Source organism: Sphingobacterium sp. 40-24 (assembly GCF_001899705.1).
GTDB classification, from domain to species: domain Bacteria; phylum Bacteroidota; class Bacteroidia; order Sphingobacteriales; family Sphingobacteriaceae; genus Sphingobacterium; species Sphingobacterium multivorum.
Window position 1 is genome coordinate 1 of the sequence record NZ_MKWH01000014.1, and the last position, 115,343, is coordinate 115,343.

Sequence of the window (115,343 nt, forward strand, 5' to 3'; positions counted from 1 at the left end):
TGCCGTAACAGGTGGGAGAGTAGGTCGGTGCCTTTTTTTACACGGAAGCCCTTGCTGGAAACAGTCAAGGGCTTCTTTCGTTTAGCTACCTGTCTGTACTTCCCCGACCAGCCCTGCCCTCTAGCCTTTACTGTTAAAACAGCGGATGGTGCAGTAGCATGACCATGGATGACTGTAGTTCAGTTTACAACTGTGCTGTAATGGTATGGAGCATCCTCGGAGTCAGGGGCATGCAACCGTCACCGTGGTCTATCGTATGGTAAATCGACGTAGCCAGCAGGGGTATGCAGTCGTCACTGTGGTCTAGCGGTACTGTGTAGCGTCTGTTCCAAAACTTTCGTATCTGAGTTTTTTTTATATTGCTAGAAGTATTATTGGCCACATTTGGTATGCTGTAGCGTCATAGTCACGGGGTATTGTAAGCCAAGTGGACAACGGTCGCACAAAAGCTACTTGTAATGACCATTAGCCTACCTTGTCCGAACTGTTATCCTGATAGCTTGCAAATGGGATAAAATCTCTCTTTCTGGGGATATCATTCGCATTTCTACGAGATATTATCTAATTTAGTTGTTATTGCATTATATTATGATAAAAGTAAAACAGGTATTGGTTTTCGTCTTTTTAATCGTGTTTTTTTTGAAAAATAATCGATTAAATGCACAAAATAAATCTTTAGATGATGGTGTGCTACGAATATTGGCCATCGGTAATAGTTTCTCGGAAGATGCTATTGAACAGAATTTATATGAATTGGCGAAAGCCGGAAAAAAAAAGATAGTAATCGGCAATCTCTATATTGGGGGGGCTCCTTTAAGTTTACATGTTAGCAACGCAAAAGAGGATAAGCCGGCTTATCGCTACCGTAAAATCAATCTTGACGGGCAGATGTTGGAGAAAGCAAATGAGCGCTTATCTGAAGCGCTTGTAGATGAGGCTTGGGATTATATTAGCTTTCAGCAAGCAAGTCCGCTATCAGGAGATTATGATTCGTATGCGAAGGATCTACCGCTCTTATATGATTATGTAACAAAACATATTTTATTTCCTGAAACCAAGTATATATTACATCAAACCTGGGCGTATCAGAACGGTTCATCGCATGAAGGTTTTGTTCGCTATAACCGTAGCCAAGATAGCATGTATAGGGCTATTGCCAACACTTCGCAGGAGGTGTTTAACTGGGGTAATTTCGATCTTTTGATTCCTTCGGGTACAGCTGTTCAAAATGCGCGTTCGAGTTTTGTAGGTGATCATTTTACACGTGATGGCTATCACTTAAATCTGAACTACGGACGTTTCGTTGCTGCCTGTACCTGGTACGAGGCGTTATTTCATGAAAATGTACTCAACAATACATTTTTACCGCTCAAGGTAACCTATGTAGAGGGCGAAATTGCGCGAGCAGCAGCACATAAGGCTGTGGAATCACCCTATACTGTTACCGTATTAAAAGATTTTCAATTCATGAATTAATATTTATATGAGTATCAAAAAGAGCTATTTGATCGAATTGGATCACGAAACAAAAAATACCAAACGTATTTTAGAACGCATACCAGACGATAAATTGGATTGGCGTCCACACGAAAAATCGATGAGTTTGGGAGAACTAGCTGCTCACATTGTTGGACTACATAATTGGGTACATCAAGCAATACCAAAAAATGTATTTGATTTTAAAGTAGATTATCAGCCCATTAAAGTATCTTCTGTAGAAGAATTAAAAGAGATGTTAACAATAGGCCTGGAAAATAATAAGGCCGCAATTGAAGACATAAAGGAAGAAGACTGGTTTAAAGATTGGGTGTTACAATCGGGCGATTATCTCATTGCACGTTTACCACGAGCCGGAGCAATACGTTTTATTGTCAATAATCATATTGTTCATCATCGTGGTCAGTTGACGGTTTATTTGCGATTATTGGATATTGCTGTCCCGGGCTTATATGGACCATCGGCAGACGAAGCAATGCCTAGTTAATGTTGTAATGTAATTATATAGGTATAAAAAAAGGGAATCAAATTTGATTCCCTTTTTTTATATGTTCGATGGTCTAATTATTTAGCCAATTCTTCTGCGATTGCTTTTCCAATTTCAGCCGGAGACTCAACAACACGAATACCACACTCACGCATGATTTTCATTTTTGCTGCAGCAGTGTCATCTGCACCACCTACAATTGCACCAGCGTGTCCCATACGACGTCCTGGAGGCGCTGTTTGACCTGCGATAAATCCAACAACAGGTTTGGTACCATGTTCTTTGATCCAACGAGCAGCTTCAGCTTCCATTCCACCGCCGATTTCACCAATCATGATGATCGCTTCAGTTTCAGGGTCGTTCATTAATAATTCAACAGCTTCTTTCGTTGTCGTACCAATGATAGGGTCACCACCAATTCCGATTGCTGTTGTGATACCTAATCCTGCTTTTACAGTTTGATCTACGGCTTCGTAAGTTAAAGTTCCTGATTTAGAAACAACACCCACATTACCTTTTTTGAAGATAAATCCTGGCATGATACCGATTTTAGCTTCACCTGCAGTGATGATACCTGGGCAGTTAGGACCGATCAAACGAGAGTTTTTGTCGCTCAAGTAAGATTTTACTTGGATCATATCTTTTGTTGGGATACCTTCTGTAATACAAACAATCACTTCGATACCAGCCGCGGCAGCTTCCATGATCGCATCTGCAGCAAATGCTGGAGGTACAAAAATAATAGAAACATTAGCTCCTGTAGCGTCTACTGCATCTTGCACAGTATTGAATACAGGACGGTCTAAGTGTTGTTGACCACCTTTACCAGGAGTAACACCACCAACTACATTTGTTCCGTACTCAATCATTTGAGTAGCATGGTAAGTACCTTCGTTTCCAGTGAAACCTTGAACGATTACTTTTGAATCTTTATTAACTAATACACTCATTTCTTCTTTAAATTTTGCACACAAATCTACTATTTTGCTTTCTAAAATGGAAGCAATGTGAATAGGAATGTGACCTTTATTGATAAATTTTTAATTGAAATTGCGTTTTTGGATAAAATCCCAAAGAATAATGCCAATTGCGACAGATACATTTAAGGAATGTTTAGTCCCGTATTGAGGGATTTCGATGCAGGTATCGATTTTTTCCATGACATCCTCATCGACTCCATTAACCTCATTTCCAAAAATCAGCGCATACTTTTTGTCATTTTCTGGTTCAAACTGATGTAGCATAACGCTATCATCTGCTTGCTCGATGGCAATAATGACATAGCCTTCAGTCCTAAGCTGATCTACAACAGCTGAGGTATCTCTGTGGTATTCCCAAGCGACCGATTGGGTTGCCCCGAGGGCGGTCTTTTCGATTTCGCGATGGGGAGGTGTGCCGGTAATGCCACACAGGTATATTTTTTCAATAGCAAATCCGTCTGCAGTACGGAAGGCCGAGCCCACATTATGCATGCTCCGTACATTGTCCATAACGATTGTGATAGGAGTTTTCTCTTGTTTTTTAAACGATTCAACATCTGTACGTTGAAGTTCATCCATCGATAATTTTTGCATGTCGCAAATATACTAAACCTAAAAAATAAAATAGATTTTGAATATTGAAAATAAGGTGTTATTTTTGCAGTCCGAATTACAAGAAAAAAATTGAATAAAAATTAGCTAAAAAAAATGGCAAATCATAAATCAGCGATCAAAAGAATTAGAGCAAACGCTACTAAACGTTTAAGAAACCGTTACCAAGCAAAAACTACACGTAACGCAATCAAAAAATTACGTCACACTACTTCTGCAGAAGAAGCAAAAACATTGTTACCACGCGTAATTTCTATGCTTGATCGTTTGGCAAAGAAAAATGTGATCCACAAGAAAAAAGCTTCTAACAACAAATCGAAGTTAACAAAATTTGTTAACGGTTTAGCGTAAGCTTTTCGTATAGATATAGAGGGGTACAGCTCGCTGTATCCCTTTTCTTTATGTTATATACTTTGGATTTCTCTTTCCAAGCGAATAGTAAATAAAAAAGCATCGAATACCGATGCTTTTTTATTTTAAAACTGAAATTTGCAGTGTATTTATTGCTGTAAATTTGGAAGTAGCTCTGCGATGACCTTTTTCAATTTGTTGGGATCTTTCATGTAAGGTTCTAAATCGTAAAGTTCCACTTTTTTGAAATCAATGGGATGGCTCTCACTCTGAAGTGAAATAGTACCCTTGTTTAAAAGCTGTCCATCTTTCTTCACTTTGGGATCGAAACCACTTACATTGCCGCCACCAATTTGGGGTTTAGTATACTGTAATACGACCTTGTTTTCAAGGATATGTTGCACAAGAGAGTCTCCCAACACCAAGAAATCAGCAGTTACCCATTGATCTCCAGCATAGGTTTTTGATGTTGAGCTGATGCAATGTGGTGTGAATAGTTTATTATCGATCACAACGTTTGTGCCTGGTGTACAAAGATTACTTGTGGCCCGTTCGTCCTTGCCATTTCCACCCAGCAGTTGCCCTTCGATAGATATTGGAAAGTCTTGATCCACACCCATGGTATTAGGATCCTGTCCATGTAGCATGGCTCCGCTATTACGCCAAGCCCAACCTTCTCCACCATTTACCTGTTCACCGACAAATCTGTAAGTGACGCGCAACAAATACGCTGAGAACTCTTTATTGTAGAACAGATGGCCATACTGAAAATTGAAATTATCATAACCATCATATCTTACCTTGAGTAAACCGTCTTCTACACGAAATGTATTTTTATAATTTTCGCCAACTTTGTGGTTTCTGATTTTTGGAGTCCAGTTCTTCAAATCTTTCCCATTAAATAACTGAATGGGTTTGGGTTTCTTATCTTGAGATTTGGCAAATAAAGAAGTGCTAAGCAATAGGATTCCAGCACTGTAAATGATATGTTTGAATTTCATCCTGAATTAGGTTTATTGACCTAAATTAGGCAAACATTTTTAAATAAGCAATTCTTTTTGTTTCACATATTCGCTTGGACGGATGCCGACGACCTTATTGAATGTGTTACTAAATGTGGGAAGGCTATTGTATCCAACTTTGAGCGCAACTTCATTTACGCTTAGTTTTTCGTCTAAAAGGAGCTTAAGTGCGGTCAGCATTCTGAGGATCGTGTAGTATTGGATAAAAGACATATTTAATTCCTTTTGAAATAGTCTAGCCAATGTGCGTTCACTAATGTTAAATAATCCGGCAAGTTTTTTAAAGCTGACATTTTCCTCTATATTTTCTTCGAGGTAAGTGACAATATCCTTTAATTTCTGATGACTAGGATAGGGTAAGGCTAATGGAAGCTCATGCAGCGATAGTTCCGGCAGGATAAGCTTGAATGCTGTAGCGATACTATATTTAGGTTCTTCGACCGGAAAGATATTGCCATTCCAGCGGTTGGTAAACATAATCAGCTCTATCAAAAGATCATTTACTGGATAAATCCCCATTTTACTGTAGAAGGGGGCGTCATTAGCGGCTTTGGGAAAATATAAATTACGCATAACGACCTCAGGGGTACTTGGATGAATACTATGTTTTATGCCAGCAGGAATCCACAAATAATGACGGGCAGGTAGGAAATACGATTTTTCCTCTGTTTTAACAAATACGACACCGCCTTCTGTATATAGAAATTGATCCTTATCATGGCAATGTTCGGAAATATGGTTCTCTGCTATAATAGCGTGGTGACAGTAAATGCTATCTTCAAATGAGTCTACTTCCGTCATATAATAACGGTTGACATATTTGGCATCTGTACTTATATCTTGTGTATTCATTTTAACCTATAATACGATGTCACAAAGGTAAGACTTTTTTACTAGACCCCACCTTTACTTCTTGAAAGTGAGTGTATGCTTATGTTAAAATGGCAATTAATCGACTAGCGAGTTAGTCTTTACTTACTTTGGTTTTATTTTTATTGTTGTAAGTTGTTTGTTTTCAGTGTGATATATATTATACATGCGTGTGATATAAACTATTTTTTTATTATGATTTGTTGTATATTTTTGATTTGTAGTGCGTTGCGTATTTTTAGTCACCTTTGGATAATTTTGTGTCAAATGATAATAAATATGCAGTTGAAAAAAGTGCTAAAATTGTTTGGTTAAGAGGTTGCAAATTATAGCAAAGAACTTTTCAACGAAGGGAAATATATAGATTTCAATTTCTTAAGTTTACAATAATGGAATAAAATCAAACTATAAAAATATGGCTTACGAAAGAATAAAAGTTCAAAGCTTACATGATAAAGTGATTACAGCAGAAGAAGCTGCTAAACTATTTCAAAACGGAATGGTCGTTGGGTCGAGTGGTTTTACCAAGGCTGGAGACAGTAAGGTGGTGTTACCTGCCTTGGCTGAACGTGCAAAAGTGGATCCATTGAAAATAACCTTGATTACTGGGGCTTCGTTGGGACACGGAACGGACGGTAAATTGGCGGAAGCGGGAGCATTATCCAAGCGGATGCCCTTTCAGGTGGATCGTATTTTACGTCATAAAATTAATGCTGGAGATGTGTTGTTTATTGATCAGCATCTAAGCGAAACGGCCGAATTGCTGCACAATAAGAATTTGCCTCAGGTGGATATTGCTGTTTTGGAAGTAGCAGCAATAGAATCGGATGGAAGTATTGTTCCAACGACTTCTGTGGGAAATTCGGCAACTTTTGCTGCATTGGCTAAGCAGGTTATTTTGGAAGTCAATACTGCGATACCGGTGACTATTAAAGGAATACATGATATTTACCAAGCCGAAGATTACCCTCGGCGTAATGTTATTCCAATCGTAGCTCCAGAAAATAAAATTGGACGTAAAACTATTCCTTTGGACGCGAGCAAGGTGGTGGGAATTGTGTTTACGAATGAGCTTGATAGCCCTGCCGATATTGCTGAACCGGATACCAAAACAACAGCGATAGCGAAGCATATTTTGCAGTTTTTCGAAAATGAGGTAGCGCTAGGCCATTTGTCAGAAAGCTTGATGCCACTTCAAGCGGGTATTGGAAAAGTAGCTAACGCTGTTCTGACGGGATTTATACATAGTAAGTTCCGTAATCTAACGATGTTTTCTGAAGTGTTGCAAGATAGCACCTTTGACCTTATCGATGCCGGAAAACTGGATTTTGCTTCTGCTTCTTCAATTACTGTTTCCGAAGAGTGTTATTCAAGAGTGTTCGATCATTTGGATCGATACCGTGATAAAATTGTATTGCGCCCACAGAATATTTCCAATACACCTGGACTGATCAAACGTTTGGGGATTATAGCAATTAATACAGCCATAGAGTTTGATATTTATGGAAACGTAAATTCTACCCATACTTCAGGAACAAATATCATGAACGGTATCGGCGGGTCGGGTGACTTTGCACGCAATGCTTATTTGAGCATCTTTGTCACACAGGCGGCCTCTAAAGGAGATGCAATTTCTCATATTGTTCCTATGGTTTCCCATGTGGATCATACCGAACATGATGTCGATATTTTGGTAACAGATTATGGCTTGGCAGATTTACGTGGTTTAGCGCCTCGCGAGCGAGCGAAAGTAATTATAGCGAACTGTGTACATCCCGATTACAAAGAGCAGCTATTAGATTATTATAACCGCGCTTGTGAGAGAGGGGGGCATACACCACATTTGTTAGAGGAGGCTTTTAGCTGGCATATCAACCTTCGTGAAAAAGGAACAATGAAAAAAGACCAATAACCGAGGGCGTGGTTACATATGGACTAAAGGTTTATAGAAAGGCGAGGTTTAATTGTAGACTTCGCCTTTCCTGCTGTATAGTTCTTTCTTGATGTATAATTATCGCAAAGAAAATCACGCATTCATTTCATTGATTAAGATGAATCGTCGTATCCTCCTGCCGATTCTGTTTAGTCCTCAAGTTGTGGCGATTGAGACCAATCGTAATTTTTGTCCGAAACCATTGTTTGGTTTCTGGCGATTCAATTGCTTTACTGTAGCAAGCAACAAGATCGGGATGGAATTTTGCTATTGTTTTGGCTCCCCAGCCAATTCCCTTTTTTACATGAAAATCTGTTGTGTTTGACAATGAAATCAGTAGCTTCAATAAAATGTTTACGTATGTGGCTGATAGGCCTTTTTTTACGGCATAATGTGTAGCTACACCAATTGTTCGGACAATCCATTTGTCAGAATGATGAGCTAATTCTTCTAATAGAGGTATTGCTTTTTTAGGCAAAGTCAACAGTGCATGACCAAGTACGCGTTCGCCGATGATATCACAGACGTACCATTGATTACCTATGGTTATATAGGTACAGGCTTTATGGATGGATTGTTCGAAGTGTTCGGGGAGACGTTGCTGGAGAATTATTCCCGTTAAAACATAACTTCCCATTTCTGTTGTTGCAATGAGACGATCTGTCAAGTGTAACTGCTCGGTTTCAGGTACGAATAGCATAATTTCCCTGGCCGCAAACTCCAGAAGGGGAAAACGAACTTTCTTTTTCAGTAAACACGCTTGTAAGCTTAACATAAAGGATTCTATACCGGATTGCTGTCCTTGCTGTTTCGCCGCTGCGACAATTTCTCGGATCTGTACTTTACTGGTAATTTTGTCCATGGCAGTGCTCAAATCCCTATTGTTGATCTTTATAAATATTCCAATAATTAAAGTCTGTCATTGGAGCATCCGTTATTCCAATAGCTCGGCCCATTGTAACGATCTGTCCCCTGTGATATGTTCCGTGGAGGATCAGCTGTTGTATGTATTCATACTTCGTGAAGTCGCATTGAAACCATGGTGATTCCACTTTGATATTTTTTTCAAGATCCAACTCGGTTAGCCTGTGTATGTAATCCACGAGTTGAGCTGAACTTCTTTGTAGTGCTTCAAATATTTCTTCTTTTGTGGCTCGCTTTTTCTCAAAATCAAAATCATTGCTTTCCGCAATGTGGCTCCACCAATATTCCTGTGTCTGCAAGATGTGATTTAAGGTCTTCAAAATGGTCGGGAAACTTGAAGGTACCTCTTGGTTAAGTTGGTCATCTGATTTATCAGCCAACCAATTGATGTATTTATTGACGACCCAGTTGTTATATTCAGCACTTTTTGTGATTAAGGTTTTTAAACTCATAATTTTAATCTATAGTATGGTGTTAAATGAAATATTTACTAAATATAAATCCTTTTTGGAATGAATTTACATTAAATTTTATAGTAGATAGCTTGTTTGATAAGCCGCTTTGAAAGTATTTATTTCTTATAAAATTGTGACTGGTACAGGCCTGTCCATTAAGCGTAACTTATTTGAAATAAATAAAAAGTATTCTTCATATTTTTTATATTTATTTTGCAATAGCAGAATGGTTTAGCATTTTGCAGAATGTGTGTGTGGCACCAACAGAAGATTTGACAGCTGCTTGAGCTTGTTGGATTAACCAATTAAAATAAATATGATAAAAGCAACGCATTGTATTCTTTCTCTACTAGCCATGTTGTTTATGAACATGGGAAACGCCCAAGTTAATTATTTGCAGGAATCCAAAAAGGATTTTGATGAACGGATGCATTGGTTTAGGGAAGCAAAGTACGGAATGTTTATTCATTTTGGGCTTTATAGTCAACTTGGAGGGATGTATAATGGGGATTCAACCAAGGGATATGCCGAATGGATACAATCGGAAATGAATATTCCGAAGGCAGCATATTCGGAACTGATCAACACCTGGAATCCTAAGGACTTCAATGCGGATCGTATTGTTCAATTGGCTAAGGATGCTGGAATGAAATATATCGTCCTGACGACCAAACATCATGAGGGGTTTTGTCTGTGGGATTCCCCCTATACAGATTATGATATCGCTTCGACGCCAATGAAAGGAAGAGATCTCGTGCGGGAGTTGTCCATAGCTTGTAAGAAAGCTGGGATTAGATTTGGTACCTACTACAGTATTATCGACTGGCATCACGATTCGCAATATGTTGATCCCAATGGTAAAGGCGACTGGGGCCAGATTCTCATTAAGCCGGAACAGAAAGCCGCTTATATTCAATACATGAAAAATCAATTGAAAGAATTGGTTGTTAAGTATGATACTGACATCCTGTGGTTTGATGGGGACTGGGTGAATTGGTGGGATATGGCCGCGGGAGAAGATCTTTATCAATATCTACGCAAATTAAAACCCACTCTAATCATTAATAACCGCGTAGCAAAGCGGGATCAATTTAAGCGTGATTTTGGAACGCCTGAACAAGAACATCCTGGAACGTTACTGGATTACGATTGGGAAGCCTGTTATACCTTGAATAATTCTTGGGGATATAAAAAATCAGATAATAATTGGAATTCTCCTACAGAAGTAAATACTAAGCTGCGCGAGATAAATGAAAAAGGCGGGAATTTGCTGCTCAATATTGGACCTGATGCTAACGGAAATGTGCCGGCTGCCAGTAAAGAAATTTTGTTGAAAGCAGCAGCAGAGCGAAAAAAGAACTAATCTGAGCGAATTTGCTGTTTATTGACTTATAGACCTTACTATATAGCTGGTTTATAGTTGATATAATCCAGCTAATATTATATGAACGATTAAAATTATGAAGATATCTTGTATGTTATTTCCAAAATTATTATTTATTGGCCTTACCGGTGTCGCTTCACTTAGCGTGCATGGGCAACAGTCTGGCTCGGTAAAACGTATTTACATCAGTACAAAAGGAAGTGATAGAAACCAAGGAACCATGGGCAGTCCCTATGCCACAGCTGAAGCCGCACTGCGATCGGTAGAAAAACAGAAACAAGGAAAAAATACACCAGACATCGAAATCATCTTTATGGCGGGCACCTACCAGCTGGATAAACCGATTGAATTGTCTGCCGGGGTATCGGGCACAAGAAGACAACCCTTGCGGATCAAAGCTGAGGAAGGAGCACAAGTTACGCTGAGTGGTGCCAAATCGCTTAACCTCAAATGGAAACAAGGCGATCATGGTATTTGGGAGGCTAAGGTCCCAAGAGGAGTAAACTTCCAAAGTCTATATGCAAATGATAAGCATCTTGTCCGGGCACGTTATCCAAACTACGATCCTACAGTCTTGCCATTTCAAGGTTATGCTGCAGATGCATTAAGTCCCGAACGTGTAGCAACCTGGAAGAACCCTAAGGGGGGAATTGTACATGCTTTGCATGCTGGTCGCTGGGGAGGGTTCCATTATCAGATTACAGGAAAAGACGGATTATCAACTGTTACACTTGAAGGTGGACAGCAAAATAATCGTCCCAGCAAAATGCACGAGACCTATCGCTTTGTAGAAAATATCTTTGAAGAACTCGATACCTTTCAGGAGTGGTATTTGGATGTGGAGAAGGCACGCTTATATTATATGCCTGCTAAAGGAATTAATCCCAACCAGCTGAAGTTTGTAGCGCCACAATTGGAAAATCTAATCTATCTTTCAGGTTCATCTTTCAGGCCAGTGCATGATATTGAGGTTAGTGGCCTTCGCTTCATGTATACTGCTCCTACCTTTATGAAAACAAGCGAACCACTCTTACGTAGTGATTGGACGATCTATCGACAGGGAGCAGTAAAGATTGAAGGTGCGGAAAACTGTATCTTCCGCGCGAATGATTTTATCGCTTTGGGCGGCAATGCAATATTTGTTAATAATTACAATCGCGGGGTCAAAATCGAAGGCAACCGGATTGAACAGATCGGTGCCGGAGCGATCAATTTTGTAGGAGATTCAGCGGCAGTACGCTCACCGGAATTTCGATATGAAAAATTTGTCCCATTTGACCAAATGGATACCATCAAAGGGCCAAAAACCAATAATTACCCCATGGACTGTGAGGCAAGTGACAATCTGATCCATGACATTGGCTTGATCGAAAAACAAGTGGCAGGTGTACAGGTCTCCATGGCTGAATCGCTACGAATTTTGCATAATACCATTTACAATGTTCCTCGAGCAGGTATTAATGTAGGTGATGGGACTTGGGGCGGTCATGAGATCGCTTACAATGATGTTTTTAATACAGTCCTGGAAACCAGCGATCACGGTGCCTTCAACTCATGGGGGCGCGACCGATTTTGGCATCCCAATCGAAAGGAGATGGATGAACTGACGGGGAAACATCCCAATTTAATATTGCTGGACGCAGTCAAAACAACCAAAATTCATGATAATAGATTTCGCTGTGATCACGGTTGGGATATTGATTTGGATGACGGATCTTCCAATTATGAAATTTACAATAACCTTTGTTTAAGTGGAGGACTAAAACTAAGAGAAGGGTTTTATCGCAAAGTGTACAACAACGTGATGATCAACAATGGTTTTCATCCTCATGTATGGTTTCAGCATAGTCACGATGTATTCCGTAATAATATCGTGATGGAGTCCCATCAGGATATACAGGTCAAGTATTGGGGGGAAGAGGTAGACCATAATATTTACGGACGGCAGGATGACCTCGACAAAGATCGAGCAAAATGCATAGAAAAACATGGTCGGTTTATTCAATTGAACTTTACGAATCCCGCACATGGTGATTTCCGGTTGAAAAACTGGAAGGATCAGGATTTTAAAAATTTTGACATGCTGCATTTTGGCGTTACCAGTAAAAAACTTAAAACTCTTGCCGCTAGTCCTGAAATACCTCAGTTGATCCAATCCGAAGCAAAGGAGCAGGGGAGCAGATGGTCCTGGAAGTCGGGGGTATTTAAATCAGTGGAGACTTTGGGGGAGCAGTCGGCCGCAGGCCTACCCGCGATAAACGGCGTGCTGCTGCTCGAGTTGGATGAAAAAGGCAATCTTTACAAAAGCGGTTTGCGTGTCGGCGATGTTGTATTGAATTATCAGGGCGAGAAAATAGATCAATTAATAGACCTGCAACAAGCGATAAAAAAGCATGTACACGCTGACCAGCCGAAGGTGTTCATTTTTAGAAACCAACAGCAGCAGGAATTAACCCTGCAGCTGTAGTAAATTTTCTATGGACTTATTGAAATATAGCATTGTACTTTGGTTTGTTGACATGCGATATAGCTATTGTGAGCAATTAGCAGTAAAACATGGCAGTTGTGATAGATCGATCATCTTATGACGATATTATTTTTTTGTTTATAATTTTTATTTCCATTGGGACTATTGAGCATCTTGGTCGTCATTATAACAGTGTGTTATCATTTACTGGGGTAGACACATGATATTAAATTCTTATTCGTATTAATTGATGTATAAGGCTGTACAGCACATGAGTGCTGGCAGCCTTATTGATTTAACTGTGCAATGGGTTTGACCAAAGGTAATCGCCGAACGATGAGCGAGGAAGTGAAGGTACAACACGGGTATTACAGCGAGGGGAGTCTTTGTGAGTATGGGATGGTTGAAACAAATTTCTTAAACTGGTTTAAGTTTGGACTGTTTTTGTTCTTTTAAATTTGGTTTATATCGTTTATACCCTATTTATATAATTCATACCATGTATAGTCAACTTTTTGTACGTTTAGCTGTATCTACAGCGTTTCTGTCTGCTGTCGCAGATCGTTTGGGGCTGTGGGGGGTACCGGGGGCATCACATGTTTCCTGGGGAAATTGGGCCAATTTTGTAGCCTATTCAAATACCCTTAATTTTTTTGTGCCTGAAACTTTCGGTAATATACTTGCTATCGGCGCAACATTATTAGAGGTTGTCTTAGCAATCCTATTGTTGATCGGCTATAAACTGCGTTTTACTGCATTCGTTGCCGGGATTCTACTGATCTGCTTTGGGGTGGTGATGACCCTCTCGTTAGGAATTAAATCGACGTTCGATTATTCGGTCTGGGTAGGAGCGGCTGCCTGTTTTCTACTGCGGACTGCCGATCACTTTCCCATTAGCATAGACCGGTATATTGAACTTCGAAAAAAGTAAATGGATGGGTAACTGAAGGGTCGAAGATTTGATCGTCTTAGAAATACGTTTTAAAAAGCATAAAAAATGCCGTCAAACAAAGGAGTTTAACGGCATTTTTTTGATTACATTTCCTTTAAATTTACCTCTTTCTTTTCACCGTCTTTGTCAATGGTGACGTGCTTTTCAACATTGGCTTTGTCGACATAGGATGATCTTGCCGTACCATAATTTGTCGTGGAGCCTGTATAACCCCAATAGTTATAATAATTGGTGTAGCCTGATACATAGGAATAGTTGTAAGAATTGGTAAAATCGAAGCTCGCCATAATCACGTATGCACCTGGCATGAGATCTGCAAATTCGAAATGCCCCTCATCATCATACACCTTTGCTTTTTTAATAGCATAGCCAAAATCGGGATCCAATGGAACTTCCTGCACCTTTTTCTGTTTTCGGATCTTTTTATTGACTTCCAGCCATTCTTCGTAATAGGCGGAGTTGGCGAAGAGCGTAATTTCTGTACCTTTTGGGGCATATTGCTTTTTGGCGGTATTCACGAGTCCGCCAAGTTTTTTTCCGGAGCTAGATCGAGCGTAAGCCGTTCCGATAATAACACTGTTACCCTGGGAAATCTGTTGGGCAGCCTGTTCTTTGTTAAATCTATTTTTAATAGGTTGATAGTCCAGTTCTTCGTTTACGGTAATTTCCCATTTGCCGTTTCCCATGGACATTTCCCTTTGCCATAATCGGCGATCTTTCTTATCGATGACATAATTATAGATGGCTCCGGTACTTTCTTCTAAAAGTGTAACCAGCCAACTGTCGTGTTTACCTGTTTTTGGGGAGCTATAACTGTAGCTTTTTACTTCCTTGATGGTATAGTCTTCGACGAAAATGTCCGAATCACTATTATAATAAAATTGCGGGATGCGCGCTTTATACCCTAGGTCTAAAGGGAGAGTTGAAATCAGGTGATCTGTCCAGTTAAAATCCACAAAAGGTCTAGTTGGCTGTAAGTTGATCTTTTTTTCCTTTTTCGTTTTCTTCGAATAATAATTACCTGTAATTGTTTCTCCAAAGTTGAGGTTTACTTTTGTTTCCTTGCCATCGCTAGAATAGCTGATAGACCGAAGTGTTTTTGCGTCGGCAGTCGTCGTGCGTATCGAAGTCCAGGCATTGTCTTTCGGAACATAGGTATTGGTTAAGGTCAGCTGATTGTTGGCCGCTACAATATCGTAGGTCAGTGATCCTTGTTTGTCCCAATTGTTGTCTTTAACATAATAGACCGTATACAGTGATTTTTCTGGTTTTATATAGTTGGTATTGATATCGCTGCTCCCAGGGGTGACGGTCTTTTGACATAATCCTACGGCTGGAAGTAAACCTACTCCCAATACAAAGGCATATAATTTCATATATGTAAACTATAGTTAATGAAAAAACAAGTTGTTTTCTTGTTCGATTTATTTATCTAAGGTAATAAAAAAGTTTTTTATTTTTTTGCTGGGGATCGCTTCTTCACATAGGCTGATGCTATAGCGGAAATTTGACCTCAGAGCATTTTGGAGCTTGTTTGAATGTTGATGATATACTAGAGCGAAAAGTAAAACGGAGGTATTCCTACCTCCGTCGTTGTGCTCTTTTGAGCACCATTGATGATTAGAAAAAAAATCTTTGTGATGATGGTCAATAATTATCTTCAGCTTCCTTTTCTTTGTCGATGATAGAAGAGCGCATCCGGTAGACATTCATTTCACCCAGATGGGTATAACTTTTCCCGCCGTTTTTAAGGATCATTAACCGGAAAAATTTGGCCTTATAGTTTTTATCGAAAGCCAAACTTTGCTCTTCAGCTACATTTGATGTGGAAAGATTATCCCTTGATGTAAACACTCTTGTCCACTGCTGGCCGTCTGAACTTATTTCTATTCCCCATTGTTTCGGACGTCCGGCTTCGTCGCTATTGTTTTGTCTGAAGAAGTACTTTATGGCGCCAATCTCTTCTTCTTGGGGAAAATTTAATTGGATCCAGTGCGGAAGAGGGGCTGTATTTGCAGACCATGCTGTATGCCAATATGTATTCTTATCGCCGTCAAATAAATTCTTTTTGGGTCCCTCGCTGTTTTCCTGCGTGTAGGTTTCTACCATATTATCGGTCACCTGTATTTTAGTTAACTCGTTCGGGAAATAGGTCACTTCCGAAGGCCTGACAATTGGCCGAACACTATTGCTGCTTATGATATCTCCCCCAATGCTTGTTTTCTTGTCTTGATTGAACAATTGGACGTTGAAGACATATTCATATTTGTTGATCAATCCGTCGATCCGCATGGTGTCGGCAAAAGAACTTATATTGATTTTATAGATTTTATCGGGATCTTTTGATCCCACTTTTTTATATGTGATCTGTCCATAAAGATAATTGTTATCTGAAGGAAGTTTCCATTTCAGGAGAGTTCCGCCAATACGTGGTTCAGCTTCAATCGAAACCAGTTGTGGTGGCTTGGTCATTTTTATTTCGTCTTTTTTACACGCTATAGCTAAAAAGAGTAGAGCGAATATTCCGATATTGTATTTCATCTTGTGCAATTCATTAAATTAATTAATAACCGGGATTTTGTACCAATTCCTCGTTTTTATTGATCTCTTCCTGTGGTATAGGCATTAAATAATTACGCTGACTAAAACTACGTGGAAAAACGACCGTTGTTATTTTGAAAAATTCTGTATCGGTAGCTCCTTGTATATTCATTCCTTTCGCCTGTTGGTTGAGGTATTGATCGGCGATCATCCAACGTCTTAAATCCCAGAAGCGATGGCCTTCCAAGTAAAGTTCAATAGTACGTTCTTGTCTGACGATGGAACGTAGTGTTGCCTGATTCGTTGCCCCGCCAATTGGAGCCCATGCGACATCAATTGTTGGGATGCCCGCACGGACCCGAACGCGGTCAATATATTGTTTGGCCGTATTCAGATCCTGACCGTATTCGATCAGCGCCTCCGCGTAGTTCAGGTACAATTCTGCTAGACGTATCACAGGCCATGGATAATTGACGGAGACCTGCAATCTGCTTTGGTTCAATTCAGGTGCAATACCTTTTTTGTTGAGATATCCTGTTGGTGAGTAGTTATTAGACCGTCCTTGGATGCCGCAATTGTCATTTTTCCGAAACTGAACTAGGATTTGATTGGCACTTCCTCTAACCACTTCATAGTAGCTGTTGTGATATGCAATCCATGCATTAAAGCGTGGTTCTCTATTTAGATTTAACGATAATGTATTGCCATTCGGCGTACTTGTTATACCGTATCGTCCATTGTAGTCATAATTGGGGTCTTTGTCAATCGGTAAACCATTTTTACTATAAAACGATTCGATCAGAGCGAGGGTCGGGGATACACCGTTATACGACTCACCTTGTGCGCCGCTAAGAAAGGGAGTAGATTTATTTTGAAAATCGTAGAGACCTTCCCGACGTGTTTCCGCCCAAATCACTTCTTTGGTATTGGCTTTGTCAATAAAAGTAAGGCGTAAGTCCTTTTCAATAGGATTAGCTGGTAGTACGGTATTGTAGGTGCTGTTTTTATACAGTGAAGCCCCACTTTGTTCAGCTGCATCAATGGCTTCTTTAGCCGCTAGGGCTGCACGGCGCCATTTTTCTTTGTCGAAGGTAGTACTGATCAATGCTGTGCCATCCAAATTTTTGAAATTGGCATAGAAGCTCTGTTTATCACCTCCACCGCCATTAAAGAGCGGTGATGCTGCATAAAGCAATACCCTAGCCTTTAGCGCTTTGGCAATAACCGAGGAAGCACGACCCCACTCATCCGCAGCACGAAGAGCAGGTAACTGTCCAGCTGTCTCATCCAGCTTTTTGATAATAAAATCAACGCAGGCATCATAAGTCGAACGTTTGGGATACGCTGAAGAAGGGGCATTGACGTCAAACTCTTGGTCTGCAATAACGACTGGACCGTACATCCGGACCAGTAAGAAATGATAAAAGCCGATCAGGAAGTTGGCTTCAGCTTTATATTGTGCCGCCTCCTGTGGATCTATCCCAGGGACTTTATCTACATTGCGAATTAAGATATAGCATTGTCTTATTCCTTTGTAAAGGTTATCCCAGTAGGAAATGACAGGACTTGAGGCCGTATATTGCCCACGGGGAAATCGGGCGAAGGTTTCATGTTCAAAAGCAGTCGTTACCTCGTCAGAAGTCATCAAATCAATGGAAGAGGTCCCTACCCGTGAATTCGGAATCCACGCATAGCAGGAGTACAAATAACCTTTGGCTGAATTTGGATCACGAAAGGCATCTGCTTCGGAAGGACGCTCATCTGGGACGATATCCAAGAATTTGCTGCAGGAAGTGGTGGTCAAAAAAGTCGCGCATGCAAATAATGCAAGGTAGCCTATATATTTTCTTTTCATCTGATAAATCATTTTAAAATTCTACTGATAGTTTTAATCTCGAAGTTGTTCTAATTGAAACGAAGTTGGACTCCGAGATTGAATACTTGCTGTGTCGGATATCCCAAACCATTGCCTCCACCTTGTTCAGGATCCCAAAGTTTGAACTTGGAGAAGGTCAATAGATTATAACCACTTAGAAAAATGCGTGCAAATTTGTGTGAATATCCAATCTCAGCACTTCTGAGTTTTAGGAATGCCCCATTTCTCAGCCAATAAGAAGAAGCTTCGGTATTGTTGAGATTGTCCAATTTGCTCAGCCGTGGGTAAGCAGCAAATATGTTAGGGTTTTCAGGACTCCAGCGGTCCTCGGCAATAAACTGCAATACATTGCGCACACCTTGATTTCCAAATGGATGAAAACCACTGATCATAAAAGAAGTTCTATCAACTCCCTGTAATAAAAAGGAAAAATCAAACTTTTTGTAATTGATAGAAGTGCTCAAACCATAGACGATTTCAGGTGTTGTTGGATAACCCATGCGAACTCTATCATCGCTATTGATCAGATTTAGACCATCGATATCATTGGTTAGATCTTTATATTTGATGTCTCCAGGAGCTACAAAACCGCCTAACTGTTGTAATGGACTGTTGTCTATTTCGGCCTGATCAATAAATAACCGTTCGGCAAGATAGCCTAGGTTTGTGCCAATGGAATACCCGATTTGAGATAGGTTGCGGTATTTGGTAAAGGCCGGTTCATTATTTTTCAGAACGGTATTATGTGCATAAGTAAAGGTTCCACGCATCGATATTCCCCAATCTTTTTCGCTTTTATTCCATTCTAGGGAGAAATCAAATCCCCTATTTCTTACCTCACCAACATTGCCATACACTTTCGTTCCTGCAGTACCAAATACGTTAGGGATTGTTGCCGAACGGTCAACGAAGATATTGGTTCTATCTTCCTGGTATAGGTCGAACACAATATTAAACTTATTGTTAAGAATACCCAGGTCCACACCAATATTTTTCTTCTCTGCAACTTCCCATGAAATCAATGGGTTTGCAAATTGTAGGTATGTAGGGCCTGTATAAGTTGTATTCTGATCGATACCGGTTGTAAACGATGCTCCATCCAATTTGAGGTCTGAAAGATAAGGGAAACGTCCGCCGCCAATCTGATCATTACCAACTTTACCCCAGCTACCTCTAATTTTTAAATTACTGACAGCAGGAAATAAATCGGTAAAAAACTTTTCATTACTGAGTACATAGCCCAAACCAACGGAAGGGAAGAAACCAAAGCGACTCCCAGTGGCAAAGTTTTCGGAACCATTGTAGCCAAAGTTGACTTCCGCAAGATATTTATTGGCGAAGCCATAAGTTGCACGTCCAGTAATACCCTGGCGTCTACGTGGTAGCGAGCTGATTAGATCAGCTGGATTATTGACATTAAAATCGGTAGTATTGTAAAGAAATAATCCCGATACGGTGTGATTGCCGAATGTTCTGTTGTATTCGATGGAAGGCTGAAAATAGATTTCGCGATCACCGCTAGTACCCGTTTCGGTTCCCAGGGAAAGATTTTGTGGCTGCCCCACCATGACTAGATCATAGTTATATCCACCTGCAGGATCGGGAGCATAACTGTTAATCATGTATTGATTGTAACCACTGGTTCTTTTTGTTGTCGTGTTGCTCCAGTTTTTAAAGGAAACCAAGGCTTTAAATTCTAGCCCTTTTGTAATGAAATCAAGTTTTTGAGCACCGTCAATGGTAGTCAATAGGGTACTCTGGAAACCATTTTGATAGCCATTGACCATGCGGGCAAAGGGATTGACAAATCCATTGTTGACTGTACCACCAGCTTTTCCTCCGTATTGAACGTCTCTTCTGTCAATACCGGTAAATGGAAACATAATAGGGAAGTCCACGGGATTAGCATTCATAATGTCGCCAAACACGCTTGGAGCATCCACACCAGCCCCATAGTAATCACGAAGTTGTGCATTGAGCTTTAACGCTATTTTGGTAGTTGAAGTAAGGTTGACATTGATATTGTTCTGAAAGCTATAACGTTTGACAGAGACATTATTGTCAAAAGAGTTGAGGTCAAATTTGCGCAATAAACCGTTGCTAATGTTGCCGGTTGCACTGAGAAAATAACCTATTTTGCTGCCACCACCTTGCACATTTAGATTGAGCTCGTTGTTGATGGTATGGGACTTAAACATTTCATTATACCAGTCAACGTTAGGATATACATAGGGATCCAAGCCTAATCTTGTGCCGTTTATTTTATCTTGGGAATATAAAATTTCACCTGTACCGCGACCTGTAACTGCCTCATTGAACATCTCCATATAACTTACACCATCAACAAATTTTGGGATGGAAGTAGGTCTTGAGATTTGTGATTGTGCACGCGCTGAAATACGAGGTTTATTGAGGTCTTTACCTGTTTTGGTGGTGATAATTAGCACGCCGTTTGCTCCCCTAGTACCAAATACAGCGGTGGCAGTAGCATCTTTAAGGACGGAGAAGCTTTCGATAACTTCTGGTGCCAATGCGTCCAAGTCACCTTTAGAGATTGCTACACCATCCAATAAGATCAGGGGATTGGTAGCTCCGCTAAATGTCGATACACCGCGAATGAAAAAGCTAGCCCCATCTGCACCAGGTTCGCCCGAACGTTGTACCGCGATTACACCCGAAAGTCTTCCGCCCAATGCATTGGAAAGGTTGGCAGTGGGGATGCGTAAGGTTTCCGGTTTTACAGATTCCAATGCGCCCACAACACTGGTTTTTTTCTGTGTTCCGTAACCGACAACAACAACTTCACTTAAGCTCTGATCGGGAGTTAGCTGCACATCAATACGACGTTTGTCGGCAATGGCAATTTCCTGATTGGCATAACCGACATAGGAGAATATTAGTGTTGAATTTGTGGGAACCACAAGAATGTATCTTCCGTTGCCATCTGTTGTTGTCCCGATTGACGGGCTATCTTTAACTTTGACACTAACACCATAAAGATTGTTTCCGTCATTTTTCACCGTGCCCACGATCTCAACATTTCCGTTTTTTTGAACGACGGGGGCGAGGGGCGTTTTTTTTTCTCGGTCCGAAATCACAATAATGCCATTGTCAATTGTAAAGACCAAAGGCTGATGTTCCAATAACTTTTCAAGGGCCTGTTTCAGTGGCTTATTCTGGATATCTATATTTTGAATAGGCCTTACTTTGTCGAGTTGGCTGGTCTTAATGATAAAATCGACGTTTGTCTGTTTTCTGATCTCTTGAAATGCTTCGGACAATGTAATCTGCTTGTGTTTAAGGGTAACATTTTGAGCAGAGGACACATGTGTGAAAAAGATAAATGCTGTTAAGAGGATCACAACTTTTGTAGATGTGTTGCATAATGATCCGATGTATCGCATAGCTTTAATAAAAAAGACAATACAATACTTACTACATAAATAATAATGCATATATTTATAAATTGGTTAACTGGTTTGATGTTGAAATGAATTCTTGTTTTCCAAGTAAAAAATTAGTCGAGAGTGCTGGCAGGCATTTTCGGCTATTTTTTTTGGAAGAAATGTTTAGGCTGGGCTGGTTTCTTTCATAATCTGTGGTTATTAATGTGTGTTATAGTTTATTGCGATATGTACAGTTTATTGTTTCGTATACTATACTTGATGGAACCGGAAAGCTGAAGTGCTCTTAGTACATCGTTTAATCGTTTTTTTCTAGAAATTTGAGCGAAGTAGGTTTCCTGTGAAATGGGACCTTCAAAAATTACTTCAATGTTATACCAGCGCGAAATTTTACGCATGATTTCCTTTAAGTTGTTATTCGAAAAATTGAAATCACCATTTTTCCAATCTAATACTTGATCCAGGTTTACTGATCTTACTGCGATATTTTGATCTGTTAAAGTAGATTGTTGGCCTGGTTTTAGTAAGGTTGTATTGTTTTTGCAACTCACTCTTACGGATCCTTCTGCAAGGGATGTCTGTGTGGAAGATTCGTCATCGTAGGCATTGATATTGAATTTAGTCCCTAAAACTTCGACCTTTTGAAGTGAAGTTTCGACAATAAATGGTTTTTGTTTATTTTTTGAGACTTCAAAGTAGGCTTCACCCGTCAGTTCTACCCGGCGTTCAGAGGCTGAAAATGCGCTTGGATATTTGAGGCTGGAATTTGAGTTTAACCAAACTTTTGTGCCATCAGAAAGGGTTATCTGAAATTGTCCGCCCTTTGGTACATTCAAAAGATTCGTGGCGACGCGTACATCGGTATTTCCCTCAACCGTATAATTAATTCCGCCATTTTCTGTTTTTTCAATTGTTGTGCCGAGCTCTTCAGTTAATTTTCCATTAGCAACATCCTCCAGTACGATCGTTTTACCGGAAGAAAGCACAAGTGTTGCTTTATCGCGACCAGGTTCGATGATAGTAGCTGTATGATCATTGTATGTGCTGCGGTTAAGTAATAAATAAGAGATAGAGATAACCAGTATTATAGCAGCTGCAGCACCTGTAATCTTATACCATGTAGGGCTTTTGATTTTTTGTGGTTGGGAGTCAAGATCAATTTTACTAAAAACACGGTCTAAAATCATCTTGTCTATAAGTTCTTCCTTATCTTGAGATTCAAGTTGGTTCTCGATCATCTGTTCAAGCGCCTGCTTGTTATTCGTATCCTGAAAATATTGAAATAGCTCCGCCGTCTCTTCTCTTGAAGCGCGGTTATTGAGATATCTTTCAAATAATAATTTTATATGTTTTGAATCTTTCACTGATTGGCTATTTATAGATAATACGGAAAATAGGAGCCTGTCCTCTGCTCTGATTTAAAAAAAAAGTAAAAAAATTAAAAGGCTTTAAAATGGGCTGTTTGAATACTGATGGAGGTGATCTGTTTGTCTATAAAAACAGGGAGAGTTTTATTTTTGATTTAACACGGCACTGATAAGAGCAATTAACAGGGACGGTGTAATTTCCTTGCTCAAACAGAAACTCTGAATCTGTTTTGTAGCCTTCACGATATGATCACTGATCGTAGAAGTGGAGATACCTAAGGAGCTACTGACCTCCTCATAGCTTTTCCCTTCAATTTTGCATAAGGTATAAATGAGTTTGCGTTTTGGAGATAAGTTTTCAATAGCTTGATTGACAATTTTTTTAGATTCTTTGTATGCATATTCCTCTTCAATGTGGGAATAGTCTGAAGTTGAAATGGAAATAATCAATTCTTTTAGATTTCGATTTTTGATCTCCTTGTGAAAGAAATCATACACGAGGTGTTTAGCAATAGTGAACAGATAAGACTGAAAGGACTTTTCAGGGTCTATGCCACCGCGCCTCTCCCATAATTTCTGAAATACATCCTGAAGAATTTCTTCTGCACAGGTAGGTACTTTGACTAAGTTCAGTATATGACGGTAAAGTCTAGGGCTATAGCGGTAGTAGAGCACCTCAAATGCCTTATGATTGCTTGACTTAAGAGCGTGCAGTAACGCCAACTCATCATTTTTACATGCCTCCATAATTTAAACTTGTATTTATAACCAAATTCCTCCTGATCGGAATTTAATAATTGGATATCGTACCGTATAGCAGTAGTCTTATCTTAATGATAGCAGATGAATACTACAAGTATACTTCAAGTATACTGTTGGTATACTATTGGTACTCTTCTACAATGTTACCGATTTGTTATTTGGTTTTTATACAATTTTTTTACGCAAACGATTGCTTTAAAAATAAATCATGGTGGAATTTGTCGTTTTTTTTACTACGATCCAATCCATATACATTTTGGAAAATGGTGATTTTTGTTTTTAACTTGATTTTAGATGGGTATCACTATCCATAAGAAGAGTTGCTGGATTAGATTCTGAATAATCTAAACAACATGTTGGTTTATAGGTGTGTAGTCGAGAGAAGTGGATATATCACAATAAGAGGAATTGTATTCCTCTTATTGCATTTCGAAAAATTCCGTTCGCTATTTTTTATTCACTGTATTTACTTCCACTTCGGGTTTCACTTTTAGGGAAATCCGTATAGGCTTTTCCTCCTTAACTTGAATGTCTTTTTGATCTTGATTTGAACTGACATTGGCATTGGCAGAAAGATTGATCCGCTTTGGTTGACGCGGTTGAATATCTTCGACCCATACTTCCTCAATTTTAGGGGCTACTTGCACTTCTTCGGCTATCGGTGAAACTCTTTTTGATGGTGTAGACTCTTTTCGAGGCTCCGCAAATTTGATTCGCTCCACATGTACCTCATCGATTATTTTTGGGGAATTTTGAGGTGGGGCAGGTTTTTTCCGAGGTTCCGGGAAACGTACATTACCTTCCTGTTGAGAAGAAGACCTCTGCTGGGATTTTATTGGTGGAGCCATCTCTTTTGTTGGTGATTTAGGAATTCTTCCACTAGTTTTAGGAGCCTCCGATTGCCGTGATGCAGGCGGTGTTATTGCAGTGTTGGCTGTCGCGGCTTTTTTTGGCGTAGTCGGCGTTGTTTTCTGTGCCTCCACATGTGTTGAAAACAACGTGGATATCGCTACTGTCAGTAATAAAGTAAGCCCAGGCATTAACAAGAGTTTACTTCGGGTTGTTCTTTTTTGTAACATAATTAATCGTTTTTTTGTTGTTAAGAAATTAAAATTACTGGCCGGTAATGTGTTTATATCAGGGGTGGACATGCTCCACTCGATAATTAAATGTTGGTATCTTAACTTTTCATGAATCTTGACTACTGCATCATCTGCAAGGTATTCATGTGTTTGTCGGATCGATTTTTGAATGAGATAAATAAAGGGATTGAACCAAAAAAATATAGCCAAGAGCTGTATAAAAAGTACATCCATTGAATGGCGTTGATTGGCATGGGCCCGTTCGTGCGTTAGAATTGACTGATCAATATCGCCCTGTTGATAGGCCTCTTTGGGAACATAAATTTTTTGAAAAAAAGAAAAAGGTGTTTTTAAACCACGTATGCAATAAATAGACTGTTCATGAGTCGGTGTGGCACTTCGGATATAATACAGGAATTTGCGGTACAACCAAATCTGTTTCAAGAGTAATGCAATGGCGACAATTACATAAACTAGCAGAGCGAGGTTGTACCAATCGACATAATCATTATTGAAGAGTGCTGAATCCGTTGCGGGCTGTGTAATAATCGGTCCGACCGGGATTGTATCGCTGTCTCTGTCATTCAATAAGCTGAAAACATCATATGGGACAGCGATTTGGATCATTGGAATGATGATAGATAAAGGGATAATCCCAAGTAAATAACAGCGGTTGAATAGCAACGACTTCTGATTGCGTAGTACTGACCAATAAATGAGATACAGTAAACCCGAACAGGCTATCAGTTTTCCAATATATAGCATCATGTCTCTTTATTTTTAATTTCGGAATCAATTATATTTTTCAGTTCCTCCAATTGCTCTTTGCTCAGCTGAGATTGTTTAGTGAAAAAAGAAGCAAATTTTAATGCTGAATTGTCGAAGTAGGTTTCTACAATATCATTTACATGTGCTAAGTAATAGTTGTCTTTATCGATTAGTGGATAATACTCCCTCGAATTTCCATAAAGCACATAAGATATCGCCCCCTTTTCAGTCATTCTCTTCAATAATGTAGCAACAGTTGTTGGCGCCGGTTTAGGTTCAGAATACGCTTCCATAAGATCTTTCATAAAAGCTTTTTTCATGTCCCAAATGTAGCCCATCAATTGTTCTTCCGTAGCTGATAATTTATTCATACTACAAATATAGAATATATTCTACATTGTGTAGAATTAAAAAGTGTTAAATAATTTATATTAATTTATTTTGTTGATTTATAGCTGTTTAAATTATTTGTTTTAAGGGTGAGGATGATTTTGCCGTACAATTAGTTGTCAATTCGCATATACAAACGGTAAGTATATACAAATATGAGGGCGAATATGTGCTTGTATTTTTTCAGCTAAGGAATCTGTGGTAGCCTATAGCAGTAGTTTGATACTTAGTTTAGACGGTTAGAAAAGCATTCAAAGTATAAATAAAACAAAATGGAATGTATCGTTATTATATATGGCGTTGGCCCTGTGGTGGGCGACAGTTTTAAAAAAACTTAGGATAAATAATGGCAAAACTTTTTTTAGTACGGCATGGACAATCGCAATGGAATTTGGAAAATCGCTTTACGGGTTGGCAAGATATTGATATTACCGAATTGGGACAACAGGAAGCTCGGCAGGCGGGAAAGGCTTTGGCAAATGAACGAATTGATATAGCTTATACTTCAGCGCTTATGAGAGCACAGCATACATTAAAGATTATTTTACATGAAATGGGCAATCCTTCCGTCCCCATTGTTATAAATGCTGCTTTGAATGAACGTGGTTACGGACAACTTGAGGGCTTGAATAAGGCTGAAACGGCCAAAAAATATGGTGCCGAACAAGTGCATATCTGGCGTAGGTCTTTTGATGTTCCGCCACCAGGAGGGGAAAGTCTTAAAGATACATACGAACGTGTTATTCCATATTATGAACATTTTATAGCACCTAAACTGAAAGAAGGCAAAAATGTACTTGTTGTTGCGCATGGCAATAGCCTTAGGGCACTGATTATGTTTTTGGAACATCTTTCTCCGGAACAAATATTGGAACGGGAGATTGCTACCGGACAACCGATCGAATATCAGGTTGAGGGATAGTATTATACTGATTTCTAGGCTAATCTAATCATTCATGAAATGGTGAAATTGCAGTTGTGAAACAAAAAATCCTGCCATACGAACGATGAGCAGGATTTTTGTTATTTGTATCCGCGTTATACTATTTCAAAACGAATTTAAATCCTAAAGAAAAACGCGATGGTTCGAAATTAGAACCATGAGAAAGATTCCACCAAGGTTTCCAGTCGAAATGCATGGCTAATGGTGCCGAAGGTATTTTGAACTCTAGACCCAAGGCTGGACGGATCGCAAAGTCAGTATGTGTTTTCCCATCTTTCCAGTGGTAGTCGTCATACCAGTCGTCGTGCCATTTACCATAATCAATAAATGAAACTTGTGGACCAACACCAATGTACCATGAAAGACCTCGAGATCCAGGAATACGTTTATTGTATGAATAATCCACACCGATAACAGTAATATTGTCTCCAAATAATACTTGTGCATTTCCGGCGTCATTTCCACCAAAATTGTGTTTTATCTGTGGACCGAATAGCGTTTGACCATCGCCGACGTCTATTCCAAGACCAATGGCTGTCCGATAGGGAGTTTGTGCGTTTGCTTGCTGATGAGCAGCAAATAGTAGCGTAAAAAGTGTTAGAAAAGGTAGAATTACTTTTTTCATGATAATTTAAAAAAATATTAGTTGTGCGTTTTCGATTAGAAAACTTTCGCTGTTCAAACAAATAGTTTGCCAAAGATTTTTTTAATATTTTGATAAACAATAAATGATCTGTAACTGCTTCTTTTTTAATGTCTTTTTTTGTGCATAATCTAAAAATAAAGCCAACCGTTTTTGCTAGCGTGTGTTCTAATCACAGAAAGTCTGTTTTTTTTCAAGGTATAGTTAGTGCGCTGGACTATTTTTTATCGATGAACTATTATTAGATGTTATAAGACAGCATGTAAGATGCTACAAAATACGGAAAATGGAGAAACTACAAATCAATACCGAAAAGATTGAAGAATGGATTGCAGCGGGATATGATGTTCTTCAGGATGGAAAATTAATTAAAGTTGAAGGTAATCTACAGGAATTTCTACAACAGTTTGCTGATGATACAGCAGATGGAGGACCAAAAATATATTTGTTGAAGGAGCTGCTTACCTGGCCAGAGGAAGATTTAAAAAAAATAGAAATGGGTTATGGAACAGATGAAAATACCTGAAGATAAAATTGTACCACTGGATTTTGATTCAGAAGAATTACCTTTTGAAATTCGTGAGCTACGTCCTGTTGTTTTTAAAGAAGAAACATCGTATTGGTGTTTACTGGGGCCCGATCCGCATCAAGGCATTTTCGGAAACGGTGAAACGGCTTTAGATGCATTAGCCGACTGGCTAGAAAATCTGCAGGTACGTTTAAAAACCGGAGACGAAAATGATGAAGTAGCGAATTACGCTCGGGAAAGCCTTAAGGCATCAAATCGTGATGTGTGGTAATATTTTGTATTTATAGCAGAAGTCTTCCAATATACATTGGAAAGAGTCGGTTAGTTGAATATAGTAGGATAATTTCTCAGTCTAATCGGACTCTTACAGCGTACATTAGCTAAATTAACAGTTGGGTTAATTTAATTACCATCTTATGCTCTCGAAACCTAAAAACGAGAGATATGTTGATGAAAAGAAAACTGAACCTTTAAAAATTGACAGTAAAGACAGTTTTATAGCGAATTATCTGAATAAGATCGCATACTTCTTTTATTTAAAAATCAATTTATCTATGTTTGGAGTAACATGTTAAGTCTGTATGTGGCTGACTTTTAACAGTGTTGGTTTTGCATCATAATATATTTTTCAATTTTCAAACATTTTATTTAAATGTTTGAAAATTGAAAAATATATTACTAACTTTATTTTAGATGAACAAAAAGGAACAGGTCAAAGAAAGAATTGGACAGGCGGCCATGGAATGTTTCGAGCGTTATGGATTGGAAAAAACAACCTTGGAAGACATTGCTAAAACTGTGGGATTGAACAAAACGTCTCTTTATTACTATTACAAGAACAAAGAGGATATTTTTATTGAAGTAGCCATACGAGAGGGACAATCTTTTATCGATACATTACAAAAAAGTACATTGAAAAAGAAGGGCGTGGAGAATCAGATTTCTTTTTATTTAGAATCGAGATTGAACTATTATACCAATGTGCTCAATATGAACAGGGTGTCTGTCGAATCACTTGATAAGATTTTACCTCGTTTTTTTGAATTATATGATGCCATGATGGTGCAAGAGAAAGCTTTTCTTACGAAGCTTCTTACGCAAGCCATTGCACATGAAAAATTGGATCTAACAGATCCTGAAAATGTAGCTTCTGTACTTATAAATTTTGCTAATGCATTAAAACATAGTACAGAACAACAGGCAATACTGAAGCGGCAGGTCGAAATTGACTATGCACAAAGTCTTCGGGATACCAAATTTTTAGTCGGCCTAATTTTTAGGGGACTTAGAATCTAATTCTCGATTGTCCATTTAGGAGAATCATGGTGGGTAAGGTGAAGCATTGAAGCGATAATAATACGCTAACCAATATAAACATGAAAAAAATTGCCTTATTAATCCAGATTCTCTGTATCTGTGTGCCATTTAGCTTGTCTGCACAACAGATCATCAATGGGCAGGTCAGTAATAGCTCGACATCCGAGCCGGCCTATGCCGTTTCGATCCACGTAAAAGACGGAAAGGAAGGTACTTTTACAGATGATCGAGGGCGTTTTCAGCTGAAAACAAACAAACCACTACCCATTACGCTCTATATTTCCGCTATTGGATATGAATCGAAAGAAGTTTTGGTGAATAACCTGTCATCGCCTTTGCGTATTTCGTTGAATTTGTCCCCCATTTTGGGGCAGGAGGTTGTTGTTTCTGCAAGTAGAACCGTACAGAGTAAACTATCCGCTCCAGTAACAATTGAGCAAATGAGCAGCAAAGACATTCGTAATGCTGCACAATTAAATTACATGGATATGCTTCAAGGTTTGAGGGGAGTCGATATTACCGTATCCAGTATTGGTTTTACCAGTGTTACAACGCGGGGATTTAATACCAGTGGGAATACCAACTTTACGCAGATCGTAGACGGGATGGATAATCAGGCGCCCGGTCTGAATTTTCCGCTCGGGTCAGTCATCGGGCTAACCCAGCTTGATGTCGATAATATAGAGGTGCTGTCTGGAGCATCTTCGGCCCTGTATGGTTCAAGAGGATTGAATGGTACGATGGTGGCCACAGGCAAAAATCCGTTTAAATATCAAGGATTAAGTGTACTGGTAACTCAAGGTGTAAACCATATTAATCCTAAAAAAAACAATGATCCGGTGCCTACGTCACCTTACTATGATTGGGCTATCCGCTACGCAAAACAAATGGGGAATAAAATTGCTTTCAAGCTCAATGGCCAGTATACACAGGCAAAAGATTGGGTAGCCAACGATGAAACCAACAAAAATGGCCCGGGGACAGCGCTGACAGATCCAAACTATAATGGAGTTAACCTGTATGGTGGAGCGACTTCGACCGATATCAATCCCTTTTTGGAAGGTGCACTGCAGGGAAATCCGGAATTGGCCCCCTTAATCGGACCCTTACTGAAAAATCCGAATTATGTTGCCCGGACTGGATATCCTGAATATGGCTATCTCGATAATAGAGCCAAGCTCTTTAAAATCAATGGTGAATTCCGTTACAAGGTTTCCACAAATATTGAAGCCGTAGCTTCAGCCACTTTTGGTACAGGTAATATTGTGTATACCAACGATACGCGTTATCAGCTGAAAGGATTTAAAGTTGGGCAATATCGGCTGGAACTTCGTGGGGATAAATGGTTTTTCAGAACGTACACAACCCAGGAAAATTCAGGGAGAACACTGGTTGCAGGGCCGACAGCACAATATATCAATGAATCGTGGAAAACAAGTTACGATGGAGGAACAGGTGGCTGGTATCCTGAATATACTGCTGGTCTCTTAAATGCACTTGCTTCGGGTACTTCACTCACAGACGCTCATTTAGCAGCGCGCACGCTAGCCGACCAAGGGCGTGCCGAACTCGGAACACCACTGTTCAATAGACTGAAAGACAGTATCAGCAATACACCAATATCGCAGGGCGGAACGCTGTTCTTGGACCGCAGCAAATTATACAATGCCGAAGCACAATATAATTTCTCCGATCTCGTGAAATTTATGCAGGTGATTGCAGGTGTCAATTGGCGTTTGTACAATCTAAATTCAAAAAATACATTATTCCCAGATAAGGATAAGCCAATTCATGTAAAAGAGTACAGTGCATACCTGCAACTCGCCAAAAAAGTATTGGACGATCGCTTGAATATTGCTACCTCATTCCGTTACGATAAGAATACGTTGTTTGCTCAACCAAAATTAACTTCACGGGCATCACTGGTGTTTGATCTGTTTCATCAGAATTATTTACGCCTTTCTTATCAGAATGCGTATAGTTTCCCCTCCAATATACAAGCTTTACAAAATACCTTAAATGGTTATAATAGCTATTCCTCCGGTGGTTCATCGCTGCTGTTGATCGATAATTATCAGTTTGACCGCTATCCTCCTTATACCTTGGAAAGCGTGCAGAAGTTTCAGCAATCGAACGATCCAACCGTACTTCAGAAATTTAAATTTGATGATATTAAACCGCAGTCGGTTAATGCTTTCGAACTGGGTTATGCAGCTATGTTGGGTAAGCGGGTGATGATCGATGTGTTAGGCTATTTTTCAACTTGGAAGAATTTTATTGGCTATGCCAATGTTGCTAGTACTCCTGGAAGCAATGATTACAATGCGTTTAAAGATCATGCAACCTATGTGCAGTATAATATCGCCTTTAATGGCGGAGAGACCGTAAATACCTATGGATACGCCGCGAGTCTTAGTTTGGATCTAGGTCGGAATTTTGTAACCAAGGCCAATTATTATTCTGACTACCTAAAAAATAAAAACAATAGTCAAATTAACAACTTCAATACACCACACTATCACTTTAATTTTGAATTCGCGAATAGTGGCTTTGGAAAAAAACAAGTTTGGTCGTTTAGTACTTCCTTACGCTATAAACCGGGCTACTATTATGTCGTGTCTGGGGGGCTTGCCGCAGGCCAAGTGCCAAGCTCGGCGGTGATCGATGCACAAGTGAGCTATAAGTTTGTTAAGGCTCGTTCCGGAATTCGCATTGGCGGAACCAATATTACAAACAAATACTATTCTACAGGTATTGCTAATCCACGTATAGGTGCAGTATATTATGTCACTTATGCTTATAATATTTTCTAATCAAAATTAAATAAATCAGACCATGAAAAGATATCTAAAACAATTGATCGGTATTGCGGTCACAGCTCTCTTGATGTACAGTTGTGCCGACCAATCGAAAGACAGTTACAAAGTCCTAACGTTTACTCCTGGACAGGAAGAGGCAATTGAGGAAGCTTTCCTCTCCATTAAAGATAGCACCAACATCGTGCTAAAAGCCGGGAAATACTCCTTCGATAATTTGAGTATCGCACAAGTAAATCATATTAAAATTGAAGGTGAGGGCTATGATAAGACAATTATTGATTTTTCCGGTCAGACACAGGGGGGAGAGGGAATACGGGTTACCGATGTGAAAGGTTTAACGATTGGAAATATGACCATTCGTGATTCAAAAGGAGATCTGTTGAAGATAAACAATAGTCAAGACGTTGTCATTTCAAACCTTCATAGTATATGGAGCTCGGCCGATTCTACGAGTGGTGGATATGGGATTTATCCTGTGCTCTGTAAGAATGTGCTTGTCGAGAATTGTTATGCCGAAGGGGCTTCAGATGCTGGTATTTATGTGGGACAGACAAAAGGTGTTATTGTGCGTAAATGCAAGGCAACGAAAAATGTGGCTGGATGTGAAATTGAAAATACAACAGATGCTGAAGTTTATGATAATGAATTCTATGGAAATACAGCCGGATTTCTGATTTTTGATCTGCCTGAACTTTCACAGCGGGGTGGAAGAGTAAAGGCGTATCACAATAAAATCTATGCTAATAATTTTAAAAATTTTGCCAAAGGTGGGAGCTTCGGAACTTTCTGGGGGGTAGGGAATGCATCACCGGGAAGTGGTATCATTATTCTCTCGACATCAAATATCGAAATTTACGATAACGTTATCGAACAAAACAATACCTCTGCGATTACGATCGCTTCAGGCTTTGCAGTCGATGAAAAAGCTGGAGAACGAATCAATGCAAATTACTCTCCAATACCCACACATGTTAAAATTTATAGAAACACCATTAAGATGGGGGATAAATTCCCGCAAGCAGCATATGATCATCGTATCGGTCAATTGATTATTGCTACCGAAGCCCAGTTAAATAGCGTTGAGCCGGATCGAAAAAATAAGCGAATTCCAGCCATATTGTATGATGGTATCACCAGTAATGTGATCACGAATGGTCGCACTCAAAACCCAGATTCCATCTGTATCAATCAGCCGGGTGAGAATATGTTTGTAGCCGCAGATTTTAGTCACGCAGGTCAACCAGCGAAGTGGAAACCCTCAAGTAATGTACAACCTTTTCAATGCAATTAACCGTGAAACCAACAAAATTTGCCCTCGTCTGTACCGGAATATTGAGCGTGATCCTGCTAGTGCTGCAACAGAGCTGTCGGCAGGGACAAAAGAAATCATCAGACCATGGGGTTGTTTCTTTTGAATTTAAAGAACGACTGTCCGAATACGGCTTTTTTACTGGAAAACTAAATCAATTAATCGCAAGAGCCGATATCTTGGGCTACGATCTGAGTACACCTCTATTTTCTGATTATGCCGTTAAAGACCGCTTTATTGTATTGCCAAAAGGGGGGAAAATGGGCTATACAGAACATGGTCCGTTAGATTTTCCCGACTCAACAATTATTATAAAGAATTTCTCCTACATCAATGAACAAAAGCAAAAAGTATTGATAGAGACGCGCTTACTGGTGAAGGATCCAGCTGATCATGCCTGGAAAGTGATGAATTATCTGTGGAATGATGCGCAGACTGATGCGATGAAACACATTCGTGGTGCTAAACTACCGATTACATTGATCGATCATGCTGGCAACAAGCATACGACAAACTACATGGTACCCAATACCAACGATTGCAAACGCTGCCATAACAATAGCTCCAAGCTGATGCCCATAGGTCCAAAAGCCCGAAACCTCAATTTTGTGCGATTAGGCGATTCGATCAATCAACTCGCCAAATGGGTTTCTCTTGGTCGGATGGTCAATATGCCCAATCTAAAGAGTGTACCGCAATTGCCCATATGGACTGATGAAAACAAATTCAGTTTGGAACAACGTGCAAGAGCCTATTTAGATGTGAACTGTGCGCATTGCCACACCAAAGGGGGAGACGCTTATAATACAGGGCTTTTCCTGGATTATGATGTGAAAATTCCTTCACACCTTGGTATTGGTAAAGCTCCTGTTTCAGCTGGAGGTGGAGCAGGTGGCTTGGATTTTGATGTGGTTCCAGGAGATGCCAAGCATTCAATTCTGCTTTATCGGATGAATAGTGTGGAACCGGGTACAGCTATGCCGGAGTTGGCCAGAAGTATAATACATCAAGAAGGTGTGGATCTGATTCGTCAATGGATCGATAATATGCCGTCAAAAAAATAATAATATTGATCTTCAATTGGTATGAACAAAGAGACATCAACCGATCAGATCGGTTTAATATTTGAACAGCAGCAGCTTTTTAAATATGAATTACGGTCTAGCAGTGCAGAGGAACGGATAAAGAAACTCTACAAGCTAAGGGCGCTTATTGAAAGTCATGAGGATTTAATCTATGCGGCGCTCGAAAAAGATTTACGGAAGTCACGAAGTGAAGCCGCCATAAGCGAAGTATTGTTTATTTACGGTGAAATAGCATTTGCAATACGACATTTACGAAAATGGATGAAGCCTAGAAAGGTTGGTCGTTCAATGACCAATTTTCTTGCTAAAAGCACAATTACCTACCAGCCTAAGGGTATGGCGCTTATTATATCGCCTTGGAACTACCCATTTCAGCTCACCATGAGCCCCTTGATTTCAGCTATTGCAGCGGGTAATTGTGTGATTTTAAAGCCCTCAGAACATAGCCCATTCACATCGGCAGTTATTGGGGAGATCTTGACCAAAGGATTTGACCAACGGGAATTGGCCTGTATTGAAGGTGAACAGCATGTTTCCGAAGCACTATTAGCGCTTCCTTTTGATCATATTTTCTTCACCGGGAGTCCGGCGGTAGGCAAACTGGTTATGCAGGCTGCCTCCCGCAATCTCAGTTCTGTAACCTTAGAGCTTGGCGGAAAGTCCCCCGTTATACTAGATGAGACTGCAGATTTGGAAATGACTGCCCACAAAGTTGCTTGGGGAAAATTGATCAATGCGGGGCAGACCTGCATTGCGCCAGATTATGTTCTTTTGCCTAAAGATAAGCAGGATGAGTTTGTAAACTATTATCTAAAGGCGGTTAAAAGTATGTTTTTCACCGGTGATGGGCAGCTGGATCGAACAGTTTACGCGAAGATCATTAATCAAAGGCACGCTAGTCGTCTTGTTTCATTAATCACCAATGCAATAGCATGTGGGGCAAAACTGCGCGAAGGCGGACAATTAGCCGATGATCTGACATTAAGCCCTGCATTGTTGATCGATGTGAGGGCCGACAACAGCATTATGCAGGAAGAAATATTTGGCCCCATACTTCCCATAATAACCTATGAAGACCAAGAAGAGGCTCTAGCACTGATTAATCGTGCTGAAAAGCCTTTGGCTTTGTATATATTTAGCAATAACAAGTCCAATATTCAATATATCCTCCAACAGGTGTCCTCTGGAGGTGCTTGTGTGAATGACGTTTTGATTCATGTTTCCAACCCTCATTTGCCTTTTGGTGGTGTCAATGGCAGTGGCTTGGGCAGCTGTCATGGGCAGTTTGGCTTTAAGGCATTTTCACATGAAAGAGCTGTCATGTTTCAATCTAAATTTTCAGTTTCTACGTTGATTTATCCACCCTATGCTAAAAAGAACAAGGTTTTTAAATTATTGAAGAAATGGATTTAGTCACTTGAAACGGTGTTTCAATAAAGACAGCTACCCTGCCCTTTAGAGCCAGCTATCCGGGAAGGATTTAGTTGCGATTGTAGCTTGTCACTCGATTGACCCGTAATAGGAGTTCTTCCGGGCTAAACGGCTTCACCATAAAATCTGAAGCGCCAAGATCAAAAGCTTCAATGACGACTTCTTCTTGTCCCATGTTGGAAAGTACAATGACGGGGATTTTTTTCTCGAGCTTTTTTATGGAAGAAAGTACTTCTATTCCTGAAGCAAACGGCATCATAATGTCGGTAATGATCAAATCGAGATCCATTGTATTGAGCTTTTCAATTGCATCTTTTCCATTGGTGGTAGTGATAACCTCATGACCTGCCTTGATCAGTTTGTATTGAACTGTCCTTAATATCAACTCATTATCTTCTGCAATTAAGATGACCATCTTATTTTTATTATTAATATACTACTATGGAGGCCACAACAAGTTTAGATCCTATTCCATATCCTGACGATAGGTACAGAATATTTTACAATATATGTTTAGTTTTCAGCTTCTGTTTGTGTTTTACATGGTCTGAAAACATAGGTAGCAAAGAAGGACTTCAATAGCAAGAAGCTGTCCTGGTATTATTGGAAAATGATCGCAAAATTGCTTTCGGCTAATATGAAATTCAATGTCCCCAAGTGAATTTCTGCGCAAATATAGGATTGTAATAGAAATATTCAATAAAAGAAAAGCAGTAGAAGGTAAATTTTATGCTAATCTGTTGTTGATGAGTTTTGTATCCTTCCTTTTTTACAAAAAGTAAAGGCTGAAAATTAAAGATTGTAACATGATGTTACGGATAAGGGAGACGATAGCTGACAGATGTTTTAATCCCTGTATACCAGAATTATTCATTATATTTAATCAACCTAGTTCATTCGATATGTCATATAATATTCCCGAGAATCTGAAAGGTCTTTCCGCAACTGAGGTGCATGCCTCCCGAGCTAAATATGGTTGGAATCAATTGAGCGATAGCCACAAGAATACATGGTTTGAACTGCTTGTGGATATTTTGAAGGAGCCTATGCTGATTCTATTGATTATCATCTCGATGATTTATGTTTTTGTGGGGAATTACGGAGAGGCCGTATTTATGTTTGTCGCTATTGTTGCCGTTACGGCAATTTCCTTTTATCAGGACAATCGTAGCAAAAAAGCCCTGGAGGAACTTGAAAAGCTGAATGAACCATTAAGCACTGTGATTCGAAATGGGAAGGTTAGTGAAATTCCAACACATGAGATTGTTGTGGGCGATCTCTGTATTACAGAGGAAGGTCGAATTATAAACGCTGATGGTCGTATTTTACATAGTAACGATTTTTCTGTCAATGAATCTTCGCTGACAGGGGAAAGTTTTTCGGTCTTTAAGGACAGTAAGTCCGAGGATAATCTGGTCTACAGTGGGACAGTTACGGTCTCGGGCCTGGCCGTGTTTGAAGTTACTGAAATCGGTAAAGAGACACGTGTTGGGAAAATCGGTGAATCGATAAAGAATATCAAAGAAGAAATTTCGCCATTGCAGGTGCAAATCCAAAAGTTTGTAAAAGCAATGGCCATTGTCGGTATACTCATTTTTTTATTCGTATGTATATACAGTTTTATTGATAGTGGTAATTTGGTGGCGAGCTTGCTCAATGGACTTACGTTGGCGATGTCTGTGTTGCCAGAAGAGATTCCTGTTGCATTTACGACTTTTATGGCGCTTGGCGCATGGAAGCTCATGCGTGAGGGGATTATCATCAAAAGAAGCAGTATTGTTGAGACTTTGGGCAGTACGACGGTGATTTGTACCGATAAGACCGGGACTATTACAGAGAATTCCATGCAATTGAAATACCTCTATAATTATGCTACGGATTCATCTTATGATCAGGAAAGGTTTGATGAATCCGATTTAAGAGAGCTTATCGATTATGCGATGTGGAGCAGTGAGCCTGTGCCCTTCGACCCCATGGAAATTACGTTACATAAAATGTATGAAAAAACGCAAAAGCGGGACCTCAGAAAGGAATATGCACTATTTCATGAATATCCTTTAGAGGGTAAACCGCCGATGATGACCCATCTTTTCGAAAATACAGGAAAAGATCGGATTATTGCTGCCAAAGGGGCGCCGGAGGCTATACTTAGCGTATCCAAGCTGTCCGATAAGGAGAAAAATAAAATTAGGGCTATTGTTAAATCCTATGGAGCGCAGGGTTTTCGCTTATTAGGTGTGGGGAAAGCGACATTCGAAGGCAATAATTTCCCTGCGAATCAACAGGAATTTGAGTTCCAATTTTTAGGGTTGACGGTATTTTATGATCCGCCCAAAAAGGGTATTCAGGACGTGTTTCAAGATATTTATGATGCGGGGATTAAAGTCAATGTGATTACCGGCGACAATGCCGATACGACTCAAGCAATAGCAGCTCAGGCCGGAATTCGTATTTTGTCTGCGCCGGTCAATGGCAGTGAAATCGTAAACAAGTCCGAAGCTGAAATTATGGCGATAGCAGAGCAAACAACGCTATTTACCAGAATGTTTCCGGATGCTAAACTGGCCATTGTAAATGCCCTGAAAAAGAAAGGCGAGGTCGTGGCGATGCTTGGCGATGGGGTGAACGATGGCCCAGCATTAAAAGCAGCCCATATCGGCGTGGCAATGGGCAATAAAGGTACTGAAATTGCAAAATCAGCCGCGGCATTGATTATCACAAACGACGATTTACAAAAGTTAATCATCGGTATAGCCGCCGGAAGAAGGATTTACGCAAACATCAAGAAGGCGGTTCAATACATCATTTCTATTCATATCCCCATTATTTTGACCGTATCACTCCCTTTGTTTTTAGGCTGGGTATTTCCGCAGATTTTTAGCCCTGTGCATGTGATTTTCCTCGAATTGGTCATGGGGCCTACTTGCTCGATTGTATATGAAAATGAACCTATTGAAAAGGATACCATGAAGCGGCCTCCTAGAGCTATGAGCGACACTTTTTTGAGTATAAATGAGCTTGGAATCAGCATTGTTCAAGGCCTGATAATCACCATAGGAATTCTTTTTGTTTATCAATTTGCTGTTCAGCAGGGGGGAACCGAGGAAAAAACAAGGGCTATGGTTTTTGCTACTTTAATCTTTGCCAATATTTTACTGAGTTATGCCAATCGATCTTTCCATTATAGTATCCTGGAGAGTTTTAAAAACCGAAACTTGCTGCTCGTTGGGATTTCGATCGCTGTGCTTCTATTTTTAGCGGTGATATTATATGTTGCTCCGGTTGCCCAATTTTTTGCTGTAACAGCCCTAAGTGGATATGAATTGGGAATAGCGCTGTCCGTGGCTGCAGTATCCGTTTTATGGTTTGAGGTTTATAAATTGATCCGGAGAATTTCAGTTCAAAGAAAATCTGATAAATCTTAATATAAGATTAGGATTTGAAATTTACACTAACAACGATTAGCTGAGAGGCAGCCTAAGCTCATGATGCGATGCAGTTTCAAGTGCGATATTTGATGGCGAAATGATTTCTGTAGTGATTTGAGGTGGAAAAATGATGTTATCAGTCTTACTGAATAAATTTCGAAGTAATTCCTCTTTTCTTGATGTAGAAATTCAGCGCTCGCCCTGCTTCCGTAGGTCGATCTGTACTTAATATGTCTGCGCCGCGATCAATAAACCCAGCATAAACTTGAAAGCCTTTTTTGTCGGCCTGTTTGTCCAAGTTCCCCAGTGTACCCAATATGCACATGATGCCATGGTCATGTAGTATTTTGGTTAATGCTGGATCTGCTTCACGTGTTCCGACGAAAGCTAACAAGCGATTGTCGGGTATATCTTTTTCATTTAGACGAGCAAGGTCCTCAATGTTATTGACCGAAGCCGAAATCATGATGTCGCTCGCCAGACTGTGTACTTTGGCCGCTTGGTTGGCACTATACGTAATGATGACTACGCTGGATTCTGCTCTTTGTTTGCGAATAGCGTTGATAACGGCTTCATAAGGGACATCATTTTTAATGTCTAAGGTGAAGATTACCTTTCCTTTTCCCCAAGCAAGTGCTTCTTCCAGCGTAGGGATCCTATAGGGCGTTATCTTTTTGTTATTGTCCAATAGACGAAGACTTTTGAGCTCAGCCAATGTGCTGGCGTTCACAGTCCCTCTACCTGTGGTTGTTCGGTTTAGCGTATTATCATGCATTAATATTAATGCTGAGTCTTTACTGATACGAACATCACATTCAACAAGGACTGGCTGTAAGCTCGCGTTATAGGAAAAAGTTTCGATTGCATTCTCCGGGTATCCGGATGCGGGGCCCCCACGATGCAAACTGACCAATGGATAACGATTATCATCATAGGTCAAAAACTGATATAATTCCTCCACATTTTGGAGCTGTATACGTTTACCCACCGGCAAGCCATCCGTATTGGCTCCATTACGAAAGCAACTGCTTACGATAAAGCAGATCAATAAAAGGAAGTAGTGGGGGGTACGTATATTCATTATCTATCTATTGTACTGATTAATCAGATCGGCCAGTGTCTCGACACTCGTGTTTAATTGGTCAATCGTCAAATGTGCCTGTGTATAATAAGGTTCTCTTTCGATCAACTTTTCTTCAATAAATAGCCGTAGTTCCTCCGGTGATTTTCCGATCAGAATGGGCCGTTTGTGTAATTTAGATTGAGAAAGACGGTCAAAAAGTGCTTTGGGCGACATCTGTAAGTAGACGGCATAACCATTCGCCTTGATCCATTCCATGTTATCAAAGAAACAGGGGGCGCCACCACCCGTAGATATTACGGCAGCATTCTCCGCAAATTTACGCAATTGCTCGCGTTCTAATGTCCGGAAGGCGTCTTCACCATGCTGACTAAAATATTCGGTAATGCTCATGCCAATTTGTTTGACGATTTCCTCATCAGTGTCGATGAAAGGGAGCTCGAGTTTGGTGGCAAGTTTCTTACCCAGGGTAGTTTTTCCACTTCCCATATAACCAATCAAAAATATAGGTTTAGGCATAGGTACTATTTGTCTTTACTTAGAAATTTATCTTCAATGGTTTTGGCATCCGGAAAATTATTATAGTGCCATTTTCCAACGACGTTGCCTCCTTTTAGGAGCAGTACACCAGGATTTGCTCTCACCATGCTTTTCAGAGGAATGAGATCGGCATAGAATATCTCCGCAATTAATTGCATTTTATCACTCAGATATTGCGCGTCTTTGGATGGAGAAGCAGTCAATAGAACAACGCGCAGTCCATTATAATCTTTTGTTAACTGAATGGCTGTCTGATTGATCTTTTGGATAGCATCAATATTGGTCGAAGAAAGATCTTTTGCAACGATCACAAGGTTATAATACGGGTTGGCAATGATTTCCTGTGTATGATCTGCACCATCAGCGTCTGTAATTAAGAGATCAGGAATAGGGATGTCATATCCTTTTTTTACTAATCTACTCTCAGGCTCACCTATAATTTCCCATGATTCATCTTCCCATAGCTTGTCAGCCATATAGACTTTGTCATTGACCTTTTTGGTTTCGCCTGTCTTTTTGTTTTTCATGGTATAGATTTGCTCAAAGACATCGCCTTGTTTGCCTTCAGGTAATACCATTAATGAAGGTAAGTTGTTGCCAACTTTGTAGGGTAAGAAATCAATAAAGGGGAGGTAGTTTACGGTGTAAACACCAATACCTAAGGAGATGATCGCTGTAATCAAAGTAGCAACGAATTGATTGCCTGATCCTTTGATAATTGATCGTAATTGTTTTCGGTTAAAAAATATAATAAGGATCAAGGCCAACAGCACCAGATCTTTAGAAAATGATTGCCAAGGTGTGAGTGGGATGGCATCGCCAAAACAACCACATGAGGTCACGACCTCAAAAAATGCCGAATAGAAGGTTAGAAAGGTGAAAAACAGGATCAGCAGCAGCAGGCCCCAGGCAACGGTATTTGCATAAACCCCAAGTAATAAAAGTGCGCCTAACAAAATTTCAAAACCACATATCACCACGGCCATGGCAGTGGCGTATTCATTAAAAGCTGTGAGATGAAAGACCTCAAAGTATTCCTGAAGCTTATAGCCAAACCCTGTCGGGTCATTTGCTTTAATAAAACCGGAGAATATGAACAAAAGTCCCGTAAAAATCCGGCAAAATCCTAAAAGATAATTTGTTTTGGTACGCTGCTGTGTGGCTGTCATAATCCGATTATTGTTGTGCAATTCCTAATTTAATTAATGCAAAAACTGCGTAGTTGAGCATATCTTGATAGTTGGCATGGATGCCTTCAGAAACAAGGGTTTGCCCATCATTATCTTCAATTTGTTTAACGCGGTGAATTTTCATCAAGATCAGATCTGTCATGGAAGAAACACGCATATCGCGCCATGCTTCACCATAATCGTGGTTTTTGGCAAGCATGAGATCTCTGGTCTCGGTAACCTTTTCGGTATATTTCTGATTCACAAAAGTTGGATCCAGATTTTCTTCACCATCTTCACCCAAATCAATCTGAATCATGGCCATGACACAGTAATTGATAATACCGATATATTCGTCGACAATGCCTTCGCCAACTTTGGAAACCTTTTTGATTTCTAGCGTGCGTATACGTTGTGCTTTAATGTAAATCTGGTCTGTAATGGAAGATAGGCGCATAATCCGCCAGGCCGTTCCATAATCTTTTGTTTTTTTAATAAATAAATCCTGACAATGTTTGATAACATTGTTATATTCCTGAATGGTATCCATATCGTTGATTGAAGAAACTTGATGAGACAAGTTGTGATTACACTACAAATATAATTAGAAAATAATACTTCCAACGGTCAAATGAATGTACAATTTGTGCTTTATTGCTAAAATATAAGCAATAATTTTGGATATTACCACACTTAATAGTTCGCAGGGACAAAGAGTAGCGGCATTGTGCAAGTACATGACGTGAATTTCTCGTTTCCTATAGCTGCAAACGTTTAAATATAGGTAACTTTAGATAAGTTTGATCAGTTTGCATGGTATTGCCAACTTTGAAGATCGTAAAAATATAATTCATGGATTTTAAACAACCTGTTATTAGAGACGTAGAGATCATCCGATATGTTCAACCATTTCGGGAAGGAGGGTCTTTGCCCGCATTAGTCGATGCCGATGACGGCTTTAGTTATGTTATAAAATTTAGAGGGGCAGGTCAGGGACGAAAAGCATTGATCGCAGAACTGATCGGTGGAGAGCTGGCAAGATTGCTAAAATTGAGGGTTCCCGAAATTGTATTTGCGGAGCTGGACGAATCCTTTGGCCGTACAGAACCCGATGAAGAAATTCAGGATCTGCTCAAATTTAGTGTAGGCAAAAACCTGGGACTTCATTTTCTGAGTGGAGCCATCACATTTGATGCGAATGTTGATGCCATCGGCGCGGAGGAAGCTTCGAAAATTGTCTGGTTGGATTCTCTCTTGATGAATGTAGACCGTACCGTTCGGAATACAAATATGCTGATATGGCATAAAGAACTTTGGTTGATAGATCACGGCGCTTCCTTATATTTCCATCACAGCTGGGATAACTGGGAAGAACAATCCCTAAAACCATTTGTTCAGATTAAAGATCACGTACTGCTCAAAAATGCGAGTATGGTGGAGAAAATAGATCAGGAATATCGTTCCGTTTTTACGGAAGCGGTATTTCGTGGAATATTGGCGGTGGTACCCGATGAATGGCTGGAAGATGCCGAACGTGAGCTCTCTGCGGCCGATGCGCGCGAAGTGTATGTTTCTTTCCTGAAACAGCGTGTAGCCAATTCATCCATTTTTGTAAAACAAATAGAAGATGCCAGAAAAGACCGTATATGAGTATGCTGTGGTACGTTTGATACCACGAGTGGAGCGAGAGGAATTTATCAATGTAGGCGTAGCTCTTTATTGTCGTAAGTATCGTTTTGCGAAGATGGTTTATCTGGTCAATGAACAAAAGGTGCGTGCTCTTTGCCCGAATATCGAGTTGGAGTTGATCGAAAATCATCTGTCTTCCTTCCAGCGAATCTGCCACGGCGAAAAAGATGCCGGTAAACTTGCCGAGTTAGATATCACTGAACGGTTTCGTTGGCTCACAGCGAAGCGAAGTACCCTGATTCAATGCTCGGCATCACACCCCGGATTATGTGAGGATCCCGAAGCAACATTGAACGAGCTGTTTGAACGCTTGGTTCGCTAAGCTAAAAGATATGCTCTGCTCATCAAATGAGCTCAATGATCGGCAATGGGGCTAAGTTTTGATAATAAGGCTTAATCTATCAATATTGTATAGTATATTTGTTTTAATAAACTAGTGAAGATGCATGATTTTTATCAACATATCTATGAACAGCAATTGGCTGTTCTAGAAATGCCTTCTAACAAGAAGATCTGCGGCTGGGCTATCCGAATTGTGGATGTGCTCTTCCCCGAACGAAATTCTAGCGAGATGAAATCGGTCGATGATGTGAAGCTCGCTTTTGAACAATTTGAATTGGAGCTTGAGCAGCTCCTGAGCAAATCCAAAGCTTGTCAAAGCTGCAATCACTCGGAAGTAGCGCACCAGTTTTTTGAACGGATTCCACAACTTTATGAATTGATGTGCTGGGATGCAGATGCATTGATGGATGGCGATCCTGCAGCACAGAATAAAAGAGAAGTTGTACGTACTTATCCCGGTTTCTTTGCGATCTGTATTTTCCGGATGGCGAACGAACTACATCGCCTGGGTGTTCCTTTGATACCGCGCATATTGACAGAACATGCGCATTCCAAAACGGGAATTGATATCCATCCTGGAGCAACAATAGGCCATCATCTGCATATTGACCATGGCACCGGATTGGTTATCGGTGAAACCTGCACCATCGGTAATTATGTGAAACTTTATCAGGGTGTAACCCTGGGGGCCCTGAGTGTGGATAAGGTGTTTTCCAATGTAAAACGCCACCCGACAATTGGCGATCATGTTATTATCTACTCTGGAGCCACAATCCTGGGCGGCGAAACACACATTGGCCATCATTCGGTCATTGGCGGGAATGTCTGGTTGACAAGTTCTGTCGAGCCTTACACCACCGTATACCATCAGGCTACATCAAAATTTATAGATTCGAAACCAATAATATAGATACCATGGGAAATATCATAGATACCATAGGAAATACACCCTTAGTCGAGATTACACAATTTCATACAAATCCCAAGGTGCGGATCTTTGCAAAAATGGAGGGTAATAATCCTGCGGGCTCGGTGAAAGATCGTGCAGCACTCAATATGATCCGTTCGGCGATGGAGCGGGGCGATATTACAAAAGATAGTAAATTGATCGAGGCAACGAGCGGTAATACGGGGATCGCACTTGCTATGATCGCCGGTATATATGGACTTAACCTCGAGCTTGTGATGCCAGCTTCTTCAACGCGGGAGCGAACGCTTACGATGGAGGCTTACGGGGCGAAAGTTACTTTATTGGAATCCATGGAAATATGTCGCGATTATGCAGAAGAAAAGGCCGAAAAAGAAGGCTATTTTATATTGAATCAATTTGCAAATCCAGATAACTACGAAGCACATATCAAAACAACGGGACCTGAAATCTGGCGTGATACTGCGGGGAAGATTACACATTTTGTAAGCGCCATGGGGACTACGGGGACAATTATGGGAAATTCCATCTATTTGAAGGAAAAAAATGCAGCCATTCAGATCGTAGGCTGTCAGCCCACTCCTGAATCTTCCATACCAGGCATACGGCGTTGGCCCGAAGCCTATCTGCCTAAGATTTTTGATCCAAGCAGGGTAGATCGCGTTATCGATATATCCCAACAGGAGGCAACAGCGCTTGCCCGGGAACTTGTTAAGCGTGAAGGGGTTTTTGCAGGAATGAGCACCGGCGGAGCTTTTGCAGGAGCACTTAAAATTGCAAATGAAATCGACGAAGGCCTTATTGTATTTATTGCCTGTGACCGAGGTGACCGCTATTTGAGTTCAGACCTTTTTGGCTAAGAACCCATACGAACAATACCAAGCCCACTATGGATCTTTGCTGATTTTTAGCAATCTTTAGTGGGCTTTTCGCTATTTAAGCATCGGCGCCAAAGGTGAGTAGATTGCTGTCGGGATCTAAAATCGAAAACTCCCGCTGACCCCAGGGCTTAATCTCAAGTTTGCCATTGGGGTGAATCTCAACGTGATTTTCTTGAAAAGACTGATACAGACAATCAATGTCGTCTGTGCGTATATAAACCATACCATAATTTTCTTCTGGTGGAAGTTCTTGGAATTCAAAAAAATGAATTTCAATATGGTCTTTTTTTAGCATCAGGTAACCTTCGTAATCGACTGCTCCACATAATGAAAATCCAAGTTTATGTAGATAAAAATCTTTTGTGATGGTTTTGTTGCGCATGGGCAGTTTGGGATGAATGGCTGTCAGTGTCATCGGTATATAATTATTAAGTCAAGTTTAATTCCTATGAATAACCTCGTTGAAATATAATCATTTATCGTAATATTTTAATGTTCTAATGGGAAGGATTCTTTCATTTTAATAGCGTATCCTTTAATTATTTTGGTTAAAATGTAGTTGTCTGTTATAACCAATTGTTATGACTTATTTGTAATTGTGTCTTTTAAAATAATTGAGAGTTATTCAATTTTGTGCCAAATCAATGCATCATTGTCATGGACAAAAAAATAAATACGACAATTCGTTATAAGCAGCTGCTCAATCGAAAGGTCTCCGTTCGGGAAATCATTTTTATACTCTTATTTGTATTATGTCTTACCCCATTTGTGTCGGCCCCTCTTGCCTTACTTTTGGGTATTATTGTAGCGCAATGGATTGGCCATCCCTTTCTGGCAGTCAATCACAGGGCAACACAGATTTTGTTACAGATTTCTGTGGTTGGACTTGGATTTGGAATGAATATCGATACAGCTATCCAAACGGGTAAGCAGGGGTTTGTGTTAACCGTTATTTCTATTCTCGGAACATTATCATTGGGCTATCTATTGGGTAGGTTACTCAAATTGGAAAAGGTGACCGCTTATTTGATTTCTGTCGGCACTGCCATTTGTGGAGGAAGTGCCATTGCTGCGGTTTCACCGACGATAAAAGCCAATGAAAAGCAAGTAAGTGTGGCGTTAGGGACCATATTTGTACTTAATGCCATTGCTTTATTTGTATTTCCTGTCGTCGGTCATTTGCTTGATCTCAGCCAGACGCAATTTGGTTTATGGTGTGCGGTTGCCATACAGGATACCAGTTCTGTCGTTGGTGCGGCAAGTAAGTACGGTAATGAAGCACTACAGGTTGCGACAACCGTAAAATTGACCAGAGCGTTATGGATCATTCCAATTGCCTGTTTGAGTGCTGTAGCATTCAAAACCAAAGGGACAAGAATTAAAATACCGTATTTTATTGGTCTCTTTGTATTGGCGGTTATCTTAACAAGTTATATCCCTTTTTTTCAGTATATAGGAGGCTATGTCGTTTCTATTTCAAAGATGGGGCTTACCTTAACGTTGTTTTTAATTGGAGCAAGTTTGTCGAGGGAGGTCTTGTTGGCAGTAGGTTTTAAAGCAATACTACAGGGGGTAGTGCTGTGGTTGGGATTATCAATACCAGTACTCATCTATATCTATTTTTGTCTCTAGGGATTTAACGTATACCGCAGCATAATCATATCTTTCAACAACTGGCCATTTTCATAAATAGGCAGCTCATAATTTTCAATGAAAAAATCTTTACGGATGGCGTATTTAACAAAGCCATTTCGTTCATAAAAGCGAATTTGGGCCAGGCCACAATCTGCAGTACCTACAATCAGGTTCGGGTATTGCCGGTAGTTTTCCTTGATAAAATCAAGTAGTTGACTTCCGAGCCCCATGCCTTGATACGCTGGTGATACGGCAATGTTTTTAATCTCTAATGTATCCGTATTGACGGGATATAAACAGAAAACAGCGATCGGTTTTACCGTTTCATAGACAACATAAACTAGCGATTCATAGAGGTATTTGTCAATTGCATGAATGGTTTCGTCTGCCAAAAGCAACAAATCATAAGGATATTCCTTATGATTTGTAACAAGTTTTATTTGAAAGCTATTGCGCATGTATAAGAATTCGCTAATGGCCTATAGTCTAAGGTTGGAATTAATTGAAATGATATAAGAAGATCACATCACCCACGTACGCCGGTTTTGCACTATCTTTGATTTTCAATGTAGCTTCGATGGTAACTTTGACAACCCCTCTCAAATTGACAACCGATTTTACTTGTGTATGGAGCTGTACAGCATTGTCAACCAAAACGGGTTGTGCAAAACGTAGGTTTTCAATCCCATAATTGATTTCCATTTTGACATTTCTTACTTCAGCAATTTGTTTCCATAAATAAGGAATGAGGGACAAGGTCAGATAGCCATGAGCAATAGTCGATTTGAAAGGACTATCAGTTTTGGCCTTTTCACTATCTAAATGAATCCATTGGTGGTCAAGGGTTGCATCCGCAAATTGATTAATTTGTTTTTGATCAATAACATGCCATTGGGATTCGCCTAATGATTTTCCTTCAAAGGCTTTGTACTCTTCATAATTGTTAATTATTGTCATATGTAATCTTTTTATCGCGTTTTGTTGGTATCGTTCTCCGCTTTCTATGAAGAAGGGGGAGACGAATTAGTGGCTAAATATAACTATACTTTTAAGAATCCTAAGCATATCCTTTATTTAAAAGATGATCGCAAGGAAAGACAAGCTAAGCTCGTCCGTCGTTAATGCGATTGTCCGAGCTGTGTCGTTGCATAGGTATTTTCAACGTAAGATCTGAAATTTTCGAGTATGGCCTGCCATCCATTACGTTGCATATCAATAGGATTTTCCGTTTCTGCATCAAAAATTATCGTGATATCCGTAGCAGACTTTTTTGCATTGAAGTTGATTTCAACATGACGACCATCAGGCATAACATAGGCTATTTTTTTAAAGGGTTCAAGCGCGGTATAGCTGCCTTCAAAATCAAAGCCCATAGATCCATCTTTTGCCTCCATTCGGTTTTTGAACTTTCCGCCAATACGTAAGTCATTGATCGAACTTGTACAGTGCCAGTCATCTGAAGCATGATTCCATTGCATGATATCCTCGGCCGAGTTATAGGCATTCCAGATCGTTTCTACGCGTACGTTGATATGGGTTTCAATCTTTATCCGTTCCATATAATATTATGATGTTTTCTAAGTTAATAACAGGAAAATTTGTGTTTTGTTATATCTATTGCCAGATAATTATCAATATATAATAAAAAGTGTGAAGTTGAAACTTATTTTAACGCAACCAAATGGTTTTGATGGAGTTTTGTTAACTTTAAGCTATTTAATACTTAAATCCGATTTATATGTCTTCCAAATTGCTTGTTATCTTCTTTTTTCTGCTTTCACCGAGTTTGATGTTTGCGCAGCACTATAAAACGACAACCGACGTTGCCTATTGTAGACCAGATGAACCAGATTCTTATAAGAAAGAACGTTGTAAATTGGATATTTATATACCGACTGATCGTAAAAATTTTGCTACCATCGTATGGTTTCATGGCGGCGGACTAGAGGAGGGAAATAAATTTATTCCACTTGAACTTAAAGAAAAAGGTGTAGCGGTTATAGCAGTCAATTATCGGCTAAGCCCCAGAGCGAAAGCGCCGAGCTATATCGAAGATGCTGCTGAGGCTGTTGCATGGACATTTTCACATATTGCAAACTATGGCGGAGATCCCTCAAAAATTTATGTGTCGGGACATTCAGCAGGCGGATATTTGGCTTTAATGGTTGGTTTGGATAAGCATTACCTGCAAAAATTTGGTGTTGATGCAAATAATATAAAAGGGCTGGCACCGATTAGTGGGCAAACAAATACGCATTATACGATTAAAAAGGAACGTGGGCAATCCATGGTGATCCCCCAGATTGATCATTTTGCACCGCTTTCGTTCGCACGGAAAGATGCACCGCCAATTCTCCTGATCACTGGGGATCAACAATTGGAAATGGCGGCACGGTTTGAAGAAAACGCCCATTTGGCAGCGGTCTTAAAACAGGTAGGGCATACCAGAACGTCGTTGTATCAGCTACAGGGGTTTGATCATGGGGGAGTGTATGCGCCTGGTTGCCTGTTGATACTGAACTGGATCAAAGGACTCGAAAAGTAGTTTTTATGCGGCCAGGCCGAGAATCGGAAATACAGCAAATCAAAATATTATAAATAAAATAAAAAATATTACAATTGTACATTCGAAAATTCTACCGAAATTTATCTCCAAAGTAGCACATCTCTACTTTTCAAATTAATCCGTTATGTGGGCAAAACGTAATATCGTATTTATAATCTGTATGCTGGGGCTTTTCTTAGCACCGTATAGGTTATTTGCCTGTCACGAACCGTCCGAAAAGCCAAAACAGGAAGAAAAATCATGTTGCCTTGATGAAAGACAACAGGTAAAGGACGTCGAAACAGCAGATTGTTGTAAAGATGAAAGAGCTGAATCACCAAAATCAGATCATCATGCGGATGACTGTGGTAAACATTGTGGCGAAAAATCATGCCGTACCTCTCTGCAATGTAATCCTATTGTTTCAGTGATCGAAGCTCAGCTTATTTTACCCTTATATGCTGATGCATCAAGCGCTTATGCGCGCTATAAACAGCCTTATTGCGCTGATGCCTATTTTTCCATTTGGCAACCTCCTCAGATCGCCTAGTGTTAGACTGATAGCCCATGCTATGTCTTTTTGGATCGGTTTCTCTATCCAAAGCCCCGTTTTATTTTAGCTTATGAAAATCCCTTTGGATCTATCGGATTCAATACGCAAATACAGTAAATCGCTGTAGAAGGGTTTTTCGTCGGTATTCTTTTATATACTACATATGATAATCATGAGATTAATGTCATTACTTGGTTTGGTAATCCCTGTATTACTATCCACCCAACATACACATGCACAAATTAAAAATGCAAAGACAGCGACAGTAAAGATTTTTGGAAATACACCGGCTGTTAAAACGATCATTGAAAAAGAAGGTCGGGACGGACAATTTGCGAAAGTTGACTGGAATCAGGCAACCAAACTGGCGGTTGTTACCTACGACTCGTCAAAAACAAGCGCGGATGAGGTTCTTAAGCGCATTGCATTGGCAGGGTTCGACAATGAAAAATTTCTGGCTCCAGATGATGCTTATGTTCAATTGGCAAAAGCTGAACAATATGAACGAGTCCTAAAACCAGCATTAAAATATGATACTGAACAGCAGGTCGATCATACGAATCATCGTCAGGGCGTACAAACAACAATTCAGCCTTCGGTGAACTCAAAAGCAGCGGATGAAAAGACCGCATTTGCACTGTTGGCAAGTTCTTACTTTGCGCTAAAGGATGCATTGGTGAAGACAGATGCGGTGGCGGCAGCGGCTCATGCCGAGGCATTTCAAGCAGCAGTCAAAGCTGTCGATATGAATAAACTTAGCCACGATGAACATACGGTATGGATGAAGGTGATGAATAAGCTGGCAAGCGATGCGACTGGTATAACTAAAAATAAAGATGTTGCTAAGCAACGTGTGGCTTTTGCATCTCTTTCAAATGCGTTGTATGAGCTGCTGAAGGTGAGTAAAGTGGACGGACCTATTTATTATCAGCATTGCCCTATGTTTAGTGAAGGCAAGGGAGCGCATTGGCTAAGTAAGGAGAATGCCGTGAAAAACCCATTCTTTGGAGCGCAAATGATTAGTTGTGGAAGTACAGTAGAAACGTTAAACTAATCGCCTGTGTTATGAATTATTTTCTAGCGATCCTATCGGTTGTTGTATTGTCTTTAACGGCCTGTAGCGGTTCACAAACAAATACCAAAGCTGAAGATCAAATAGCTTCGACTGATCCGGCGATCAGTTTGCCTGTACCGTCAGTTCAATATAAAGTGGGTGATCTCGTCCCTACAGCACAAGTTTGCATGGTGAATGATGCTTTTATGGGGAAAAAACAATTGCTGGTCAGACACGAGGGTAAGGATTATTATGGTTGCTGTGAAATGTGTAAAAAGCGCATACCGCAAGAAGCTGCGGTACGTGTAGCCATCGATCCTTTTTCAAAAAAAGAAGTGGATAAGGCGACGGCTTCCATTGCAATTACCGGCGATCAAGGAGAAGTTTCCTATTTTGAAAACGAAACAAACTATCGAAATTATATTAAAAATCTAAACCTATAAATACACGTAATTATGAAAAAGTTTATGCTAATTGTGGCGATCGCATTGATATTCGTTGCCTGCAATAATTCAACATCGAAAAATACACATGCAGATCATACGATCCCTGTTGCTGCGGATACTGCAACGACGAATGTCGACAAAAGCAAAGGCGATAGCGCTTTGACTAAAGAGGCTGCCAGAGTAAATAATACAGCTGCAAAAATAGAACCATCGGCGGGGAAAGTTGATGTAACAGCAGCTAGCAATCCTTTTGCAGGCTTATACAGCGCCTATTTCGCGCTGAAAGATGCATTGGTTAAGGATAATGGAGCGGCTGCACAGACAGCAGCGAAAGGAATACAGGCTGCCATTGTAAAACTTAATAACGAGCAGTTAGATGCTGTTCAAGGAAAACTTTGGAAGGAATACCAACGGAAATTGGCTTTCGATACAGAGCATATTGCTGGGATTACGGAAAATGAACATCAGCGAGAGCACTTTGTGACCCTTTCCAAAAATATGTATGTGTTGATGAAATCTGTCAAACCTGAAGCTCCAGTCTATTATCAGCATTGTCCGATGTATCGTGATGGAAAAGGAGCCAATTGGTTGAGTACACAAAAGAAAATTGAAAATCCTTATTTAGGTCAATCAATGACCACCTGTGGATCTATCGTAGAAACAATACATTAATACAATGAAAAGCTTATTCGAAGGACTGCCCAGCTTACACCCGCTATTGGTACATTTTCCGATTGTGCTCTTGCTGATGGCCTTGATTAGTCATATAGGTGCCTTATTGTTAAAAGAACATCGACGTACTTTCACTGTGCTGACTTTCGGATTGTTATTACTGGGAACACTTGGAGCTCTTGCTGCAATTCAGACCGCAACCCATATTTCAGGCGATGCAGATGAAAAGGCCTTCGCGGTTTTTGAGATCCATCAACGTTTTGCCTGGATCAGCTTTTGGATTGCAAGTAGCACTACAGTCCTGCATTTTGTTGGATTGCGAAAAGATACAGGTGCTTGGATAAACTATTTGATATTGATTTTGTTGATCAGTTTATCGGTGACACTATTTATCACAGGGCATCACGGTGCTAGACTGGTCTACCAATAAATATGGCGTAGGACCGATGGGAAATGGAATACTAATGAATTAAATGAATAAACATGTATAAAAAGAGTAATATATTAACGGTTGTCTTACTATTGATGACACAACTGACAGTGCTGGCCCAGAAAGTGGTTCGTCATGACCTTTATGTACGGGATACCATTGTCAATTATGCCGGCAAATCAAAACGGGCAATCGCTGTAAACGGACAGATTCCAATGCCGACCCTGACTTTTACTGAAGGAGATACGGCGGAAATCGTTGTTCACAATGAGTTAAAGGAAAGTACTTCGCTGCACTGGCACGGTATTTTTCTGCCGAATAAAGAAGACGGTGTGCCACACCTGACGCAGGAACCTATAAAGCCGAATTCGACTTATACCTATCGTTTTCCGATAATTCAACACGGTACACATTGGTATCACTCGCATTCGGGCCTCCAGGAACAGATCGGTATGTATGGTAGCCTTATTCTCAACAAGCGTGCAGATGATAAGACTTTCCGAAAAGGAATTGATGATTTACCCACGATTCCGGTCATATTAAGTGAATGGACAAATTATAACCCCGATAACATTCAGCGAATGCTACACACGGCCAACGATTGGGCCGCGATAAAAAAAGGGTCTACACAATCGTACGTCGAAGCAATTAAAGAAGGGAAGTTTAAGACGAAAGTCACGAATGAATGGAAACGTCAGCTGGCGATGGATGTCAGTGATGTCTATTATGATAAGGTGTTGATGAACGGGGCTCATTCCACGGATTTAAAGTCGGTGAATGGTAAAGCTTTGAAAGCAGGAGATAAAGTGCGTTTACGAATTTCCAATGGCGGTGCTTCGTCATATTTTTGGCTGCGCTATGCAGGTGGCAAAATTACCGTTGTTGCCAATGATGGGAATGATGTGGTTCCGGTGGAGGTCGATCGATTAATGATTGCGGTATCGGAGACTTATGATGTCGTTGTAACCATACCAAATGAAGGTACAGCTTACGAATTCATGGCAACAACAGAAGATCGAACACAATCTGCCAGTTATTTTGTCGGAAATGGTATTAAACAATTGATTTCCCCGCTTCCCCGCCTTAAATATTTTGAGGGCATGAAGATGATGAACGATATGATGAAGATGAATGGTGATCTCAATGATATGGGCATGAAGATGAGCCTGAACCAGATGGATATGAATGTGGTGATGTATCCCGAAATTACAGGTGATGGAAAGAAAAAAGAAGATCACAGTAAACATAGCGGTATGAATCATGGACAAATGAACATGGACGAAGATCCCAATCGTTATAATGCCAATGCATTGGGCGATATTGTCACGCTCAACTATGCGATGCTGGAGTCTCCCCAGGCGACTGAACTACCTAAAGAAGCGCCGATACGAGATCTCAAATTTACCCTGACGGGAAATATGAGCCGTTATGTATGGAGCATGGACAATAAAATTCTTTCTGAAACGGATAAGATACCTGTAAAAAAGGGCGAGGTATTGCGCATTACCATCTATAATAACTCAATGATGCGTCATCCAATACATCTGCATGGCTTTGACTTTAGATTGTTAAATGGAAAAGGATCAAAAGCGCCGTTGAAAAATGTGGTGGATATCATGCCCATGGAGACGGATACGATCGAATTCTTAGCGAATGAAGAAGGAGACTGGTTTTTTCATTGCCATATCCTGTATCATATGATGGCGGGGATGAACCGCGTTTTTGCTGTGGACGATTATAAAAATCCCTATCTTCCAGATAAAGCTAAAGCCTATAAGGAGTTGCAGATGGAAAGTAATATGACTCATTTCATGGCGCAAAATGATTTCGCTACCAATGGAAATGACGGTCAGGCAATGTTTCAGAATGCACGCTGGCAGCTTGGTTCAGAATGGCGTTTGGGGTATAATGATATGCACGGTTATGAAGTGGAAACCCACTTGGGTAGATACTTTGGGAAGATGCAATGGTTTATGCCATTTGTAGGTTTTGATTATCGTTATCGTCGAATGGGTGAGGATGAACATGAGAAAAATATTTTTGGACAGGCCAATAAAAAAGATAGTCGCAAAGCTTTAAGTCTGGGTTTTATGTATACTTTACCCATGTTGGTCAATTTTCAGGCAGAGGTGTATCACGATGGAATTGTGCGATTGCAGCTTATGCGTGAGGATATCCCGATCGCTAGAAGGATCCGTGGCGATTTTATGGTCAACTCAGACCTTGAATATATGGCTGGACTAAATTATGTCATCACCAAAAATATGGCTTTTAGAACACATTATGATAGCGATATGGGCTTTGGTGTGGGCTTGTCATTAAATTATTAAAAACGTAGATTTTATATTGGATTTTTAAAGGGGGCTTTGCATCGCAAAGCCCCCTTTTTCTTGTGCTATAAAAAGAGTGGATAAATGGCGTACTGTTTATGAAATAATCCTGATTTTATTGGGAGATAAATCGGACTTTAGCCGCGTTCATCCGAATGAGGTCCCTATAAGGTCCGAATAAGGTCCCTATAAACTCCCTATTATTGAATATAAAAATAACTTGTTATGTAAGCCTTGTCTACAATGTATTTTCATGTTTTGCCCTTCGGGTTATCGCTAGCTTAGTGCTTTCCCCGCTAGCGTATTCCTTTCTCCGCTACTCTGCCTATAAAAGGAAGATAGATCAATTCTTATTGGGGGATGGCGAATCTGGTTTTGGTAGATGGAAAGAAAGAAAAACGCCAGAAAAGGTTTATTCCTGGCGTTTTATACTAGTGTGAATTTTATGACGACTAAAGTTTTTGATCGCTTAAATCATCCATTTAAATATGCTGGCTCCCCAAGAGAAACCTGCACCAAAGGCGGTTAACATGACTAAATCACCGGTATTTAATTTTTTAATATTCTGCCAGATACACAACGGGATCGTGGCAGCAATGGTATTTCCTAGGTATTCGATATTACTTAATGCTCTGTCTTCTGGTATATTCAGACTACGCCCAACGGCATCAATGATGCGCTGATTAGCCTGATGTGGAATTAACCAGTTGATATCTTCAATCTGTAGGTTGTTGCGTTGTAAAACCGTATTACAGGCGTCGCTCATAGACTGAACAGCATGTCTAAATACAGTTTTGCCATCTTGTTTCAGGAATCTGTTGTCGTTGACAGGAAGATTACTGTCGATTGGATACAAAGAACCGCCGGCTTCGATTTTTAAGAATTCTTTTCCCGCGCCATTGCTACATAGATAGGCATCCATAATTCCACCTTCCAAAGATGGCTCAAGCCATATCACACCAGCGCCATCACCAAAAAGAATATTGGTCGAACGATCTTTTAAATCGACATAAGTACTGATGTTGTCAGCACCGACTACGAGTACATTTTTATAACGGCCTGTCTCAACGAGAGCTGAAGCCATGTCTAAGGCATATAAAAAACCAGAGCAAGCAGCGTTGACATCAAAAGCCCAAACATTGGTAAGACCTAATTTTTCTAAAATGATATTTGCTGTTGCCGGCATTGGCATATCGGGTGTAGAAGTCGCTACAATTAGCGCATCTACATCGTTCAGATTTTTATGATATTGTGTTGCCAAATCTTGTATAGCTTTTACAGCCATGTCTGATGTGGCAAGATTTTCTTCTAAAATTCTCCGCTCCTTAATACCTGTACGTTTGATAATCCATTCATCGGATGTATCGCAAAACTGCTCCAAATCTGTATTTGATCTCTTATTCGGTGGAATATATCCGCCAATACCAGTAATTGCTGCATACGGCCTGCTGGGTATTCTCTCAGTCATAAATTAATGTACTCTATTCTCTCTCTTATTATAGCTATCCTATTAGGAATGACTCGTGTGTTTTTTGCGCCGTAAAACTACGGTTAATTTATGCGATTAATAAGCGAAAAAAATGATTTATGGCAAAAAATTACGTTTTGCCAACACTTTTAACTGTTTTTTACATATTGTCTATACTAATCTTTTAATCGGTCTTTATGATGCGGAATTAAATATTGAATGCGCCTGTTTTTACGAAATATTAATCTAACTATGTTCGTCCAATTCGCAAAATAGTCTAGTTGCTTTTTGTGTTTCAAATCATCGGAAGGAGCGTTTCGCCTGTTCCAAAAGTTCAGCTAAAATGATGATTCCTTCCTCGATCAATTCCTCAGATAAGGATCCATAACCAAGTCGTATTCCACCAAAAATATTTTCTCTGCTGTAGTTTTCGGGATGCGGTATATGGACTGATCTTTCCTTTAATTTTTGGGATAAAAATGCCCAGTCGATCTGATGTTTAAATGATAGCCAAACCGCCAATCCTCCTTGTGGAGAAGTATAGCTCACATGATCCTGCAGATATTTGTCTACTTGGGCGATCATGAAATCACGTTTCTTTTTGTAAAGCAGCGTTGCTTTTCGGATATGTCTACGAATTGTTCCATCCTGAATGAGTTCCAGGACAGCTTGCTCCATAATATTGTCACCTTGTATATCGATGATGTAGCGAAGTTCGGTAACCTTCTGGAGTAACTGCTCGTTTCTTGTCGCCAGATAACCGATACGGAGTGCTGGTGCAACAACTTTGCTGAGTGTACCGATGTAAACAGTATTGATCAGTTCCTGCTGTGAAGCGAGTGGGTAATAGGGCGCTTGTTCAAAATGAAATTCGTAATCGTAATCGTCCTCAATGATCGTGAAGTTATGTTGGTTGGATAATGCTATTAATTGTGATCTCCGTTCTTTGCTTAAGGTCACAGTGGTTGGATATTGTCGATGTGGAGTAAGATACAGTGCCCTAATATTGCTTTTTTTCAATAAATGTGGGAGAAGTTCATCAACAATAAGACCATCGGTATCGACAGGGATCGGAATCAATCGCGCACCTGCTTTTTCAAAGATTTTCCAGGCTGAATGGTATCCAGGGGACTCCACAAAGATATAATCATCGTGCCGTAATAGGCATTGGGCGACCAGGTACATGGCCATTTGACTTCCACGACTGATGCATAGGTTATTTTTATCAATGTGCATGTTGCGCTCGATGTTGAGCATATTGGCGATTTCTTCCCGAAAATCAAGATGTCCTCGGGGATCGGCATAACCCATCATTTTCCAACGTGCGCTGCGCTTAAAAATCTGACGATAGGCCCGTCCGAGCTGTTCTACAGGCGCGATCTTGCTGTCTGGATTACCATCATCGAATATAATACGTGTGGGGGCTTGATGATCAGATAATTCGATCTTTTGTGCAACATATAGGTTAGAGCCATAAGGTAATTGAGCCGCTACAAATATACCTCTACGTGCCTGGCTAACCAGCCAGCCTTCGCTCAACAGCAACTGTATGGCATCGATTACCGTGTTTCGGTTTAATTTTAGTTGGGCTGCAAGAGATCTGCTACTGGGTAAGGCCGTTCCCTTCGCCAATCGACCTGATTGTATATCAGCAGCAATGTTATCCGCTATTTGGATGTAAATCGCTTTTGAAGAGGATCTGTCAATATCTATCGTTAAATTCCAAGGTCTAAGCATGAGGCTATTGTATCGGGTAATTGTTCAAATATACAATTGTTCTGCAGGATTAAAATACATCGGATAGATGATGCATGATCAGTGCTGCGCTATTCTATTTAAGATGAGTTGTTTTGTTTATTGTACGTGACGGCTGGACTAGGAATAAATAACCATCTTGGACTAGGAATGAAAGGAGATTTAAGTTGATTTTTGAGTTTTACTAATCGAAGTCATTCATGAAACCATTTCCCGTTTTTGAGAAAGTTGATATTGCGATCGAACGAGCCCTTGGTTGCTTTGTTTATGATAAACAGCAGCAGGCCTATTTAGATCTATATGGTGGTCATGCCGTTATTTCTGTTGGGCATAGCCATCCGCATGTTGTTGAAGAAACTATACAACAGATGAATAAGATCGGATTTTATTCAAATGCAGTTACAAACGATCTTCAGGATCGTTTGGCCGAGCGCTTGGGCAGTGCCTGTGGTTATCCTACATATGCTGTTTTTTACAGTAATTCGGGGGCCGAAGCAAATGAAAATGCACTGAAGTTAGCTTCGTTCCATACGGGAAGGAGGAAAGTATTGGCGATGTCAAATGCGTTTCATGGGAGAACTGCAGCTGCGGTTTCGGCAACGGATATCCGGTCGATTCGTGCACCATTAAATGACAGTGAACAATTTGTCTTTACACCCTTCAACGAGATCTCCAGTTTGAAAAAACAATTGGAAACCGAAGAATATTGTGCTGTCATCATTGAACCTATTCAAGGTGTCGGGGGGATTCATCGGGCAAGTCCTAGTTTCTTACAGGAAGTAAGAGCAATCTGCACGAAAACTGGGACTATGCTTATTTTGGATGAAATTCAGTGCGGGTATGGGCGCACGGGACGTTTCTTTGCACATCAGCATGCTGGGATAGAAGCCGATTTAATTACGGTGGCCAAAGGGATTGCAAATGGCCTCCCGATGGGGGCGACAATTATTTCGCCTAAAATAAAGCCGGTGATGGGGCAATTGGGCACTACTTTTGGCGGTAGTCATGTGGTTTGCGCGGCGGCACTGGCTGTACTTGATGTCATCCAAAAAGAGCAATTGATTGATAATGCCGCAGCTGTAGGTGAATTTCTGTTGACAGAATTAAGAAAAATTCATGGCGTGAGTGAAGTGAGGGGGCAAGGATTGATGATTGGCGTAGAGTTTGAAAACGATATTCAACACCTACGGGAAGAACTTTTGTTTTCTGAAAAGATTTTTACAGGATATGCAGGACGCTATACCCTCCGCCTATTACCGCCGCTCTGTTTCACCATAAATCACGCGGAGACATTTTTGAAGAGTCTACGGAAGCTTGTGCATAAAGAGAAACTAGCCGATGATGTTTCGGTATATTGATTGGCCCCGCTGTATTGATTTTTTGCGAAGTTTTAACGAAGGATTCTCCAGATGAGCTGTTGCGCTTTGATAAATGTTGTAAAAGAAGTAATTTCACATCTAGCGTATTTAATCAGTAATAGCTTATAATGGATTTCAAGACAACAAAAAAATATTTGCCTACAGCGGGTTTAGTGAGTATTAAGGAAGATAAATTATTATTGGCGTATAGCAACAATAGAAAGGCATGGTATCTGCCAGGTGGGAAGATTGATGCAGGGGAGGAAGCCCTGCAGTCCCTACGTCGCGAGATTTTGGAGGAGTTGAATATCAATCTGGATCCGGATAAAATCTCGTATTATTGCCATGTAACAGCTCCGGCGTACGGGCTTGTGCCAGAGGTTATCATGGAACAGGATTGTTTTCTGTACCCATTAACAGAGCAGATCGAACCCAGTAATGAGATTGGCGCCGTTCGTTATTTTTCACACCAAGAATATCAGGAAGAACCTATCCAGGTCATTGGCGTTTTGCATGTGTTTGACAAGTTGAAGGCTGACGGATTGATTTAAAAAATCCTGTCGCCGCTAGATGCCATAGCCTTCATTGAGGCAGCTGATGCCTTTTGTGTCTTTTAAAGGAATAATTTTTTGGCTTTTGGTATCCATTCGCCATGCCTTGACGATTTTGTCGAAATATTCTTTGCTTTCATCGACCCGGCTAATGGCTATAATTTCGCTGTCTGGTTTGCCACCTTGCTTGCAGTTGCATAAGCTGAGTTGCTCGTTGGACTTCAGTTTTTGAATATTGATGGTATCCAAAATCTTGTATTTGACTTTACCTTTGCTATCATCGGGTAACAATTCCTCTAAAATACAAACACCATTTTTGGCATTTGTAAAATAGCCGGCAGCAAAGCGAAAGTCTCCTTGGGTATTCTTGTTGGTTTCAATAAGCGCACCAGTTGTATAGGTATAAGATTTTAATTCAGCAATTTCATTGATCTCACGGAATACTTTCCCATATAAGGGGTTTTTCTGATCGTTAACGGTCTTGAAACTGGACCAACTGCAAATGGATAGCATTGCAATGGGTATAATTAGTATATATCTCATGGTTTTCAAAAATTAAAAACGTTGTTTAAGTTAACAAATCTTTCTGTTATATTAAACAACGTTTTTACTGCAGCACTATTGTGTTGACAGACTTTACTAGAACTTATTGCGAGTTTATTTAGCCTGTGATTCTTGCGTCTTTTGAGATTCTTTATATACTTTGTTGTCCTCGTCATCCATTTCCATGTCGAGATCTTCTTCTTTGTATTTTCCCATTTTTAAGTGAAAGTTATCTGGAGTGCCCGTAATTCGCATAGGTATCCCAAAGATTCCAAAAGGAGGTAAGCCCAGTCGAAAACCTAGGTTCATCCGTCCGTCTAAGGTCACTTGACCTTCAAAACGAGGCCTGAATCCCATCATTTTCATTTTAGTGCGTTCGATGGTCATCACATTATTTTTGATATGGGATTTAATAACAACTTTTTTCACTTCGCCATCTTTCAATTTTTCCTTGGAAGTAGATTGACTAATTCCATTAAGTAACTTGAAGCCTCTGAATTTAATTTGATTCAGTGTTAGGGATCCATCGCCGACGATGGAGGGCATTACTGGTTGCATATTGCCATTCAATAAACCACCCAATTTATAATCCAATGAAACCAGGCCATAAGCATTTTTGGCAGAGCTAACCATTTCTCTGAATAGCGGTATCTCTTTGTAAGCGCGTTGAATATCAAAGCTGTCAGCTTTTACAGCATAATCAAAACTTGCTCTACGTGGATTTATAGGACGATAGCTTCCTTTCATATCTACTTTCAGTCCCGCTAGTTCAAAGTTTGTCTTATGAAGAATCATCTTACCGTCTTTTACCTGTAGGTCACCTTTGAAGTCTTTGATATTCATTTTATTATATGCTATGGCATTGACAAGCCCCAAGACCTGAATGTCCAAATTTTTAGGTAGAAGAACTACACCACTTTCCGAAGAGCTTGCAGTCGTCGATGTGGCCGGAGAAGCAAAAACCATAAAATCATCCACATTGATTTTCTTGCTGCTGAGTGTAAATTGCCCCTTTAACGGTGCTTGACTACTTGTTGCATAATTAATAATGTTGTTGAGATATCCTTTGATGGAAATATCATTCTTCGCATAGGCTACCAAGAATTTATCGAAATTCATTTTCTCCTGATAAAAACTGAAGTTCCCACTTCTAATTGCAATAGGCTGTGGAAGCATGTCGGACTGAACCTGGATGTTTCCAATACTTAACTGACCACTATTTTGGAGTCGGTTATAATGACCATTGGTGGCATCGCTCTGTAAACCTTTTAAACTGAAATCCGTATAGATAAAACCATCGACATTGGTACCATCTAATGCAAAGAGTTTATAAATAGGGCCGAGATTGAGCTTACCCTTGGATTGTATGCTGTACTTAATATTATTGAAGTTCTTGAGGTCTGCATTCAAGAAAAATGGTTCGCCCGCAAATGTAAATGATACCGGTAGGATTTTGACATTCAGATCTCGAAGTGAGCCTTTTTTGCTATTGACAAAGGCTTCGACCTGAATATTTTCCATCGGGATAGGATAATCATTTGACTTGATCAAGCCATTCTTCATCACGATGGATGTATTGGTTTCGGGAAAAATGTTTCGTTTGAGATCCACATAACCTTTTGCCATGAGGTTGACATCCACTAATCCTGCCAATTCAACTTGTTTAATGGGATAGAAATTTTTGATATCTGCTAAATTAAATGAAGCTTTTAAATCCGAGTTGACCGCAATTTTATTAAAATCTGTTATTGAAATAAAACCCTTTATATAGTTGTTAAGCGCCTGAACAGAAATATCATGGATTGCTATTGATGCACTTTTTAATTGGCCATCGGGATCCTTTGCTTCCAGACGATAAGCAATTTTGTTCAACCCCTGTGGGAGGTTAGCCAATTTGAATTTACCATCTACGAGTGTATTTTTGATATCAAAAGTAGGAATGGATGCAATGTATTCCTGTTCGCGTTTTTGAAGTCCTACCTTACGAATAGCTTTGGCGTATGTTCCGTCGATTTTTGCGTAAAGATTCCATTTTCCACCAAATGAAAAGTCTGGGAATTGTAGGGATTCATTGAGTTTACCGAGATCAAGATCACTTTTTATGTTGGCATGCACGGTTACAGGGTGTAAACCCGCAATGTTGCCCTGTGCATTGAAATAGCCTGAAGCAACTTTAAAGTCAAATTGTTTCAGATCAATTTGTAGTGAGTCTGGATTCAGTGCCGGCAGGTCTATCCGTAATTTTGCATTCCAGTCTGTTAGCGGATTGGTGGATTGTTTATACGCGAGAAAGCCATTGTTGACCATGAGTCCAAGGGAAAGATTAGGCATTTTGTTGTTGTCGACAATATAGTCTCCTTCTAAATTGACAAAAACCTCCGATGTACCTTTCACGGAGAGGTCCTTGATCCAAGAAGCGTAGCTATTTGGGACTAATGAAAGTAATTCGGCCAAGGTGCTTTCCTGTGATTTTAATTTGAAATCCAGGTGATAACCATGGGAGATAAAAGACAACAACCCACGGAAACGAACCGGTAATTGATTTATTTTAATATCATTTCGTTCGAAGACGAAAGATAAATTATTGGTATTGATCCGTGTTAGCAAATTGGCATCGATCGACTTTTTGTCCACATACAATTCATTGTCAAAGGAAAATGAAAAGGATGCAATTTTTGCACGTGTGTTCAAGTCAAAGATATTTGACATCAGATCTCCCTTACCCTCATATTCCAGATCTTTTGCCTCTATCTGTAGCGGAATGGAGCGATCTTCATAATGAAGATTTGTTTTTTCAAGTTTAATCAGTTGGAAGGCTAAAGCACTGCTTTCGGAATTGTCTTGTGTTTTTGTAGCATCAGCGGAGCTAGATTTATAAATATTGTAATTGGCATTTCCCAAAGAATCAACCAGGATGTTGATCTTCCCGCTGTTAACGATAAACTTGTCGATTACAATTTTAGATTTGAGAAGACTCATAAGGTCCACGCCAAAACTGACTTTTTTTGCAGCGAGCAGCGTGTCGTTTTTGAAAGGTTCGGCCCCTTTTAGTAAGACATCATCCATCGATGCAGTAAGCAAAGGGAATTGATCAAAGAAGGTTAATCTTACTTTAAAATAATTTAATTCACCTGTAATGTGCTCGTTTACGAGCGATTTGACCTTGCTGTTTACTTCATTTTCGAATATATAAGGAATAGATAATATGCTGATAACGAGTAGTACGGCGATGCTTGTAAAAACGATAGCGATACGTTTCACAACTTTTATAAATGTTGCTTTTGACACTTTGGAATTTTTTGTGGTCACAAAAATCAGAAAATTATTATTAATCTCAGTTATGTGATGCATTTATTTTGAAAAGGGCTTGGATTATGTCGTTTTTCATTGACAAGAGGCCGCGTTAAAGCCTTTCTTGCGAAGTGTTTTGCATAGGCTTTTAAAAATTTCATGTATTTTTGCAGCGTGAAATTTCGATTTAAAAATGCCGAACAGAAGAATAGTATCATCCTGACTGCCTGTTTGTTTTTGTTGTTGTTGATTGGGGGGGGCTTGCTCGGTATTATCCATCATAAAGTAGACCTCCTTAAGAAGAGGATACTGATCGATTTTGCAGATGAGAATATGTTGCTTGTCAAAAAGCAATTGGAGTTGTTGCAGCAAGATCTATTCCTTTCGGAAAAAAAGATCTTAAATCAGCCCGCCTTTGATCTAAAAGAAAGTGCTGACTCGCTGTTGGTCGTTTTGCCGGTTGGACAAGCGGACTCTGTCAATCAGCGAATGCTTACCTTGTTACGCACACGGACAATAAATCACCGACTATATCACATTTATCTGGATGTAGTAAAATTGAATGCCTATTTCGCGGAACTCAATTTCGGAAGACGAGCTTATTTCGAGATTTACGACGACCGTGGATTATGTGTGTATTCTCCAGATAATCGAAAGTGGGGTAAGCGGGCCAGTACAGCAGTTGCAAAACAAGGACAGATTGTGAAATCTGATTTTCTTCAGCTGGACGTTATGGTCAATTCGTATCCCTGTAACATTCTTTTAGTGGGTGGTGAAATCAAGGTGTATGTCCTGTTGCTGAGTATTGAAGAGGAAATCCAAGAATTGCTAACGTATAGCATCTTGCTTGGTGTGGGCTTGATGTTGGTAGCTATGGTGTTAATCTACTTTAATATCGTGGAGCGTCGCAAGATTCAGCAGCTGATACTGCAATCCCTGAAGCAAGAGAATGAATATACGCGCATGCAGTTGGTTCAACTGCGGCAGCAGATCAATCCGCATTTTTTATTCAATACATTTGGGTCGCTTCAATACCTGATTGGAAAGGACAATGATCTTGCGAAGTCTTTTATTGGCAAGATGACAAAAGTCTACCGGAAGATGCTCCGCACAGATGAAGCCGAATGGTCATCATTGGGGGAGGAGCTGGAATTGGCCAAAGCCTATTTCTTTTTACAGCAGGTGCGGTTCGGAGCGGCCTTAAGTGATATGGAAATTCGGCTGCCAGCAACATGTTTGGATCGGAAAATTCCACGTTTGGGCCTGCAGATGCTGGTAGAAAATGCGATCAAGCATACCCGTATTTCGATCGAACATCCGCTGAAGATTCAGATCATCTATCTTGTTGAAGAAAACGTGCTGGAAATCCGCAATAACTGGCAGCCCAGACAGGGGGCAGAGCTGGAAGGTGAGGGGTACGGACTTAATTATTTAGCATCCATTTATCGTTATTATGCGATGTCGGGATTCCGGTACGGGATAGAATCGGACTTTTTTTCGGTATACTTACCACTCTCATCCAGTTGAAAATGAAGAATAAAAGATGGTCGGTTTACGTGTTCATGTTTTAGTAGCGCGTGTTCATACCTTTAAACTGCGTGTTCATCGCTTTGCATACTTTTCTGTATAATATTTTTAACAAATTTGGCTCCTAATCTAGAAATATTAGTTCGTGGTTAGCCTAATCCTATCCGATCAAATAGCATAAGTTTTAAGTATAAATGACTTGGAATTGACCTGCTTGGAATAGACAAAATTACTTTCTAATCGTTCTGTAGTAAGCTAAAATTAGCTTATGGATAACACGAGATAATAGTTTGATGATCCGTCATCACTTTTGAAAAACACATGGAGTGCAACGAGCTCAGATATCACCTTTGAAAACAAGGGCTCAAAATATTTATTTGATGAAAAACACTTACACTAAGTTAGCCATAGGTCTTTTATTTTCCGCTGGTCTAATGCAATCTTGTTCATTATTGCAAACAGTAGGCCTGCGAAAAAAAGAAACGGTTACTTCTGCTAAAGATTCTATTGCCAAGAAAGATACGACAGCTGCGTACGACAAATTGTTTAAAGATGCCCGGGTTGATACTGGTATGTTTACGGTAATTCGTAAGGAAAATAATTACTATTTTGAAATTCCATTGAAGAAAATGGGACAGGATATTCTGTTGATACAGAAGCTGTCTTCCGTTCCATTGGCTTTAAATGAGGCTGGGGTAAACAAAGGAATGAATTATGAAAATAAGGTCATCCGGTTTACACTCCGCAAGGAGAAGAAAGAAGTGTGGGTTTCGGAGATCAAACCTCAGGTGGAAGTCCCTAAAGGTGACGCAATAGCCGCTTCGGTATACGATAATTACCGCCCTTCTTATATTGAATCTTTTAAGATTGAAAGTTATTCAAAAGATTCAAGTGCTGTTGTAATCAAAGTCAATAAGGTATTTGATGGTTCAGAAAAGAGTTTTACGGATGTGTTTACTTCCTTGGGTTTGGGAACTTCACCTAAAACCAGTATATCTACAGTTGAAGATATCAAATCCTATGCGAATAATATCGTTGTGAAGTCTGTATTTTCTACCAAGGTGACGGAAGGTAATGAATCTGTACCGGTTTCTTTGGAAATTACAAGTAACCTTTACGAACTGCCTGAAACGCCTATGGTTGCCCGGTTTGCAGATCCAAGGGTTGGTTTCTTTACTTCGCCGCGTTGGTATTTTAACGATAAACAACAAGAACTGGATAAGAAAAATCTGGTCAATCGCTGGCGTTTGGAACCGCGTGACGAAGACAAAGCGCGCTATCTGAAAGGGGAGCTGGTCGAACCCAAAAAACCGATTGTCTTTTATTTGGACCCAGCGACCCCAAAACAATGGCGTCAGGCCATTATTGATGGCGTACATGATTGGCAGGTCGCCTTTGAAGCTGCTGGCTTCAAAAATGCAATTCTGGCCAAACAACAGCCGGATAGTGTCAAATTTGATCCAGACGACGCTAATGTTTCTTCTATTGTATACGCAGCATCTGCTCAAGCTAATGCCATGGGGCCATCTGTTGTTGATCCACGCTCAGGGGAGATATTAGAAGCTGACGTGATTTGGTGGCACAACGTCATGACTATTTTGAACAGTTGGATGCGCATACAGACCGGTATCGTAGATACATCAGTACGTGCTAATGTTTTCTCCGATGAGAAAATGGCACATGCTATTCGTTTTGTGTCGTCCCATGAAATTGGACACACGCTTGGATTGATGCACAATATGGGCTCTTCGGCAAGTTTCCCTGTTGATTCGTTGCGTAGCAAAAGCTTCACCGCTAAAATGGGAGGGACCGCTCCTTCCATCATGGATTACGCACGTTTCAATTATGTCGCACAGCCTGAGGATGGCGTAGAACAGATTACTCCCGTGATCGGTGCTTACGACAAGTATGCCATTGGCTGGGCCTACCGCTGGTATGGCAAAACACAGCCTTGGGATGAAATCCCTTTGCTGAGAAAGGAAATTGATAGCCATGTACATGATCCTATTTATCATTACGGTGAACAGCAGGACTCTAAAAATATCGTTGATCCGCGGGCTCAATCGGAAGATCTTGGTGATGACGCCATGAAGGCTGGCGAATATGGTATGCTGAATCTGCGTCGCATGATGCCTAATATTATCAATTGGACAACCAATGTCGGCGATGATTACTACCGTGCCGGTAAGTTGTATATGGGCGTGGTTGGACAATGGTATGCATATGCTGATCATGTTTTAAATAATATTGGTGGTATTTACCTCGAAAATGCTGTTTTGGGTGATCAAAAAGATGCCTATAGCCCAGTACCAAAAGACAAACAACTACGTGCTTTGGAGTACCTCAAGAAGAATGTCTTTTACATGCCCGAATGGTTGTTCGTTCCGGAGCTGATGGCAAAAACTTTTCCATTGAAAGATTCTCCGTTAGGACCATTTGAGTACGCTCCTTATAACTTACAACGTGAATTTCAATACGCTATGTTGTATAAACTGGTCAATGATGAACGTTTGCTGCGTATGGTTGAGATGGAAAATCTTTTCGGAAGTAAGAAAGCATGGAGCGCACCGGAGTTTTTAACTTCTGTACGTCAGACGGTTTTTGCTAAAACCATCAGCGGACAATCGTTGGATCTTAAAACACGGATGCTGCAACAAAACTATGTGGATGTGCTGATGGTCTCTACCAACAAATCGATGGAGAAACTAAATGCGAAGAAACTAGCAGGTATCGAGCAGCTGGTTGAAGCGACGCAACCTGATCTATGTTTACATCCACAACATGCATCCTCTTCAAAAGCTGGACTGCGGAATGTACATGTCACTGGTATGATCCGTACTTCGGATATGCTGACTTATAAACGCGCTGAATTATATGAGATTTACCAGTTGTTGAAAGAAAAGCAGCGGACTGGTGATGCGACGACAAAATCGCATTACATGGATCTTTTATTGCGTATTGCAAATACCTTAGAATTAAACTAATATATTAACATCTACCAAAATGAATAAGTTTTTAATACCGTTGACCTTCATGTGTGTGCACGTTGCGCATGCGCAGGAATCCAGAGAATTGAAAGGAAAGGTTCTGGATGCGGTCACTTTAAAACCTGTCGTGGGGGCGACAGTTGTCGTTGAAAGTTCGGCAGTAGCAGAAGATATCGGTGTACCTAATCAGGTGCAGCAGTCGGCATTGGGTTCATTGACCGATGCGGCTGGAGAATTTCGCTTAAAAGTGCCTAGTAATTTAAAATATGTAACGATTAGCTATGTCGGGTACCAGCGTATTCAGGTGCCGGTATTTCAGGATCATAAGACAATCTTGCTTCAGCCAAGTGGTGAATCTTTAGATGAAGTGATCGTAACAGGTTATACGGATATCAAAAAACGTAAGAATACGACGGCTTACAATAAAATCAATGTCGCTGATATCAAACAAACCGGAGTTTCATCGATCGACGAAATGTTGGCTGGTCAGGTCGCAGGCTTGCAGCTGAGTAATTTTAATGGTGGACCTAACAGCGCGCCACAGATCCGTATCCGGGGTACGGTATCACTCAATGGCACACAAGACCCCTTATGGGTCATCGATGGCTTACCGATTGAAGGAGCTGAATTGCCCAAACGAATTGACAAAGACAATTTGAATAGCTTGAGTAATCTTCCGATTGCGGGTATCAATCCTGACGATATCGCCGATATTACGGTATTAAAGGATGCAGCGGCGACTTCCATCTATGGCGCGAGGGCGGCAAATGGAGTCATTGTGATTACCACAAAAAGGGGGAAATCTGGACCTGCAAAACTGCAGGTATCAGCAAATACTTTTGTGACGCAACGTCCGGATTTCGGTAAACTCAACCTGATGGATGCCAATGAAAAAGTGGACTTTGAACTCTTGATGGCCGACCGCACCGATTTAAATTATCGTGCGGATAAGGGGGGCGTTATGCGGATATTAAACAAAGCAAATGCATTGGATGCTTACCGTTCGGGTGGTTTGGCAGCCTTATCACCTGAAGTACAGCAGTCAATCAATCAATTGCGCACACAACAGACGGATTGGGGAAAAGAACTTTATCGTCAAGCTTTGAATCAGCAGTATTCAGCTTCAATTTCTGGTGGTAATGACGGGCATCGTTATTATTTGTCCAGCGGTTTTTACGATGAGAAGGGAGCAACAAAAGGAGCAGATCTTCGTCGTTATTCTTTGACATTAAATAATGACTTCAATATTAACGACAGATTCAAAGCTGGAATCAATCTATTAGGATCCGTTTCAAATAGGCAGAACCCAATCCAGGATGACGATGCCTTTACTAATCCTAGTAATTATATGCGTTTGGTTAATCCATACTTGACTGTACGTGATCAATCTGGTAAATACAATTATGATCCGGATATTGAAGGCTATGAAAAAGATACCTATATTCCTTTCAATGCTATAGAAGAAAGGGAGAATACCAAATATACGTTAACGAATAAGGCACTGAAAGCGATTGGTTACCTGGAATATACTATTATTCCACAATTGTCATTACGCTCCGAATTTGGTTTGCAGTTTGATGAAAACAGCACAGAAAAATTTGCCGATCAGGAAAGTTATAATACGCGCAAGTTGCGGGCTTCGACGCGGTATTACGATTCTGCAACTAAAACGTATAAATATTTCTTGCCTACAGGAGGTAAGATCGAAAATATCAATAATAGTATCTTCCAATATAATTGGAAAACTTACCTAAAATATAACAAAACTTGGAACGACAGACATGAGCTGGAATTGATGGGAGGAACAGAGCTGCGCCGTAGTACGAATAAAGCCGTATCAACCAAAGGTTTTGGCTACAATCCAGCGACTTTAACTACACAAAGTATTGTTTTTCCAAATAGTAATGATCAAACAAACGCCAAATTCCTTCAGTATAGTAAGGGATATATCGAGAACTCATATGCCTCTTTTTATGGAAATGCGACCTATACGTTTGATCGTAAATACAACGTCAATGGTAGTATTCGTTATGACGGCTCAAATATGTTCGGTGTAGATCCGCAATATCGTTTCTTACCAATCTGGTCTTTGTCCGGATCCTGGAACGTACTTGAGGAGGACTTCATCAAAGGAAAAACGGCGTTATCGGATCTCCGTTTACGTGCTTCCTACGGTATCCAGGGCAATGTCGATCGGAATACCTATCCATTTATCGTTGGAAGGTATGGAAATTCGACTTTAATTCCGGGTTATAATGAAGGAACAGTTACGGTTGAGATACCTGCAAATGATAAATTACGTTGGGAGCGTACGCAATCTTATAATGCTGGAGTTGATCTAGGTCTATGGAAGAATAGATTGAATATTACGGTTGACTATTACAACAGAAAAAGTACCGACCTAATAGCTTATAGTGCATTGCCTTTAGAAAACGGTTTCCAGAATGTGCAGGTCAATTGGGCCTCAGCACGAAACCAAGGTGTAGAACTGACCATATCAAGCCGTCAGATTCAAACAGATAAATTCTCCTGGTCAACGGACTTTAATATCGCACATAATGACAATAAGTTATTGAAGGTTATGAATGATCCGAAGGCTTATGCACCAGAGGCACAGGAAGGGCGCCCAATCAGTGGTCTATATGTGCTGGAAACGGCTGGACTGGATAAAGATGGTGTGATGCAATTTAGAAATCAAGATGGATCGGTTTCAAGCTTTGAAGAGTTTTATGGTTTATACGATCCTTGGGCTGATTTCTTGCCGGGTTATATGTCGCAAACCGACATGACAGCTGCAGAATACCGTTCTAAATTTAAATACAAGGGTAGTAAAGATCCGAAGTTTATCGGTGGTATGACCAACCGTTTCCGTTATGCTAACTTTGACTTGGCGATTTCAGCTGTCTTCAATCTGGAGCGTTGGGTAAGCCGTACACCGACTTATAATCCAGCGAAGGTCGACCGCGGACAGAATTATACAACAGATCTTTTGAATGTCCTACAAAAGGGTGGTAATATGCCTGCTTTGGGAAGTATAAGTTCTGAATTAAATGACCGCTGGATGGCCTACGCGTGGTTGGAGAGTAATGATCCAATCAATTCATTCAGCCAGTATGATATTTGGGCTAAGAAAATGAGTTATGTCCGTATCAATAGCGTACGTTTGGGATATACACTACCTCCTGCACTAAGCAAAAAAATTGGTGCAAGCAATTTACGCGTGAATGTAGAAGGACGTAATCTATTTGTTTTCGGAGCAAATTATGAAGGGTATTTTGATCCGGAGACTTATGGAAACTATTATGCGCAGCCGATCAGCAAATCGTTTGCCTTTGGTCTTTCCGCAAGTTTTTAATTTTTAATTGATTTATAACATGAAGAATATAATTTATTTTGGAATGATCATGACAGCGAGTGCATTGTCTTCCTGCAATAAATATTTAGATATACAACCGGTAGGAACGGTCATTCCTGCCTCGGAAAGTGATTTTAGAGGGTTAATGACAAGTAGTTATACTGGTTTTCCTGCGCATAAGTCTTATTTGTCCTTGCGTACAGATGAACTATTGTTGGATGAAAGTTCGACAGATGCGGCTAGAACCAAAGATATCTATCTTTGGAACGATCAAAACCCCGATCCTGCAACAATTGCTTATCCTTATTTGGCATTCTATAAAAGTATTTTTTATACGAATCAGATCATCAGTACGATCGATGACAAGTTGGCTAGTAATGGTACAGTAGACCAGATCAAGGGTGAAGCTTATCTCATGCGGTCTTATGCTCATTTTGAGTTGTTAAATCTTTACAGTGAGGTCTATTCGGCGAGCAATGCAGGGCTTCGGGGCGTTCCTTTATCAACAAAGATTGACCTGGAACAACGTTTTGTTCCCGCGACCATTGGAGAGTCTTATACGCAGATCCTGACTGACATGGAAAAAGGGACAGCGTTACTGACTGTGGATGATCAGGCAAAAGGTGTTAACTATCGCTTTAGCAAACGCGCTGCTTTTGCAATGGCCTCACGCGTTCATTTATACCGCGGTGAGTGGCAGGAAGCAATTGATGCCGCTAAAAAAGCTTTGGTTATAAATGACAAATTGGTTGATCTCAATGTTGCTGGAAGCCTACTTCCGAATGATTTTGAATCCACAGAGATGATTATGGCTTTGGAAAAAGTATCTGTTCCTGGAGTACGTACAAGTTCCTTTATTTCACCGGCCTTATTAGACAGTTATTTAGCAGGTGATTTGAGAAAAGGTCGTTACTTCCAAAAAAGTGGGGGCGATTATGTATCCCTCAAAGGTGGAGACAACCGTTTTAACGTGAGTTTTAGAAATGCTGATCTTTATTTGACGATGGCCGAATGTTATGTTCGTCTGGGAAATACAGCAGAAGCATTAAAATACCTGTCTGCTTTAAAGAAAAACAGATTTACCGCAGATGCATACGCCAAAGAAACGAAGGCCGACGCAGGTTTGTCAAAGGAGCAATTGCTAGATGCGGTTCTGCTGGAACGCAAGCGTGAACTGGCGCTAGAGGGATTACGCTGGTATGATCTAAAACGGACGACAAGACCGGCGATCACACACAGTAGTTTCGGTAGGACGGTAACCCTGCAGCAGAACGATCCACGTTATGTGATTCGTTATCCACAGGAGGCAATCAATAATAATCCCGATCTGTTAAAATAATCGATTTTTTTTTATCCTATATATATTAATCCATTTTCTTTTTTTAGGAAATGGATTTTTTATTACATTCAACCCATGGGATGGAAAATACTGATTGTCGAAGACGAAGACTGGGCTTTTGTAGGCTTAAAGGAAATGTTGACTGCGCTCTATGGAGAAAGCGAATTGACCTTTACCAATGCAAAAGAGGTTCAGGAAGCGGTGACGACGATCAATAGAAATCAATTCGATCTGATTTTTATGGATATCCACCTGATGGATGGGCTGAGCTTTGAAATTTTTAAACAGGTATCGATCGATGTGCCACTGATTTTTACGACTGCTTACGAACAATATGCATTGGAGGCCTTCCAAAATAAGGGTTATGCCTATCTGTTAAAGCCTTTCGATAGCGACGAGTTGGCGGAGATCATGAAACGTATCGAACCGCTACTACCCAACGTAGAACCTCGGCTCAAACAGCGCTTCCTAGTGAAATACGGTAATTTTTTAAAGTCGCTGGCCATTGCTGATATTGCCTATTTTATGGCAGAAGACAAAGAGCTGTATGCCGTAGAAAAAGGATCGGGAATTGCATATATTATTGAAGATACCATCACACATCTCGTTTCACAGGTGGATCCCACAGTTTTCTTTCAGATCAATAGGAAATTCCTTGTTCGGATAGATGCCATCCAGTCCATGTTAAAGATTAGTCGAAATCGAATCAAGTTAGAGCTAATGCCTTCAACCCCAGAAGGAATTGTCGTCATTGTTAGTGAGGAACGGTCCCCGAAGTTTCAAAAATGGCTTGATCAATAATGGTGAGTTAGCTAACGAAAAAATATTTTTCTAGACATAATTATAAATTAAATTGCTGAATATTAGTGTTTTTTGTTTTTAGTTCTTAAAATCTAGTAATTCAATGGATTTTGTTATATATTTGCACTCGAATAAAATCTATTAAACAAGTAGTTTTTATTCGAGTGCAAGAAGCCGCCGTGTTTTTTGTTTTTAATCACACTTAACTTATTTAGTAAAGCATTCTTACGATGTACGCAAAACTTAAATACATTCCTATTGCTGCTATAGCATTATCGGGGGTCAATATGAACAGGCTCTATGCTCAGCAGCGGGCTATACAAGGAAAAGTTGTCGATGCCAATACCGGTCACCTACTTCCTGGAGTAAATGTTCGCATTTCGGGGCAAAATCAAGGAACCTTAACGAATTCAAAAGGAGAGTTTACAATCAATGTCACAGGTGACGTATTACCTGTATTGGAATTTTCTTTTGTTGGTTATGAATCTCAACAGCTAAAAGCAACAAGCACAAACTTAACATTGTCCTTGAAACCCTCCAGTACAGATCTGGAAGAGGTGGTGGTCGTGGCTTACGGTACTGCCAAACGTACAAACATAACGGGATCGGTCAGTACAGTAAGCAGTAAAGCGATCGAAAATAGACAAGTGTCAAATATTACCAAAGCATTAGAGGGACAGGTACCGGGCTTACAGTCCGTGGCGTCCTCGGGACAGCCAGGTACTGAAGCAGCCATCCGTATTAGGGGTATCGGCTCCATTAATGCCTCCAGTGCACCTTTGATCGTGTTGGATGGTAGTCCCTATGCAGGAGATATTAACTCCATCAATCCGAATGACATTCAGTCCATCTCTGTTTTAAAAGATGCAGCATCAAGTGCACTTTATGGTTCCAGAGGGGCAAATGGGGTGATTATCATTACCACAAAGTCGGGTGTGACTTCCGACAACACCAAGATTAATCTCAATTTTACACAGGGCTATTCAACACGTGCAGTTCGTGACTATGATCAGGTGTCGACCGATGAATATTTTCAACTCTATTGGGAAGCTTTAAGAAATAAAAACCTATCAAATGGCCTTACGGCAGAGCAAGCGGCGTCCAATGCAAGTAAGACCGTATTGACAGATTTAAATATTAATCCTTACGGCAGTCAATACCCACAGCCGGTCGGCGTAGATGGTAAATTGGTTGCTGGAGCAAAAGCGCTTTGGAATGATCCATGGACCGACGTATTGCAACGTACTGGGGTGCGTACACAGGCAGACCTCGGATTTAGCGGTGGTAGTGCAAAGAGTACCTACTACATTTCAGGAGGTTATCTCAATGATCAAGGAATTGCAATTGAATCGGGCTTTAAACGCTATAATCTGCGTGCAAATATTGACAGTAAGGTCAAGTCTTGGTTAAATGTAGGCCTGAATATAGGTGGTAGCAGTACACAACAAAAATATCCGCAGTCTGAAGACAGTAATACGGCTAATATTATAAATTTTACGAGACTGGTCCCGTCTTTTTATCCGTACTATGAGCGGAATGCGGATGGCTCATATGTCCTTGATGGAGCCGGAAACAAGATTTACGATTTTGGAGAATATCGTCCAAGTGGTGCGACTCCACGTAATAATCTGGCAGCATCTCTTCCTTTGGATCGAAATGATATCCGCCGTGAAAATCTATCTGCACGAACCTATCTGGAAGTGTTGTTTTCTAAAAACTTAAAGTTCAAGTCGACTTATAGTCTTGATTATCTCAATGGAAATACGCACGACTACACTAATCCATTGTTGGGCGATGGTGTGAACACCGGGGGGTATGTGTATCGTTCAAACGTACGTACGGTCGCACAGACCTGGAATAATTTGCTGACCTATGAAAAGCAGTTTGGTTTGCATTCCCTCAATGTATTGGCCGGACAGGAATACTATGATTTTAACAGCAGTAATATAAATGGTAGCAGACAACAGTTTGTACTTCCTTATTTTGACGAACCTGCTGCTGCATCTCAACTTAATAATTTTACAGGATCCAGTGTTGATTATAGGTTACTGAGCTTTTTGGGAAGAGCGGAGTATAACTATGATAACAAATACTATTTTTCAACTTCCTTACGGACAGATGGATCATCTCGGTTTTCGCCGGATAAACGTTGGGGTACATTCTGGTCTGTGGGCGGCTCATGGAAACTGAAGCAGGAGGATTTTCTGAAGGATAATACAACGGTTAATCAGTTAACCGTCAGAGCGAGTTATGGTGGACAAGGAAACGATAATCTGGGAACCTATTATGCTTATAAAGGACTTTATACCATTGCAAATAGTTTGGGTAAAGGCGGGACGTATACTGGCAGGCTGGCTACGCCGGATCTAAAATGGGAGTCGAACCTTAATTTGAATGTGGGGGTTGACGTATCTGCTTTTGAGAACCAGGTGTCGTTAAGCGTGGAGTACTTTAACCGTCGAAGTAAAGATTTGCTATTTACAATGCCGATGGCTTATTCAACAGGATATACAGGCTATGATGCAAATATAGGAGCGCTGAAAAATACAGGTGTCGACGTGGATATTCGTACTGTCCCGGTTCGAAATGAAAATTTTAAATGGAATTTAGACGTCAATCTTTCGCATTACAAAAACAAGATTACAGCTTTGCCAAAAGACAATAAACCGATCATCACGGGTAATAAACTCCTGCGTGTAGGTGGAAGTATCTATGATTTTTATCTGCCGGAATGGGCTGGAGTAAATCCAGATAACGGTCTGCCGCAATGGTATACTGCTGATAAGGACGGTAATAAAACAGGTGAAAAAACTTCGGAATACAGTAAGGCCGGTAATTTTATTGCCGGAACTTCATTGCCAGATCTTGTCGGCGGGATTCAAAACAGTTTCACCTACAAAAATTTTGATTTGTCTGCTTTATTGAGTTTTAGTTTGGGTGGACAGATATTAGATAACGATTATATTCAGCTTATGCATAGCGGTAATAATCCAGGACGCGCTTGGTCAAAGGAGATCCTCGAGCGCTGGACGCCTGAGCATACGCAGACCGATGTGCCTAAATTGACAACTGATAACTTGAATTGGACTTCTTCGTCCACACGCTTTCTTTACAGTGGCACTTATGCACGCCTTAAAAATGTAAGTTTAGGTTATCGATTACCTTCGGATTTATTGAAGCGGATAGGTGTAGAAAAACTTCGCGTCTTTGCAACAGCCGAAAATCTATTGACATTTTATGGTCATCAAGGAATGGATCCAGAACAGACGGTGAATGGGGCGACCTATTTTCGCTATCCGGCAATGCGAACAATCTCTGGTGGTATTCAGCTTGTTTTTTAATGCCTTATTGTTAATCTGAGAATTTAAATGAAAATCATGAAACTAAAAATTGTATATATCATATTGGCGCTCTCCCTAGTGAATGCATCATGTAAGGATGCGCTTGAGCTGGATCCGACGACCGCAGTGCCTGAAGGTGAAGTTTTTAAAAACACCGACAATGTTGCTACGGTGATCAACGGTACCTGGAAGTATTTAAATGATACCTATTTTACCTATGCTAATCCGGGATATACAGCGGTGATGCGTACTAGTGATGCGATGGGAAGTGATGTGGCGGTGACCACCAAATATGGCTATCGTGATGCTTATGCCTTTACCGAATTGACAAATAATCGATCAAATCGTGTCAATTCTTTTTGGATTATGTTGTATAAGGTGATCGATAACATGAACAATGTCATTGCAAAGGTAGATGGGGCCGAAGGCTCTACTGAAACTAAAAATGTGTTAAAGGGAAGAGCTAAAGCATTACGTGCATTTTCCTACTTAAATCTGGCCACATTTTATCAGTTTAGTTACCTCAAGGACAAAAATGCGAAATCTGTTCCGATTTATACCGAACCCAGTACACTATCGACTGAAGGAAAATCAAGGTCAACACAGGCAGAAGTGTATGAACTTATCTTGAAAGATCTCAAAGACAGTGAAAGCTTGTTGGCTTCTGCTGGTCGAGCGGATAAATACGAAATCAATGCAGAGGTTGTTTATGGTTTGCTCGCTCGGACTTATCTGCAGGTTGGCGAATGGAAACTGGCCACAGCGTATGCTGAAAAAGCAGCTCAGAAGTATAATTTAATGACTCCGTCAGATTATCAAGCGGGTTTTAATGATCTTGGAAATAGCGAGTGGATTTGGGGGCATCAGCAAACTAACGAGCAAAATGTGGCAAGTTATACATTTCATTATTTGGATGTTTCGTCAGCTGGATCTTATTACTATAGTTTTATGGCCGATCCTTATTTTAAAGATTTATTCGATACCAGTGATGTGCGTTATGCTTTATTTGAATGGGATAATTTACCTGGCCGGGAAGGTTTCCTACGGTATAAGAAGTTTAAGTTTAAGTCTAATTTAATTGGAGATATTGTATACATGCGTGCTTCGGAAATGGTTTTGATTGCGGCCGAAGGTTATGCAAGAGCTGGTGAAAGCGATAAAGCGGTAGCAGCCTTGAATAAGCTGCGTGCAGCGAGGAATGCAAAGCTGTTTTCAGGAAATGATACGGATCAATTAATTGCAGCGATCCTGATTGAAAGACGAAAAGAGCTTTGGGGGGAAGGATTTGCCCTGTCGGATATTCTTCGGACACAAGGAAAGGTTGCACGAAAATCTTATGTTGATGCAGACGGCAAGCCTATTCAAGTCCAAATTGTGGGTGCAGATGGCAAACCGAAGCTAGTGAACGGGCAGGGGCACCGGGTTATTAAGTTTCCTAATGGATCTAATTTTGTGGAAAATAGCCCTTATTATTTGTTTGCTATCCCATACGAAGAGACTGTGCGGAACCCGAATCTGTAAAGTTAGTTGTTGGTTTATTATTGAAGAAATCCGGTGTACCCTGTGCATCGGATTTTCTTTTTTCCCGCTCGCCCTTCTTCTTAGGCTGTATATTGTGGTTCCTTATGTTGAAGAATGCTTCCTTTTTTTAGTGTCGCCCTGTTGGCCCTGCTGCGCGTTGGGCTCTTCTCGATTTAAAGGTTGTCATCTTTTTTCTCTTGTATGTTGTTTTTTCAGCTGGCTTATCGTGTTCCTGTAAATTTGGACAAGAGATTGCGTCGGTAAATAGGGTGAGGGTTAGTTTTCCACATTATGTTAATAACGCTGTTGAAAACCTGTTTAAAAGAAAAATACAGTTATTAACACTACTTATTAACATTATGTTGATAACCTTTCTTTTTCTTCTTTTTGCTTTTGTTCATCCAGATGATGTATCCTGTGATGGGCAAGGAAGCACAAAAGAGACTGGCAAGGCAAGCGATAATTTTTGTTGTGAGTCCACCGATGGCACCGGTATGAATATCATAGTTAAGTGCACCGAGCTTATCCCCATACTGCAATTCGTTGCTGGATTTGACTGCTGTAAGACTGTTTTCTTCTTTATTATAATAAAGCCAGTCAAATACACCACTTCGTTTTTCATGATGTCTCACCTGTATATCCATTGCTGTTTCGGTCTCTTTTTTTAGTCGGATCGACATCATTTCAGCATCCGGATAATTTGTCAAGGCATACCGCAGCGCATTGTCCTGAAATTTCTTTTCCACAGCGGGCAAGGGTATAGGGGAGCTACGTGTGGAAGAAGCTGTTGGCGACTGCAATAAATTGAATGTTGCGCTATAGGTCTTTTTAAAATCCGGAAAAGCAAAAGCGAGTCCCGTAATGGCAAAAATCAATCCGATAATTAAGCTGTAAAATCCGATGACATTGTGGAGGTCGTGGTTCAGTCGCTTCCATTTGACTTTGGTATCTAACCAAAAACTGCGCTTGAGATTCTTGCCCTTCCATTTTTTTGGCCACCAAAGAACAATACCACTAAGTAAGATAAGGACAAAAATGGCCGTTGACCAGGCAACGATAGGGTGACCATATTGCTTGCCCAAGAGGAGGTTTAGGTGAAGCTGAAGCACTAACTGAAAGAATTCTGTTTTTGAATTTTCTACTTGCTGTACCTGACCAGTATATGGATTGATGAAAACGCGTTTGTAATAGCGGTAATAATTCCAATGGCCAAATGCTTTTTCGTCCGTTTTTATGGCACGAAATACCCAGGTACGATTCTTCGAAGGATAGAGATCAACCCGCGTAATTTTTTGATTTTTTTTGAGGCTTTTCTGTGCGCTGTCAAGAAGTGTGCTTAATGGTAGTGGAGTTTTTGAGTGGATGGTTGTATCGGAGATAAAATATTTTTCAGGATAAGCCCAGAGCTTGAGCTCATCCTGAAAGGTGTATATGCTGCCCGTCAGGCTTAGGATGAATACCACAACTCCGGTGATGATTCCGAGCCATTTATGCAACCAAAGAATGACGGTCTTAAACATATTAAAATTTATAGTTGATGTTAAATGAGGCCAACATACCTTGTCCTTTGACGTATTCTTCATTTAAGGCACGATATTGACTGACAACAGGGTAATAGTTTTTATTGAATAAGTTTTCTACACCCATACCGATAGACCATTGTTTGTTTACTTGGTAATTTCCATTTAAGTTAAATAGGTCAACAGTTTTAACGGGGCCTTCACTGTTTTTGTAGACGCCTTTATCGTTTGGAAGAAAGCGATCCCGGGACCCGGTATGTACCCAAAAAAGCTGAAAGGTTAAGGGTTTGATTGGCGTGTAATAGATGTATCCCGTTGCTTTGTCTGGCGAGATCCGTGAACCATTGAGGTAGGATTTTGATCCATCGTCTTTTTTTGACTTTCCTTCCACATAGGCATAGGTTCCACCGATGGTCAATTGAGGCGAAATATGAGCGCTTAATGCAATTTCGTAACCATACACATCTTCTGGAAGACGTTGTGGCATCAGGTAACCGCCAATGTCCACCAGTTCAACACCCATTTTTGAAGTACTGTAGTAATAAGATGCTGATAGCTGGAAAATGCTGTAATTGCTTGAGAATCCGATTTCGTAATTATTGGTGATAATAGGATCAGTTTTTAGGCTATCTAAATCATTATCTGTTGCCCGACGTACAATACGGCCAAGTTCATTGATCGCGAAACCTTGAGAGAAACTCACGAAGGGATTAAAGATCGCGAATTTGTTGTAACGCAAACCTGCATTGAAGGTCGCTCCTTTGTAGGGGATATTGCCTCCTTTTACAGCAATACTTCCTTCGTTGTTGGGACCTGTAGCGATGGTATGGAAATCCTTTATTTTGACTGTTGCATTTTCATAACGTACACCGCCTTTAAAGATTAAGTTTTCTAGGAAATCAATTTTTACCTGGGCGTATGGAGCAACGTTTAACATATTCATATAGGGAATATAGACCCTGCCATCGGTCAGATTTTGATCCGTAACATCATTTAATAAATCCACACCATAGGTGATATCCGCATTGGAACCCAATACCTGGAAAGGTGTGTTTAGGTTAACGCGTAGGCCTTTTTTCTCCGAGTTGATCTGTGTTTGTCCCGGACCGTACCATGCAGAGGCTTTCTCAACATAACGGTTCATGGATCGAAATGTATTGTAGTATGCAGAAGCAGTTAAGGATGTCGAAGCGAATAGATTACTTTTAGTATAGGTCAACATGGCATTGTGGTTATACGGAGTTCCGGCAGGTTTACCTGGATCATCGCCTTTTACGCCTATCGTTGGCGTTTGACCATATACACCCGTTTTGCTGATGTATCTGTTGTGTTGGTTACTTCTGTAGAAGTTGTACACTGCTGTAATATTGGAACTACTATCGATACGGTATCCGGCCTTTAAAAATGCATTGTATTGATAGGTATTCGAAAGACCGTCTGTCTGACCAAGGGGAACTCCGTCGCCATCGCGCTGCAAGCCAACGTAATCGGCCGAACCGCTAACGGTATAATTCCGTCTGTTTTTTTGTCCGTACAAGGTTTGTCCTATGCGATATCCCATGGTGCCGGCGCTGTGTACGGGATTGAATGTTGTTCGTAGGCTGGTTATTCCTTGGATAGCTGCAGCGTCTTTGGAGGGATTGCGTGTAATGTAATTGATAATCCCGCCTGCCGATCCATTTCCATAGATGGATGTGGCACCTTTGATAACCTCCACGCGCTCGATGACACTTGGGTCAATGGTCCGGAGATCACGTTGTCCATTCATCAAAGGCGTAGATTGCGGAATTCCATCGATCAACACCAGTACAGATCGCCCACGCAGTGTTTGTCCAGAATTGGTCGCTTTGTTGGTTGAGGTTCCCAAGCCCGGGATGGTATTACCCAAAATTGTGGAAAGATTGGTGCTTATTTGACTTTGAGCTTCGATTTCTTTTGTGGTTAAAATAGAAACTGAAGAAGGAACAGTTGAAATGTTTTCCGCTTTACGTCCAGCTGTTACGATAATTTCATCTAAAAGTTGAGTAGAATTGAGCTGAAATAACAGGGGCTGTTGAACGGTATCTAAATTAACCATTTTTTCAACCGTTGAAAAGCCTGTATAAGACACACGCAATTGAATGGGATTATTCAACGGTCTTTTGGCAAAAATGAATTGTCCAAGTTGATTAGAATAGCCGACGTTTTTTCCGTCAACTTTGATATTCGCTTGACTTAATGGTTTATTGTCACTGTCCTTGACAATTAGGGATAATTCTTGTGCATTGAGTTGAGCGCTTAAAAGCAAAAGTATTCCACTGCTGAACATTGTATAGCATGTTCTGTTTTTCATGGTAATTTATTTAGATCAAATATAAATTAATGTGCAAATATAGTTTATTTTATAGTTGTGCCAACAGCTATAGGTTATTTTTTTGATTTTTATAGATGTTAGGTCGTGATTTTCAAGTTCATTTTGTCGCACTTGATGCATATGAATTGGTAAGCAAATGTTTACGGGCAGGGGTTTACACGAATTGAATGCTTTATTAAAGATTTATTGATCTTGGATGATTAATTTAGCATACTGTTTTTTGTGTGTCGCAGGCTTAGAGATTTTAACGTAATTATAAATTCATGAGAAGAACATTTTTTGCTTTTTTTCTTTTTGTTTCGTCGTACTCAATCGTCGTCGGACAAAAAATCCACTCACTCGCGTTTGCTTCTCCACAGGCGATGCGAGATTATTTTACCTATGCTAGCGACAAAAAAATTGTCAGTGGTCATCGGGGAACGATTGAGGCTGGGCTTCCAGAAAATTCGATTGCGGCATTTGAGGCCGTGCTGCAAAAAACAACGGCTATTTTTGAAATCGATCCGCGTTATACCAAGGATAGTGTTGCTATTTTGATGCATGATGCGACATTGGATCGAACCACAAATGGAAAAGGAAAAATAGCAGACTATACCTGGGATGAATTGCGTAAACTGAAGCTAAAGGATCAGGCTGGAAATGTGACCAACTACGGTATTAACACACTTGATGAAGTTATTAAATGGGCAAAGGGTAAAACTATCCTCAACTTAGATAAAAAAGACTTACCATTGGCGGCTACAGCAGCAATACTAAAAAAATACAATGCCTACAGTTGGGTGTGGGTTACGGTACATAATACTGAACAGGCAGCGTTTTATTTGGCGCAGAATCCAGAACAGTATATGTCCATGCATATCAAAGATCAAGCTGCATTGGAGAAGTTTAAATCCGCTGGATTACCCTACGACCGTATGATTGTCTATATCGGGCCAGAACTAAAGGATTCCAATCAGGCGATGTATCAATTTTTCAACAGAAAGGGTGTGATGTGCATGATTTCAGCAGCACCTACCTACGATAAATTGAAGACAAAGGCAGAACGTGCCGAGAAGTATAAGGCCATATTTGCGGAAGGAGCCTCCATTCTTGAGTCTGATCTTCCTATGGAAGTTGGCGAAGTAATCGATTCGTTTTGACGAATTATTATCAATCCAAATCGATATTGTCATCTAAAAATTTAAGATACTTAGGTGATTCATCGTCGAAAATGTCTCTTCCTTCCATCATATAGGCGCGGAGAAGATATTCCTGGGCAGACTCGCTATTATTGTCTTCCAAATAGCACTGTCCTAAGCGCAGCATGATAAAAGGGTTTTCATAGGCATTTTCGATAATGTTCTGTTTTGCCTTTTCAAAATGGGAGAGGGCATTGCGAAAATCGTCCATTAAGAAAAAGGCATCTCCAATGGAAGCTTCGAGCCAGAGGCTTTCCGCATGAACATTTTGTGGACTAGGGACTAGATCAAGCGCTTCGGTCCACACCCGAATAGCTTCCTGATAGTTGCCTTCATCACATTGGATGTTTCCTTCCTCGCTAAGTTGGTCTATTCTGTCTAATGTTTGATCGTCCATAGCATTTTATTCTTTAGAGTGCTATACGAAGATAAGAAATAATAATAAAAAAACACCTGAAGCCTAAGCTTCAGGTGTGAACTGATTGAAATACCGAAGTTTATTTATTCCACCATAATTTGGTGCTGATTACATCATCTCCTTGTCGTGAAAGTGCAGTTTGATAATTCGTCTTATTGGTACTTTGTTCTTTTAATGGATACACCAAACGGCTTGGGATTGTGCTGCCTACCTCAGGAGTGAAAGTATATGTGACAGGTTTGCCTTCTACTGTTCCGGTCCATGTAATATCACCTTTTTTGATTAGGAATAACGGATACCCTGTTCTTCTGATTTCGGACCAAGATTCGATGCTTTGGTTGAAAAGTGCTAAGTACTTTTGAGAAAGCACATTTTCCTTATTCGCAGCAGGAAGTTTACTCAAATAGGTTGCTACTTCATCAGAAGACACGGACCATTTTTCAAGAGATGCCCGAACACCCTTTTCGTAATTTGATTGATCCCAGTTATTGTTTTCCGCTAAAATAAAGGCTACTTCCGCATATTCCATAAGTACTTCCCCATAATCTGCAGCGTTGATAATGTCACTAGGCAATGATATTTTGTCTACAGGAAATAGATTGCCTGCTGCTAGGGGGAGACCATAGGGTTGGCCGTAGTAAATATTTCCTGAGCTTGTCGGTTTGGCAAATTTTGACAGACGTGGATCGGCAATTTTAAAGGGACCGCGGCTGCCCTGTAAAGTCTCAACAATCACATTAGAAATTGCAAAATCTTTTCTGTTGGCAGTTACCGTAGCTCTAAACAATGGTGCTTCATTTGGTGATGTTTTGGAGTATTTAAATATCGCATTATCATTGTTGGAGGTGAATATACCTTTTTTGATGGCATCGGCGATATGTGTCGTTGCCAAAGCTGCATCTTTACCTTTGATTCGATTCGCAACACGTAGACGTAGCGAATTGGCGAATTTTGCCCAGTTAGTATTTGATCCTTTATAAATAATATCAGCTGTTCCGAAAGTCGTGGCTGTTGGATACTTTGCTAGTGTATCAGCTGCCTGCTGTAATTCATTGAGAATATCTTTGTATATTTTCTCTTGACTAGCATATTTCGGCGTCAGGTTATCCGGGTCCTGCTGCAGAGCTTCAAAATCTGCATCTTTATTGCCATAAGATTCATATGGGATATCACCAAAAACATCTGTTAGCGACTGAAAAGCGTAAGCCTTGAGTATTCTTGCTATCGCAATCTGATTGGTATTTGTACCTGCTGTTCCTGCCGATGCAATCGCTTTAGTGGATTCATTGGTATTTAGCTTAATAATTTCATTTAAATTGTTAAGTGATTTGTAGGTTGCAGTCCAATAGTTGTCTGAATAGCTTGTTGGTATTTGATAACGAGATTGGTCTGTATAGATGTTCTGACTGAAATACTGAGCAAATAATTGAGCACCACGTAGGCTTACCTCTTCACTTCGTAATGCACTGACTAGCTGTTTCTCGGCTGTCACTAGAATTGTTGGCGTTGTGACAGAAGCAGGTCGATTTGGATCTGTATTGATATCGCTAAATGTGGATTTGGAGCACGAAGTAGCAATAAGCGATAGGCCAATGAATGAAGTATGTAGTATGTTTGATATTTTCATCTGTGTATATTTATTTATAAGTGCTTGTTCTGATTATCTATGAATCAGTTGCACTTGGTTTATCTTTTAAAGCTGATGAACGATCAGATTTATCCGGTTTGGATATTACGGAATAAATCATGATGAGTTTCATTCTTCTAAAATTTAAGATTAACGTTAAAGCCATAAGTAACCGGAAGAGGTATATTTCCACCTTCGATACCCTGCACATTTCCACCGCTGGATGTAAACTCTGGATCAATATATTTACTCTTGGTATAAATGTTCCAAAGGTTACGTCCGTATACATTCACGCCAATGTTTTTGATAATTTTGGGATTAGTTAATTTGAAATTGTATCCCAGCGTAACTTCCCTTAACTTAACATATGTTGCATCGAAAATTGAAAATGTTGTTGGGCCATTATATTCATTGCGCGCCCATTGTTGTGCGGTAATATTGGTGGTATTCTGCTGGATGTTACTCACATCATACGAACCATCACTATGGAATGCAACATCTCCCTTAACGCCATCGAGAACGACACCTGTTTCACGAATATTATTTGCAGCTGTCTTATCCAAAATACCCGAATACATACCAACTTTATAGGTTTGTGAGAAGAATTTTCCACCCACTCGACCCGAGACTAAAAAGCCTAGACTAAAGTTTTTGTAACGGAAACTGTTTTGGATACCGAAGGTAAAATCGGGTAGTACTGACCCTAAAGGAACCAACTGTGATGTTTTCATGTAGGTGCCATCTGCCTGTACAACGCGTTGTCCATCCGGAGCATAGACAAAGTCGTAACCCAAAAATTGACCATAAGATTCTCCTTCACGTGCAACGAGCTCGACCAAGGAATTGCTTAAGCTCAATGTATTGACCTGATCATCCAGTTTAATGACTTTGTTTTTATTTTTAGCCCAGTTGATTGTCGCATCCCAAGTAAAATTTTCGTGTTTGATAGGGGTACCATTTAAGACGACTTCAATTCCTTTATTATTAATTTTTCCAGCATTGAATACTTTTCCGGCATACCCGAATGATGATGAAACAGGAACTGGTAAGATTTGATTCCTAGAATTGTTGTTGTAATAGGTTACATCAAATCCTAGTCGATTTTTGAATAATTGTAGATTTACGCCTGTCTCCCAAGAGCTGGTAATTTCAGGTTTTAGATTAGCATTTGGTTTAGTGCTTGGAAGCCCATAGGATGCTTGTCCATCAAAGGATTGTTCGGGTTCGTAGACTTTATACAATTGATAAGGATCTGTGTCATTTCCGACTTGAGCCCATCCCAAGCGGATTTTACCAAAACTAAGCCAATCCAATTTTTTAAAGGCTTCCAATTGGCTAAAAACAAAACTACCTGTCAGGGATGGATATATAAATGAATTGTTGTTGGTCGGCAATGTAGATGACCAGTCATTACGTATTGTTCCATCTAAGTATAGAAAATCGTTGTATCCCAAAGAAAAGCTACCATAGATTGATGCAATGCGTCTATGGTATCGGAAGTTGTCAATTTTAACTGCATTGGCATTTTTCAGGTTATAGTAATTAGGAATAATCAAACCACCCTGTGTAATCGCGTAGTCTTGCTTCCGCTGCTGGTCACGGAGATTGGCGCCTACGTTTCCTATAAGGGAGAATTTATCCCAATTTTTCTTGGCGGTAGCCAAAAATTCGTAGTTGTATTCATTTAACTTATTGTTCGCTTCTTCGTATTGAGAAGTGCTTCGTGAGTATACCGCAATTCGATCTTGGGATTGGAATGAATAAATATCTCCATGTACTTTAGCTCCTAAAGTTAGCCAATTGTTTAAGTCATATTGTAAACCAATATTACCGTAGAAACGATCTCTATTGTCCTCCATGTACGACTCATAGGCTGACCAATAGGGATTATCAATAAAGCGGGTCGCCTCGGCGGCAGGCGTATTTTGCCATCCCGTTCGGTTCCAGGCTAACGGGGTTCCGTCTTCACGTTTGTAGTTTTCCAGTATTTTGTAATCGACTTGTACAGCTCCCCATTGGAATGCTTCCAGGATAATATTTCTATTGGAAGCACCTGTCCATGGACGGCCTACTGATGCATTACGGATATAGTTGAAATTCGAATTAATCTTCAGTTTACCTAATTGTGTACCTCCTGAGAAGTTAAACGTATTACGTCCCAAACTGGAGTTAGGTGTTGTTCCCGTTACATTTTTATTAGTGTAGGAAAAGCGATAATTTGTATTTCCGCTATTTCCTGCTATGGCAAAATTGTTGGTGTTGGATACACCTGTCCGAAAGAAATAACTAACATCATTTTTAGGATAAATCCACGGAGAAGGATTTAAATAGTTAGCCTCATCTTCAGGGTTTAGATTATACCATTGAAGCACAGGTGTGCCGTCCAGTTTTGGTCCCCAGCTTTCGTCTGCGGCGTAATCGATTATTTTGTAGTCTGTTCCGTTGATGTTTTGGGTTTGAAAGCTTGTAGAATACCCTTGACCATAGAGATGTTGTCTTTTGGGTAATCGAACGATATTTTCAAAATCAACCCCAGTATTTAAGGAAATATCTATTTTTTCACCTTTTGATGCACGTTTGGTGGTAATCAATATAACTCCATTGGCTGCCCTAGAACCATAAAGTGCAGCAGCAGAAGGCCCCTTTAATACCGAAATATTATCAATGTCGTCTGGGTTGATATCTTGTATCATGTTACCAACGTCTTTACCGGCACTTCCGTTGATAGTAGAAGAAGAGTTTAGATCGGTATTATCAATTGGGGTACCATCAATGACATATAGAGGTTGATTGTTCCCCGCGATTGAGTTAATACCTCTCAGTAAAACATGGGAAGATCCACCCATATTTCCACCTGAGGTCGTTACTTGAAGTCCTGCAACTTTTCCAGACAAGGCACTGAGGGCATTGGTGGGACGCGTCTGAAGTTCAACAGATTTAACTTCCTGTACGGCGTAACCCAATGATTTTTTTTCGCGGGAAATACCTAAGGCTGTCACAACGACTTCATTTAGTTGTGAAGTCGTTGGCAGAAGTTGAACAGTCGTGAAACCTGTAGGATTGGTTTGAACAGTCCTAGTTTCAAAGCCAATGTATTGAATGCTGATGTTGAGTGAGCTTCCGGTCGAAGGGAACTCAAATAATCCATTTGCATCTGTTTGAACCTGCTTTTTACTGCTTGTTTCGGTAACTGTAGCCCCTTGGATAGGATTGTTGTTGTTGTCGACTACCTTTCCTTTTATAGTGGTTTGTGCGTATAGCGCGCCAGTACTAAGACAAAGCGCGGCCATTACGACAAAATTTATGTTATTTTTTGCCATATTAATTATAATAGTGAGTTTATTGTTTGAGTTGGGTTATAGGAGATATTTGAAATTTACCTGTAAAAACATCCCCTTAGGACATTCGTTTTTCAAGGATATTATCTGTATGCTGTTTCATGTGTTAAAAAATGTTAATGCAAATATATAAAATCTACCTGATAACTATACTTTGTTTTTTTGTTTTTTGTAATTTTTGAGTCAGAATGATGAGATGTGGTCGTTAAAGGAGCGGGGAGGCTAATTAATCAAGTTCGTTTTCTTTCCGGAATACCTTCATATGTTCTATGCAATATGTTGCCTATTAGAATATTGATTGGCGGATACGAATCATAAACGGCGACGTACGAATTGTAAATCTTCGTATTCTTAAATAGGAAAGGGCAACATTCTTGTTCAGCCATTCCATGTAATAAAACGTATAACGCAATGATTATTTTTGGCACAAGAACAAAGGTATTAGCTAATAGATCGCAATCGGCGATTGGCAACTGTGCATATTGTGGTACTGCTCAGTCTCTTTTTGCATACAGACAAGTGAAGTACATTCATATTTTTTGGATACCCCTATTTCCATATGCCTCGGAGATTATTACCATGTGTACCCATTGCAAAAAGCTAAGTTATCAACGTGAAATCGACCCACAAACACTTCAGTCCATATCATCGGGAACTATCCGTAAAACACCTATTGGATATTTTGCGGGCTTAGTTCTGATTGGACTTTTTGTATCCGCTATTGTTATAGCAGGAATTTCCGGCGCAAAAAAGAAGGAAAAATACCTGAAAGATCCAAAGGTTGGCGATGTGTATGAGGTTTCTTATACAAAAGATGGAAAAACCATGCGTACGCTTTATCGCATCGCCAATTTAACGAAAGACTCTGTTACCTTTGACCTGAATTATTTGTTTGAAGGGCAATCTTTTTGCGATGATTATATTGTGCTTCACGATATAGCTAGCATTTCGATAAGTAAGTTGAAGAAGGGTATAGTATTAAAATGAGGGTATCCAGTAGATCGGATACCCTCATGGCATTATTGGTCGATGTTGATTTTGTAAATTGCTTCTGCTTCTTTGTCATCAAATTGTCGCATTTGCGTGAGAAGTTTCTTTTTCATCCGTTTGACGACGCTTCGATAGGTAGGATCCTTGTAGACATTATGGAGTTCATTGGGATCCTTTTGAAGGTCAAAGAGTTCCCAATTTTCGATCCGTTTATAATAGCGGATCAATTTATACCGATCATCACGAACACCAAAGTGGGGGCTCACGGCATGTTCGCCATTTTCAAAATAATGATAGAACAGATCTTTCCGATGTTCCTCGCTGTTATTTTTCAGAACATGAACAAAAGATTCACCTTGCATATCTTTCGGTTTTTGGATAGCAGCTAATTCCAATAGCGTGGGAGCGATATCAGCGTTGACAATTTTAGCATTTATAGTGGAGTTTGGGTGTAACAGGGCTGGGTACCGCATGACCATTGGTGTACGAAAAGACTCCTCATACATCCAACGTTTATCGAACCAGCCATGTTCACCCATATAAAAACCTTGGTCTGAAAGATAGATTACAATTGTATTTTCAGCGAGGGATTTTCGATCTAAATAATCCAATACTTTCCCGATGTTGCGGTCCATGGATTGGGCAGTATTGAGATAATCAATCATATATCGTCTAAATTTCCATTCAGCGAGCTGTTTTCCTGTCAAATTACCCTGTTTCAACTGTTCATAAATAGGACGGTAATAGGCGATATAGCTGTCCTTTTGAGTTTGGTTCATCCGCTTGAAGTTACCGTCGGCCATCATGTCTTCCAACGAATTGAACATTTTGAGATCGTAGCCCATTTTCATGTCCTTGTCAATGGACATTTCCTGCAATGCAGCTGCCGGCCTACTTTGGTAATTGTCGTAGAAAGTAGCCGGTAAGGTGAATTTTACAGCATCATAGCTCCCAAAGTCCTTTGGATCCGGCATCCAGGTACGGTGTGTAGCTTTGTGACCGATGATTAGACAAAAGGGCTTCTCAGCATCTACGGTATCTAACCAATCAATTGCTTTTTCGGTTACGATATCGGATACATACCCTTCAGTGCGTTTGCGGCCCTCTTTGCTGATAAAATCTGGATTAAAATAGGTTCCCTGCCCAACAAGAATGTCATAATAGTTGAAACCTTGCAGTTTGTCTCCTAAGTGAATTTTACCCACCCAAGCGGTATTGTAACCTACGTTTTGGAGCTGTTTCACAAAAAGATCTTGGCTAAAGTCGAATTCAGAAGTTTCATTGTCTTTGAATCCATTTTTATGGCTGTACTTGCCCGTCAATAATGTAGCCCGGGATGGTCCGCAGATGGAATTGTTTACAAACGCATTTTTAAATAGAGCACCCTGAGCAGCGATGCGATCTATCTGTGGTGTTTTTCCATATTTCGAACCATAGGCGCCTATTGCCTGATAGGCATGATCATCGGAAATAATGATAATGATATTAGGCTTTTTTTGTGCAAATGTATTTTTATGCAGAAATGTTGCGAGTACAGCAAATAAAAAGATCCTGAGTTTCATTGTGTTTTCGGTTTAAATTGAATGAATCAAGCTTTTTTAAGCTATGCGATTTGAAATAGTATAGCGTTAGCGAAGCATTATAATGCTGACTAAGATAATGATTATTATGTATTACATAAAATAATTAAATGAGTGAATTTACTTTTTCATATCATTGCCGCTGTATTTTTGATTCGGATTACAATGAGAATAAAGGATAGATCAGATCTTTTTTATAGGACAATTATGGGATTTAAGGCAATATTAAGTGTATACTCTTCGCTTTAGTAGATGCTTAAAGCCCAATCATATAATCGGGCCTTTCTATCGTAAAGTGAATCAATCCTGTTAAACAGATTATCCAATAGATTTCTTATATAAAAAGAGGCGCTGATAATGATTATCAAGATGCTTGCGCATGGCATTTCGAAACACCTCAGCATTGCCCACCTTCAATATATCTACTAGGCCTCGGTGTGAGATAAAGCTTTTCGATGAGCTGGGACTGGTCAGTAAGCCACTGCTGTGCACATACTGAAAAACAGGTAAAAGCATGTTCTGAAAGTCTTTGAGAATCGTATTTCCAGTTATTTCGTAAAGCTTACCATGGAAGGCAATTTCAGTTTCAATGTCGAAAATAGTATTATCTGCATCTATAGGTTCTTTTGCAACGATCGCTTCCAATTCCTCAATGTCCTTTTCTTGTATATGTTCAAAGAGAATATCCGCCATACCTATCTCCAGAACCATACGCATTTCAAAAAGATCCTGTAAGGTCTTGTTTTCCATAATGGTCGGATAAAGTGATTTGCGTAGGGGTTTTATAAGATCTGGACTCGTTAAAACAGCTCCGCGATGTTTTTTGGACTCGATCAATCCGACCATACGCAACCGCAACATGGCTTCGCGAACCACCGTACGACTTACGCCAAGGGTTTCTGCCAGCTCAATTTCCTTAGGTAAAGCATCTCCAACCTTTAAGCCTTGATTGACAAAAAGATTGATGATTTCTTTTTCGGCACGATCTACAAGAGAAGAAGTATCAATTGTATTCAGATGTTCTATGAGCGAAGAATTCGGTTCCATATATATTACATAATAGCGCATTAGGCGCGTTAAGGCAAAGATAATTAATAAATGTGATTAATATGTTATACATAATTTAATTAAAATTTGTTTTTTACATTTTGTAATTTATATATTTGCATATATGTAATACTTAATACAAACCAATATGTATTCAAACCTAAAATTACGAACCCTTCTCAGCCTGTCTATTTTGATGGGCAACATGCTCTTAGCGCAAGCACAAGACCATGCCGTGCGGGGTAAAATTACCGATGCAAAGACAGGGGAATTGCTTGGCAATGTGACTGTAAAAGTCAAAGGCTCCAGCCAATCTTTGCAGACAAACGCTGATGGAACATTCTCGATCAGCACGAATCCCAATACCGTATTAATTATCACGTCTACGGGGTATAGACCATATGAAGTGAAAGTTGGGCAATTAAATCAATTGGATATCAAACTCGAGTCCAAGGTTGAGCAAATGGATGAAGTCGTGGTGGTCGGGTATGGAAAAATGAAGAAGTCGAATTTAACGGGGTCTGTAAGCAGCTTGGATAAAAAAGTGCTTGAAACTGGAGTTCGCTCGAACCCAGCTTCTGCTTTAGCGGGTACGATACCGGGTATTCGAGTGCAGCAAACTTCAGGAAGACCGGGAGCTGTACCCACGGTTGTGCTTCGAGGTGGGACTACGTATGGCGGCGGTGGCACGCCATTGGTTATTGTTGACGGCTTGATTAGAAATGGATTTAATGACATTAATCAAAATGACATTGAATCGATAGATGTCTTAAAAGATGCTTCTGCTACAGCAATTTATGGTGCTAGGGCTGCAAACGGTGTGATATTGATAACCACAAAAAGGGGAAAAGAAGGTGTTTCCAATATTACATTGTCGTCTAAAGTTGGTGTCAATAAATTGAACAACCCTTTTGATTTCCTAAGTGCCAAAGATTACTTAAACTGGAGTAGAAAAGGTGTTCAGGTATCTGGGCAATATCAACCGTCCCAATTGAATCAATTAACGAGTGTGGGCCCCTTTGGTACGGGGAATAAATATAAGGATGATAAAGGAAATATCCTAGATGGTAATCTTACCAGCAATGCCGTGTGGAGTACCATGTTGCTCGATGATACCAATCGTGAATTGTTGCAACAGGGATGGCAGACCATGATTGATCCTGTAACTGGAAAAGAACTAATTTTTAAAGATTTTGATTATGCTAAATATGCACTTCGTGATGCTAGTTTGACGCAAGATTATAATATCGCATTACAAGGTGGGAACGATAAAGGTAAATATTATGGAAGTGTGGGGAAGTATAACGAGAAAGGGATGCCAATAAATACTTTTTATGATCGTACAACTTTTGTGTTAAATGGCGAATATAAAGTTAAACCTTGGCTACATTCATTGTCAGGGGTGAATTTCGCGTATACGAAATGGCGTGACGCTATTAACGGAGAAGGAAACTATATGACGCGGGCACTGGGGGCCCCTCCAACAATGCGTGGTACAAATGCCAATGGAGATCTGCTCGTTGGTCGTGATTATCAAGATGGGAACCCTCTGGTAAATGATGATAAGTTCATTCGTAAAAATCTAAATCAGAAGCTTACGCTTACCCAAGCTTTTACAATTAATTTTTTGGAGAATCTTAGCTTACGCGTCAGTGGAAACTGGTTTTTTAACCAGTCTACTTCGGAGTCCTTTAATAAGGATTATATAGCCAGCCCAGGAAATTATGTTCGCACAAGAAATTCCTCGGCTTCCTATGATAAAATATATAATCAAACCTATAACGCAGTCTTAAATTACAGAACTGAAATCGCGAGTTCGCATCATATTGACGCGATGTTGGGGTCGGAATTTTTTGATACGTATAACAATGGATTTACAGCTGCAGGAAGTGGAGCTCCAACAGACGACTTTATGGATCTTGGATTAACGAGTCCAGAGGCCAATAAAAGAAGTATCGATTCATACCATGATCGACAACGTATCATGTCCTATTTTGGACGAGTAAACTATGACTATAAAGAAAAATACCTTTTGACATTGACTGCACGTAGAGATGGTTATTCGACATTACTAAATAATCGATGGGGAACCTTTCCTGGAGTTTCAGTCGGTTGGGCTCTACACCGTGAAGATTTCCTGAAGGATTATTTAGGCACTGATAAAGTCGTAAATACGTTAAAATTACGCGCTAGTTATGGAGGGAACGGTAATGTCAGTGGAATCGGATCTTATACACTTCAAGGTTCATATGGCACAAACAAGTATGATGGGCAAGTGGGGTACACCATGTCCACGCTTTCAATTCCAAACCTCAAATGGGAGAGTTTGATTACAAAAGAAGTCGGACTTGAATCCAGAATCTTAAATAAGATTGATTTGAGTCTTGCCTATTATCATCGGACGACTAAAGATAAGATTGCAAGTTTATCATTACCAGCTTCAGCCGGTTTTACTACAATTACGACCAACAATGGTGATATGCAGAATCAGGGAGTCGAAATTGGGGTGAATTATCAAATGCTGAGAAGGAAAGATTGGGATCTAAGCTTTAATTGGAATACGGCGTATAATAAGAACAAGATCTTAAAATTGCCTTTTAATGGCGTTGAAAATAACAGACAAGGCGGTTTACAGGTTTATGATCCAAAATCCAAAGAACTCATTTGGGTAGGAGGCAATCAGGAGGGGCAAGACCCGAATGTTGCTTATGCTTATGAAGCCATCGGGATCATTCGGACAAAAGAACAGTTGGATAGCTATGCCTTGCAATTGAAGGATCTGATCGGTGCACGTACATTGGTACATCCGGATGTCTATAATGCGTTGTCCAGTAGTGAGAAGAATTTATACTATCCATTAGCTTTAGGCGATGTTATGTGGAAGGATGTAAACGGAGATGGTATAATCAATTCTTATGATAGGGTGTATATGGGAAATACAGTGCCGAGATGGACGGGCGGATTTGGTGCAGCTTTGCGCTGGAAGAATATTAACTTGAGTACCCGTTTTGATTACGCATTGGGCTATGTTGCTTATGACGGACCGAGAGCCTGGTTTCTTGGAATGATGCAGGGAACATTCAATACGACAACAAGTGTATTTGATACATGGACACCTGAAAATCCAAATGCAAAATATCCGACTTATTATTGGGCAGATCAATTATTTAAAAATAATACGAGTCGGGAAAGTAGTATGTTTTATAATAAAGGAAATTATCTGGCATTTAGAGAGATTAATGTCTCTTATCGCTTGCCTAAATCCATTGCTAACCGATTAAAAATGGAAGATTTAAGCATCTCCGCCACAGGCCAAAATTTACACTATTGGTCAAAAAATACATTGTTCTCCCCTGAAAGTGGAAGTGTGGGACAAAATGGAGGCGGATACCCTCTTCCTAAAACATTTATACTTGGGCTTCAATTAACATTTTAATTCCAAATTATGAAAAAGATATTTATATATATAGGTCTTGCAGTTTTTCTGTTTTCTTCTTGCAAAGAAATTGACTTAGACCTTAGTCCCGAGGATTACTTTGCCAGCGGCAGTTTCTGGAAAAGCAACGAGCAGGTTGCTGGTGCTATGTTGGGACTCCACACCCAGTTACGTGGACAACAGCAAAACTTATGGAATTTGGGTGAACTGCGTGGGGGAACCTTAAGAGATGGTACCAGTTTTACAGGAACAGCATCATTGAACTCAGCAGGGATAATTACACAGGATATTCGTGAAAGTTCTCCTGGCATATCGGGCTGGGCTGGATTGTACGCGCCAATTTTTCAGGTAAACAATTTTATTTATCAGGTTGAGAAAGCCGATTATTTGACAGATCTGCAAAAGGGCTACTATTTGGGGCAAGCCTACGGACTGCGTGCTTTTTATTATTTCTATTTGTTTAGAACTTATGGCCGGGTGCCTTTGGTGACAGAACCACAAGCAGCAATTAATACCCCGACCTCGGCAGAAGAAGCATATAAGGCGCGAACAGAAACGGAAAAAGAAACCTTAGACTTTATCAAATCGGAAGTTGATAAATCGGAAAAATCGTTTTCAGGAAACTACGAGACTAAAAATCAAAAAGCACAATGGTCTTTGGCGGCAACAAAAATGTTAAAAACGGAGGTATATTTATGGTCGGCCAAAGTTGATGTGGATGGAAAGGCCCCAGAGAATAGTCTTGCGGAATTAAAACTTGCAAAAGCCGCTATAGAAGAAGTAATTCCTAAATATACGCTTGTCAGCAATTTTGCAGAGGCCTTTAAATCTGCCAGTGTACCAGCGATGAAAGGTAATGCTGAAATGATCTTTGTACTTCGTTACCTAAATGGAGAAGCGACTTCATTTTTCAGTAATTTCATTTATGCGGCAAGTGATGATATCACAGGCTATGTAGATGATAATGGGCAGGCAATTCCAAAAGATCCTCTTCAGGCTGGATCCACGGGTTTGATCCGTTACGAGTATAAAATGGACCTCTACAGATTATATGAAAAGGCTGATACGAGGGCAAATGCAACATTCCTTAATTTTAATAAAGGAAATACATCTGCTATAGTATTTAGAAAATTCTTGGGAACTTTGATAGACGGCGTTCGTAACTATTCTGATGATTATCCTGTTTATCGTCTATCGGAAGCCTATTTATTGTTGGCGGAAATTAAGAATAAATTGGGAGAGGATCCAACTGCTGAAATCATGGCTGTACGTAATCGGGCATACGCTGGAAAAGTACCTTTGTTTATAAATAGCAGTTTTGAGGCAAACGAATTAGCGATCTTCTATGAACGTACAAAGGAATTTGTGTCCGAGGGCAAGCGATGGTTCGATTTGCGACGCATGCAGGATTCTGCTGGAAAACCATTGGTGTTTCGTAAAGATTTGAACTTAGTCGGCGTATTGAACAATATTGATGGTCAGAAACATAAAATCTTATGGCCAATAGACTTGGGGACACTTACTGTAGATCCCAAATTAAATGATCAGCAAAATCCAGGTTATAAGGGAACCTAAAAACGAATATCCTGTCTCAATCCCACGCGAAGGTCTGAGACAGGATATTGTTAACTTTTTATATAAAATACCATATGCTAAATCAAAAAATCTCAGGATTAATTGCAGCGCCATTTACTCCTTTCGATGAAAACGGAGAATTGAATCTTGAGCTGATTCCGCAATACTATGCGATGTTAAAGCGCAACCGCGTCACGGGTGCCTTTATTTGTGGCTCTACCGGAGAAGGGGTATCGTTGACTTTTGAGGAAAAAGTTGCAGTGATGACAGCTTGGGCCAGATTGACAAAAGAGGATGATGCATTTACACTCATGATGCTTCTGGGTGGAACGAATATCAAAGAATGCCAACAATTGGCTAGGCTGGCCGAGCAAGCAGGGGTCGATGTCGTGTCATTTACTGCACCATCTTATTTCAAACCTGCTAATGTGGATCAATTGGCAAAATGTTGTGTGGAAATTGCACGTGCGGCACCGAATACGGCTTTCTATTATTATCATATTCCTGTATTGACCGGCGGAAATTTCCAGATGATCGACCTGTTGAAGCAGATTGATGGGGTGATACCCAATTTTAAGGGAATCAAATATACACACGAAGATTTTATGGATTTTCTAAGCTGTATGAATTATGCAGATCGCAAGTATGATATGTTATGGGGAAGAGATGAGAATATGCTGTCCGCTTTGGTATTAGGTAACAAAGGAGCGGTCGGAAGTACCTATAACTACGCAGCACCTTTATACCTTGCACTTATGGAGGCTTATGATAAGGGAGAGCTTGAAAAAGCTAATGCTTTGCAGCAGCAATCTATCGATATGATCACGTTGTTAGGGAAGTATGGTGGTATTTCAGTAGGGAAAGCGTATATGAAATTAATTGGGCTTGACTGCGGAGCATTTAGACTGCCCGTGAAAAATATGTCTGTTGAGCAGTTTGAACTGTTTACGGAAGATGCGGTGAAAGTTGGCTTTCAGGGTTTTTGCGCACATTAAGTTAGCTCACTTGTTCTTGTGGGCTAACGTGTTTCCCTCAGGAGATAACTAAGAATAGCTTGGCGAGTATGTTCAACAATAAATAGATATGACAAAACAACATTGGATGGGAGTTATCGTGGGAATACTGTTTACAGGAGCTGTTGATGCGCAAGTCGGTCAATTGGAATGGCATAAAGGCATTACTTTGCCGGCTATGCAAGATGGAAAGGCGCATATTGGTTTTGCAGGACCAATAGCTGGTGTCACAGGCGATTGTCTTCTGATTGCCGGTGGAGCGAATTTCCCGCATTTACCACCCTGGGAAGGCGGTGCGAAAGAGATCCAAAAAGAAGTATTTATTTACAGAAAAGAAGGGATAAGACTACGCTTGGCAGCGCAGGATAGTCTTTCTATGGCGGTTGCATACGCTGCCAGCCTGAGTCTACCCGATGGATTGCTGGTTATCGGTGGAGAGACTCCTGAAGGAAAAACAGCCGCTTGTAGACTAATTAAATACGATGGCTCTAACAAGAAAATTTCGGTGTCACACTTTCCAGATCTCCCATTTCCGCTTGCCAATATGGGAGCGGTAGTTCATGGGAATAAACTCGTCATCGTCGGTGGTGAAAAGCAGGATACGGTATCGGACCAAGTTTTGCAATTGGATCTGGCGCATCTTGAAAAAGGATGGGGCTGTGTGGGGAAATTACCCTATGCCGTCTCCCATGTACAATTGTTGTCTGATAATCAAAAGAACCTTTATCTACTGGGTGGAAGAAAAGGGAATTCGCAGAGCCCTTCAACGTTATACCATGAACTATGGTGCTCTACCGATGATGGTCGTACCTGGTCTAAACAGGCGGACATTCCTTTTCCTGCTGCGGCAGGAACCGCCTGTTTATTACCCGACCAAGGAATATGGTTGCTGAGCGCAGATCGGGGTGATACCTTCCATCGGGTGGAATCGTTGATCTTTGACGCTAAAAAGGAAGCGAATCCATCGAAGAGACAGCAACTTATTGATGCTAAAAACAAATTGCAAATCAATCATCCTGGTTTCGGTAGAGCAATATGGCGCTATGATTTGAATCTTAAAAAATGGAGCCGGATGGCGGATCTGCCATCGGATGGGCCGGTGACCACGACAGCGGTGGTCTGGGACGACATGATCATTTTGCCTAGCGGCGAAATTAAGGCAGGCGTTCGTACTCCTGAGATTTTAGTAGCAACATTTTCTAATAAATAGGATTGAAAAAATAAGATATAAAAAATTCATATAACCCTGATAAAGCTTAAGATGATCTCTTCTTTACGACATAAATCTTTTTACCCGTGGCTCGTTGTAGCACTCCTTTGGGGGGTAGCCCTGCTGAATTATATGGACCGGCAGATGCTATCAACTATGCGTGAAGCCATGCAGGTCGATATTCCACAGTTGCAGCGTGCTGAGACTTTTGGTGTATTGATGGCCGTATTTCTTTACATCTATGGTCTTATGAGTCCGATAGCGGGTATCGTTGCCGATCGTAGCAATAGAAAATGGCTGATCGTAGGTAGTCTTTTTGTTTGGTCAGCGGTAACTTATGGTATGGGGATGGCGCACGATTACACAACACTATTGGTACTACGGGCTATTATGGGGTTTAGTGAAGCGCTGTATATCCCGACAGCCCTTTCCTTGATCGCCGATTACCATACTGGAAAAAATCGATCGCTGGCCATTGGGCTACATATGACAGGACTCTATACGGGACAGGCTTTGGGCGGTTTTGGTGCAACATTAGCCGCTTCAAAAGGATGGCATACCGCTTTTCATTGGTTTGGAATTATCGGAATATGTTATGCCCTCCTACTTGCAGTCTTGCTCCTGGAGAAGAAGCACGAACCGTCAACTGATGAGCGTACTTCAGAAGATCAATTACCCCTCTTTAAAAGCTTACTGCTGCTATTTTCCAATGTAGCATTCTGGATTCTATTGTTTTATTTCGCCGCTCCAAGCTTACCGGGTTGGGCCATCAAAAATTGGCTGCCAACATTGTTTGCAGATAGCCTAAATATTCCAATGGCCAGTGCAGGTCCATTGTCGACAATTACAATTGCGATCTCATCCTTTATCGGGGTTATCGCCGGCGGAATACTCAGTGACCGATGGGTGCAAAAACATATCCGCGGTCGCATCTATACCAGTGCCATTGGCCTTGGACTGACTATACCGGCTTTATTGTTTTTAGGGTTAGGTCAGACCTTAACTGCAGTTGTGGGGGCGGCAGTCTGTTTTGGAATTGGCTTTGGTATTTTCGATGCCAACAATATGCCTATTCTTTGTCAGGTTGTTCCCAAAAATTTGCGGGCAACCGCTTATGGCTTTATGAATATGGTAGGTGTATTTGCTGGAGCTGTCATCACACAATGGCTGGGAAGATTTAAGGATGAAGGCCATTTTGGGTTAGGCTTTGCATTATTGGGGGCTGCGGTACTGTTAGCACTTCTCTTGCAAATCCTATTTCTTAAACCGAAAACACTGGAAAAGTAACCGCAGCTATATCCTGAATGAATAGATCATGAATATGAAACCTTTCATCCACATAATGCCTATCAGTATTTCAAAAAAAGGAGGCCTACTTTTTTGTTTGATCCTTTCCATCTTAATTTCCTTGGGACAGCCCCGGACAAAGGTAGCTTGTATTGGTAACTCCGTAACCTTTGGTTATGGCCTCGGCAATCCTAGGCTGGATTCTTATCCAGGGCAGCTTCAGTCATTGTTGGGCCAGCGGTTTGAAGTACGGAATTTTGGCCATTCAGGAGCCACTCTTTTACGTAAGGGGCATAGACCTTATTTTAAAACAGCGGAATACAAGAAGGCCTTGGATTTTAAACCCGATGTTGCCATTATACATTTGGGACTCAATGATACCGATCCGAGAAACTGGCCAAATTATAAATACTCCTTTGCATCAGATTACGCGGATTTGATTGATTCCATACGATCCGTTAATCCCAAAATGCAAATTTACATCTGTCGATTGACGCCTATCTTTAGCGGTCATCCGCGTTTTCTCTCAGGAACCCGCGATTGGTACGACCAGATTCAGGAATTGATTCCTCAGATTGCTCAAAATAATCAAGTCGGACTGATTGATCTCAACACCCCGCTTCGGTATCGAATAGATCTTTTCGACGACTACTTGCATCCAAATAAGCAAGGAGCAACAATGATTGCGAGACAGGTGGCTAATGCACTGGTACCTCCTAGCCAAAAACTACAAGTGGCCGAAACCATCGGTTCGGATATGGTGCTCCAGCGTAATTGGGAGAATAGCATCTTTGGTAAGGGAACTGCTGCCGCTGAGATCAACATTGTTTTCAATAAGAAAAGCTATAAGACTAAGGTCAATCCTGATGGTTCCTGGGAAATCAAGTTACCCAAAATGGAAGCTGGGGGACCTTATGAAATCGCAGTGAGTTCTGGCAGACAGAAAGTAGTGTTGAAAAATATTCTTTTTGGCGATGTATATCTCGCTTCGGGACAATCGAATATGGCTTTTCAACTTCGCCGTGCCACAAACAGTGATTCGTTGATCAGAAATGCCGGTAGACTACACAATCTGCGTCTTTTTAAGTGCCGCAACCTTCTGGAGACCAATGCCGTTGCATGGGATACCGCGAGCTTAAAAAAAGTAAACGATTTGGCCTATTTCAACGGCAGCTGGAGGCAAGCGAATGAAGATGAAGCAGCACAGTTCTCTGCAGTTGCTTATGCTTTTGCTGAACAAATAGCCAGAGAACAGCATATTCCGATTGGCATTATTGATCTGTCTGTCGGTGGATCCAATACCGAATCGTGGATTGACCGTAAATCATTGGAAAACGATGATTTGCTGGCTTCTTATATTCATAACTGGCAAAAATCTGATTTTGTGCAGGAGTTCTGTCGGGAACGTGCGGGTCAGAATCTCGCTGGTTCGAACGTGAAAAATCAACGTCATCCGTATCAACCAGCTTACAATTTTGAAGCTGGCGTCAGCAAATGGTTAAACACCGGGTTGAAAGGAATACTGTGGTATCAAGGTGAAAGCAATGCGCATAATATAGAACTTTACGAACGTCTTTTTAAAACATTGGTTTCTTCCTGGCGGAAGAATTTTCACCAAGAACTGCCCTTTTTCTTCGCGCAGCTCTCCAGTATAGACAGGCCTTCATGGGGAGATTTTAGAAACGCACAACGCTTATTGGAGAAGGGCATTAAAGGTACATACATGGCCGTAACGCTCGATGTAGGAGATTCTTTGGATGTACATCCCCGTGAAAAGATTACAATAGGCCAGCGCTTGGCAAATTTAGTGCAGGAACACTTGTATAACGTTGAACTGAATGCCGATCATCCTGATCCGGTCAGTTGTACACTTCATGAGGATAAGCTGGTATTGATATTTGAGCATTGTAAAAAATTAAAAACTCAGGAAAATACAGCGGTAAGAGGATTTCAGCTGATGGACAATAAAGGAAGGATTTTCAATGTAAGCACAAATATCGTATCGGATAATACCATCGAGATCGTTAAACCGAATTTCCAAATCACCAAAATCCTGTATGGATTCGAACCATTCAGTAGAGCAAATCTTCAAAATGAAATTGGAACACCGGTATCCACTTTCGCTTTGACGATTCAATAAATAGAAATGAATTGATGTAAGTAGTAAAACACATGAAACAGATAAGTATAAAAGATACCGCAAAAATAATAGACAGGGATTACTTGAAGGATTTGGAAGTATTCTATCGTGATCAGCTTTTAAAAGACACTGTACCATTTTGGTTTCCACGGTCCATTGACCATGAATATGGCGGATATTTGTTCATGCGCGATCAGGATGGGACTTTGATAGATACCGATAAAGCCGTATGGATACAGGGAAGGGCATGCTGGTTGCTGGCCACACTTTACAATACGGTTGAACAAAAAGAGGAATGGCTGGAAGGAGCCCGAATCGGCTATGAATTTTTGAAAGAGCATTGTTTTGACGCTAATGGAAAAATGTATTTTCATGTTGACCGCCTAGGCGATCCTATTCGTATGCGTCGCTATTTCTTTTCGGAGACTTTCGCGGCAATCGCCTTTGCAGCCTATGCAAAAGCGACTGGAGACGAGGAGATAGCAGATGAAGCACGACATCTGCTGGGAATTTGCCTCGCGTATGCAAATGGAGAAAAATTGATCGAACCAAAGTATGAAGCCACAAGGCCAATGAAGGGAATAGGTGTGCCGATGATTATGATCAATACGGCACAGCAGATTCGTGAGACCATTGGGGATCCGCGTTGTGATCGTGTCATCAGTGATTGTATCGCACAGATTGAACGTGATTTTGTTAAGGACGATATTCGCTGCGTGATGGAACAAGTAGGACCTGAAGGTGAAATTGTCGATCATATTGACGGTCGTACACTCAATCCCGGACATGCTATCGAAGGAGCTTGGTTTATCCTACATGAAGCTAGATCCCGGGGAAACGACCAACATTTGATTGATCTAGGCTGTCGTATGTTGGATTATATGTGGGAACGGGGCTGGGATAAAGAATATGGTGGTATACTCTATTTTCGAGATGTCTATGGAAAGCCAGTACAAGAATATTGGCAAGACATGAAATTTTGGTGGCCGCAGAATGAAACGATTATCGCAACATTACTTGCTTACCTGATGACTGGGAATGAGAAATATAAAAATTGGCATCAGCAGATCAATCAGTATGCCTATGATCATTTTCACGATAAAATCAATGGCGAGTGGTATGGTTATCTCCATCGTGATGGGAAGATTGCCCAAACTGCAAAAGGGAATTTGTTTAAAGGTCCTTTCCATCTCCCTCGCCAAGAATGGTATTGTATGCAAACTTTAAAGGAATTTAATTCCCTTAAGTAGAAGATTATGGAGCACCAAAAGTCCATTACATGTACATTGCTATCCGGTCTGCTGGTTATTCTTATTTTAATCAGTCCTTTATGCTGTCTACCGGATTCAATCAAACCTCCTTTGCTTCCTATGCCCCATGCTGTGAGCTGGAAAACAGGGCGTTATTGTTTGCCGGATCTTGTCCATGTGCATATCAAAGGGGAGGTTGAAAATGCTGATAGGCAGATGTTAAGCCTCTTGTTGAAAGATTGGAATGTAACTCAGGTTATTTTCGACAACTTCAAGAATAAAAATATCACCATTGTTTGTGATCACGAATTGGTTTTACCTTCGGCATCATTGGAGGCTTATCGGATCGACGTAGATGAACAGGGAATACAGATCGAAGCCAGAACGAGTGCCGGTGTTTTTTATGCCTTACAAACTCTGGGTCAACTCAGAGGCAGTGATGGCAAGTTGCCCTATTGCTCCATTACCGATTATCCTTCCTTTCGCTGGCGCGGTTACTTGGTAGACGTCGGACGAAATTTTCAGTCAATGGATGTGCTAAAAGAGCAGATCGATATCATGGCGCGCTATAAACTGAATATTTTTCACTTTCATTTCACTGAGGATATTGCTTGGCGACTGATCAGCAAAAAATATCCCGGTTTGACCGACTCGACGAATATGGAGCGTTGGAAGGGAAAGTATTATACCGTTGAGGAAATGCAAGAACTAATTCGGTATTGTCGTGATCGGCATATCCAACTTGTACCCGAAATTGATATGCCGGGACATTCAGCAGCATTTCGCCGTTATTTTAAAACTGATATGCAGAGCGATAGCGGCATAGCTATCCTCAAGGAACTGGTTAAGGAATTTGCAAACACTTATCCGGGACTACCTTATCTGCATATTGGGGGGGATGAGGTGAAAATTCATAATCAAGAATTTTTACCGATGATGACAACATGGACGGAGGATTTGGGTCTAAAAACTATTGGTTGGGAACCCGGCGGCAATTTGCAGCCAAACACAATCCGGCAGCTTTGGATGGGTGGCCCAAAAGCTATTACCAATGATTCGCCTTTTGAAGTCATTGATTCAAAGCACTTGTACATCAATCACATGGATCCTTTAGAAACGGTGACGACCTTGTTCTATAGGCAGTTGGGCGGACAGTCTGCAGAAAATGAAAAGTTAATGGGTGCGACGCTATGTTCATGGCCCGATCGCGCGGTGAAGAATGAAAACGATCTATTTCGTCAAAATGGAGTTTACCCCGCTTTATTGACATTTGCGGAGCGCAGCTGGCGAGGGGGAGGGGATTTTGCATGGCGTAGTAATATCAAAACGGATGTGAAAGGATTGGCTGATTTTGTCGAATTTGAAAAGCGTTTACTTGCACATAAACAACTGTATTTTAATGATCTTATCTTTCCTTACCACCAACAAAGTAGGCAAAAATGGATATTATACGGGCCTGTGGAAAATAAAGGCGATCTGGGTATGGCCTTAAAAAATGAAGCTACAGGAGATTTTAACGCTTTGAAAAAGATCGGCGAGTTTTACGGAGGTACCATTGTATTGCGCCATTGGTGGGCTGATGTTGTTAAAGGGGCGATTGACCGTCCACTTGAAAATAGTACCGTGTATGCCCTGAGCAAAGTGTGGAGTGAAAAAGGGGGCAACCAAGGTTTTTGGATCGGTTTTAATGATCTATCGCGTTCTTATGCCAGTGATTCACCACATTTGGGGACCTGGGACGATCGAATGAGCACACTTTGGGTCAATGGATATAAAGTGCTTCCGCCAGATTGGCAACGTGCTGGTAAAAGGGGAGACCTTGAAATCCCCTTAATTGATGAGGGATACAGTTACCGAAGTCCTACGATGATTCGATTGCGCAAGGGCTGGAATACCATTGTAGTCAAACTGCCTGTGGGGAAATTACAAGGGAAAGACTGGCAAAATCCACTAAAATGGATGTTTACCTGCCTCCCGATTGAAAGGGAGCAGTAAATCGTATATCATAATGCATGAATGCAGATGAAATTTTTAAAGAAAAGTAACAATAAACTTATATCGATATGAAGAAATTAGGAACAATGGTGGTATTTGCAATGTTAGCCAGTATCTGCCATGCACAAGAAGTGAATGTGTTTGTTTCAGGCGAAGAGGGCTATAAAAGCTATCGCATACCTGCCATTGTAAAGGATAAAAATGGGCAGTTAATTGCTTTTGCCGAAGGTCGGGTGGATCATGCCGGCGATTTTGGTAATGTGGATATTGTTTATAAAACCAGTAAGGATAATGGAAAGACCTGGGGGCCATTGCAAGTCGCTGTGGACAACGATAATTTACAGGTCGGAAATCCGGCACCTGTAGTTGATCTATTGGATCCAGCATATCCTCAAGGACGTCTCTTACTTTTTTACAATACGGGGAATAATCATGAGGGAGAAGTGCGCAAAGGGAATGGCCTGCGGGAATGTTGGTCAATTAGTTCATCCGATGGCGGTAAAACATGGTCCAAGCCACAGAATATTACGCTTGAGACACATCGCCCCAATCAACCGTCAGTGAATGCGCAATATACCTTTAAGGACGATTGGCGAACCTATGCGAATACACCTGGGCATGCTTTACAATTTGATTCTGGTAAGTATAAAGGACGCATTTATATTCCTGCTAACCATTCTGAAGGAAATCCAAAAGAAAATGGCAAGGACTATTTTGCGCATTCGTATTATTCGGACGATCATGGAAAGACCTTCAAGATAGGGGCGAGCGTGAAATTTGAAGGATCAAATGAAACCATGGCCGCGCAAATATCGCATACAGGACTGTATATGAATTCCCGTAATCAACAAGGTAACGTAAAATCGAGGATTGTGTCCTATTCCAGTGATGGTGGTGTCAGTTGGGATACAACCTATTATGATAAAAATCTGGCCGATCCAGTCAACCAGGGCTCGGTACTTTCCTGGCAAAAGAAAGGGAAATATGTATTGGCTGTTTGTAATGCTGCATCAACCCACAGAAGGGACAATCTAACCGTTCGTTTAAGTAAAGATCAGGGCAAAACATGGTATTTCAATCAGGTCGTTGCCAAAGCTCCCGAAGGTGTGAAAGGGGATTATGCTGCTTATTCCGATTTAGTACTTTTAAATAAAAATAAACTCGGTGTTCTATTTGAAAAAGAGAATTACAGCAAAATTGTCTTTGTGCCAGTAAATTTTAAATAATCAGGCACATCGTGTTATGGAAATAATACACATTTTCTTTCATTTCTTCCTTTTGGTTAAAACAGGAAGGAATGAAAGAAAAAAATGAATCTTCGTTTCTAATGCAGCTTGCTCCACAGGCTGTCAAATAACGCTATAAACTTAATTAAAACCAATAATCCAAAACTAAATGAGAAAAACCAAATTTTGGCTGGTGTTGAGCCTAATCGCAACTAGCCTGTCTATTTTTGCCTGCAAAAAAGACTCGACAACAACAAAAACTTCGATTCCGGAAGTAAGTAAGGCGAAGGCCTCGACTAAGCTATTCAATGCTACTGCCGTAGCGACAACAGATTACGAACTGATCTGGTCGGATGAGTTTAATAGTAACGGGGGATTTAATTCCACAAAATGGTCTTATGCAGACAGGGGCACTGTCGCATGGAATAAGTATATGACCTCCCTGCCGGCTTATGCATCCCAAGACGGGAGCAATCTTGTATTGCGTATGGATAATGCTGTTGTAGCCGGAGATCCTGTTGCCTATCATGCGGGTGGAGTTAAGTCGATGGGAAAATTTAGTATGACTTATGGTAAAGTTGAAGTGAGGGCTAAATTTACACAAGGAAAAGGCTCCTGGCCTGCGATTTGGATGATGCCCGAACCGGCTACGGCGTATGGAGGCTGGCCAGCCTGTGGTGAAATTGATATTATGGAGCATGTCAACAACGAAAGTGTGATGTATCATACGATCCATAATAGCTCGGTTACCAATGCAAATGGTGGAAGCACCGCTTCAAAAGCGGCCACTTATAATACGACAGATTACAACTTATATACGATGATCTGGAGTCCAAACGACATTCGATTTTACGTCAACAATGTATTGCAATATACCTACGCAAGGGTTCCTGGTGGCGGAACGCAACAATGGCCATTTGACGTACCTTTTTATCTGATTTTAAATCAGGCCGGTGGAGCTGGATGGCCAGGAGCGATCACAAATGCTGACCTGCCCTTTAGTATGCAGGTTGATTATGTACGTGTGTATAAGCTACCTTTATTTAGCAATGGCGATTTCGAAAGTGGTACCATCTATCCATGGACAACATGGGGTGGCGGATCATCGGTCGTTTCCACCGACGCCCGGACAGGAAGCAGATGCATCCGCGAAACGGGCGGGGAGACATCCATTGAACAATACCTGACCGGTTTAACGCCAAATACGACCTATCGGTTCGGAGGCTACGCCAAAGTGTCTACAGCTGGCCAGTCTGTTAGTATCGGCGTCAAAAACTTTGGTGGAACTGCAGTCAATGCGACTATTGGTACGACCAGCTATTCCAATAATTCGGTTACTTTTACAACTGGCGCCAATAATACTACGGCTACGGTCTACTTCTATAAACCCTTGAGCGGTACTGTGTATGGTGATGATTTCTATTTAGAAAAACTGTAAAACACCTTAGTTGAAAGAGCAGCGGTTTAGTTCAACCACTGCTCTTTTAGCGATACTGCGTGATGATGAGGACATCGGTCCGCATGGAGGATGTCGATATTACTTCATAACTGCCTAATGAAAAATGTCAGATAATGCCGAATAAGGGCCATGAATCGTTGCGGTAGTTAACGGCAGTATCTCCTTATTTCCTTAAAACGAGTGTATTTCCATTTTGATAGAGTGTCATTTTGTTTTCGTTACGTTCAAAAACGATCTTTACACCAAATTGCGGTTGGACCAGCGTGTTTCTATCCTTCGCTTTTAGCTGAAATGAAGATTGACCAACGACCTGTCCAAATACTTTGTTGCCCTCTCTCGTAATATTTATCTGAATAGGAGGTTGCTCGCTTTTATATTCGCCAATGAGACTTGAAATTTCTTCCTCCGTCAATTGTAATTCCGCAAGATCAGGAAGTGGAAAGGGCCTTTTATAAAGTTCGCCCAGACTGAACTTTAAAATTTCATTATTAGTATAATTGTTGGCATTACTAATGATAGCGACATTATAATTGCCATCATCAAAATGGCCAGCGACAGAAGAGTAACCGTCTATACCGCCTGTGTGGCCAAAGCCTACATGTTCATAGAAGGGCAATTGGAATAAGCCGATCCCATAGCCCTGATCTATTTTTTTCATCTCTTCCAGGCTTGCAGCATTGATGATTTTATGGCTAAATAATGCATTGAAAAATCTGGCCAGGTCTGCCGGAGTTGACCACACTGCGCCAGCACCAAGCGGAACTGAGTTGTCCGTGTGTGGTTCAAGGGTCCATTCTTGTGTATACCGATAAGATTCGCTCAGATCACTGCCGTTATTTTGTGGACGGCCGAATGTGGTTTGTTCCAACTTTAGTGGCTGGCAGATATACTCTTTCAATAAAGAAGCATAGTCTTTTTTCCATACTTTTTCCAGAATATAAGTAAGTAGAATGTAGTTTGAATTACTATATACATGCTTGCTGCCGGGGTCAAATTCAACTCCGCCTTTGATGATGCGTGCGACAAGTTCCTGTTCTGTTTGCGGTTTAGTGTTCCATGTCAAATAATCTTTGTCGTCCGTGATGCTGTGAACTCCGCTGCTGTGATTTAACAATTGACGAACAGTAATCTTTTCGGCGTTGGGAATACCCTTAACGTATACGGACAATGTTTGGTTTAATTGGAGTTTTCCAAGTTCAGCTGTTTTTAGAACAAGTGTTGCGGTGAATGTTTTGGAGATCGAGCCTATGCCATAACGGGTATCTATGGTCGCTTTCTTTTTCTGCGCCAGATCGGCATATCCAATTGTCTTTTGATAAAGCAATTGATCACCTTTGCTGATCGCAATACTGCCCATCCAGACGTTATTTTTGTCCATGACGGACATGAGACTATCCATACGAACAGGAGTGAATTCCTGGGCTTTGAGGACGGGGTTTGATAGGGTTCCTACGAGGAACAATAATACGGTGGTTCTTTTCATAATTAATGGTGAATAGACTTCTGAGTTTCAATAGTAACGCTGACGAATAGTAAAGGCCACTTTTCCATCCACGACCGCAAGTTATGCTGCATAGTGTTCGTCTTTGTCGGACCGTTGAGTGAAAATTTGGGCCTCAAACTATTTGTGATGGTCATCGCAATTGCTTGATTACAAATAGTTAAGATAAATATTAATCTTGATACATGCAAATACCAACGTATACCTAATCCCACTATTCAATCAGTATTTATACAGTTTTTAATCATTACTTATTCAGTCTACACTGAGCAATCACTGAACGATCACTGAACAAGCACTGAACAAGCACTGTGAAAAAGACGAATTTGATCGCTCTTTGACACCCATTTGTTCCGACAGAAATTAATGGAAAAAAATGGCGGGAGTGACGCGGTATGACCCTTAAAAAAGAAAAGCGGTGCGTGGGGTTAAGATGGTAAGCATTGATTTAAAAAAAAACACTTGAAGTGGGGAACTTCAAGTGTTTAACCTAACCAATTATTAACCTAAATTTATGAAAAGTATACTTTCTCAAGTATAGTAGACTATATTCAATATCTGTGCCATTCTACTTGTTAGTTTTATACTATTTTTCTTTGTGTTATTTTTGTTACGTAATATCACTTGATTTGGTTGACGTTATATCTTATTTGGTAATATTTTTATGTTTTTAAAGATGTTAAGTAGTTTGAAAAAGGATTGAGTTAATTTTTGGTAAAATTTTGCCTATTTTATTGGGCAAACTTTCCGCATGTGTATATAAAAGAAAACAGCCCCTGTCCGAAAATAGGGTAATTGTTATTACACAACGTAACACTTGAAGAGTTCTTTCCACTCATCATCAAGATTGCCTCTGTATACATTTTGTTTGGCGCGGCGATACCAATATTCTGCATTCCATTGATCACCTTCTTTGCGGTGTAAATAAGCATGAACATGTGCTGCGTCGGTTCCCCCCAATTGATCGATGAGGTCGTGCGCGGTTTTCCAATTTCCTTTCAGATCATACCAAAGTGACTTTTGTACCGCTGTCCAATGCTGAAGTGGACTTTCAAGTGATTGAAATTCTTCTATTGTCATATTTTTTTATTCAGTTATTTCTTTGCTCCAAATTTCATAAATATCGTCTCCTTTCGAGCTTTTTCCTCTATGCTGCCATCTGCCATCTACAATTTCACCGTCAAAGGCCAGTTCTTGCCCAACTCGATTATTGTCTCTCGAAAAGAATTGTATTTTTTCAGTATACCGATTGTTATCGTATTGATAATTGCCCCCGCCAGTACCATAGAAACCTTTTTGTGCAGGATTAATCGCTATCCATTGAAAATAGCCATCAACCAATATTTTGATTGTTTTGCGGTCTGCTTTCGGAATATCCTGCATTTTTTCTCCTTGTTGGCGACCAGTGATGCGCCAAAGTGCGTCCAGGTCCTGCGGGACTTTTTTCTGTTTAATATAGAGATGATAGCTATTGGCTATTTTTAGGCGAAGGGAGTCTGCTTCACTCCGATACGGCAATTGGGTTGTTTTGCCGATGGCAGATGAATCCTGTGAATTATACTCGATGGCGATATTGATCAGATTAGGCTGTTTATCAAGTGGCCCACCCCAAGTATGTTGAAAACGTTTTCTGACATCATCGTAACTTATAAACGAGATATAATGATCTTTAACGAGCATTAAGTGTTTATTGATGCCATCCTGGTATAGATAGGCTCCGTCGTGAAGTTGCTGTGCCTGGATTTTAGAAAAATAAATTCCAAAAAATAGGAAGAATAGTAAGGTACAATTTTTCATAACGGGTCTAAACTTGTTTCCTCTAAAGATACAAAATAAAACAGCGATACGAATGACGGACATTGGATTTAATCGAATCAAAAAAAAGCTGACCAGTCGCCGCAGCGCCGCCAAAAAATGTTAAGCACTTTTATGAGGGGCAGTCCGGCGAACGGTCAGCTTTTCGATAGGATGTTACAACTATCTATTTGAACTTACTCGCCAATGCAGCGAGCTTGCTGGCCATATCCGTTTGTGGCTCGGCCTGCTTTTTAGGTTCATTTTTTTTGTTTTTGGGTAGCGCAGGTTTTTCATCTGTTTTCATTGACAATGCGATACGACTACGCTTTTCGTCTACTTCTGTTACTGTTACCATGACGTGTTGCTGTACTTTGACGACTTCATGGGGGTCCGATATATAGCGATTCGATAATTGGCTTAGATGTACCAAGCCATCTTGATGTACGCCAATATCAACAAAGGCTCCGAAATTTGTAATATTCGTCACGATTCCTGGCAGCTTCATACCCACTTTTAAATCCCCAATGGTATTGACGCCATCTGTGAATGAGAATGCTTCGAACTTTTCCCTTGGATCTAATCCGGGTTTCGCTAATTCATTGAGAATATCATTCAATGTCGGTAATCCAACTTCCTCTGAGATATAGTTTTTCAAAGGGATCGATTTTCGCAAGTCAGCGTCAGTCAATAGATCTTCTACTTTTTTGCCAAGGTCTTTGGCCATTTGTTCGACCAATGCATAACGCTCGGGGTGTACCGCCGACGAATCCAGTGGGTTTGCGGCATGGCGGATGCGAAGAAATCCCGCAGCTTGTTCAAAGGCTTTATCGCCAAGGCGAGGAACTTTTTTCAGTTCGCGCCTGGAGGCAAAAGGACCGTTCTCATTCCGGTATTTGATGATCTGTTGTGCCAGGGATGGACCAAGACCGGAAACGTAGGATAAAATTTGTTTGGAGGCCGTATTCAATTCGACACCGACAGCATTTACGCAACTGATGACGGTATCATCCAATGAAGTCTGGAGTTTATTTTGATCTACATCATGCTGATATTGTCCGACACCGATCGATTTTGGATCGATCTTAACCAGTTCAGCCAATGGGTCCATCAACCGTCTACCAATAGATACTGCGCCGCGTACCGTAACATCTTGATCTGGAAATTCTTCACGGGCAGTTTCGGAAGCCGAATAAATAGAGGCTCCACTTTCATTGACCATTACGATGGTAACGTTATTTAATCCGAGTCTCCGTACAAATTCTTCCGTTTCACGACCGGCGGTTCCATTGCCGATTGCGATGGCTTGGATATCATATTTTGATACTAGATACTGAATTGTTTTTTTTGCTTCTGCAAGTCCATTGGCTCCTGTATGCGGAAAGATGGCCGTATTTTCTTTAAGCTGTCCCTGTTCGTCCAGAACAACCGTTTTACAGCCTGTACGAAATCCTGGGTCGATCGCGAGCAGCCTTTTCTGCCCTAGTGGAGCGGCTAGAAGTAGTTGACGTACATTGTCGGCAAAAACTTTGATGGCTTCTTCATCGGCTTTTTGACGTGTCAATACACGAATTTCCGTCTCCATAGAAGGTTTTAACAGCCGTTTGTAGCTATCGACCAAGGCGAGTTTTACCTGAGCTGCGGCA

At 40.5% G+C, this 115,343-nt stretch carries 88 protein-coding genes (1 of these 88 running past the window's edge); 49 read left to right on the forward strand and 39 right to left on the reverse strand.

Features of this window, described 5'->3' with window-relative positions; translation table 11 throughout:
- The first annotated feature begins 588 nt into the window (after positions 1–588).
- A complete protein-coding gene (locus tag BGP15_RS04995; protein ID WP_286768867.1) occupies positions 589–1,476 on the forward strand; it encodes a DUF4886 domain-containing protein in 888 nt (295 codons plus the stop codon).
- Positions 1,477–1,483: 7 nt separating this feature from the next.
- Positions 1,484–1,984 (forward strand): DinB family protein, encoded by a 501-nt coding sequence (locus tag BGP15_RS05000; protein ID WP_286768868.1) that lies wholly within the window; start codon positions 1,484–1,486, stop codon positions 1,982–1,984.
- Positions 1,985–2,061: 77 nt separating this feature from the next.
- Here BGP15_RS05000 and sucD read toward each other — a convergent pair whose 3' ends face one another.
- Entirely contained in the window at positions 2,062–2,934 is an 873-nt protein-coding gene (gene sucD, locus BGP15_RS05005) for a succinate--CoA ligase subunit alpha (RefSeq protein ID WP_046671644.1), read from the reverse strand.
- A 90-nt stretch (positions 2,935–3,024) separates the two neighbouring features.
- Entirely contained in the window at positions 3,025–3,558 is a 534-nt protein-coding gene (locus BGP15_RS05010; protein WP_046671645.1) for an RNA methyltransferase, read from the reverse strand.
- 114 nt (positions 3,559–3,672) lie between these two features.
- On the opposite strand from BGP15_RS05010, the gene rpsT reads away from it, so the two are divergent.
- The gene (gene rpsT, locus BGP15_RS05015) at positions 3,673–3,927 is read left to right on the forward strand and encodes a 30S ribosomal protein S20 (protein ID WP_046671646.1); all 255 of its coding nucleotides are present in this window, start codon (positions 3,673–3,675) and stop codon (positions 3,925–3,927) included.
- A gap of 149 nt (positions 3,928–4,076) precedes the next feature.
- Here the strand turns inward: rpsT and BGP15_RS05020 are convergent, their stop codons facing one another.
- Positions 4,077–4,928, reverse strand: a complete 852-nt coding sequence (locus BGP15_RS05020; RefSeq protein ID WP_286768869.1) for a 3-keto-disaccharide hydrolase — start codon at positions 4,926–4,928, stop codon at positions 4,077–4,079.
- Positions 4,929–4,967: 39 nt separating this feature from the next.
- On the reverse strand, positions 4,968–5,801 hold the full coding sequence (locus BGP15_RS05025) for an AraC family transcriptional regulator (protein ID WP_112373721.1): 834 nt from the start codon (positions 5,799–5,801) through the stop codon (positions 4,968–4,970).
- Between the two features lie 433 nt (positions 5,802–6,234).
- Between BGP15_RS05025 and scpC the strand changes: the two genes are divergently transcribed.
- On the forward strand, positions 6,235–7,731 hold the full coding sequence (scpC, locus tag BGP15_RS05030) for a succinyl-CoA:acetate CoA-transferase ScpC (protein WP_286766979.1): 1,497 nt from the start codon (positions 6,235–6,237) through the stop codon (positions 7,729–7,731).
- Positions 7,732–7,858: 127 nt separating this feature from the next.
- Here scpC and BGP15_RS05035 read toward each other — a convergent pair whose 3' ends face one another.
- Both BGP15_RS05035 and BGP15_RS05040 read right to left on the reverse strand, forming a co-directional pair.
- Positions 7,859–8,614 carry a DNA alkylation repair protein gene (locus tag BGP15_RS05035; RefSeq protein WP_286768870.1) on the reverse strand — a complete coding sequence of 252 codons (756 nt, stop codon included), beginning with the start codon at positions 8,612–8,614 and terminating at the stop codon, positions 7,859–7,861.
- 16 nt (positions 8,615–8,630) lie between these two features.
- Positions 8,631–9,128 (reverse strand): DinB family protein, encoded by a 498-nt coding sequence (locus BGP15_RS05040; RefSeq protein ID WP_286768871.1) that lies wholly within the window; start codon positions 9,126–9,128, stop codon positions 8,631–8,633.
- 319 nt (positions 9,129–9,447) lie between these two features.
- On the opposite strand from BGP15_RS05040, the gene BGP15_RS05045 reads away from it, so the two are divergent.
- From BGP15_RS05045 to BGP15_RS05055, 3 genes are all read left to right on the forward strand, one after another.
- Positions 9,448–10,494 carry an alpha-L-fucosidase gene (locus BGP15_RS05045; RefSeq protein ID WP_286768872.1) on the forward strand — a complete coding sequence of 349 codons (1,047 nt, stop codon included), beginning with the start codon at positions 9,448–9,450 and terminating at the stop codon, positions 10,492–10,494.
- 97 nt (positions 10,495–10,591) lie between these two features.
- Entirely contained in the window at positions 10,592–12,982 is a 2,391-nt protein-coding gene (locus BGP15_RS05050) for a PDZ domain-containing protein (protein ID WP_286768873.1), read from the forward strand.
- A gap of 499 nt (positions 12,983–13,481) precedes the next feature.
- The gene (locus tag BGP15_RS05055) at positions 13,482–13,913 is read left to right on the forward strand and encodes a hypothetical protein (RefSeq protein ID WP_286768874.1); all 432 of its coding nucleotides are present in this window, start codon (positions 13,482–13,484) and stop codon (positions 13,911–13,913) included.
- A 104-nt stretch (positions 13,914–14,017) separates the two neighbouring features.
- Here the strand turns inward: BGP15_RS05055 and BGP15_RS05060 are convergent, their stop codons facing one another.
- From BGP15_RS05060 to BGP15_RS05095, 8 genes are all read right to left on the reverse strand, one after another.
- On the reverse strand, positions 14,018–15,310 hold the full coding sequence (locus BGP15_RS05060) for a DUF3108 domain-containing protein (RefSeq protein WP_286768875.1): 1,293 nt from the start codon (positions 15,308–15,310) through the stop codon (positions 14,018–14,020).
- A gap of 271 nt (positions 15,311–15,581) precedes the next feature.
- On the reverse strand, positions 15,582–16,475 hold the full coding sequence (locus tag BGP15_RS05065) for a discoidin domain-containing protein (RefSeq protein ID WP_286768876.1): 894 nt from the start codon (positions 16,473–16,475) through the stop codon (positions 15,582–15,584).
- A 22-nt stretch (positions 16,476–16,497) separates the two neighbouring features.
- On the reverse strand, positions 16,498–18,330 hold the full coding sequence (locus BGP15_RS05070; protein ID WP_286768877.1) for a RagB/SusD family nutrient uptake outer membrane protein: 1,833 nt from the start codon (positions 18,328–18,330) through the stop codon (positions 16,498–16,500).
- Positions 18,331–18,380: 50 nt separating this feature from the next.
- Complete coding sequence (locus BGP15_RS05075; RefSeq protein WP_286768878.1) at positions 18,381–21,713, reverse strand: TonB-dependent receptor; 3,333 nt, start codon at positions 21,711–21,713, stop codon at positions 18,381–18,383.
- A 260-nt stretch (positions 21,714–21,973) separates the two neighbouring features.
- Positions 21,974–23,119: a FecR family protein gene (locus BGP15_RS05080; protein WP_286768879.1), complete on the reverse strand. Its 1,146-nt coding sequence runs from the start codon at positions 23,117–23,119 to the stop codon at positions 21,974–21,976.
- Between the two features lie 147 nt (positions 23,120–23,266).
- The gene (locus BGP15_RS05085; RefSeq protein ID WP_201639698.1) at positions 23,267–23,869 is read right to left on the reverse strand and encodes an RNA polymerase sigma factor; all 603 of its coding nucleotides are present in this window, start codon (positions 23,867–23,869) and stop codon (positions 23,267–23,269) included.
- A gap of 461 nt (positions 23,870–24,330) precedes the next feature.
- Entirely contained in the window at positions 24,331–25,734 is a 1,404-nt protein-coding gene (locus BGP15_RS05090; protein WP_286768880.1) for a M56 family metallopeptidase, read from the reverse strand.
- Complete coding sequence (locus tag BGP15_RS05095) at positions 25,731–26,105, reverse strand: BlaI/MecI/CopY family transcriptional regulator (RefSeq protein ID WP_112373710.1); 375 nt, start codon at positions 26,103–26,105, stop codon at positions 25,731–25,733. Before BGP15_RS05095 ends, BGP15_RS05090 begins: the two co-directional genes overlap by 4 nt.
- Positions 26,106–26,470: 365 nt before the next feature.
- Between BGP15_RS05095 and BGP15_RS05100 the strand changes: the two genes are divergently transcribed.
- Positions 26,471–27,046 carry a 2,3-bisphosphoglycerate-dependent phosphoglycerate mutase gene (locus BGP15_RS05100; protein ID WP_112373709.1) on the forward strand — a complete coding sequence of 192 codons (576 nt, stop codon included), beginning with the start codon at positions 26,471–26,473 and terminating at the stop codon, positions 27,044–27,046.
- Positions 27,047–27,167: 121 nt separating this feature from the next.
- On the opposite strand, the gene BGP15_RS05105 is transcribed toward BGP15_RS05100, so the two are convergent.
- Positions 27,168–27,692, reverse strand: coding sequence for a hypothetical protein (locus BGP15_RS05105; protein WP_046671657.1), 525 nt, complete (start codon positions 27,690–27,692; stop codon positions 27,168–27,170).
- A 304-nt stretch (positions 27,693–27,996) separates the two neighbouring features.
- Between BGP15_RS05105 and BGP15_RS05110 the strand changes: the two genes are divergently transcribed.
- From BGP15_RS05110 to BGP15_RS05140, 7 genes are all read left to right on the forward strand, one after another.
- Entirely contained in the window at positions 27,997–28,236 is a 240-nt protein-coding gene (locus BGP15_RS05110; RefSeq protein WP_201639695.1) for a hypothetical protein, read from the forward strand.
- Positions 28,214–28,510 (forward strand): hypothetical protein, encoded by a 297-nt coding sequence (locus tag BGP15_RS05115; protein ID WP_112373707.1) that lies wholly within the window; start codon positions 28,214–28,216, stop codon positions 28,508–28,510. Before BGP15_RS05110 ends, BGP15_RS05115 begins: the two co-directional genes overlap by 23 nt.
- 422 nt (positions 28,511–28,932) lie before the next feature.
- A complete protein-coding gene (locus tag BGP15_RS05120) occupies positions 28,933–29,535 on the forward strand; it encodes a TetR/AcrR family transcriptional regulator (protein WP_286768881.1) in 603 nt (200 codons plus the stop codon).
- 80 nt (positions 29,536–29,615) lie between these two features.
- Entirely contained in the window at positions 29,616–32,369 is a 2,754-nt protein-coding gene (locus BGP15_RS05125; protein WP_286768882.1) for a TonB-dependent receptor, read from the forward strand.
- 22 nt (positions 32,370–32,391) lie between these two features.
- Positions 32,392–33,666: a parallel beta-helix domain-containing protein gene (locus tag BGP15_RS05130; RefSeq protein ID WP_286768883.1), complete on the forward strand. Its 1,275-nt coding sequence runs from the start codon at positions 32,392–32,394 to the stop codon at positions 33,664–33,666.
- Positions 33,657–34,748 carry an SO2930 family diheme c-type cytochrome gene (locus BGP15_RS05135; protein ID WP_286768884.1) on the forward strand — a complete coding sequence of 364 codons (1,092 nt, stop codon included), beginning with the start codon at positions 33,657–33,659 and terminating at the stop codon, positions 34,746–34,748. The genes BGP15_RS05130 and BGP15_RS05135 overlap by 10 nt, the downstream gene beginning before the upstream one ends.
- A 21-nt stretch (positions 34,749–34,769) precedes the next feature.
- On the forward strand, positions 34,770–36,182 hold the full coding sequence (locus BGP15_RS05140; RefSeq protein ID WP_159332751.1) for an aldehyde dehydrogenase family protein: 1,413 nt from the start codon (positions 34,770–34,772) through the stop codon (positions 36,180–36,182).
- A gap of 67 nt (positions 36,183–36,249) precedes the next feature.
- Here the strand turns inward: BGP15_RS05140 and BGP15_RS05145 are convergent, their stop codons facing one another.
- Positions 36,250–36,615, reverse strand: a complete 366-nt coding sequence (locus BGP15_RS05145) for a response regulator transcription factor (protein WP_286752397.1) — start codon at positions 36,613–36,615, stop codon at positions 36,250–36,252.
- Positions 36,616–37,102: 487 nt separating this feature from the next.
- On the opposite strand from BGP15_RS05145, the gene BGP15_RS05150 reads away from it, so the two are divergent.
- Positions 37,103–39,625, forward strand: coding sequence for a cation-translocating P-type ATPase (locus BGP15_RS05150; protein WP_286768885.1), 2,523 nt, complete (start codon positions 37,103–37,105; stop codon positions 39,623–39,625).
- Between the two features lie 145 nt (positions 39,626–39,770).
- On the opposite strand, the gene BGP15_RS05155 is transcribed toward BGP15_RS05150, so the two are convergent.
- The 4 genes from BGP15_RS05155 to BGP15_RS05170 are packed head-to-tail and all read right to left on the reverse strand — an operon-like array spanning position 39,771 to position 42,968.
- Positions 39,771–40,709, reverse strand: coding sequence for a glycerophosphodiester phosphodiesterase family protein (locus BGP15_RS05155; RefSeq protein ID WP_115049646.1), 939 nt, complete (start codon positions 40,707–40,709; stop codon positions 39,771–39,773).
- Positions 40,710–40,712: 3 nt separating this feature from the next.
- Positions 40,713–41,228 carry a shikimate kinase gene (locus BGP15_RS05160; RefSeq protein WP_046673900.1) on the reverse strand — a complete coding sequence of 172 codons (516 nt, stop codon included), beginning with the start codon at positions 41,226–41,228 and terminating at the stop codon, positions 40,713–40,715.
- Positions 41,229–41,233: 5 nt separating this feature from the next.
- Entirely contained in the window at positions 41,234–42,418 is a 1,185-nt protein-coding gene (locus BGP15_RS05165; protein WP_286768886.1) for a BT_3928 family protein, read from the reverse strand.
- Positions 42,419–42,425: 7 nt separating this feature from the next.
- Positions 42,426–42,968, reverse strand: a complete 543-nt coding sequence (locus BGP15_RS05170) for a DUF1599 domain-containing protein (RefSeq protein ID WP_046673902.1) — start codon at positions 42,966–42,968, stop codon at positions 42,426–42,428.
- Between the two features lie 302 nt (positions 42,969–43,270).
- On the opposite strand from BGP15_RS05170, the gene BGP15_RS05175 reads away from it, so the two are divergent.
- The 4 genes from BGP15_RS05175 (at position 43,271) to cysM (ending at position 46,237) form a co-directional block, all read left to right on the forward strand.
- Positions 43,271–44,068 (forward strand): HipA family kinase, encoded by a 798-nt coding sequence (locus BGP15_RS05175; RefSeq protein WP_046673903.1) that lies wholly within the window; start codon positions 43,271–43,273, stop codon positions 44,066–44,068.
- Complete coding sequence (locus tag BGP15_RS05180; protein WP_046673904.1) at positions 44,046–44,429, forward strand: DUF3037 domain-containing protein; 384 nt, start codon at positions 44,046–44,048, stop codon at positions 44,427–44,429. The genes BGP15_RS05175 and BGP15_RS05180 overlap by 23 nt, the downstream gene beginning before the upstream one ends.
- 120 nt (positions 44,430–44,549) lie before the next feature.
- Positions 44,550–45,359, forward strand: a complete 810-nt coding sequence (locus BGP15_RS05185) for a serine O-acetyltransferase (RefSeq protein WP_046673905.1) — start codon at positions 44,550–44,552, stop codon at positions 45,357–45,359.
- Positions 45,360–45,364: 5 nt separating this feature from the next.
- Entirely contained in the window at positions 45,365–46,237 is an 873-nt protein-coding gene (gene cysM / locus BGP15_RS05190) for a cysteine synthase CysM (RefSeq protein WP_046673906.1), read from the forward strand.
- A gap of 76 nt (positions 46,238–46,313) precedes the next feature.
- Here cysM and BGP15_RS05195 read toward each other — a convergent pair whose 3' ends face one another.
- Entirely contained in the window at positions 46,314–46,673 is a 360-nt protein-coding gene (locus BGP15_RS05195; protein ID WP_046673907.1) for a bleomycin resistance protein, read from the reverse strand.
- Positions 46,674–46,915: 242 nt separating this feature from the next.
- Here BGP15_RS05195 and BGP15_RS05200 point away from each other — a divergent pair, with 242 nt between their 5' ends.
- Positions 46,916–47,890: a YeiH family protein gene (locus tag BGP15_RS05200; RefSeq protein ID WP_046673908.1), complete on the forward strand. Its 975-nt coding sequence runs from the start codon at positions 46,916–46,918 to the stop codon at positions 47,888–47,890.
- On the opposite strand, the gene BGP15_RS05205 is transcribed toward BGP15_RS05200, so the two are convergent.
- From BGP15_RS05205 to BGP15_RS05215, 3 genes are all read right to left on the reverse strand, one after another.
- On the reverse strand, positions 47,887–48,351 hold the full coding sequence (locus tag BGP15_RS05205; RefSeq protein WP_046673909.1) for a GNAT family N-acetyltransferase: 465 nt from the start codon (positions 48,349–48,351) through the stop codon (positions 47,887–47,889). The two genes, BGP15_RS05200 and BGP15_RS05205, sit on opposite strands and share 4 nt — an antisense overlap.
- A 40-nt stretch (positions 48,352–48,391) precedes the next feature.
- Positions 48,392–48,850, reverse strand: coding sequence for a MaoC family dehydratase (locus BGP15_RS05210; RefSeq protein WP_046673910.1), 459 nt, complete (start codon positions 48,848–48,850; stop codon positions 48,392–48,394).
- A gap of 161 nt (positions 48,851–49,011) precedes the next feature.
- The gene (locus BGP15_RS05215) at positions 49,012–49,452 is read right to left on the reverse strand and encodes an SRPBCC domain-containing protein (protein ID WP_046673911.1); all 441 of its coding nucleotides are present in this window, start codon (positions 49,450–49,452) and stop codon (positions 49,012–49,014) included.
- A gap of 179 nt (positions 49,453–49,631) precedes the next feature.
- Here BGP15_RS05215 and BGP15_RS05220 point away from each other — a divergent pair, with 179 nt between their 5' ends.
- From BGP15_RS05220 to BGP15_RS05250, 7 genes are all read left to right on the forward strand, one after another.
- Positions 49,632–50,438, forward strand: a complete 807-nt coding sequence (locus BGP15_RS05220; protein ID WP_046673912.1) for an alpha/beta hydrolase — start codon at positions 49,632–49,634, stop codon at positions 50,436–50,438.
- A gap of 145 nt (positions 50,439–50,583) precedes the next feature.
- A complete protein-coding gene (locus BGP15_RS05225; RefSeq protein ID WP_046673913.1) occupies positions 50,584–50,988 on the forward strand; it encodes a hypothetical protein in 405 nt (134 codons plus the stop codon).
- Between the two features lie 175 nt (positions 50,989–51,163).
- On the forward strand, positions 51,164–52,045 hold the full coding sequence (locus tag BGP15_RS05230; protein ID WP_286768887.1) for a DUF3347 domain-containing protein: 882 nt from the start codon (positions 51,164–51,166) through the stop codon (positions 52,043–52,045).
- 11 nt (positions 52,046–52,056) lie between these two features.
- The gene (locus tag BGP15_RS05235; RefSeq protein WP_286768888.1) at positions 52,057–52,488 is read left to right on the forward strand and encodes a hypothetical protein; all 432 of its coding nucleotides are present in this window, start codon (positions 52,057–52,059) and stop codon (positions 52,486–52,488) included.
- Positions 52,489–52,500: 12 nt separating this feature from the next.
- A complete protein-coding gene (locus BGP15_RS05240) occupies positions 52,501–53,163 on the forward strand; it encodes a DUF3347 domain-containing protein (protein WP_286768889.1) in 663 nt (220 codons plus the stop codon).
- Between the two features lie 4 nt (positions 53,164–53,167).
- The gene (locus BGP15_RS05245; protein ID WP_286768890.1) at positions 53,168–53,593 is read left to right on the forward strand and encodes a DUF2231 domain-containing protein; all 426 of its coding nucleotides are present in this window, start codon (positions 53,168–53,170) and stop codon (positions 53,591–53,593) included.
- 53 nt (positions 53,594–53,646) lie between these two features.
- A complete protein-coding gene (locus BGP15_RS05250) occupies positions 53,647–55,923 on the forward strand; it encodes a multicopper oxidase family protein (RefSeq protein ID WP_046673917.1) in 2,277 nt (758 codons plus the stop codon).
- A 469-nt stretch (positions 55,924–56,392) separates the two neighbouring features.
- Here the strand turns inward: BGP15_RS05250 and BGP15_RS05255 are convergent, their stop codons facing one another.
- Together BGP15_RS05255 and pdxR are read right to left on the reverse strand one after the other, a co-directional pair.
- On the reverse strand, positions 56,393–57,391 hold the full coding sequence (locus BGP15_RS05255) for a beta-ketoacyl-ACP synthase III (protein WP_046673918.1): 999 nt from the start codon (positions 57,389–57,391) through the stop codon (positions 56,393–56,395).
- 300 nt (positions 57,392–57,691) lie between these two features.
- A complete protein-coding gene (pdxR, locus tag BGP15_RS05260; RefSeq protein ID WP_286768891.1) occupies positions 57,692–59,128 on the reverse strand; it encodes a MocR-like pyridoxine biosynthesis transcription factor PdxR in 1,437 nt (478 codons plus the stop codon).
- Between the two features lie 218 nt (positions 59,129–59,346).
- On the opposite strand from pdxR, the gene BGP15_RS05265 reads away from it, so the two are divergent.
- Both BGP15_RS05265 and BGP15_RS05270 read left to right on the forward strand, forming a co-directional pair.
- Entirely contained in the window at positions 59,347–60,504 is a 1,158-nt protein-coding gene (locus tag BGP15_RS05265) for an aspartate aminotransferase family protein (protein ID WP_286768892.1), read from the forward strand.
- A 128-nt stretch (positions 60,505–60,632) separates the two neighbouring features.
- Entirely contained in the window at positions 60,633–61,055 is a 423-nt protein-coding gene (locus tag BGP15_RS05270; protein ID WP_286768893.1) for an NUDIX hydrolase, read from the forward strand.
- A 15-nt stretch (positions 61,056–61,070) separates the two neighbouring features.
- Here BGP15_RS05270 and BGP15_RS05275 read toward each other — a convergent pair whose 3' ends face one another.
- Positions 61,071–61,598, reverse strand: a complete 528-nt coding sequence (locus tag BGP15_RS05275) for a hypothetical protein (RefSeq protein WP_286768894.1) — start codon at positions 61,596–61,598, stop codon at positions 61,071–61,073.
- Between the two features lie 114 nt (positions 61,599–61,712).
- The gene (locus BGP15_RS05280) at positions 61,713–64,886 is read right to left on the reverse strand and encodes an AsmA-like C-terminal region-containing protein (RefSeq protein ID WP_286768895.1); all 3,174 of its coding nucleotides are present in this window, start codon (positions 64,884–64,886) and stop codon (positions 61,713–61,715) included.
- Between the two features lie 162 nt (positions 64,887–65,048).
- Between BGP15_RS05280 and BGP15_RS05285 the strand changes: the two genes are divergently transcribed.
- From BGP15_RS05285 to BGP15_RS05315, 7 genes are all read left to right on the forward strand, one after another.
- Entirely contained in the window at positions 65,049–66,416 is a 1,368-nt protein-coding gene (locus BGP15_RS05285) for a sensor histidine kinase (RefSeq protein WP_286768896.1), read from the forward strand.
- 380 nt (positions 66,417–66,796) lie between these two features.
- Positions 66,797–69,400 carry a zinc-dependent metalloprotease gene (locus BGP15_RS05290; RefSeq protein WP_286768897.1) on the forward strand — a complete coding sequence of 868 codons (2,604 nt, stop codon included), beginning with the start codon at positions 66,797–66,799 and terminating at the stop codon, positions 69,398–69,400.
- A 19-nt stretch (positions 69,401–69,419) separates the two neighbouring features.
- The gene (locus BGP15_RS05295; protein WP_286768898.1) at positions 69,420–72,758 is read left to right on the forward strand and encodes a SusC/RagA family TonB-linked outer membrane protein; all 3,339 of its coding nucleotides are present in this window, start codon (positions 69,420–69,422) and stop codon (positions 72,756–72,758) included.
- 19 nt (positions 72,759–72,777) lie between these two features.
- The gene (locus BGP15_RS05300; RefSeq protein WP_286768899.1) at positions 72,778–74,097 is read left to right on the forward strand and encodes a RagB/SusD family nutrient uptake outer membrane protein; all 1,320 of its coding nucleotides are present in this window, start codon (positions 72,778–72,780) and stop codon (positions 74,095–74,097) included.
- Between the two features lie 75 nt (positions 74,098–74,172).
- Positions 74,173–74,898 (forward strand): LytR/AlgR family response regulator transcription factor, encoded by a 726-nt coding sequence (locus BGP15_RS05305; RefSeq protein WP_286768900.1) that lies wholly within the window; start codon positions 74,173–74,175, stop codon positions 74,896–74,898.
- A 230-nt stretch (positions 74,899–75,128) separates the two neighbouring features.
- Complete coding sequence (locus BGP15_RS05310) at positions 75,129–78,239, forward strand: SusC/RagA family TonB-linked outer membrane protein (protein WP_286768901.1); 3,111 nt, start codon at positions 75,129–75,131, stop codon at positions 78,237–78,239.
- A 36-nt stretch (positions 78,240–78,275) separates the two neighbouring features.
- On the forward strand, positions 78,276–79,760 hold the full coding sequence (locus BGP15_RS05315; RefSeq protein ID WP_286768902.1) for a RagB/SusD family nutrient uptake outer membrane protein: 1,485 nt from the start codon (positions 78,276–78,278) through the stop codon (positions 79,758–79,760).
- 344 nt (positions 79,761–80,104) lie between these two features.
- On the opposite strand, the gene BGP15_RS05320 is transcribed toward BGP15_RS05315, so the two are convergent.
- Together BGP15_RS05320 and BGP15_RS05325 are read right to left on the reverse strand one after the other, a co-directional pair.
- A complete protein-coding gene (locus BGP15_RS05320) occupies positions 80,105–81,280 on the reverse strand; it encodes a PepSY-associated TM helix domain-containing protein (protein WP_286768903.1) in 1,176 nt (391 codons plus the stop codon).
- A gap of 1 nt (position 81,281) precedes the next feature.
- Positions 81,282–83,612 (reverse strand): TonB-dependent receptor, encoded by a 2,331-nt coding sequence (locus tag BGP15_RS05325; RefSeq protein WP_286768904.1) that lies wholly within the window; start codon positions 83,610–83,612, stop codon positions 81,282–81,284.
- Positions 83,613–83,896: 284 nt separating this feature from the next.
- Between BGP15_RS05325 and BGP15_RS05330 the strand changes: the two genes are divergently transcribed.
- Positions 83,897–84,772: a glycerophosphodiester phosphodiesterase family protein gene (locus BGP15_RS05330; protein WP_286767014.1), complete on the forward strand. Its 876-nt coding sequence runs from the start codon at positions 83,897–83,899 to the stop codon at positions 84,770–84,772.
- Between the two features lie 10 nt (positions 84,773–84,782).
- On the opposite strand, the gene BGP15_RS05335 is transcribed toward BGP15_RS05330, so the two are convergent.
- The 3 genes from BGP15_RS05335 to BGP15_RS05345 all read right to left on the reverse strand — a co-directional run bounded on the left by BGP15_RS05335 (position 84,783) and on the right by BGP15_RS05345 (position 90,176).
- Positions 84,783–85,208 carry a tetratricopeptide repeat protein gene (locus BGP15_RS05335; RefSeq protein WP_046673933.1) on the reverse strand — a complete coding sequence of 142 codons (426 nt, stop codon included), beginning with the start codon at positions 85,206–85,208 and terminating at the stop codon, positions 84,783–84,785.
- Between the two features lie 100 nt (positions 85,209–85,308).
- On the reverse strand, positions 85,309–86,856 hold the full coding sequence (locus BGP15_RS05340; RefSeq protein WP_070564825.1) for a SusD/RagB family nutrient-binding outer membrane lipoprotein: 1,548 nt from the start codon (positions 86,854–86,856) through the stop codon (positions 85,309–85,311).
- Between the two features lie 137 nt (positions 86,857–86,993).
- Positions 86,994–90,176, reverse strand: a complete 3,183-nt coding sequence (locus tag BGP15_RS05345) for a SusC/RagA family TonB-linked outer membrane protein (protein WP_286768905.1) — start codon at positions 90,174–90,176, stop codon at positions 86,994–86,996.
- Between the two features lie 429 nt (positions 90,177–90,605).
- Here BGP15_RS05345 and BGP15_RS05350 point away from each other — a divergent pair, with 429 nt between their 5' ends.
- On the forward strand, positions 90,606–91,181 hold the full coding sequence (locus BGP15_RS05350; RefSeq protein WP_286768906.1) for a zinc ribbon domain-containing protein: 576 nt from the start codon (positions 90,606–90,608) through the stop codon (positions 91,179–91,181).
- Positions 91,182–91,213: 32 nt separating this feature from the next.
- Here BGP15_RS05350 and BGP15_RS05355 read toward each other — a convergent pair whose 3' ends face one another.
- Both BGP15_RS05355 and BGP15_RS05360 read right to left on the reverse strand, forming a co-directional pair.
- Positions 91,214–92,746: a sulfatase family protein gene (locus BGP15_RS05355; protein WP_286752421.1), complete on the reverse strand. Its 1,533-nt coding sequence runs from the start codon at positions 92,744–92,746 to the stop codon at positions 91,214–91,216.
- A gap of 336 nt (positions 92,747–93,082) precedes the next feature.
- A complete protein-coding gene (locus BGP15_RS05360; protein ID WP_112373680.1) occupies positions 93,083–93,811 on the reverse strand; it encodes a FadR/GntR family transcriptional regulator in 729 nt (242 codons plus the stop codon).
- 148 nt (positions 93,812–93,959) lie between these two features.
- Between BGP15_RS05360 and BGP15_RS05365 the strand changes: the two genes are divergently transcribed.
- From BGP15_RS05365 to BGP15_RS05410, 10 genes are all read left to right on the forward strand, one after another.
- Positions 93,960–97,247, forward strand: coding sequence for a SusC/RagA family TonB-linked outer membrane protein (locus BGP15_RS05365; protein WP_070564845.1), 3,288 nt, complete (start codon positions 93,960–93,962; stop codon positions 97,245–97,247).
- Between the two features lie 9 nt (positions 97,248–97,256).
- Positions 97,257–98,822 (forward strand): RagB/SusD family nutrient uptake outer membrane protein, encoded by a 1,566-nt coding sequence (locus tag BGP15_RS05370; protein ID WP_286768907.1) that lies wholly within the window; start codon positions 97,257–97,259, stop codon positions 98,820–98,822.
- A 74-nt stretch (positions 98,823–98,896) separates the two neighbouring features.
- Positions 98,897–99,817, forward strand: a complete 921-nt coding sequence (locus tag BGP15_RS05375) for a dihydrodipicolinate synthase family protein (protein ID WP_115049664.1) — start codon at positions 98,897–98,899, stop codon at positions 99,815–99,817.
- Between the two features lie 88 nt (positions 99,818–99,905).
- Positions 99,906–101,045: a hypothetical protein gene (locus BGP15_RS05380; RefSeq protein ID WP_286768908.1), complete on the forward strand. Its 1,140-nt coding sequence runs from the start codon at positions 99,906–99,908 to the stop codon at positions 101,043–101,045.
- 51 nt (positions 101,046–101,096) lie between these two features.
- The gene (locus BGP15_RS05385) at positions 101,097–102,332 is read left to right on the forward strand and encodes an MFS transporter (protein ID WP_286752425.1); all 1,236 of its coding nucleotides are present in this window, start codon (positions 101,097–101,099) and stop codon (positions 102,330–102,332) included.
- 28 nt (positions 102,333–102,360) lie between these two features.
- On the forward strand, positions 102,361–104,472 hold the full coding sequence (locus BGP15_RS05390) for a GDSL-type esterase/lipase family protein (RefSeq protein WP_286768909.1): 2,112 nt from the start codon (positions 102,361–102,363) through the stop codon (positions 104,470–104,472).
- Between the two features lie 32 nt (positions 104,473–104,504).
- Positions 104,505–105,722: an AGE family epimerase/isomerase gene (locus BGP15_RS05395; protein WP_286768910.1), complete on the forward strand. Its 1,218-nt coding sequence runs from the start codon at positions 104,505–104,507 to the stop codon at positions 105,720–105,722.
- A gap of 6 nt (positions 105,723–105,728) precedes the next feature.
- Entirely contained in the window at positions 105,729–107,717 is a 1,989-nt protein-coding gene (locus BGP15_RS05400; RefSeq protein WP_286768911.1) for a family 20 glycosylhydrolase, read from the forward strand.
- Positions 107,718–107,785: 68 nt separating this feature from the next.
- Entirely contained in the window at positions 107,786–108,943 is a 1,158-nt protein-coding gene (locus BGP15_RS05405) for a sialidase family protein (protein ID WP_286768912.1), read from the forward strand.
- A gap of 169 nt (positions 108,944–109,112) precedes the next feature.
- Complete coding sequence (locus BGP15_RS05410) at positions 109,113–110,381, forward strand: family 16 glycosylhydrolase (RefSeq protein ID WP_286768913.1); 1,269 nt, start codon at positions 109,113–109,115, stop codon at positions 110,379–110,381.
- Positions 110,382–110,565: 184 nt separating this feature from the next.
- Here BGP15_RS05410 and BGP15_RS05415 read toward each other — a convergent pair whose 3' ends face one another.
- The 4 genes from BGP15_RS05415 to BGP15_RS05430 all read right to left on the reverse strand — a co-directional run.
- On the reverse strand, positions 110,566–111,885 hold the full coding sequence (locus tag BGP15_RS05415) for a serine hydrolase domain-containing protein (RefSeq protein ID WP_286768914.1): 1,320 nt from the start codon (positions 111,883–111,885) through the stop codon (positions 110,566–110,568).
- A gap of 819 nt (positions 111,886–112,704) precedes the next feature.
- Positions 112,705–112,983, reverse strand: coding sequence for a hypothetical protein (locus BGP15_RS05420; RefSeq protein ID WP_070564877.1), 279 nt, complete (start codon positions 112,981–112,983; stop codon positions 112,705–112,707).
- 6 nt (positions 112,984–112,989) lie between these two features.
- Positions 112,990–113,700, reverse strand: coding sequence for a hypothetical protein (locus BGP15_RS05425; protein WP_070564880.1), 711 nt, complete (start codon positions 113,698–113,700; stop codon positions 112,990–112,992).
- A gap of 184 nt (positions 113,701–113,884) precedes the next feature.
- Positions 113,885–115,343: the 3' portion of a Tex family protein gene (locus tag BGP15_RS05430; RefSeq protein ID WP_286768915.1), read on the reverse strand. It continues 779 nt past the right edge of the window; the window shows 1,459 of its 2,238 coding nt (coding positions 780–2,238); its start codon lies beyond the right edge, outside the window — the gene reads right to left on this strand; it ends in the stop codon at positions 113,885–113,887.

What these genes read in the sequence shown, in the direction of transcription:
- BGP15_RS05045 (WP_286768872.1), top strand. Translation starts at nt 9,448, where the DNA reads ATGATAAAAGCAACGCATTGTATTCTTTCTCTACTAGCCATGTTGTTT.
- BGP15_RS05000 (WP_286768868.1), top strand. Translation starts at nt 1,484, where the DNA reads ATGAGTATCAAAAAGAGCTATTTGATCGAATTGGATCACGAAACAAAA.
- BGP15_RS05010 (WP_046671645.1), bottom strand. Translation starts at nt 3,558, where the DNA reads ATGCAAAAATTATCGATGGATGAACTTCAACGTACAGATGTTGAATCG.
- BGP15_RS05410 (WP_286768913.1), top strand. Translation starts at nt 109,113, where the DNA reads ATGAGAAAAACCAAATTTTGGCTGGTGTTGAGCCTAATCGCAACTAGC.
- sucD (WP_046671644.1), bottom strand. Translation starts at nt 2,934, where the DNA reads ATGAGTGTATTAGTTAATAAAGATTCAAAAGTAATCGTTCAAGGTTTC.
- BGP15_RS05380 (WP_286768908.1), top strand. Translation starts at nt 99,906, where the DNA reads ATGACAAAACAACATTGGATGGGAGTTATCGTGGGAATACTGTTTACA.
- BGP15_RS05130 (WP_286768883.1), top strand. Translation starts at nt 32,392, where the DNA reads ATGAAAAGATATCTAAAACAATTGATCGGTATTGCGGTCACAGCTCTC.
- BGP15_RS05320 (WP_286768903.1), bottom strand. Translation starts at nt 81,280, where the DNA reads ATGTTTAAGACCGTCATTCTTTGGTTGCATAAATGGCTCGGAATCATC.
- BGP15_RS05240 (WP_286768889.1), top strand. Translation starts at nt 52,501, where the DNA reads ATGAAAAAGTTTATGCTAATTGTGGCGATCGCATTGATATTCGTTGCC.
- BGP15_RS05315 (WP_286768902.1), top strand. Translation starts at nt 78,276, where the DNA reads ATGAAACTAAAAATTGTATATATCATATTGGCGCTCTCCCTAGTGAAT.
- BGP15_RS05235 (WP_286768888.1), top strand. Translation starts at nt 52,057, where the DNA reads ATGAATTATTTTCTAGCGATCCTATCGGTTGTTGTATTGTCTTTAACG.
- BGP15_RS05310 (WP_286768901.1), top strand. Translation starts at nt 75,129, where the DNA reads ATGTACGCAAAACTTAAATACATTCCTATTGCTGCTATAGCATTATCG.
- BGP15_RS05170 (WP_046673902.1), bottom strand. Translation starts at nt 42,968, where the DNA reads ATGGATACCATTCAGGAATATAACAATGTTATCAAACATTGTCAGGAT.
- BGP15_RS05390 (WP_286768909.1), top strand. Translation starts at nt 102,361, where the DNA reads ATGAATATGAAACCTTTCATCCACATAATGCCTATCAGTATTTCAAAA.
- BGP15_RS05020 (WP_286768869.1), bottom strand. Translation starts at nt 4,928, where the DNA reads ATGAAATTCAAACATATCATTTACAGTGCTGGAATCCTATTGCTTAGC.
- BGP15_RS05375 (WP_115049664.1), top strand. Translation starts at nt 98,897, where the DNA reads ATGCTAAATCAAAAAATCTCAGGATTAATTGCAGCGCCATTTACTCCT.
- BGP15_RS05285 (WP_286768896.1), top strand. Translation starts at nt 65,049, where the DNA reads ATGTATTTTTGCAGCGTGAAATTTCGATTTAAAAATGCCGAACAGAAG.
- scpC (WP_286766979.1), top strand. Translation starts at nt 6,235, where the DNA reads ATGGCTTACGAAAGAATAAAAGTTCAAAGCTTACATGATAAAGTGATT.
- BGP15_RS05140 (WP_159332751.1), top strand. Translation starts at nt 34,770, where the DNA reads ATGAACAAAGAGACATCAACCGATCAGATCGGTTTAATATTTGAACAG.
- BGP15_RS05385 (WP_286752425.1), top strand. Translation starts at nt 101,097, where the DNA reads ATGATCTCTTCTTTACGACATAAATCTTTTTACCCGTGGCTCGTTGTA.
- BGP15_RS05060 (WP_286768875.1), bottom strand. Translation starts at nt 15,310, where the DNA reads ATGAAATTATATGCCTTTGTATTGGGAGTAGGTTTACTTCCAGCCGTA.
- BGP15_RS05245 (WP_286768890.1), top strand. Translation starts at nt 53,168, where the DNA reads ATGAAAAGCTTATTCGAAGGACTGCCCAGCTTACACCCGCTATTGGTA.
- BGP15_RS05215 (WP_046673911.1), bottom strand. Translation starts at nt 49,452, where the DNA reads ATGGAACGGATAAAGATTGAAACCCATATCAACGTACGCGTAGAAACG.
- BGP15_RS05305 (WP_286768900.1), top strand. Translation starts at nt 74,173, where the DNA reads ATGGGATGGAAAATACTGATTGTCGAAGACGAAGACTGGGCTTTTGTA.
- BGP15_RS04995 (WP_286768867.1), top strand. Translation starts at nt 589, where the DNA reads ATGATAAAAGTAAAACAGGTATTGGTTTTCGTCTTTTTAATCGTGTTT.
- BGP15_RS05350 (WP_286768906.1), top strand. Translation starts at nt 90,606, where the DNA reads ATGATTATTTTTGGCACAAGAACAAAGGTATTAGCTAATAGATCGCAA.
- BGP15_RS05185 (WP_046673905.1), top strand. Translation starts at nt 44,550, where the DNA reads ATGCATGATTTTTATCAACATATCTATGAACAGCAATTGGCTGTTCTA.
- BGP15_RS05175 (WP_046673903.1), top strand. Translation starts at nt 43,271, where the DNA reads ATGGATTTTAAACAACCTGTTATTAGAGACGTAGAGATCATCCGATAT.
- BGP15_RS05100 (WP_112373709.1), top strand. Translation starts at nt 26,471, where the DNA reads ATGGCAAAACTTTTTTTAGTACGGCATGGACAATCGCAATGGAATTTG.
- BGP15_RS05335 (WP_046673933.1), bottom strand. Translation starts at nt 85,208, where the DNA reads ATGGACGATCAAACATTAGACAGAATAGACCAACTTAGCGAGGAAGGA.
- BGP15_RS05220 (WP_046673912.1), top strand. Translation starts at nt 49,632, where the DNA reads ATGTCTTCCAAATTGCTTGTTATCTTCTTTTTTCTGCTTTCACCGAGT.
- BGP15_RS05325 (WP_286768904.1), bottom strand. Translation starts at nt 83,612, where the DNA reads ATGAAAAACAGAACATGCTATACAATGTTCAGCAGTGGAATACTTTTG.
- BGP15_RS05415 (WP_286768914.1), bottom strand. Translation starts at nt 111,885, where the DNA reads ATGAAAAGAACCACCGTATTATTGTTCCTCGTAGGAACCCTATCAAAC.
- BGP15_RS05210 (WP_046673910.1), bottom strand. Translation starts at nt 48,850, where the DNA reads ATGACAATAATTAACAATTATGAAGAGTACAAAGCCTTTGAAGGAAAA.
- BGP15_RS05225 (WP_046673913.1), top strand. Translation starts at nt 50,584, where the DNA reads ATGTGGGCAAAACGTAATATCGTATTTATAATCTGTATGCTGGGGCTT.
- BGP15_RS05160 (WP_046673900.1), bottom strand. Translation starts at nt 41,228, where the DNA reads ATGCCTAAACCTATATTTTTGATTGGTTATATGGGAAGTGGAAAAACT.
- BGP15_RS05400 (WP_286768911.1), top strand. Translation starts at nt 105,729, where the DNA reads ATGGAGCACCAAAAGTCCATTACATGTACATTGCTATCCGGTCTGCTG.
- BGP15_RS05120 (WP_286768881.1), top strand. Translation starts at nt 28,933, where the DNA reads ATGAACAAAAAGGAACAGGTCAAAGAAAGAATTGGACAGGCGGCCATG.
- BGP15_RS05195 (WP_046673907.1), bottom strand. Translation starts at nt 46,673, where the DNA reads ATGACACTGACAGCCATTCATCCCAAACTGCCCATGCGCAACAAAACC.
- BGP15_RS05300 (WP_286768899.1), top strand. Translation starts at nt 72,778, where the DNA reads ATGAAGAATATAATTTATTTTGGAATGATCATGACAGCGAGTGCATTG.
- BGP15_RS05145 (WP_286752397.1), bottom strand. Translation starts at nt 36,615, where the DNA reads ATGGTCATCTTAATTGCAGAAGATAATGAGTTGATATTAAGGACAGTT.
- BGP15_RS05165 (WP_286768886.1), bottom strand. Translation starts at nt 42,418, where the DNA reads ATGACAGCCACACAGCAGCGTACCAAAACAAATTATCTTTTAGGATTT.
- BGP15_RS05340 (WP_070564825.1), bottom strand. Translation starts at nt 86,856, where the DNA reads ATGAAAATATCAAACATACTACATACTTCATTCATTGGCCTATCGCTT.
- BGP15_RS05040 (WP_286768871.1), bottom strand. Translation starts at nt 9,128, where the DNA reads ATGAGTTTAAAAACCTTAATCACAAAAAGTGCTGAATATAACAACTGG.
- BGP15_RS05405 (WP_286768912.1), top strand. Translation starts at nt 107,786, where the DNA reads ATGAAGAAATTAGGAACAATGGTGGTATTTGCAATGTTAGCCAGTATC.
- BGP15_RS05255 (WP_046673918.1), bottom strand. Translation starts at nt 57,391, where the DNA reads ATGACTGAGAGAATACCCAGCAGGCCGTATGCAGCAATTACTGGTATT.
- BGP15_RS05050 (WP_286768873.1), top strand. Translation starts at nt 10,592, where the DNA reads ATGAAGATATCTTGTATGTTATTTCCAAAATTATTATTTATTGGCCTT.
- BGP15_RS05095 (WP_112373710.1), bottom strand. Translation starts at nt 26,105, where the DNA reads ATGAATAAATTATCAGCTACGGAAGAACAATTGATGGGCTACATTTGG.
- BGP15_RS05395 (WP_286768910.1), top strand. Translation starts at nt 104,505, where the DNA reads ATGAAACAGATAAGTATAAAAGATACCGCAAAAATAATAGACAGGGAT.
- BGP15_RS05070 (WP_286768877.1), bottom strand. Translation starts at nt 18,330, where the DNA reads ATGAAAAGAAAATATATAGGCTACCTTGCATTATTTGCATGCGCGACT.
- BGP15_RS05085 (WP_201639698.1), bottom strand. Translation starts at nt 23,869, where the DNA reads ATGGAGGCATGTAAAAATGATGAGTTGGCGTTACTGCACGCTCTTAAG.
- BGP15_RS05200 (WP_046673908.1), top strand. Translation starts at nt 46,916, where the DNA reads ATGGACAAAAAAATAAATACGACAATTCGTTATAAGCAGCTGCTCAAT.
- BGP15_RS05110 (WP_201639695.1), top strand. Translation starts at nt 27,997, where the DNA reads ATGGAGAAACTACAAATCAATACCGAAAAGATTGAAGAATGGATTGCA.
- BGP15_RS05205 (WP_046673909.1), bottom strand. Translation starts at nt 48,351, where the DNA reads ATGCGCAATAGCTTTCAAATAAAACTTGTTACAAATCATAAGGAATAT.
- BGP15_RS05290 (WP_286768897.1), top strand. Translation starts at nt 66,797, where the DNA reads ATGAAAAACACTTACACTAAGTTAGCCATAGGTCTTTTATTTTCCGCT.
- BGP15_RS05105 (WP_046671657.1), bottom strand. Translation starts at nt 27,692, where the DNA reads ATGAAAAAAGTAATTCTACCTTTTCTAACACTTTTTACGCTACTATTT.
- BGP15_RS05425 (WP_070564880.1), bottom strand. Translation starts at nt 113,700, where the DNA reads ATGAAAAATTGTACCTTACTATTCTTCCTATTTTTTGGAATTTATTTT.
- BGP15_RS05270 (WP_286768893.1), top strand. Translation starts at nt 60,633, where the DNA reads ATGGATTTCAAGACAACAAAAAAATATTTGCCTACAGCGGGTTTAGTG.
- BGP15_RS05180 (WP_046673904.1), top strand. Translation starts at nt 44,046, where the DNA reads ATGCCAGAAAAGACCGTATATGAGTATGCTGTGGTACGTTTGATACCA.
- BGP15_RS05135 (WP_286768884.1), top strand. Translation starts at nt 33,657, where the DNA reads ATGCAATTAACCGTGAAACCAACAAAATTTGCCCTCGTCTGTACCGGA.
- BGP15_RS05035 (WP_286768870.1), bottom strand. Translation starts at nt 8,614, where the DNA reads ATGGACAAAATTACCAGTAAAGTACAGATCCGAGAAATTGTCGCAGCG.
- BGP15_RS05155 (WP_115049646.1), bottom strand. Translation starts at nt 40,709, where the DNA reads ATGAATATACGTACCCCCCACTACTTCCTTTTATTGATCTGCTTTATC.
- BGP15_RS05125 (WP_286768882.1), top strand. Translation starts at nt 29,616, where the DNA reads ATGAAAAAAATTGCCTTATTAATCCAGATTCTCTGTATCTGTGTGCCA.
- BGP15_RS05065 (WP_286768876.1), bottom strand. Translation starts at nt 16,475, where the DNA reads ATGAAATACAATATCGGAATATTCGCTCTACTCTTTTTAGCTATAGCG.
- BGP15_RS05365 (WP_070564845.1), top strand. Translation starts at nt 93,960, where the DNA reads ATGTATTCAAACCTAAAATTACGAACCCTTCTCAGCCTGTCTATTTTG.
- BGP15_RS05025 (WP_112373721.1), bottom strand. Translation starts at nt 5,801, where the DNA reads ATGAATACACAAGATATAAGTACAGATGCCAAATATGTCAACCGTTAT.
- BGP15_RS05370 (WP_286768907.1), top strand. Translation starts at nt 97,257, where the DNA reads ATGAAAAAGATATTTATATATATAGGTCTTGCAGTTTTTCTGTTTTCT.
- BGP15_RS05090 (WP_286768880.1), bottom strand. Translation starts at nt 25,734, where the DNA reads ATGATGCTATATATTGGAAAACTGATAGCCTGTTCGGGTTTACTGTAT.
- rpsT (WP_046671646.1), top strand. Translation starts at nt 3,673, where the DNA reads ATGGCAAATCATAAATCAGCGATCAAAAGAATTAGAGCAAACGCTACT.
- BGP15_RS05265 (WP_286768892.1), top strand. Translation starts at nt 59,347, where the DNA reads ATGAAACCATTTCCCGTTTTTGAGAAAGTTGATATTGCGATCGAACGA.
- BGP15_RS05345 (WP_286768905.1), bottom strand. Translation starts at nt 90,176, where the DNA reads ATGGCAAAAAATAACATAAATTTTGTCGTAATGGCCGCGCTTTGTCTT.
- BGP15_RS05250 (WP_046673917.1), top strand. Translation starts at nt 53,647, where the DNA reads ATGTATAAAAAGAGTAATATATTAACGGTTGTCTTACTATTGATGACA.
- BGP15_RS05150 (WP_286768885.1), top strand. Translation starts at nt 37,103, where the DNA reads ATGTCATATAATATTCCCGAGAATCTGAAAGGTCTTTCCGCAACTGAG.
- BGP15_RS05295 (WP_286768898.1), top strand. Translation starts at nt 69,420, where the DNA reads ATGAATAAGTTTTTAATACCGTTGACCTTCATGTGTGTGCACGTTGCG.
- BGP15_RS05275 (WP_286768894.1), bottom strand. Translation starts at nt 61,598, where the DNA reads ATGAGATATATACTAATTATACCCATTGCAATGCTATCCATTTGCAGT.
- BGP15_RS05115 (WP_112373707.1), top strand. Translation starts at nt 28,214, where the DNA reads ATGGAACAGATGAAAATACCTGAAGATAAAATTGTACCACTGGATTTT.
- BGP15_RS05055 (WP_286768874.1), top strand. Translation starts at nt 13,482, where the DNA reads ATGTATAGTCAACTTTTTGTACGTTTAGCTGTATCTACAGCGTTTCTG.
- BGP15_RS05230 (WP_286768887.1), top strand. Translation starts at nt 51,164, where the DNA reads ATGAGATTAATGTCATTACTTGGTTTGGTAATCCCTGTATTACTATCC.
- BGP15_RS05420 (WP_070564877.1), bottom strand. Translation starts at nt 112,983, where the DNA reads ATGACAATAGAAGAATTTCAATCACTTGAAAGTCCACTTCAGCATTGG.
- BGP15_RS05330 (WP_286767014.1), top strand. Translation starts at nt 83,897, where the DNA reads ATGAGAAGAACATTTTTTGCTTTTTTTCTTTTTGTTTCGTCGTACTCA.
- BGP15_RS05355 (WP_286752421.1), bottom strand. Translation starts at nt 92,746, where the DNA reads ATGAAACTCAGGATCTTTTTATTTGCTGTACTCGCAACATTTCTGCAT.
- cysM (WP_046673906.1), top strand. Translation starts at nt 45,365, where the DNA reads ATGGGAAATATCATAGATACCATAGGAAATACACCCTTAGTCGAGATT.
- pdxR (WP_286768891.1), bottom strand. Translation starts at nt 59,128, where the DNA reads ATGCTTAGACCTTGGAATTTAACGATAGATATTGACAGATCCTCTTCA.
- BGP15_RS05360 (WP_112373680.1), bottom strand. Translation starts at nt 93,811, where the DNA reads ATGGAACCGAATTCTTCGCTCATAGAACATCTGAATACAATTGATACT.